Origin of the sequence: Roseburia faecis (assembly GCF_001406815.1) — a bacterium.
GTDB lineage: Bacteria > Bacillota > Clostridia > Lachnospirales > Lachnospiraceae > Roseburia > Roseburia faecis.
Genome location: NZ_CVRR01000010.1, coordinates 1 through 83,706, shown reverse-complemented (window position 1 = coordinate 83,706; position 83,706 = coordinate 1). Strand labels below are relative to the sequence as shown.

The following is an 83,706-nucleotide window of genomic DNA, read 5'->3' as shown; positions in this document are numbered from 1 at the left end:
TAGATAGGGCAGAGGTGGAAGTGTGGCAACACATGGAGCTGACTGTTACTAATAGGTCGAGGGCTTGATTAAAAAAGCGGTTGAATCTGTATGAAGTTTTGAAAGTATATTATTTATGGCCTAGTGGCTCAGTTGGTTAGAGCGCCGCCCTGTCACGGCGGAGGTCACGGGTTCGAGTCCCGTCTGGGTCGTTTCAGTAATTGTTTTTACGATTACGATATGGGATCTTAGCTCAGCTGGGAGAGCATCTGCCTTACAAGCAGAGGGTCACAGGTTCGAGCCCTGTAGGTCCCATTTATTCATATGCCGATGTGGCTCAATTGGCAGAGCAGCTGATTTGTAATCAGCAGGTTATCGGTTCGAGTCCGATCATCGGCTTTTATACAATTTCATATTGTATATATGGGCAGATTCCCGAGTGGCCAAAGGGGACAGACTGTAAATCTGCTGCAAATTGCTTCGGTGGTTCGAATCCACCTCTGCCCATTGGAATTACTTTTTCAGTAATTGCATATAATAAAATATATTATCGCGGGATGGAGCAGTCTGGAAGCTCGCCGGGCTCATAACCCGGAGGTCATAGGTTCAAATCCTATTCCCGCAACTATGTGCCTAGTTAGCTCAGTTGGTAGAGCAGAGGACTGAAAATCCTCGTGTCTCTGGTTCGATTCCGGAACTAGGCACTTTTAATTGTATAGAGAACATATTGGTATAATTGGAAACGACACATGTGTGCATTACTCACTGATTAACGAACAACACGCGTGTGTTTTTCTATGCTCAAATTTATTTATATTAAAGGAGGGCAAAATTATGCCAAAGAAGAGTAGACTCGAAAATATTTTATTTACACTTGTTATGGCGTTTGTCATGGTGTATGCCATGGTATGCTATAACATCGCAATCGACAAAGGCGGAATGACAAACGAAGTTTTTCTGCTGGCGTTTCATGAAATACCGATTATGTGGCCGATCGCATGTATCCTGGAGTATTTTGTAGTGGAGAAACTGGCAACGATGCTGGCATTTCGTCTGGTAAATCCGAAAGAAGACAAGCCGGTCTTTGTGACACTTGCAATTTGTTCTATGATCGTATGTCTGATGTGTCCGGTAATGAGTCTGATTGCCACAGTTTTGTTTGCACATCCGGGAAATCAGGTGATCGCAGTGTGGCTGCAAAAATTTGCATTAAACTTCCCAATGGCATTATGCTGGCAGATCTTTTTTGGAGGAGTATTTGTAAGAAACTTATTTACATGGGTGAAAAAAGCGATTCATCATAAATAAAATCATCATGAATAAAAAGAGGGTGCGCATAATGCGCACCCTCTTTTTGGGGGTAGGAAAATAATGAAAAATGGTAAAACTGCTTCCGGCACAAAACCGGAAACAAGAATTACTGTGATTAAGTATTAGCCCATAACCACTTCGACAGAGACTTCTGTCTTGCCGGTTGGTAATGGAATCGTATTTCCGTCTACGGCAATGCCATCAACGGTCATGGAAGCAACACCCTTTTCTACGTGTTTTGGGTTACGGACGCTGATGTGATAGGTCACACCACGGAAGTCACGTTTTGCTTCGAAACCATCCAGAGTGGATGGAATACATGGATCGACGGTCAATCCGTCGTAATCCGGACGAATTCCGAGAATATACTGGGAAACGTCCAGGAATGTCCACGCTGCAGTACCGGTCAGCCAGCTGTTCTTGGCTTCTCCAAAGTTTGGAGCATCTTTTCCGGCAATCATCTGCGAATATACATAAGGTTCGGTACGGTGAATTTCGCTGATATCTTCGATATATGCAGGACAGGTTCTTGTATATACCTGCCATGCACGGTTTCCACGTCCGACAACGGTTTCTGCAATGGAAATCCAAGGATTGTTGTGGCAGAAGATACCGGCATTTTCTTTATATCCTGGTGGATAAGAGGAAATTTCACCAAGTTCTACATGGTATCTGTGATAAGGTGGCTGAAGAAGTACAATACCGTATTTGGTATCCAGATATTTTTCTACGGATTCCATGGCTTTCAGACAGTTTCCTTCTTTCAGACCGATCTCTGCCATAACGCAGAAGCCTTGTGGCTCGATAAAAATTTTACCGTCTTCACATTCTTTAGAACCAATCTTGTTTTTGTAATGATCGTATGCCCGCAGGAACCATTCTCCATCCCAGCCAGCATCAAGAACCGTCTTTTCCATTTCTGCGATAGCATTTTCTGCCAGTTTTGCTTCATCCTCAAGCCCTCTGTGACGGCAGATCTCTACATAATCTTTACCGTAACGGACAAACATACCGGCAATGAAAACAGACTCTGCATTTGGTCCTTCGGATGGGCCGAATGTCTGGAAGGATTCTCCCGGTTCTGTGGAGAAGCAGTTTAAGTTCAGGCAGTCATTCCAGTCTGCACGGCCGATCAGCGGAAGTTTATGCGGTCCGAGATGATCGATGGTGTAGTGGAAGGAACGGCGTAAATGCTCCATAAAATCAGTTGCCTTGGAAGGATCACTGTCATACGGCGTTTTTTCATCCAGGATGGTGTAATCCCCGGTTTCTTTGATGTATGCTGCGGTACCTGCAATCAGCCAGAGCGGATCATCGTTGAAACCGCTTCCGATATCAGAATTACCTTTCTTGGTCAGAGGCTGATACTGATGATATGCACTTCCGTCTTCAAACTGTGTTGCTGCAATATCCAGAATACGCTCTCTTGCGCGGTCCGGAATCAGATGTACGAAACCAAGCAGATCCTGACAGGAATCACGGAATCCCATGCCTCGTCCGATACCGGATTCGAAGTAGGAAGCAGAACGGCTCATATTAAATGTGACCATACACTGATACTGATGCCAGATATTTACCATACGATCCAGTTTTTCCTCGGAAGAGGATACCGTAAAGTGAGAAAGCAGTTCATCCCAGTATTTTTTCAGTTCAGCCAGTGCTGCTTCTGATTTTTCTTTGGTATCAAATTCTTTCATCAGAGCTTCCGCACGTGTGCGGTTAATCTTTCCATCTTCGGCACGTCCGATCCATTTTTCTTCAACAGGATTCTCTATGTATGCCAGAATAAATACGAAAGTTTTGGATTCGCCGGGAGCAAGAGACACTTTCAGATGATGGGAGCCTACCGGAGCCCATCCGCTGGCAATGGAGTTTTTGGACTGATCGGACACGACAACTTCAGGAGCAGAGTTTTCTCCGTATGCTCCAAGGAAGGAATCGCGGTCAGTATCAAATCCGTCTACCGGGGCATTCACTGCATACAGTGCATAGTGATTACGACGCTCACGGTATTCGGTCTTATGATAAATTGCAGATCCATGAACTTCTACTTCACCGGTAGAGAAATTACGCTGGAAGTTGGTCATGTCGTCCATTGCATTCCATAAACAGAATTCTACATAAGAAAAAACAGAAAAATCTTTCGTCTCTTTACTGTTATTGGTAAGAGTCAGCTGATTGATCTCACAGTTCTTTCCAACCGGAACAAATGCGGTCAGCTCTGCCTGCAGATCATTTTTACTGCTCCGGAAGGTGGAGTAGCCCATACCGTGATGACACTCATAAGCGTCCAGATCGGTCTTGGTTGGCATCCATCCGGGATTCCAGATGGTATCGCCCTCTTTAATATAGTAGTAGTGTCCATTGCTGTCGAAAGGAACATTGTTATAACGGTATCTCGTCAGACGAAGAAGCTTTGCATCTTTATAGAAGCTATAGCCACCGCAGGTATTGGAGATCAGAGAAAAGAAATTCTCAGAACCCAGATAGTTGATCCATGGGAGTGGTGTCTTAGGAGAGGTAATAACATATTCTTTGTTCGCATCATCGAAATATCCAAATTTCATGTGTGTATCCTCCATATAAAATTATTTACTTGTGACATAGTAGATGAAAGTGGAAAGAAGCATTTGGTGGAGTAATCAATCCATCGTGCTTGTTTTAAATGCCACTTATCTATGAGAGCGAAAACGTTTAAGTGCTCTCTTTTATAAATAGAGTATAGTCTCTGAAATTTAAAAAATCAACACAAAATGGCTTAAAACAGGCAAATACAGCAACTTGAACAAAAACGAAAACAAAAAATATAAGAAAGCAACAAATGCGTGCGCAACATTAAAAAACCAAAAAATTGCGTAAACGTATAAGAATAAAACAGCGTGCGCATGCACGGACACAAAATACACATACAATATGCACAAAACAGTCAAGAATAAAGTGTTTAAATTGACGAAATGACAAAAAAGTATTGCATTTACAGGCATATGGGCGTATATTAAAGCTACGAAAACGATTAAGAAAATTTCCCGAAACATTGGAGGAATGATATGGTATCTTTAAAAACAATTGCTGAACGATGTGGTGTTTCTACTGCGACCGTAAGCAAAGCACTGAATGATCATAAAGATATCAGCGAAGAGACAAAAAACCGGGTAAAGCAAACGGCGCAGACACTTGGATATTTTCCGAATGCAGCGGCCAGAGCACTTAAGACGAACCGTTCATATAATATCGGGGTACTCTTCGAGGAGGAAGCCGGAAGAGGCCTGACCCATGAATATTTCTCCGGTGTGCTGAACGGACTTAAGATTCAGGCAGAAAAGTTAGGATATGATATTACATTTATCAATACCTGCTTTGAAAACCGGAAGATGTCCTATTATGAACATTGCCGGTACCGGAATTTTGAGGGAGTCGTAATTGTATGTGCCAATTTTGACGACCCGGATGTGATCGAGCTGATGAACAGTGAAATACCTGTAGTTACGATTGATTATGTGCATCATAACTGCACCGCAGTTACTTCCAACAATATACAGGGTATGGAAGATTTAGTAAAGTACATATACAGTCAGGGACACAGAAAAATTGCATATATTCATGGACAGGAAGGGTCCAGTGTTACAAGGGACCGGCTGGCAAGCTTTTATCGGACGATTGATGAGCTTGGACTTGAAATTCCCGATACATACGTCCGGACAGCCGATTATCTGGAAACCAAAGGAGCAGCAAAACAGACAAGGGAACTGTTGAACTTAGAGGCTCCACCGACCTGCATCATTTATCCGGATGATACTTCTTTAATAGGAGGAAGAAATGTCATTATTGAAATGGGACTTCGCATCCCGAGAGACATTTCGGTAGCCGGATATGACGGTACGATGATTTCGCAGCTTTTATATCCAAAACTCACAACAATTCGTCAGAATACAGAAATAATTGGAAGTGAAGCAGCAACAAGGCTCATCGGAACCATTGAAAAACCGAGAACAACTCTCGTTGAGAGAGTCGTTATAGAAGGAAGTTTAGTTCCGGGACAATCCGTAGGTGCAATTCAGCCGAAGGAATAAACCGGAAGATTTCTTCAAAACAAACAGACCAGAAGGTCAACAATATTAAGGAGGGTTTTATATGAAAAAGAAAGTCGTAAGTGCACTGCTGTGCGCAACAATGGTAGCAACAATGTTTGCTGGCTGTGGAAGCAAAGAGAGTGATAACAATGCATCAACACCGGACACTTCAAAGGCAGATACCAGTTCTGAAGTATCCGAACCGGCAGAAGACACAGGAAAGGTTTTAAACATTTACTGCTGGAACGAGGAGTTCAAGAGCCGTATTACCGCTCACTATCCGGATTATAAGGAAGTAGACGCAACACATGGTAAAATCGGAGATGTAGATGTTGTCTGGAACATTACACCAAACGATGACAACGCATATCAGAACAATCTGGATGCAACATTGTTAAATCAGGCAGATGCTCCGGCAGATGACAAGATCGATCTGTTCCTTGTAGAAGCTGATTACGCACTGAAGTATGTAGATACGGACTACACAATGCCGATCAAGGATCTGGGAATTACCGATGATGATCTGTCTAAGCAGTATCAGTACACAAAAGATATCGTTACCGATTCCAACGGAGTTTTAAAAGGTCTTTCATGGCAGGGCTGTCCGGGTGTTCTTTTCTATAACAGAGATGCAGCAAAAGAAGTTCTTGGAACAGATGATCCGGATAAGGTTCAGGAAAGTGTAAAGGACTGGGATACATATAACGATACGGCAAAGAAAATGAAAGATGCCGGTTACAAGATGACCGCTTCTGCAAACGATACTTACCGTGTATACTCCAACAATGTAACATCCAAGTGGGTAGACGGAAACAAGATCAGCATTGATGACAATATTATGAAATGGGTAGATGATTCCAAGGCTCAGGTAGATGCAGGAGAGACAGGTACATGTGATCTCTGGTCAGATGACTGGTCAAAAGGCTTCTATCCACAGGGTAAAGTATTCTGCTACTTTGGACCTGCATGGTTAGTAAACTTCTCTATGGCAGCTGATACAGAAGGATCTATCGGTTACAACGGTGGATGGGGCGCAGCTCAGGGACCGCAGGGATTCTTCTGGGGTGGTACATGGATTTGTGCAGCTCAGGGAACGGACAATGCTAACCTTGTAAAAGACATTATGTTAAAGATGACAACCGATGACGATATTATGAAAGATATCGTAGTTGATGATGATGATTTCGTAAACAACAGCACGGTTATGAACGGAATGGCAGATGGATCAATTAAGGTAAAAGACAATAAAGAATACAGCAGCAAGATTCTTGGTGGTCAGAATCCTCTTCCAATGTACTGTGCAGGTGTTGAGACACTTGATTTAAGCAACCTTTCTTCTTACGATCAGGGATGTAACGAGGAATTCCAGAACGCTATGAAGAACTACTTCGAAGGAAAAGCAACAAAGGATGAGGCACTTGATCTCTTCTACAAGGCTGTAACTGAGAAGTACCCAGAACTGACATACTAAAGTAGGTGATAAGGCTTGCGCCTTACCAGAAGGAGCAAGCCTTACCACAGGGACCGTGCCTGCCATACAGGAATGGAGGCACGGTCATTTTAACAAAAACTATGTGTAACAAAAACTATATTCATCATAACATACCAGTTGGGAGGTAGGTCTTATGAAAAGTAATAGTGGAGGAAAAGCGGTCAGATATAATAAATGGGGCTACATATTTCTGATTCCATTTATCGTTGTATTTGTAATATTTCAGCTGGTACCGTTAGTAAACACCATTTATAACAGTTTTTTTGAAAATTACATGTCTGGTCTGACACAGGTTGGACCGAGATTTGTTGGATTAGATAACTATAAGGCTTTGTTCAGCAGTGGAGATATCTGGACGTATTTTAAGAACACGATGGTTCTCTGGATCATGTGCTTCATACCACAGATTTTCCTCTCCCTTTTATTAGGTGCATGGTTTTCCGATGTCCGTCTGAAATTAAAAGGGTCCAGATTCTTCAAAACGGTTATTTATCTGCCGAACCTGATTATGGCATCTGCATTTTCCATGTTGTTCTTCACTCTCTTTTCAGATGGAGGACCAATCAACTCTTTACTGATGCAGATCGGATTTATCTCAGAACCTTATAAATTTTTATCACACGCAGGAAGTGCCAGAGGCCTGATCGCCATGATGAACTGCCTGATGTGGTTTGGTAATACGACCATTCTTCTGATGGCCGGAATGATGGGAATTGATACTTCTCTGTTTGAGGCAGCCGAGGTGGATGGAGCTACTTCCACACAGGTATTTTTCAAGATAACACTTCCACTGCTTCGCCCGATTCTGGTGTATGTAATTATCACATCCCTGATCGGTGGTCTGCAGCTGTTCGATGTACCACAGATTTTGACAAACGGAACCGGTGATCCGATGAGATCTACCATGACCTTGATCATGTATCTGAATAAGCATCTGTTCAGTAAGAACTATGGTATGGCAGGAGCACTGTCCGTTGTACTGTTCATTCTTACCACAGTCTTAAGCCTGATCGTATTTAAGGTTACCGGCAATGACAAGAGAAAGGGGTAATTGATATGGCAAAGACAAATAAAAATGACATCCAGAAGGGTGTAGGACTTCATGCACGGCGCGTCATCGCCTATGTAGTATTGATTATTATCTCATTTTTCTGTCTGTTCTGGTTTTACATTATGTTTATCAATGCAACCAGATCAAACGGACAGTTACAATCCGGATTTACCGCGATTCCAAGTACGAACCTGTTAAAAAACTGGAACAATCTGGTGCACGGAACGCTTCCAATCTGGTATGGAATGTTCAACAGTCTGATCATCGCTGCCTGCTCAGCAGTGCTTTGTACATATTTCTCAACCATGACCGCATATGCGATCCATGCGTATGAGTTTAGGATGAAACGGTTTATTTATCCATTTATTCTGATGATCATGATGATTCCGACACAGGTTACCGCACTTGGATTTATCAAGCTGGTAACAAAGATGGGACTGATGGATTCCTTTATTCCACTCATTGTTCCAACGATTGCTTCTCCGGTTGTATTCTTCTACATGAAGCAGTACATGGAGAGTGCACTTCCGTTATCTTTGATTGAGGCAGCGCGGATTGATGGTTCCGGTGAGTTCCGTACCTTCAACAGTATCGTACTTCCGCTTATGAAACCGGCGATTGCCGTACAGGCAATTTTCACATTCGTCAGCAGCTGGAACAATTACTTCACACCGGCACTGATTCTGCATGATGATAAAAAGAAAACACTTCCAATTCTGATTGCACAGCTTCGTGCAGCAGACTGGTTGAAGTTTGATATGGGCCAGGTATATGTGATGATTACATTCTCGATCCTGCCGGTTATCGTTGTATATCTGATTCTTTCCAAGCATATCGTTCAGGGTATTGCACTGGGAAGTGTCAAGGGATAATGTGAAATATAACGTTAAAAACTGCAGTTGATGCTGTACTACAAAAAGGAGTTGCCTTTTGCGGGGCAACTCCTTTTTTAGTGAAGAATGATTGATATTCGGTGTCGGGACGTCAGATGGACAAATGATAGATCTGCATCCAGGTGTTGATCTGGATAAAGTAAGCAATGAGCTGCGGACCTGCCATCAACTGGCCGAACCATGGTTTGCCGAGTTCCTTTGGTGCGGCAAGGAAAGCTTCTGTTTTGGAACGGTCCAGAAGCGGCAGTACCGGAGAATTCGGATCGTTCAGAATTTCCCGCATGCGCCTGATCAGCATCTGTTCGTAGGCCGGATGGTATGTCTTTGGATACGGGCTTTTTTTGCGCCAGAGCAGTTCCCGTGGCAGCAGATCGGCACAGGCATCCCGCAACAGGGATTTTTCGACTCCATTCCGATATTTCATCTGCCACGGCACATTGAAAACATATTCCATGATCCGGTGATCGGCAAATGGGACACGGGCTTCCAGGGAAGAGTACATGCTGGTGCGATCCATGCGGTCGAGCAGGGTCTGCATGAACCATTTGATATTCAGATAGCCAATGTCACGACGGCGGGCTTCCTCAGGGGATTCGCCATCCAGATGCGGAACGTGGGAGAGTGTTTCCTCATAGCGTGCATGAGAATATTCTGCCAGATCCAGCGTGCGAAGCACGTCATCGGAAAGAATGGAGGTACGTGCAGCAGGATCGGCAGACCACGGAAAACCATCCCGGTTCATAAGTTCCGGTCGGTAAAACCATGGATAGCCGCCGAAAATTTCATCGGCACATTCTCCGGTGAGAGTTACTTTATTATGTTTGGCGACTTCGGAACAAAAATACAAAAGAGAGGCGTCCACATCGGTCATTCCGGGAAGGTCTTTGGCGGTGACCGCATCGGACAGGGCGGCAAAGAGAGCCTCCTGGCTGCACTCTAAATAGGTGTGGGATGTTTTACAATATTGCAGCATCCGGTTGACGTAAGGAAGATCCCGTTCCGGCTGAAAGGCATTGGACTTAAAATATTTCTCGTTTTCAGAGAAGTCAAAAGAAAACGTGTTTAAAATTTTTCCTTCTTTTTGCATATGGCGGGCGGCTAATGCAGTGACAATCGAAGAATCAATGCCGCCGGAGAGAAAGGTGCATACCGGAACATCGGACACCATCTGTCGTTCTACAGTGTCACGCACGAGAAAAGAAACGGTCTGTACGGTTTGGGCATAGGAATCTTTATGTTCCCGGCAGGGCAGATCCCAGTAGAGAATGTCGTGCTGTCCGTCCGGACAGAATATATGATAATGTCCCGGCATAACTTCCTTTACGCCTGTGAATACGCCGTTTCCGTAGGTGCGTGCCGGACCGACCGCCAGAATTTCCTGCAGACTGTTTTTGTCAATGGATGGAGTGACATCCGGATGACAAAATAATGCTTTGGGTTCCGATCCGAAAACAAAGGAGCTTCCGGTCTGGGTATAAAACAAAGGCTTTGTGCCGGCACGGTCACGGTAGAGAAGCAGTTCTCTGGTGGTATCGTCCCAGATTGCAAATGCGAAAATTCCATTTAATTTTTCAACAAAATTTTTTCCAAAATGCATATAAGCGCACAGAATGATTTCCGTGTCGGATGTTGTGGTAAAGCGATATCCGGCTGCCTGCAGTTCGGGCAGCAGTTCCCGGTGATTATAAATTTCTCCATTGTAAACAATGGAACAGGTTTTCCCGTGGAAAGTACGTGTCATAGGCTGGATACCGCTTTTAAGATCGCGGATGGAAAGGCGTGCATGTGACAGCCCCACATGTGGCTGTAGATCAATCATCGCCTGATCCGGACCGCGGTGTTTTAAAGTTTCGTGCATTTGTACAAGGATCGTTTCCCAGAAGGTTTTTTTGTCATAGTAGTTTAATGAAAAATCGCAAAAGCCTGAAATTCCACACATAATTTGTCTCCTTACCGTTGGGCTGCGGCTCTAAAAGCAGCCATCTTGGTTTTAGTCTATGCAGAAATTTCTATACAAATGCAAAAAAGAGGGGTATGATGAGTACAAAATACAAGAAAAAGAGGAAGAATTATGTTGAAACTGGAACAGGGAAGACCCGCGGATACGTCAGGAAGACTGGAAAAGGAGATCCGTGTGTATGATTTTTTAGATAAACTTGGCGTTATATATGACAGGGTGGATCATGAAGCTCTGATGACGATGGAAGCATGTGAGGAGGCAGACCGCGTGCTGGAAGCTACCATATGCAAGAATCTGTTTTTGTGTACGGCAAATAAAAAAGAATTTTATCTTCTGATGATTGTGGGAGATAAACGTCTCGTGACAAAGGATGTGTCAAAAAAGCTTGGTACAAGCCGGCTTTCATTTGCCAATGAATCGTATATGGAAGAATACCTCGATATCACACCGGGATCGGTCAGCGTGCTGGGGCTTATGAATGATGTGGAAAATCATGTGCAGCTGGTCATTGATGAAGATGTTTTAAAGGGAGAATATGTGGGATGCCATCCGTGTATTAATACGTCCAGCCTGCGTGTGCGCACTGCAGATCTGATGGAAAAAATCATTCCTGCAATGCATCACGAGGCGAAGATCATTCGGATTTAGCCGGCTTCTTTTTGCGCTGGCGCAGTTCCCGGAAAAAAGCAGAAAGCATGGAAGAACAGGTCTCTTCAAGAACACCTCTGGTAATTTCCACCTGATGGTTAAATTGCTGCATTTGCAGAAGATTCAGGACAGATCCTGCACATCCGGCTTTGGGATTCATGGAACCGATGATTACCCGCCGCATACGGGATTGTACAATTGCACCGGCACACATCTGGCATGGCTCCAGCGTAACGTAGAGGTCACAGTCCTCAAGCCGCCAGTCACCTGTTTTTTTACTTGCTTTGCGGATGGCAGACAGTTCTGCATGGGCAAGCGTATTTTTATCGATGTTGCGCCGGTTATATCCTCTTGCGATGATTTTACCGTTTTGGACAATCACACATCCAATCGGGACTTCATCGATCGCATAGGCTTTTTTCGCCTGTTTTAAGGCTTCTTTCATAAATTTTTCATCATCAGTCATAGACATTCTTCCTTGAAATCGTTATGATAATTATGGGGATAAGTAACCTTTTAATTACAGTATAATACTATACCATAGAAATCATATGGAAGGAAGAAGTATGTTATTTGCATATGAGACAGAACGTCTTCTTTTAAAAATAATAAAGCCGGATCAGGCAGATGCGGTACTGGATTTTTATATGCGGGATAAAGAACTGTTTGAAAAATTTGAGCCGGATCGGATGCCGAATTTTTATACCCGCCAGTTCCAGAGACAGATGCTCCTGTTTGAGTATAACATGGCAGTACAGGGAACACTGTTCCGGTTTTATGTATATGAGAAAGAGCATCCGGAGCGTATCATAGGGACGATATGTGTACATCATATTACACGTGGATTTTCTGAACAGTGTGAGGTTGGATATAAGTTTTCCAGCGCATATCATCATCGCGGATACGCAACGGAATCACTGCGTTTTATTATGGATCTGGTGTTCCGGGATTTAAAACTTCACCGTGCCATGGCATGGGCACTTCCGGATAATACGGCAAGTATCCGGCTGCTTGAACGGGTGGGGTTCGTGTACGAAGGCATCTGCCATGATTATATGATGCTCAATCAAAAGTGGCGGGATCATGCGCAGTTTTGCATGATTAATCCTGATTAAGCGGACACATCCAGTATCCGAAAACTCCGGTCATGTCTTTGGAGTCTGAGGATACTGCGGCTGCTGCCTCAAATTCCGGGAAACCAAAGAGCATTGCCATCATACGTTCCGGTTGCTCATAGATTCCCGGAATTCCAAGAAACTGTCGTTTTTCTCCATTCATTTCCAGCGTTTTCAACATGAGATAGTGATAATTGAAAAAACCGTGCAGAAGAAAACGGTTGTTGCACAGATTCCAGTTGCTTTTTGGTAGCTTTCGGATATCCTGAATTTCTACTTTCTGATAAGAGGTTTGTGGCTGCCGGGCTGCTTCTGGTTGAGGGATTGTTTTCGGCTGTTGGATCGTTTCCGGTTGAGGAGTAGTTTCGGGCTGCCGGATGGATTCCGGTTCTGGTATGTCTTGCGGCTGTCGGACGGGTTCCGGTTCTGGCATGGCTTGCGGCTGACGGAATCGCTCTGGTTCGGTTGTAGATTGCGTCTGTATGACCGGCTCTGTCTGTGCCTGAGCGGCAGGCGGTACCGCTTCTTTTTCCTGAAAGATTAAAAATTCTCCCCGGAGTGCCTCCGGAACCGGAGTGGAAGAAAGGCATCCGGTCAGAAACCTTCCGTTGCCACAGGCAATGGTCAGGGTTTGTGCCTGATGCACGTCAAAACCACTGTTTCCGATCCGATTATTTTCACAGGTAAAGCTGCAGGATCCCATACCCTGCGTGAGCAATAATTCGGTAACAGGTATAGCCTGCAGACCATTTTCATATACTGTCAGATAGACCGGACATTTTCCCTTGAAACGGTCAAACCCCCGGATCTGAAGTTCCATACGGCAGCTGTTTTCGCGCAGATCGGTGCGGATGAACCCGGTATTTCGTCCGCGGTTTCCCTGTTCATATTCATAAATATAAGTAATAAATCGTCTCAATTGAAGAATTCTCCTGTTTTGTATTTGATGTCTTGTATAGTTTATGAGCCGGGGAAAAAAATATGTCGTTTATTTTGAAAAAAAGGATTGACATTTTGGTACTAAAGTATTATTATAATGTCAGTAACAGTTCCTGTTATTGTTTTGAACTAATGGAGAAATGAGGGAGAGTATTATGATAAAACGAAGTCGTCAGCGGGAGGCGATCCGGCAGTGCCTGACAGGCCGCTATGATCATCCGACTGCGGAAACGGTTTATATGAGTATCAAAGACGAATTTCCAAATATCAGTCTCGGAACTGTTTACCGGAATCTTTCTCTTTTGTCTGATCTGGGGGAGATTCAAAAAATTACTGTCAGTGGAGGCCCGGACAGATTTGACGGAAACCCGGCACCGCATTACCACTTTTCTTGCAGAGAGTGTGGATGTGTGATGGATCTGGACATGCCTTCCCAGGAACAGTTAAATCAGATTGCAGCGGAGCAGTTTGATGGAACAATTGAAAACCATTCCATTTTGTTTTCCGGATTATGCCCGGACTGCAAAAAGAAAAACACCCATTAATTAAATTTATAATAAGGAGGACATTTAAAATGGCAAAGTTTGTATGTACCGTATGTGGTTATGTTTATGAAGGTGAGGCTGCACCGGCAGAGTGCCCGATCTGCCATGCACCGGCAGAGAAGTTCGTAAAGCAGGAGGGTGAAATGACCTGGGCTTCCGAACATGTAGTTGGTGTTGCAAAAGGCGTGAGTGAAGACATTCTTGCAGATCTTCGCGCAAATTTCGAGGGAGAGTGCTCTGAAGTTGGTATGTATCTGGCTATGGCAAGAGTTGCCCACCGTGAGGGATATCCGGAGATCGGAATGTATTATGAAAAAGCTGCTTATGAAGAGGCAGAGCACGCTGCAAAATTTGCAGAGCTTCTTGGTGAAGTAGTAACAGATTCTACAAAGAAGAACCTCGAAATGAGAGTAGAAGCTGAGAATGGAGCGACTGCAGGAAAGACAGATCTTGCAAAGAGAGCAAAGGCAGCAAACCTTGATGCAATCCATGATACCGTTCATGAGATGGCTCGTGACGAGGCTAGACACGGAAAAGCATTTGCCGGTCTGTTAAAGAGATATTTTGGTTAATCCTTAAAACGCATAAAATAAGCATTTCAGAGGATAGATGGTTGTTTAACTGTCTATCCTTTTTTTCTGCAGCAAATCATCTGTTTTCCATGTCCGTTCGGAGGGAAAACTATTGACAGCAAAAGTCGCATGATTATAGAATATAGAAAAGTGTTACTGAAAACAGTGACAAAAAAGAGCAAGGTGGGAGGTTGCAGTTGTGAAGAGATATATAAAGAGATGGATCAGTTTTATACTTTTTATGTGCGTTTTTGTCTGGTATCCCTCAGAGGGAGTGGTTATGGCGGCAGACAGCGATCAGAAAAACATACAAATCGTTGGTACCGCGTCGATGAATACATATGATGTGGCACTCCGTGTTGGAAAAACAAAGCAGCTTGTGTGTAATGGAACGACCGGAAAGATGGTGTGGAAGTCATCCAATCCGAAGGTCGCAACAGTAGATAAAAAAGGTCTGGTAAAAGCAATCAAACCGGGAAAAGCAATGATTTCGGTTTCCGGTGGAAATCTGATCGGTTCTATGACCTGCAAGGTCGGTGTGAGTAAAAAAATTACCACAAAACAGGCCAGACGTAAAATTATGGCTATGAAAAAGACTTACAAAGAGGGTCTGTCCTGGACAAACGAAAACCGGCAGTATTTCTGGGAAGCCACGAACTGTCAGTGTTATGGATGTATTGCCCTGTGTGGAGAAATCAGTGATAAAGTGTTTGGCAAATATGCACCGGTGACAAAACACAGCAATTTCAGCAGGATCAAGGCAGGCGATCATATCCGCATCGGAAACGAACATTCCGTTACGGTTCTCCAGAAGAACGGAAATACGCTTACGGTCGTGGAAGGAAACTATAATGCCACCGTTCACTGGGGAAGAAAAATAACAAAAAAGGAGCTGCAGGAAAGTGGTTTCTATGTGGAAACAAGATATTGACAGAATGCTTTTCTGTATTTGGAAGGGGATACTCCAAACTGTTTTTTAAATGCCTTGCTCAGATGAAATTATACATGCTGCTTTCCGGTTTGACAATGGATTTTTTGACATAAAATATATACTATAAGTATATAACAAAGAAGATAAATTGGGTAGTGATTTCTTGATTATACATTAGGAGGAATGCATATGGAAAAAGAAAAATTTTCATATCCTGTTTCATTGCGCAGGATGCAGATTACAGATAAATTCTGGAAAAATGAGATGGAACTGGTGCGTACGGAGGTGATCCCTTATCAGTGGAATGCGTTGAATGATAAAGTAGAAGGCGCAGCACCAAGTTATTGTATGCATAATTTTAAAGTGGCAGCAGAAATGAACCGGCAAAAGAGAAAACAGGGAGCTGCATATAAAGAACCTTCGTATACATACCGTGGATTTGAGATGTTACCGGAAGATCCCGAAAATCTCAAGGATGAGTTTTATGGATATGTATTTCAGGATACGGATTTCTCCAAGTGGGTGGAAGCGGTCGGATATTCGCTGACGCAGCATCCCGATCCGGATCTGGAAAAGGTTGCAGATGCTGCAATTGATATTGTCTGTGCGGCACAGCAGGAAGACGGATATCTGGACACATATTATATTATCAATGGAAAAGATGGTATTTTTACCAACTTACGCGACCATCATGAATTGTACTGTATGGGGCATCTGATCGAAGGTGCTGTGGCATATTATGAGGCAACGGGAAAAGATAAACTGCTTCATGCGGCGGAACGATTCGCGGATTATGCTACAGATTATTTCGGACCGGAGGAAGGAAAATGCAAGGGATATCCGGGACATGAAATTGCAGAAATGGCACTCGTCCGTCTTTATGAAGTTACAGGAGAACAAAAGTATCTGGATTTAAGCCGCTTTTTTATTGATGAAAGAGGCACAAAACCATATTACTTTGATAAAGAACATCCGGAAACCGTAAAGAAAGGGCATGAGAATGAATTGCGGTATAGCTATCATCAGGCACATCTGCCGGTACGGCAGCAGGATGAGGCGTTTGGTCACGCAGTCCGTGCCGTGTACCTGTATTCCGGTATGGCAGATATTGCACGTATTACAAAGGACGAAGAACTGTATCAGGCATGTGTACGTCTGTGGAATAATGTGACGAAAAAGAAAATGTATATTACAGGGGGCATCGGTGCAACACATTTGGGAGAAGCCTTTTCTTTTCCGTATGATCTTCCGAATGATACGGCATACGCAGAGACCTGTGCATCGATCGGACTGATGTTCTGGGCGCGGCGTATGCTGGAAATTGTTCCGGATGCAAAATATGCAGATATTATGGAGCGGGCATTGTATAATGGCGTATTAAGCGGAATGGCTTTGGACGGAAAAAGCTTTTTCTATGTGAATCCGCTGGAGGTGCTGCCGGAGGCGTGCCACAAAGATGAACGGAAATTTCATGTCAAACCGGTACGGCAGAAATGGTTCGGATGTGCATGCTGCCCGCCAAATCTTGCGCGCCTGATCAGTTCCATTGGATCTTATGCATTTACAGAAAATGAGGATACGCTGTTTGTGCATTTGTATATGGGAAGCAATGTGGAAAAAACGGTGAATGGGAAAACGGTAAACGTGCAGATGGAATCAGATATGCCATGGGAAGGAAACATAAAGATCCGTGTGCAGGCTGAAAATGCAAAAATGACGCTGGCACTCCGGATACCGGGATGGTGTAAAAATTATAAAATTTCCGGAATAGAGGATGCCGCACAGGAAGAAAAAGATGGATACCTGTATTTGAAAAAAGTGTGGAACAGGGAAGAAACCTTCTGTATTGATTTTCCAATGGAGGTACAGATGTTTGCCGCATCGGAGCGTGTCCGCGAGGATATTGGCAAGGCAGCGATTATGCGCGGCCCTGTGGTTTACTGCCTTGAAGAGAAAGACAATGGAAAGAACCTGCATGAACTGTTGGTCGATACAGATATGCATGCATCGGTGTCGGAGGGAAAAATCTGCGATACCGTAGTAAAAATGGTAGAAACAGACGGGTGGCGGCTGACAGAGAGTGGGGATGCAGAGGAGACTCTCTATCACATGTATCAAAAGCCGCAGAAGCAAAAGGTACGTTTGCATTATATTCCGTATTACACATGGGCAAACCGCGGAGAAAACGAAATGCAGGTATGGACACGCGTGCAGAACCCTTAAGGGTTCTGCAACTGATTGCGGTATTGCGTTGGCGTGACATGGTAATAGGTCCGGAATGCTTTGCTGAAATAGTGGTTATCGGCATAGCCTAAACGTTCCGCAATATCCATGATTTTTATATCAGGCTGCCCTAAGAGCTCTTTGGCACGTTCCATAGTCTATGATTATTTTTCTCTGCCGGTATTTGTGCGTGAAAATACGGTACTTGCCATGGGCGAAAATGATCAGCTGCCGGATTATGAATATGCAGAGAATGTAGTACTGCATCTGTTTGAAATCAAAGATGGTGCAGAGATTACCACAGAAGTTACCGATGTGTCCGGAAAGACCGTGCTTGTTGCAAATACAAAGAGAGAGGGCAATACGGTTTCTGTAACCGTGGACCATCCGCAATACCATCCGTCGGTTATGGTGCATGGTATGACGGGGGTTGCAATTCAGACAGAGCTTGAAGTAAATTATACAGACAAAGGAGTTATTTAATTATATGGAACATGCATATTGGAAGCAGATGATAGAAATAGAAGAAAATGGGATTTTTCTGGTTTTTGGAATTACACGGAATGATCAGATCAAATTTTTACACTTTTCTTCCGTTCCACAGGCAGAGGATATGTCCGTACAGGAATGCAGGCAGGAGGATGAATGCCGGATGATGGATGAAGGATTTCCTCTGGTGCAGCTGGAACTGGCTGGCTATGATCGGCCATATGAGCGGCATGGAAATAAATATGTGGTGACTTCTCCCGGATGTTATCTGAAATATGAAAATATGCAGGATACAAAGAATGAATCCGGGAGAATGCTTCAGATCCGGCAGAAAGATCCTCTTACCGGAGTCTGTGTACAGACCGACATACAGTTTTATGACGGAGTGCCGGTGGCAAGATTTGTCAACCATGTAACGAATGAGGGAGAGGAGGAACAGGTGCTGACGTACCTGTCCTCCTTTACCTGCTCTGGAATTAAAAGAGATGGAAACTTTTTGTATATTCCGCATAATGGGTGGCAGAAAGAGCTGAACTGGCGCAGATATTCGTTTGAAGAGCTTGGATTTCCGGTGACACAGACGAAAAGTATCCGGAGAAGTTCCAAAACAATAGAAGTTTACAATACCGGGAACTGGTCCACAAAAGAGTATCTGCCGATGGGGTTTCTGAGCCATCCGCAGAGTGGCGCGGGGCTGATCTGGCAGATTGAAAACAATGGTTCCTGGCATTATGAGATCGCAGACCAGAATGATCATTATGTTTTGAATGTCAGCGGGCCAAACGAGATACAGTCACATTTCAGTAAGGTGCTGCGCCCGGGAGAGACATTTGAAAGTGTGCCGGCAGCAGTGGGTGCAGTGCGGGCAGATATATCAGATGCATTTTCTGCAATAACGGAATACCGGCGAAGAATCCGCAGAAAAAACCGTGACAATGATACACTCCCGGTAATTTTTAATGATTATATGAATTGTCTGTGGGCAGATCCAACGACGGAAAAAGAATTACCGCTGATTGATGCTGCAGCAAAGGCCGGATGTGAATATTTTGTTATTGATGCCGGATGGTACGCAAAGGGAATCTGGTGGGACAGCGCGAAAATTGTTCCAGTGGAGGCTTGCGCATGGACTATGCCCTGTTGTCCCGGTTAAGTATCCAGTCTACCAGTGATCAGGAAGAATATGATATATTCGGTGGAAGAGGCACAGCATGTGCGCATCAATCAGGATCATACAATCACGGTGGAATATGAGCAGCCGGTCATGGCGCGTGTTTTTGAAGTTACTATTTGACTTTTTTCTTTGAAACCAATATATTGACAGAGTAAGTATGATTAGAATCATAACAGACTGAGTGAGGAAGAAATGTACAGAGCAGGAATTGATCTTGGTGGAACCAATATAAAAGCAGGGATTGTTGACGAACAACAGCATATAATTGCAGAAGCATCTGTGCCGACGAATGTAGAGAGACCGTATCAGGACATCATAAGGGATATGGCAGAACTGGTAAAAACGCTTTTGAAGCAGAAAGGTATCGGGGAAACACAGCTGAAGAGTATAGGAATCGGAAGCCCGGGAACGATTGATGCAGTACATGGAGTTGTGTTGTATTCCAATAATTTCGGGTGGGAAAATGTTCCGCTCACAGAACAGTTAAGACAGTACTTTTCCTGCCCGATTGCAGTTTCCAATGATGCAAACTGTGCGGCTTTGGGTGAAGTAAAAGCCGGCGCGGCGCGGCATGCAAAAAATGCCATTCTGCTGACCCTTGGAACCGGTGTGGGCGGTGGAATTATTCTCGATGGAAAGGTGTTTGAGGGCGCACATGCAGGAGGTGCCGAACTCGGACACACAAGTCTGATATGTGGCGGTGAGCCGTGCACATGCGGACGGAAAGGCTGCGTGGAGGCATATGTATCGGCGACAGCGCTGATCCGCGATGCAAAAAGAGCCGCGCAGCAGTACCCGGAATCCAGCCTGAATGCGATGTGTGAGGGAGACCTTTCGCACATGAATGGAAAAATTCCGTTTGATGCCGCACAGGATGGGGATACAGCAGCAGAAAAAGTAGTAAATGATTATATTTGCTATCTTGGAGAAACCATTACAAATTTTGTCAATATTTTCCGGCCGGATATTGTTTTGTTATCGGGAGGAATCTGCAATCAGGGGAAAAAACTGACAGAGCCTCTTGAAACATACATTCAGGATAAATGCTTTGGTGGCAGCAAGGCGTTTATTCCGAAAGTTGCATGTGCGGTTCTTGGAAATAAGGCGGGAATCATCGGTGCGGCAAATCTGATAAGCGGTAAGGAACGATAAGGAGAATGAGTCATTATGGAAGAAATTTTTGAACAGTTTAAAGATAAGGATGCATTTGATGCCTACTGGAAAGAACATTATGTTCCGCTTACTTATGAGGATGTAAGGGAAGCATACGAGGATTTTGTAAAATCTGCGGATAAGCATATTTTTCTGTCGGATTATGAGGAATCCGGTAATGTCAGCCGGGAGGATTTTATGGACAATCTTTCACAGGCGGCGCAGTTCGCGTTTCAGGATGGATTGACGGAAGCGTTTTATGAGAAGAATCCGCAGGTTTATGAGAATGCATTTGCATTATTTGAGGCGGCACAGATGGAAGGCGGGGATGCGAATATTGCGGCAGCTTTTCATGAAGAGTATCAGCGTTTGTACCATGATTTTTTGTTGGAACTGTTTGATGCACAATATGCGGAATAGACCGGGGAAATATAGGAAATAAAAGAAGGAGGCGCATAATGCGGCCTCCTTTTAAAATTTCATAAATGTGCAGGTTGTATTCTTAAAAACAGAATAAAGGAGCACTTGTTATGAGAATTGCGCTATGCGCAAAACAAGTGCGTAGGTTATATTCTTGAAAAACAAAATACAACAAGAACCGAGTATCCCGCTTCGAATCAGAAACAATAGACGTTACCTTTGCAGTTAACTCCCCCCAGGCACCCTCACGTCACATGAGAGCTTTCGCTTAGGGCTGCTGTATTCCTACCCTGACCCGGTTCACGAATTCCCATTGCGCAAGACCCAGACGTCAACGCCACTTGCGAAGGGCAGCTCCACCGCCCTGACCCTCTGCGGGATATCACCCCAACTATAGCGGATTGTTGGTACAAGGTACCGCTACCACCCCGGCTACTCGGAGATTTAAGTATAATTCATATCAGAGGCTCTTGTCAAGCAAAACTGCCCGCATCTGTAAATTTAAAAAAAAGCTAAAGTATCTGCCAAACGAACCGATAAACAATGTATAGAGATGCAAGAACAGATGCATTTCGGAAGCTTATTTCAAGGAAGAAAGGAGATGCTGAGCATGCGTATAGATGCATATAACCAGGTAGCACAGTTATACGGTATACAAAAGAATTTAAAGACACAGAAGGCGCAGAATGCAGCAGGTCCGAGAGATCAGGTGTCCATTTCACAGGCCGGACGTGATTATCAGGTCGCAAAAAGTGCAGTATCAGAAGCTTCGGATATCAGGGAAGATAAGGTAAGCCAGCTCAAATCAATGATTGATGCGGGAACATATTCCGTTGAGCCTGGCGATTTTGCCAGCAAATTACTTGAAAAGTATAATGCCTGATGAGAAAGGCAGACGAGAGAGGTTTTTGAAGTGGCTAGTTTAGTAGAAGAGCTTGTAACAGTACTGGAAGAAGAAGAAAAGATTTACCAGACATTGATTTCTTATGGAGAAAAAAAGACAGACATCCTGATTCGGGCAGATGTTCCGGAACTGGAAAAACTGACATGTCTGGAACAGCTGGCAAGTGATGATCTGGTGACACACAGCAACCAGCAGGTACAGCTCTTAAAGGATATTGCCAATGTACTCGGACGTACAGAAGAAAAGATGACAGTTACCAGACTGATCACTTTGCTGGAGTCGCAGCCGGATGTACAGAAAAAACTGACCGAAGCGAGAGACCGTCTGCTTGCGGCAGCAGATCGGATGAATCATCTGAATGATCAGAACGTGGCTCTGATTAAACAGGCCATAGAGTTAAACGAATTCGACCTTACGTTGTTCAAGAGTTTGCGGCAGGCCCCTGAGACCGCCAATTATGACAAAACTGCCTGCAATACAGGAAGCTTGCTGGGCAGCAGCGGATTTGACGCAATGAGTTAAGGAGGAACAAAAGAATGGGAAACGGATTCGGAAGCTTATATATTGGGGCGTCTGGACTTCAGAATGCCCAGTATGCACTGAATACAACGGCAAACAACCTTGCAAATGTGAATACAACAGGATATGTCCGTCAGCAGGTTCGTTTTGCAGATAAAAATTATAATAAATTAAAGGACCCGAATAAAAATGTGAACATGCAGCAGTATGGGCTGGGTGTATCCATTGGGGATGTGGTTCATGCAAGGGATATTTTCTTAGACAAATCTTATCGGCAGGAGAATGGACGCAAGGGATTTTATACTTCTTTTTATGAAATCACGGATTATGTGCAGGATCTGTTTCAGGAATTAAACGGAGAACAGTTCAAACAGAGTGTCAGTGATCTGCATCAGGCATTTCAGGAACTGGAGCCTAATATGGATAATTCCACACAACAGAATCTGGTACTTGAAAAAGCGGATCTTCTGCTGAGCCGTACGAAGTCATTGTATGATGACATGAAATCGTACCAATCCAATATCAATGAACAAATTAAAGATGATGTTGACCGTGTAAACAAGATCGGAAACCGTATCTATGAACTGAACCTGCAGATTCAGAAAGTAGAAGCTGGCGGACAGGAAACTGCAATGACCCTGCGAGATGAGCGTGACAATCTGCTGGATGAGCTGGGCGGATACGGAAGTGTCTCCATTAAGGAAGATGCGACGGGATTTACGTATGTAGATTTTGAAAGCACACCGTTTATCGATGACAATAAGTGCTATAACATCGGACTGCAGGAAGACAAAGAAACCGGATTTTACACACCGTACTGGACGCAGCTTTCTGATGTGGACAAGCAGCAGTATGTCCGCGTATTTAAAAAGAACGAAGTGATTTCCACGGATTTAAATACCGATGTGGGAAGTATTAAAGCCAAACTTCTTGCCCGTGGGGACGGATACGGAACGTATCAGGATCTGGAAAGCGAAGAGGCGTATGACCGTATTTCCGGTTGTACCATGATGGAGACAGAAGCACAGGTTTCTGCACTGCTTCACAATATTGTGACAAAAATCAACGATGCATACTGTCCGAATAAGACAGTAGATACGGATGTCACCTATACCGATGCCGATGGGAATCAGGTATCATTAAAGGGAAAGAAAGTTCTGGATGCCGCAAACTGTGCGGTCGGGGAAGACGGACAGCTGCCACCGAGGGAATTGTTTACCCGTGTGGGAATGGATCGTTATACCAAGGTGACAGGAGATGATGGGAATACCTACTATGTATACAACGAAGAGGACGAAAATGATCCCACGACGCTGTATTCCCTGAACAATATCAGCATCAATAAAGAGTTGCGCAAGCAGATCACACTGATGCCGTACAAGAATCAGAACGGTACGGATTATCCATTGGGTGAAAAACTGATGAGCCTTTGGAACGACAAGGAAATGACACTGAATCCGTACGACAAAAAGCCGTGTACGTTTGAAGGCTATTATAACAAGCTGATCGGGCAGATCGGAAATGATGGAAGCACTTTCCAGTCGGCAAGTGAGACACTGACGGGGGCACTGTCTTCCATCGACAACCAGAGACAGCAGACGATGGGCGTTTCCTCCGATGAGGAACTGACACACATGATCAAATTCCAGTCTGCATATAATGCGTCCAGCCGTTTTATGACGGTAATCAGTCAGATGACAGAACTGATCGTGACAGGATTGAAATAGAGATAAGGAGGCGTAGTTATGCCATCACAATTTTTTGGATTGAATATCGGGGCAAGTGCGTTGTCGGCATTTCAGACCTCAGTGAATACAGCGGCAAACAACGTTGCAAATGTGCAGACCAAAGGATATACCAGACAGACGGCAAATCTGTCCGCAACCGATCCGATCCGTGTATATACCAGATACGGCAGTGTCGGAACCGGTGTGGAAGTGACTTCCGTGACGCAGGAGCGAAATCTCTATTATGATGAAAAATACTGGCAGAGTAATTCAAGCCGGGGATTTTTCGAACAGAAACTGTATTATGTGGATCAGGTCCAGACAATCTTCCGGGATGATGAGCAATCGCAGAAAGGATTTTCCAGTATTTTTTCCCAGATGTTTAAGGATCTGGATACCTTAAAGACACAGGGGGAAGTGAAAGCCGTCCGCAATCAGTTTATTCATCAGGCACAGAGCCTTTGCACTTATTTTAATGCTTTGTCCAAGAGCCTGACGGAGATTCAGGAGGATACCAACGAAGAGATCAAGGCTTCTGTGGATAATATCAATTCCATTGCAGAGAAAATTTCGGTGCTCAACAAGCAGATTAATAATATTGAAGTACGCGGAGGGCATGCAAATGAGCTGCGCGACCAACGCGCGAATCTGATTGATGAGCTTTCAGGGATTGCAGATGTAGAGACGAAAGAATTCGAGGTGACAAACTCCAACGGACAAAACTTAGGAGGAACCAATTACCGCGTATATATCAACGGACAGACACTTGTAGACGGAAACGATTACCGGACATTAAAATGCACCTCTTCAAAGTATCTGAACAATCAGATGGATGCCGAGGGCATGTATGCCATTACCTGGGAAGATACCGGAATGGAATTTAATGCCAAAGGTGCCAGTGCCAACGGAAGCCTCAAGGCATTGTTTATGATCCGTGACGGAAATAACAATGAAAATATGAAGGGAACGGTCTCGGATGCAGATCTGTCTTCTATTACGATAAAGATTCCGGATACAAAAGTGAATGAACTTTCACTGGCGAATAAAGGCCGGATTATGGTAAATAATAAGTTTTATTACTATGATGGATGGACTGCAAAAGTCGGTGAAAACGGGGTGAACAGTGTAACATTTAAGCTTGCCCCGGAATCCCAGATGGCAGATCAGGCAGAAGTTGACCGTGTCAAGGGAGACGGGCAGAGCAATTATCTGACAACCGGTTCTTCCATGGATGCAATGGGAATTCCATATTATCAGAATCAGATCAATGAGTTCCTGCGTAATTTTACCCAGGCATTCAATGATATTGAAAAACAGGGTGTTACATTAGATGGCGATAAAATGGGAGCCTTTTTTGTGGGAATTTCCCCAACCGGAAACACGTTTGGTGCAGATGCGTGGGATGCGAAAGTACAGGCGGCAAAGAAAGACGGATGGACGACGGATATTGAACTGTCATCCGACGGGGACAGCTATTATCAGTTTACAGCGACAACCCTTGCAGTAAACAGCAAATCATTAAAGGATCCCAACTACTTTGCAACGTCAACCCAGATTACACAGGGGGAGGCGAAATACGATACCGTTGAGGATCTGTTGAAGCTGCAGAAGGATGTGCGGATGTTCCGCGGGGATTCTGCGGAGACGTTTCTCGAAACACTGATTTCAGATGTGACGGTTGACGTGAACAAGACAACAACAAGTTCCAATAATTATTCGAACCTGTCTACCGCGATTGCGACACAGCGTACCTCGGTATCCGGTGTGGATGAAGACGAGGAAGCGATGAACCTGATCAAATTCCAGAATGCATACAATCTGGCATCTAAGGTGATTTCCGTGATGTCAGAGATGTATGACAAACTGATCAATGAGACCGGGGTGGTATGATGCCTGTGGACGAAACCGTGTGAGCTGACAGTATAAAACTTAGGAGGGAGATCCTATGAGAGTTACCAATAATATGATCACAAGCAACACAAAGAGCAATATCAATGCAAATAAGGTGCTTGTGGATAAATATAATACCCAGATGACAACGCAGAAGAAGATCAATAAACCGTCGGATGATCCGGTCATTGCGATTCGTTCCCTGCGTATGCAGACCAGTCTGTCCCATATTGACCAGTATCTGAACAATAACATTTCGGATGCCAATTCCTGGCTGAATGTGACGGATACGGCGCTGGAAAATATGAAAACAATCCTGACGGATGTCCGCTCATTATGTGTCAAAGGGGCAACGGATACCTTAAAAGAAGATGACCGCAGAACGATTCTGAATCAGCTGAAATCTTTAAGTGATCAGATTTATGCAGAGGGAAATGCAGATTTTTCCGGCAGAACGGTATTTACCGGATATCGCACGACCGAGCAGCTGACATTTAAGACGGATGAAGAAACTACATCCTACACGATTGATCAGAAATTATCCTATAAAGATATTTCCGAGGCACGCTACACATACGGAAGCGTAGATGTACCGACGGATGCCACAAACAGTTTTGATGAAACGATTTCCATCGGGGAAAATACCTACGACCGGCTGCGTCTGGCGTATGGAAAGATTAACGGAAAAGATAATTCGGATGGAACGGGAGCAATTGATCCGATTTCCAGTATGAGTTATACGACAGCTGCAGGAAAGAAAGTGGAATTAGACCTTGCACAGGGAAAATTTGTAGATGAAAATGGGGCAGAAACCGGCAAGTTTACCATGTACGAATCCAAGGAGGAGTGGCTTAAGGCGAACAACGGGGAAGCCAAAGTCGAAGACACGGACATGGTATTTATCAAAGATACCGGTGAAATGATTCTCGGAAAAGATTTGTCCAATACATTAAAGAGGGAAAAGGCGGATCTTAGCATCACGTACACCAAAACTGGATTTGATGCAGGAGAGGTTCGTCCGGAATATTACTATGACTGTAAGATGAAGACTCCGGATATGCAGGAGGCGGTACAGTATACCAAGGAAGATCAGCCGATCAATTTCGAAATTTCCAGTGGAATCATGCTCGCGGCAAATACACAGGCAAGCGATGTTTTAAGCACTGACATTGGACGGGACATGACAGAGATGATGACGCTTGTTTCTGCTTCCACACAGGCACATGACAAAGTTTCACGAATTGAAAAGATGATGTCGATGGATAAGTATTCGGATGAGGAGAGCCAGAAGAAACTTCAGACCTATCTGGATGCTGCCAATAAAGAAGCTACCTATGCAGACGATAATCTGTCAAAAACCTACCAGCAGTTTATCTCGAATTTTGACGGATACCTGAATAAAGTAAATGTGGCACATACCAATGTGGGTGGATTGCAGCAGCGCGTGGAGCTGACAAAGACCCGTGTGGAAAACCAGAAAGAGACGGTAGAAGAATTGAAGTCTAACAATGATAACCGTGACATTTCGGATATTATCATTGATTACTATGCTGCTTACAATGCATATACGTCCAGTCTGACGGCTGCATCGAAAGTTGGAAGCCAGACATTACTGAACTATTTATAAAAACGCGGAGCGAAGGAGAAAGACCATGAAGGCTGATTCACGTATTTTTGGACAAATTGAAATAGAAGATGATAAAATCATCACGTTAGAGAAAGGTATGATCGGTTTTCCGGATCTCAATCATTTTGCACTGATTTATGATGAAGAGAAAGAAAAAAAATACAATTCCATTATGTGGCTGCAGTCGATGGATGATCCAGACATTGCATTTCCGGTTATGATGCCGCATATCGTCAAGGAAGATTACAACCCGAATGTAAGTGAGGAAATGATTGCACCACTCGGAAAGCTGACACCGGAAAACACATATATTCTTGTGACGGTAACGGTTCCGAAAAATATAGAAGATTTTTCCGTAAACCTGAAAGCACCGGTTGTGATCAATATGGACAACCGCAAAGGGGTACAGATGATTGTGGAGGATGATTATCCGGTAAAATACAAAGTATATGATGTGCTTAAGGCAAAGAAAGAAAAGGCGGGTGAATAAGATATGCTGGCATTGACAAGAAAAAAGGGGGAGGCCCTTGTAATCAACAACAATATCGAGATCACCGTACTTGAAATCCGGGGAGACCAGATCAAACTTGGAATTACGGCACCGAAAGATGTTCCGGTATACCGTAAGGAAGTGTATCTTCAGATTCAGAAAGAAAACCAGGAGGCAATCAGCCTTGATGGTATCGAAGCATTAAAAGGAATTCTTGGATAAATCGGAAAAACAATCGGAGGGTGTTAAGTTTTTACTGACACGCTCCGATAATTATTTATAGAATGACAGTAATAGATTGGCTATGCAGCCGGCATAACCGGCGGCGGATGATGGAGACAGGAGGTAATCATCATGGCAATGGAGGCTATTAAAGGTGCAGGAATGACGTATCAGGGAAGCGTGTCATCTGCAGAAAGCCAGCCCAAAACAGATTCTGCGGTAAAAGCTGCAGAGACCGATGCACCTGAAAAGGGCATCGTATCGGAGAATATAAAGCAGGCTGGTGAGGAGAACGTAAACACTTCCCAGGGAGCAGATCAGCGGAATACAAATGCGCAGATCAAAAAAGCCGTGGATGAAGTGAATAAAAAGGCGGTCAACTCGGAAGCAATATTCGGCATTCATGAGGCAACCAATCGTGTGACCATAAAAATTATTGATAAAGATACCAAAAAAGTACTCAAAGAGATCCCACCGGAGAAAACACTGGATATGATTGCAAAAGTGTGGGAACTTGCAGGCCTTATGGTGGATGAAAAAAGATAAAAAAGGGGAGGGAAAATTATGCCAATCAGAATGACAGGTATGGTGTCCGGACTGGATACCGATTCTATCGTAAAAGAACTCGTTTCTGCATACAGTACCAAAAAGGAAAAATACGAAAAAGAGCAGACAAAACTTGGCTGGAAGCAGGAGATCTGGAAAAGTCTGAATAAAGAAGTAAACAGTTTTTATAAGAGTGTTGGTAATCTGCGGTTTGACAGCGGATACAATACCAAAAAGACAACATCGTCCGACAGCACGAAGGCAACCGTCAGTGCGAGCGGAAATGCGACTGTCGGAACACAGAAACTGCATGTGCTTTCTACTGCACAGTCCGGTTATCTGACGGGGGCTGAGATTAAGACAGCAGCCAACGAGAAAGTTACTACGTCTACAAAGCTTTCGGATCTGGGTGTTACAGCAGATGAAATTACCTTTAATGTGGGACCGGCAAATAATTCTGCATCCGGAACCACAAAACAGATCAAAGTAGGAAAAGACAGCACAATCAGTGACGTTGTAAACCAGCTGAAGGATGCGGGACTGAATGCAAATTTTGATGCCGGAAACAGACGCTTTTATCTGAGTTCTTCAGATTCAGGATATGCAACGGATTTTAATATTACTGCGGACAGCAGCGATACAAATTCTACAACATTATTAAACGCACTGGGTCTGGGCAAGACGGCAAAGAAGATTGACGGAAGCGATGCGGTTATTGTTTTAAATGGCGTAAAATATACCAGTACAACGAATAATTTTTCTATCAATGGATTATCCATTTCCGTCAATGGAGTGACAGACAAAGTCGATGATCTTGAAAAGGTCGATGTCGATGCCTTAGATGACAGCAAGGCAGTTTCTATTTCCACAACGACCGATACACAGGGAATTTATGACAAGATTAAAGACTTCCTGACCAGTTACAACAACATCATCAACAAGATGACGAAACTGTATAACGCAGATTCTGCAAAGAATTACGAGCCATTGACAGATGATGAGAAGTCGCAGATGTCTGATTCGGAAGTAGAAAAGTGGGAGACAAAGATCAAGGACTCCCTGCTTCGCCGTGATTCCAATCTGAGCACGATTATGAATGCCATGACGACTTCCATGACCAAGGCAATTTCCATCAATGGAAAGAATTTTTCGCTTTCCAGTTTTGGAATCAGTACACTTGGTTATATGAATGCGGCAGAGAATGAGCAGAATGCTTATCATATTGACGGTGATGAGGATGATGAAAATACATCAGGAAATAAAGATAAGCTGATGGCTGCATTAAGCAGTGATCCGGATACCGTGATTGATTTCATGAAGCAGTTGTCGACCAATCTGTATACGGCAATCGACAAGCAGATGCAGAGTAATTCCCTGCGAAGCAGATACAGCATTTACAATGATAAGGAGATGACTTCCCAGTATACAAGCTATACGAAGACCATTGCAGAGTGGGAGACAAAGATTTCCGACAAGGAAGATTATTATTACAAGAAATTTTCCAAGATGGAGACTGCGCTTTCCAAGTTAAACAGCCAGACAAGTTCTCTTTCAGGTATGTTCAGCAGTTAATCAGTATCATGCAGGGCAATCTTTTGCAAAATAAAATATACAGGAAATAATAGGGGGAATCAGGATGATTCAGAAAAATCCATATGCAGCGTATAACAACAGTAAGATCCAGACGGCAACACCGGCAGAACTGACGCTGTTACTCTATGAGGGAGCTATTAAATTTACAAACATTGCGATTGTAGCGATTGAAAAGGGCGATATTGAAAAGGCGCATAACAATATCCGAAAGGCAGAGAATATCATTCGGGAGTTTCAGATAACTCTCGACCACAAATATGCAGTTGCCAAAGATTTTGATGCGGTCTATACCTATCTGTTACAGAGATTGTTAGAGGCCAACATGAAAAAGGACAAGGATATCTTAGAGGAAGTGCTTGGTCATCTCCGTACCATGCGGGATACATGGAAAGAAGTTATGGCAAAGACCGCAAACGGAAACAATATCAAGACAAAGGAACCGGTAGCGTAATGCCGGCAGGAGACAGTATGCCAGATACATATATTGCAATTATGCTGCAGAGCCTGAAAAAAAAGGAACAGGTTCTGGATGAAATTATCCGCCTGGATGACCGGCAGAAAGATACCCTGACGGATCCGGAATGCCCGTTTGATGTGTTTGATGAAACCGTGGAGGCAAAAAGTGCGTGTATTGATCAGCTGAACCAGCTGGACAGTGGTTTTGAGAAGCTCTATGCACAGGTGGCAGAAGAACTGGATCAGAACCGTGAAGATTATGCAAAGGAAATTCGTGACATGCAGCAGTGCATTCGCCGGGTAACGGACAAAAGTGTCAAGATTCAGGCGCAGGAAGCCCGCAACAAAGAACTGATGCGTGAAAAGTTTGCCACAATTCACAGACAGGCAAAGGCGGTGCGGAAAAACAGCCGTGCGATTACCGGATACTATAACAGTATGAAAGAATGGTAGTTATTTCATAAAATGGGACAAAAGTACTACTTGATAAAAAATATCATATGACTTATAATGACCTTGTTATATGACTGACGGATAATGTGGAGCACCACGTGAAGTATAACAAAGGCATGAGCCGTACCGTCTGGGCAAAAGATAAAAAACCCAGGCGGTTTTTTGCGTTCATTTATATTTTCCGGTTTTTGGTAAATATATTGTATGAAAATAAAGACATGCGTGGGTATTGACAAAATGATGAACGTTAGTGTAATCTATCAATGATTAGAGAATACTAACCAATAAGAGAAGGAGGATCACCATGTTAGAAATGAAAGAGTGGGATGGATTCGAAGGACGTCTTTGGAAAGAAGAGATTAATGTCCGCCAGTTCATTCAGGATAACTACACACCATATGATGGTAACGAGGATTTCCTTGCAGAACCTACAGAGGCTACCAATAAGCTTTGGGGAGCACTGCAGAAACTGCAGAAGCAAGAGCGCGCAAAGGGCGGAGTCCTCGATATGGAGACCGAGGTTGTAACCGGTATTACAGCTTATGGTCCGGGATATATTGATGAATCTTTAAAGGATTTAGAGACAATTGTAGGTTTACAGACAGACAAGCCGTTAAAGCGTGCATTCATGCCTTACGGTGGAATCAAGATGGCTGTTCAGGCATGTGAGACATATGGATATCAGGTAAGTGACCAATTAAAGGAGATCTTTACCAAGTATCACAAGACACACAACACAGCCGTATTCGATGCTTACACACCGGAGATGATGAAAGTACGTCACAATAAGATCTTAACAGGTCTGCCGGATACATACGGACGCGGACGTATTGTTGGTGATTACCGCCGTGTTGCTTTATACGGTATCGACCACCTCATCGAGGAGAAGAAGAAAGATAAGGCAAACTGTGGCTGTGGTGAGATGACAGACAATGTGATCCGTTTAAGAGAAGAGATCGCCGAGCAGATCAAGTGTTTAGAGGATATGAAGAAGCTTGCAGAGATCTACGGATACGATATTTCCAGACCTGCAACAAACGCAAAGGAAGCCGTACAGTGGTTATACTTCGGATACCTTGCAGCAATCAAGACACAGAACGGTGCAGCAATGTCCGTTGGTCGTGTTTCCACCTTCCTTGATATCTACTTCGAGAGAGACTTAAAGAAAGGCATCATCACAGAGCAGGAAGTACAGGAATTGGTTGACCACTTTACCATGAAGCTTCGCATGGTAAAATTCGCACGTATTCCTTCTTACAACCAGCTGTTCTCAGGTGATCCGGTCTGGGCAACACTTGACGTTGCGGGTACAGGCGTAGACGGACGTTCCATGGTTACAAAGTCCGACTTCCGTTTCCTGCACACCTTAGAGAACATGGGACCGGCTCCGGAGCCAAACCTTACCGTATTATATTCTTCCAGACTTCCGGAAGCATTCAAGGATTATGCGGCACGTATCTCTATTGATACAAGTTCCATCCAGTACGAGAACGATGACGCTATGAAACCGGTATGGGGCGATGATTATGCCATCTGCTGCTGTGTATCTGCTACACAGACAGGTAAGGAGATGCAGTTCTTCGGTGCCCGTGCAAACCTTGCAAAGTGTCTCCTCTACGCAATCAACGGTGGTGTGGATGAGAAGACAGGCCAGCAGGTCGGACCGGATTACAAGCCGATCACATCTGAGTACCTTGATTACGATGAAGTTATGGAGAAGTACGACAAGATGATGGACTGGTTAGTAGATATTTATGTAAATACCTTAAACCTGATCCAGTATATGCATGACAAATATTACTATGAAGCAGCAGAACTTTCTCTGATGGATACTGATCTGAAGAGAACGTTCGCAACCGGTATTGCAGGATTTTCACACGTAATCGATTCTCTTTCTGCAATTAAGTACGCAAAGGTTAAAGTTATCCGTGACGAGAACGGAATTGCAAAAGACTTCGAGATCGAGGGAGACTTCCCAAGATACGGTAACGATGATGACCGTGCCGATGATATCGGAGTATGGCTGTTACAGACATTCATGGATAAGTTAAAGAAGCATCACACTTACCGTGATTCTGAGCCTACAACTTCTATCCTTACCATTACTTCCAACGTTGTATATGGTAAAGCTACAGGAGCAATGCCAGACGGACGTAAGGCTGGCGAGCCACTTTCACCGGGAGCTAACCCAAGCTACGGCGCAGAGAAGAGCGGACTTCTTGCTTCCCTGAACTCTCTGACAAAGATCCCGTATGAGTGGGCACTTGACGGAATTTCCAATACCCAGACCATCAACCCTGGTGCACTTGGAAATGAAGAAGGCGAGCGTATTGAGAACCTTGTAAACGTTATGGACGGATATTTTGACCAGGGTGCGCATCACCTCAATGTTAACGTGTTTGGCAAGGAGAAGCTTATCGACGCTATGGAGCATCCGGAGAAAGAAGAGTACGCAAACTTCACCATCCGTGTATCCGGTTACGCTGTGAAGTTCATTGATCTGACCAAAGAGCAGCAGATGGACGTTATCGCACGTACCTGCCACGATCATATGTAATAGGATCTAAGGGGTCACGAGAGTTGCGAAGCAACGGAGTAATTCGTAGATCATATCCGTTGAAATGAATAAGAAATCAGGGTTAATACATGAATGAATATTTGTGTATTAGCCCTGTTTTTATGATATAATTTGCACATACTAATGAAATGATAATTCGATGCTTTTATTGGTTTGGTTAAAAACGAGGTAAAACAATGCTAGGAAATATACATTCAATCGAGACATTCGGTTCCGCAGACGGACCGGGCGTGCGTTATCTGATTTTTTTGAAGGGCTGCAATATGCGCTGCAAATACTGCCATAATCCCGATACCTGGGCAAAAACTGAGGGGGAAATGAAAAGCGCAGAAGAAATTTTGCAACAGGCGCTGCGGTATAAAAGATACTGGGGCAAAAAGGGCGGTATTACCGTAAGTGGCGGAGAAGCACTGTTGCAGATTGATTTTGTCACAGAATTGTTTACGCTTGCCAAGGAAAAAGGTGTCAATACCTGTCTGGATACAGCGGGCAACCCGTTTACCCGTGAGAAACCATTCTATTCTAAGTTTGAAAAACTGATGGAAGTGACGGATCTGTTTATGCTCGACATAAAGGAAATGGATGAGGACGAGCATAAACAACTGACAGGCCAGACGAATAAAAATATTCTGGATATGGCAACCTGTCTGTCGGATCACGGTAAAGCGATGTGGATTCGGCACGTACTTGTGCCGGGCATTACCGATGATGATGGGCAGTTACACAGGCTCCGTGCATTTATTGATACGTTAAAAACCGTGGAACGTGTGGAAATTTTGCCATATCACACGCTGGGGGTATTTAAATGGAAAGAACTTGGGATTCCTTATGCACTGGAAGATGTGGAGCCGCCGACCAAAGAGCAGGTGGAACATGCACGGGAAATCATTATTCCCGGTTATAAATCCTGATTGTATGAACAGGAGGGACATAGAAGCAAGGAAAAAATGTATATGTCCCAACAGTATAGATGGGCGGGACATAAAGATAAAGAAAACATAAGGAAAAACAAATCATGATACAACCAGAAATTTTATATGAAGATGCACAGCTGATCATCTGCTACAAACCGGCAGGCATTGCAACGCAGACCAAAAAACTGGGGCAGAAAGACATGGTGAGCATACTTTTAAATCACGTAGCGCAGGAAGGAACCGGACAGCCGTTTATCGGTGTAGTCCATCGGCTGGACCAGCCAGTGGAAGGCGTGATGGTGTTTGCAAAAACAAAACAGGCGGCAGCAAAATTGTCGGCACAGGTAAAAGACCATTCCTTTGGAAAAAAATATTATGCAAAAGTCCGGCTGCCGGAAGGAAAAACTTTTGAACAGGCTACGGGGCATGAAAAGACAGGAACACTGCAGGACTGGATACAATTTGAACCGAAAGAAAATAAATCCTGTGTAATAGAACAGAAGCAGAGGGAGAACGAACGGGAAGACATCAGGCATCCGGCAGACGGGAAGCGGTTGCAATTGCAGAAACCACGGCATACAGCAACGTCACAAAATAAGATACAGGAAGCGGTACTTGATTATCAGGTGATCAGGCAGGGAGAAGGATCTGCATTGCTGGATATTACTTTACATACCGGCCGCCATCATCAGATCCGTGTACAGCTTGCACATCTTGGAACTCCGATCTGCGGAGATCACAAATATGGAAAGGCTGAAAGAGGAACCCCGGCACTGTGCAGTTATCATATCGATTTTGTTCATCCGGTCAGTGGCAAAGAGATGACCTATGAAATCAGTCCGAGAAATTTCGAAACAGAATGTTAATGGTATTCAGGTGCTGAGTGAACAGTAACCCATTTAGCCGTTATCGAGCGGTTTCACTTCACGCAAATCTTGACAATCGGCTGTGTTCGTCATATTATATATTCGAGCTTTTCTGCGCATTTTGCGGGCAGAAAAGAAAACTCTTACACGAGTATAACGTAAAAAATGACCGCACAGTGGTCGCAGAAAAGGAGAAAGACATGGCGAAAGAGAAGAAACTTGTTGAAGCCATTACTTCCATGGAGGAAGATTTTGCACAATGGTATACCGACGTCGTAAAGAAAGCAGAGCTGATTGATTACTCCGCAGTAAAGGGCTGCATGATCATCAAGCCCGATGGGTATGCTATCTGGGAAAATATACAGCATGAATTAGACCGCAGATTCAAAGAAACAGGCGTAGAGAATGTATATATGCCGATGTTTATTCCGGAGAGCCTTCTGGAAAAAGAGAAGGATCATGTGGAAGGATTTGCACCGGAAGTCGCATGGGTGACTTACGGCGGACTCAATCAGCTGCCGGAGCGTCTGTGCGTCAGACCTACTTCTGAGACACTGTTCTGCGATTTTTATAAAAATCTGATCCAGTCTTACCGTGATCTGCCAAAGGTGTACAACCAGTGGTGTTCCGTAGTACGCTGGGAAAAGGAAACCCGTCCGTTTCTGCGTTCCAGAGAATTCCTGTGGCAGGAGGGGCATACGGCGCATGCAACCGCAGAGGAGGCACAGGCACGTACCATCCAGATGCTGAATCTGTATGCAGATTTCTGTGAAGAGTTCCTTGCCATGCCGGTTGTCCGCGGACAGAAGACAGAAAAAGAAAAATTTGCCGGTGCGGAAGACACCTATACCATCGAGGCACTGATGCATGATGGAAAAGCCCTGCAGTCTGGAACCAGTCACAACTTCGGAGATGGATTTGCAAAGGCATTTGGTATCCAGTATACCGATAAACAGAATAAATTACAGTATGTACACCAGACTTCGTGGGGAATGACAACACGTCTGATCGGAGCCATCATCATGGTTCACGGCGACAATGATGGTCTGGTTCTGCCACCTAAGGTAGCACCGACACAGGTAATGGTTATCCCGATCCAGATGCAGAAGGATGGCGTATTGGATAAGGCAAACGAAGTGCGTGAGCGTCTGGGAAAAGTCTGCCGTGCAAAACTGGACGATTCCGATAAGAGTCCGGGATGGAAATTCTCTGAGCAGGAGATGCGTGGAATTCCGCTTCGTGTGGAACTGGGACCGAAAGATATTGCGGCAAATAAATGTGTGGTTGTCCGCAGAGATACCAGAGAGAAAATTGAGGTTTCCCTGGATGAGATCGAGACAAAGATTCCGGAACTGTTAGAGACCGTTCAGAAAGATATGTTTGCGCGTGCAAAGGCACATCGTGATGCACATATCTGGGATGCACATAATTACGAAGAATTTAAGGATATTGCAGAAAATAAACCGGGATTCATCCGTGGTATGTGGTGCGGAGATCAGGCATGTGAGGACAAGATCAAAGAAGATCTGGCAGTAACCTCACGCTGTATGCCGTTTAATGATCAGGAACAGATTTCAGATGTTTGTGTATGCTGTGGAAAACCGGCACATAAGCTGGTATATTGGGGCAAGGCATATTAAAAATCAGCCGGGATTATGGATTTCAAATAGGGGGTTGGAGCCATGATTGAAAAGTACTTTAATGGTGTTATAGAACAGGTATATCACAGAATCGGAACCGCAGAAAAGAACATTGTTATGGCAAGCTATAACAATGACTTTTCTGTGTCCGGGCTGGAGAATAAAAAACGTTATCAGGAAGACGATAACGTTTTTTTTGCCTGTTGTGAACTGCAATATGAGACATTGTCCGGGGCATATGCGCCTTTTCTGGACATTATCTGTGACATGTTCCGCAAATTTGTAAAGGGAGATTTTGAAGCTTTTTTGCGCGAATGCGGAACTTATGAACTGCACCGGTCTTTGTTTTTAGGGTACTATGAAGATGGTATCTGCAAAAGGGAAGAAGGGGTGCTGTTAAATGAAGTGGAATATGAGCAGCGGCGCATGACAGAAGCCATCGTTGCCATGCTGAAAAAACTCACGGAATACCGGCCGATTATGATTGTAATTAACCGTTTCCAGCTGGCAGGACGCAGTTCCATGGAACTTATTTACCGGCTGCTGACAGAACCGTGTACGGAAATCGGGATTGTGCTTGGAGTAAACGAAATGCAGCCGCGGCTGGATATGGCCGTCAACATGTGGGATGCAATCGTGGAAAAACTTGAAGACAGCAGCCAGATTTATCATATTGGAAGTTCCGGGAAACACAGAAACCGGGAGAATGCGGAGGATGTGGCAGAAGAGAAAAATTACAGCCACATGCTTGCAAAGGTAGAGACAATCATTACGTTTTTGGATTGTGACCAGGCAAAATGGTACTTGCAGAAACTTGAATATAAACTTAAATTTGAAGATATTTTTGTGGATGATATAACCCTGCGGGAATTTTATCTATTGTATACCCGTACCGCTATTTTGCGTGCAGAGCTTTCTAAGGCACTGGAGATGGTTGATTCAGCAATGCGTCTGCCATCCGTTTGCAAAGATCTGTTTTACCGCAGTGAATGTTCCTTTTTAAAGGGAACGTGCCTGATGTATCAGGGCAAACTGCAACAGGCCGAAATGTATGCACAGTATGCCCGGGAGGAAGCACAAAAAAGTGGGAATGAGAAACAGATATTCAAGGCGGAACTCTTGTCTGTTATGGCGCGTATGTCCGGCTGGTACAATATTTTTTTCTGTATACAGGATATCCCGATTCATGAAGGGCTGATTGAAAAGCTGATGCAGAACAATTACCGGAATCATCTGGCACATATTTATATTTATGCATATGATAATCGGCCGGAGATGGTTGCAAGGGCCTACCGTTCCGAGGCATCTCTTTTATATTTCAGTAAAGGGGTGGCACTGGCAAAAGAGATTGGAAATGAGCAGCTGGTATATGATGCATATCAGAAAAACATTATGCTTGCATCAACGAATGGTATGAATGAGATTGCCATGCTGTATTCCGTGCGTACATACCAGTTCATGAAATCAAGGGATGATGTTTATGAGGGCAGAATTCTGTCCGGCATCGGATATAATCTGAGTGCCATGGGAAAAAACCGGCTTGCGGAGCATTATTATAACCGTGCCATTGAGGTGTTTTACCATTTGCGTCTTCCGGAGGATATTGCGGAAGTGTTTTACAACCGTGCACTGAATTATATTATGCAGGAGAACTATGCGAAGGCGGAACATGATCTGCTGATGGCGATGAAGGTAATAGAAAAACTGCATCTTAACAGTCTGCGTGTATGTAATCTGTCAAAATTATATGGTCTTTTAGCACTTGTGAGCATCATGCAGAAAGACCGGTTTAACTGTGAACGTTACTTGCTTAACTGCCGGCAGTTCCTGAATTATATTATTGAGAAAGAAAAAGAAAATGAAAACGAGGAAATCATCCATGACTATGCCAAGTGTGATGAGGATATGTTTCTATACACATTTTCCATGGCAATGCTTAACCGCATGGATGGAAAGAAGGAAGAGGTACTGGTCAGTTTTGAACAGGCAGAGCGTTTCCTGCTTCAGGCAGAGGGAAATGAGTTTTTCAGTTATCGTTTATTCCGGAAAGAGAGAATGAAGCTGTTTGAGGAAATGGGGCGCAGTGAGCGCTGCCAGATGGAACGCGCAACGCTTTTGCAGCATGAGGAGATTAATTCCCAGGCGGCACGGCTGCTTCCCATGAATCTCCTGAAGGAAATTGATCTGGGAGAGCATCCGCAAACGTGTGCCGTGCGGGAGGAAGAAATTGAAGCCCTGATCAAACAGGAAGGCCTTTTACAGGATTATGCAACGTCCCGGAGACAGATGGAGTTTATTTCCACATGGCAGAAACTGATTGATGTGAACGGAAGCAACGTAGAGGGTATGGTACAGAATGCGTTCAATACGTTTATGAATCATTTCAGCCTGGATTGTGCATTGTATATCTGTTACCATGAAGATGGTGCCCATGTACTTTATAACGATACCAAATGTGAGATGACGGAAGCGGACATTGCGGCGATCGGAAATACCATGCTGGAATATCCACAGGGGTTTGCGGTATCAAAGATCAGCGACAGTTTTCTGGAACATCAGGATACGATCGGTTATTTCGGAATAGATGATGTATGTTCGTTTGTGGCAGCACCGTTTCTCAAAAACGGAAAGCTGACCAGCCTTCTGATCACATATGTCCGCATGAAGGATAACTGGCATGGTTCGATCGAACGCTACATGCTGAATGAGGATGACCTGAGAATCTATTCCCTGCTTTTTCGGGAGATGGAGTATTCGATCAATCGCATGGAGGCAAACGACAAGATTTATATGATGAACCGCAAGCTGCAGGAGGCTGCGGTTACGGACATGCTTACCGGTATTTATAACCGTGCCGGTATGTACGAAGAGATCCAGCAGATGATTGAGTGTTACCGTGTGTCGGAAAAGACACATCATGTCGGGCTGATGTTTATTGATCTGGACAATTTCAAGCATTATAATGATACGTTCGGGCATGATGTCGGAGATCTGATCTTAAAGGAAATGGCAAAGATTTTCCGCAAGGCGGTAAAGGGAAGAGGATTTGTTGCCAGATATGGCGGGGATGAATTTATTATGATCTTAAATACCGATGCCCGGGAAATCCTTGAACAGATCGCAAAAGGAATCTATGAGAAAATCAATTCCACGCAGGGATTCCAGCGGCAGATTGAAAATTATCTCGGCCATGCGATCACGACGACCGAAAAATCGCGGATTACCTGTTCCATCGGAATTGCAAGCGCAGGGGATGTGAGAAAAGAGGAAGATATTAATGAATTAATCCGCAGCGCAGATGAGATTTTATATAAAGTCAAAACAGGGGAAAAAGGACACTACGCATTTTTATGAAAATTCAATTACCAGAACACGTAAAGCAAATTATACACAGACTTCAGCAGGAGGGGTATGATGCCTATGCCGTGGGTGGATGTGTCAGAGATACACTTTTAGGACGCAGCCCACAGGACTGGGACATTACAACTTCCGCGAAACCGCAGGTGGTGAAATCGCTGTTTTCCCATACGGTTGATACGGGCATTGCACATGGAACCGTTACGGTTATGCTGGATCATACGGGGTATGAAGTGACAACTTACCGGATCGATGGGGAATATGAAGATGCCAGACATCCGAAGACAGTGACTTTTACGGGAAATCTGGTAGAGGATTTAAAACGCCGGGATTTTACGATCAATGCCATGGCATATAATGATACCGCAGGACTGGTGGATGCATTTGACGGGATTGGGGATCTCAAACGGCACGTGATCCGTTGTGTGGGGATACCGCATGACCGGTTTGGAGAGGATGCGCTGCGTATGCTGCGCGCCGTGCGTTTTGCCGCACAGCTTGGATTTTCCATTGAGGAGAAAACCAGACAGGCTGTGGCAGATCTGGCAGACAATTTACAGAAAGTCAGTGCGGAGAGAATCCAGACCGAAATGGTGAAATTGCTCACCTCTGCACATCCGGAGGAGATGCGTACGGTATATGAGTTGGGACTTTCCAGAGTATTTCTCCCGGAGTTTGACAGGATGATGGAAACCCCGCAGATTACGAAACATCATTGTTACAGTGTGGGGGAACATACCCTTCATGCCATGCAGGAAGTCCCACAGGACCGGATTCTGCGCCTGACCATGCTGCTTCATGATGTGGCCAAACCGGTGTGTGTAACGACAGATGAAAAAGGGCAGAATCATTTTAAAGGACATCCGGCGGAAGGTGCGGAAATGGCACGGGTTATTTTGCGGCGATTGAAGTTTGACAACGAAACAATAAAACGCGTATGCCTGCTCGTGCGCTATCATGATGACCGTCCGGCCGTGACACCGCGCAATGTGCGCCGTGCGATCAGCAGGATCGGAGTGGAAAATATGGAGGCTCTGTTTGCGGTAAAGCGTGCAGATACACTGGCGCAGAGCATGTATGAGCGGCAGAAAAAGCTTTCCTATATTGATGCCTACGAAGAAACTTATCGTGAGATATTAAAAGAACACCAGTGTGTGCAGAAAAAGGATCTTGCCATAAACGGCAGGGATCTGATTGTACAGGGAATGAAAACGGGCAAAGAAATGGGAGAAGTGTTGCAGGCGCTGTATGAACAGGTTCTTGATGAACCGCAACTGAATAATAAAGAGACGCTGCTTGCACTTGCTTTGCAATTGCAACAGACAAAACAGGAATAAATAAGACACCCTTTCCATATGATGAAAATAGATTCAAGTCATGTGGGAGGGGTTTCATTTTGTATTATCAGCCGGAAGCAATGTTGGAGCAATATGACATAGAAATAAAACAGATCACGAAAGGCAGAGGTGTGTTTTGCTGTGAGACGGATCAGGGGAAAAAAGTACTTGCACCGTTTCGGGGATCTGCAGAACGCGCAAAATTTGTGCGCGAAATATTATGCAGCATGCAGGAAAAGGGATATCCGGTGGAACAGGTCAGTCTGACAAAAGACGGGCAGTGTGTGGTAACGGATGAAAGTGGCATGCGTTTCTGGCTGAAAGATCTGGTAGAGGGAAATGAATGCCAGACAGGTCGGGAGAAAGATGTAGCTGCCGGTGCCCAGGCGCTGGCAGGGTTTCATTGCTGTGTTTCATCCTGTGTTACGGAAATTCCGGATTTTATGAAAAATACAAAGAATGAACCGGCAGTGCTCTATTACCGGCATTACCGGGAACTGATCCTGGTAAAAAATTTTGTGCAGTCAAGAAAAACCCGAAACGAGTTTGAGCGGTCATTCTGGGAACAGTATACGCATTATATCGCACAGGCGAAAGAAGCGGTCGGGATGCTGCAGGAGCGAAAAGACCAGGGGAGAACCAGGGGGTTTTGTCACGGGGATTGTAACCAGCATAATATGCTTCGTACAGCACAGGGGGTCCGGCTCGTAAATTATGAAAATCTGTTTTACGGAGAACAGATGGTGGATCTGGCAAACTATCTGCGTAAGATTCTGGAAAAAAACAGTTGGAGTACGGACATGGGAAAACATATTCTGGAAGCCTATGAAAAGCAGAGAAAATTGTGCAAGGAAGAAAAACAGCTACTGCATGTGCTGCTTCTGTTTCCAGAGAAATTCTGGAAAGTATCCAATCACTACAGTAACTCGCATAAAGCATGGGTATCCGGCAGAGATATTGAAAAATTAAACCGGCTGATTGCAGCGGAGCCGGCAAGGGAACATTTTCTGGAAAATTTGTTTTCTTTTCTGTGAAGAATGAGCTATACTAAGGATATGAGAAGAGACAGAATTAAAAAAACAATTACATATTTGAGTCTGCTTTTTTGGCTGTGTCTGCTTGTGGCATGTGGACAGCAGGAGGAGACGACAGATGACGGAGTTACCTATTTTCATCATTCCATTGCAGACCGGAATACACAGGAAACACAGGAGAATTCCACGGAAACGGAAAAGTCCGAAGAGTTTCTGCTGACCGCAGTCGATCAGATTCAGGAAAGTCTCCAGCTGTACCGGTATGCGGATGGAATGGAATACCGGTATTATTACGGAACAGGCACCCGTTTTTATGACAAATACGGAAACCGGACACCTGTGACAAGTTTTGAACCCGGTCTGCTTGTGACCATCGGGGATGTAGACAGCGAAGGAATCCTCACGGAAGCCCGGATTTCGGATCAGGCATGGGTATACGACAATATCACCCGGTTTTCGGTAAATCCGGATCTGGACATGCTAAAGATCGGAGATGGAAAATATCGCTATACGGATGACACGATTGTGTTTTCCGGAGATAAAAGAATCCAGATGACGGATTTGTCGGATGGGGATACGTTAAGCGTTGTCGGCAGGGATAAAAACATTCTTGCGGTGCGTGTGACAACCGCACAGGGAACGCTTGCACTGTCCAACACCAAACTGTTTGAAGGAAGTTTTTTGCAGCTGGGCACAAAGATTTTTGCGGAAATTACACCAGATATGGAGATTCAGGTGCCGGAAGGAACCTATGAACTTCGCGTAGCCAATGACGGATGGGGCGGCAGTACGGAAGTGACGATTACGCGTGGCGAGACTACAAATGTGGATCTTGACACCTTAAAAGGCGAAGGACCGTCTTACGGAAAGGTGCAGTTTGTCATCGATGCAAAAGATGCGGTGCTGTCAATTGACGGAAAAGAAACGGACTATGAGAAGCCGGTGAAATTAACCTATGGAAGCCATACAATTACGGTATATTCTTCGGATTATGATACCTGGAAGCGGAACTTATATGTCAACTCGGAGAAATCGACAGTTGTTATCAATCTCGCGGATGAAGATTCCAGTGAAACAGGCAGCAGTCAGAGCAGCTCAGAAAGCAGCAGCCAGAGCAGCTCAGAAAGCAGCAGCCAGAGCAGCTCACAGGGGAGCAGTCAGAGCAGTTCAGAAAGCAGTAGTCAGAGCGAGTACAAGAACCGGCAGGAAGAGCTTGATACACTCAAGGATCTGATTTCCAGTATGACATCCTCCAGTTCGCTTGTGTCAAAATGACGGTTTTCCGGACAGAATTTTGGTTGTTTTTAAGTGCCTCAAAGCCCGAAAATATCGCATTTTTCCTTGACAAAAGGATGGAAAACAAGTATAAATAGATTTGTAAGTAATTTGAGAGAAGGAACTCGAATTATATAATATAGGAATCCATAGGAGGAATTTTAACATGAACAAAGCAGAGTTAGTTGCAGCAGTAGCTGAGAAGGCAGAGATTTCAAAGAAAGACGCTGAAGCAGCAGTTAAGGCATTCACAGATGTTGTTGCTGAGGAGCTGAAGAAGGGTGAGAAGATCCAGTTAGTTGGATTCGGTACTTTCGAGGTTTCTGAGAGAGCAGCAAGAGTTGGAAGAAACCCACAGACAAAGCAGGAAATCACAATCCCAGCTTCTAAGGCACCGAAGTTTAAAGCAGGTAAGGCTTTAAAGGATTCCCTGAACTAATTCTGGTGGAATATGTGGGAGAGCGTCATTGGACGCTCTCTTTTCTGTTATAAGGAGAAATAATATGAGATTAGATAAATTTTTAAAAGTATCACGCCTGATCAAGCGAAGAACGGTCGCCAATGAAGCCTGTGATGCAGGACGTGTTATGGTAAACGGAAAACCTGCCAAGGCATCCACCAATGTAAAAGTCGGAGACGAAATAGAAATTCTGTTTGGACAGAAATCCGTAAAAGTGCGTGTTACGGATATTCAGGATACGACCAAAAAAGAACAGGCGAAAGATCTGTTTGAATACATATCCTAGAAGTGTGGCGCATACTCTTTAACAGGAGGGCGCTTGTATGGAAGAAAGAGGACAGTCAAACAGCACAGGGCAGCATAAGCTGATCCTGCAGAACCGGAAAAGCGGAAGTTTTACCGGTGTAACGGATGTTGTAAATTTTGATGCAAATGAGATTATCCTTGACACAGAACTCGGACGGTTGACGATTAAGGGAAAAGAACTTCACGTAAACCGGCTGGACCTGCAGAAAAAAGAAGTGGAAATTGATGGAACCGTGGATATGCTTCAATATTCCGGAACACCTGGCCGGGGTGTCTTTGGAAAGTGGTTCGGTTAAGTGGAAGAGGGCAGGATTTTTGTACATTTTTTTCTGTTTGGGATGATAGCATTTGCGGCATATGACGGAATCCGTGTAGTTCGTAGAATTTTTCCGCATGGGATCTTTATGATTTCCTTAGAGGATCTGGTATACTGGCTGGTCATTTCGCTTTGTTTTTTTCTGCATCTTTGTCAGGTAAATAATGGAAAAATCCGGGGCTATGTACTCCTGGGAAGCCTTCTGGGAGCGTGGATTTATTACAGTTTCTGCAGTCGGTTTGTTATGCGGTATCTGACGGAAAAGATTCATTATCTGAAAAAGAGGTTGAAAAAGTTCCGGGAAATGACTACAATAAAGTTAAATAAGCTTCGTAAAAGAAAGAAGCCTGAAGAATCGGAGAAAGAACATGAGAAAAACTAAAAGGCGTCGCCGTGGAAGCGGTACTGCAGGAATCATGATCATTGTGCTTGCATTTTTGGTTGTCATGACGGTTCAGATCTGCAGGATACGTTCAAAAGATGCGGAATATGCGGCAAAAGAAAAAGAATTACAACAGCAGTATGAGGAAGAAAACGAGAGATCTACGGAGATAGATGATCTTGAGACGTATATGAAATCCTCACAATATATTGAAGATGTGGCAAAAAGCAAGCTTGGACTGACTTATAAGAATGAAATCATCTTCAAGGAAAAGAAGTAGAAAAGAAGAATCTGTCTGAACAGGTTCTTCTTTTTCTTTAATGCATTGATGGAAGATTTGAGCGAAAACTTTTTTGAAAACCACAGAAAATCTGACAGAATATGCGTCATTGTCTGTGTATACTTGTCCCTCGAAAACAATTTTTTGGAGGTGTATCATGCGTACAGGACAATGGAAAACAATGGGGATAGGATCGCTGATCGGAAAAATGATCTATGCAGTATTCGGGCTGGCGGCAAGTATGTTATGTATCATGGGATATTATCCGGTGGTGCCGGCATTTTACACGGCATGCTGTCTGGATAAAAAGAGAAATTTTCTGCTATACATAGGACTGGTTGTGGGAATGGGCTGGTGCATGCCGGTGGCTGCGATTGTAAAATATCTGTTTATTCTTTTTGTACTGGGAATCGCAATCCGGTTTTATATATGGGCAAACAGGCGCTGCAGCGGATGGACGGCAGGAATGATTGCGGGAATTACCACGATCGCGATGAATACATCGGGACTTCTGATTCTGAATATGGAGAAAAAGGCATTGATCCTTGGCATCAGCGAAGGTGTGATCGTGTTTGCACTGGCAGTATTGTTCCATTATGGAATCGGAATGGGCAGTCAGATTTTCCGGGAGAGACATAAGAACCGGGTGGAAGAGGAAGGCGTGGAAACGATGGTTGGAATGGACCCTCAGGGGCGGATTCATGCATTTGCAGAGGCAGTTGACGAGCTTTCCGTGGCATTTGCCGCGATGGACGGCAGGCAAAAGCCAAAACAGCAGGATCATCTGGATATTCTTGCCCAGGAGATTACCGGAAAGTTGTGTGCGGACTGCGATGGATGTGTCGTGTGTTTAGAGCAGCAGAAACCGGATTTCTGGATAAAAATCCGCCGGATGCTGCAGGCAGTTGCACAACACAGTACCAAAGAAGAAATTTTAAGTCAGAATTTTATGGAAGAGTGTCCGCGTTATTCCGGGATGGTGGAAGAGGCAATCTGGGCTTTTTCCCGTATGGAACTCAATGAGGCATGGTATCACCGCCTGCAGGAGAACCGCAAGGTAATCGCGGATCAGCTGGATGCGATGGCGGATGCTTTGCAGGACTGGGATCAGGGAATCCGGTGTATGGACCGGACAGAGCGTGTTCTGCTGGCAAAAATTGCGTTTGAGACAAGGGAACGGGGATTGGATGTAAAACAGATACATGTTTATGAGGACAAAGAAAAGCGGCGCATGGTGACCGCTTTGGTGGCAAGTAAGTGGGGAGGCGGAATTCCTGTTAAAAATTATCGAAAAGCGCTCGAGCGTGCTTCAGGCATGGCGGTCCGGCTGAAAGAGGATACCAGATCCATACTGACACAGGAACCGGTTATGATTACAGCGTATGAAGATACCTGCTTTTATGCATTATCCGGGGTTGCCTCGGAAAAAGAAGAGGGATCGAGTGTCAGTGGAGATAACTTTTCTCTGTTTTCGATGGAAAATGGGCATTATCATGTATGTGTCTCCGATGGTATGGGAAGCGGACCGTCTGCATTCCGGGAGAGCGATATGGTGGTAGAGCTGATGCAGAAATTTATGGAAGCAGGATTTCCTCAGGAGACGGCTATCCGCATGATGAATTCGGCAATGGTTCTGCAGGGAGATCGTGAGTCTTACTCTACACTGGATTTCATGGATCTGGATCTGTACAGTGGGCAGATGACGATTACCAAAATCGGTGCAGCAGCATCTTTTCTGAAACATAAAGACCGGGTGGAGTGCCTGCGGGCGTCCACACTTCCGGCGGGAGTCGATGCGTCCTGTACCGGGGATGTCATCCACAGAAAGCTCACACATGGGGATTTCCTTGTCATGGTTACGGATGGTGTGTTAGAATATCTACATGTGAAAAATCCGGAAGAAAAGCTCGCGGAAATGATAAAAGAGATAAAAACAGAGAACGCAGGTACTTTTGCTGAAAAGCTGATGGAACATGTGATGCTTTTTACAGGAGGACATGCACCGGATGATATGACAATAGTGGTAAGCGGAATCTGGGAGAAATAATGATCGTACAGGTAGAAAAATTTATGAGAAAGTGGAATATGGTGCCGAAGGGAGGCAGGGTACTCGTTGGAGTGTCCGGCGGTGCGGACTCTGTCTGTCTGTGCCTGATTCTGTATGAACTTTCCACGAAAATGAATTTTTCACTTGAGGTTATCCACGTGGAGCATGGAATTCGTGGAGAAGAGAGTAAAAATGATGCGGTGTTTGTGGAACAGCTCTGTAAACAACGGGGGATTGTCTGTCATATCCGGAATGTTGATGTTCCACGTTATGCCAAAATACATCATCTGGGAGAAGAAGAGGCGGCACGAATTCTGCGATATCAGGTGTTTGCGGATGCGGCCGGGCAGGACAGAAACGTCCGGATCGCACTGGCGCATCATATGGAAGACAATGCGGAGACCATGCTGTTTCAGCTGATCCGGGGAAGCGGACTGGATGGACTGTGCGGGATGCGTCCACAGCGGACAGGAACAAACGGGGAAATCTATATCCGTCCCTTTTTGCAGTGCAGCAGGGAACAGATCGAACAATTTCTGGAGGAGCGGGGGCAGGGATATTGTACGGACAGTACCAATGCCAACGAGTCCTACAGCAGAAACCGGATGCGAAAGAGGGTGCTTCCGGAACTGATAAGGATGAATCCGCAGGCGGTACAGCATATGCAGACGGCGATGGAACAGCTGCAGCAGGTAAGAGATTATCTGGAAGAAGAGACGGTTTCCCTGGAGAAAAAATTTATTTCCGGGGAGAGGAAAAATGTGAAACTGGATACGGACGGGCTGGCAGAGCTTTCGCAGGCTGTCCGGATGCGGCTGATCCGCAAAGCTGTCTGGAAAGCTGCCGGGGCATGCAAAGATATTACGGCGGCACATTTGCAGGCAGTGGCGGACCTTCTGGAAAAACAGACCGGAAGATATGTAAAACTGCCCTATGGGCTGACCGCCACAAGAGTTTACAATGTGATCGAAATCATGGGAAAAAGAAAGGAAACGGAAAAGATCTGTCTGCCGATAGATACGGACCGGCTGCCGGAAAACCTGCTGGCCGGTGAATGGAAATTTTCGTTTAAAAAGTTTCTGTATGATGGGAATACCGATAAAATTCCACGAAAAATGTATACGAAATGGTTTGATTATGATAAGATAAAAGATAGTTTAGCTATACGTAACCGCCGAAAAGGAGACTATTTTGTGCTGGATGCGGCAGGACATCACAAGAAGCTGGAGGATTATTTCGTCAATGAAAAGATTCCGGCATCGCATAGAGATGAGCAGCTGCTTCTGGCCGGGGAGGATGAAATCTTCTGGATTGTCGGAGGGCGTATGGCATATGGCACAGGGATTTCCGATGCAACCCGATGGGTGTTGGAGATCACTGCCAGTAATAGCAGCCATTGAAGGAGGATAAGAGGATGGATTACAGTAAGAAACATGAGATATCGGTATATCTGACCGAGGAACAGTTAAATCAGCGGATTGCAGAGATCGGTGCACAGATCACGGAACGTTTCAAAGGCGAGTCGGTTTATCTGGTCTGTATCCTGAAAGGATCTATCTTTTTCACAACAGAACTTGCAAAGCGGATTGCGCTGCCAATGACGATCGATTTTATATCAGCATCCAGTTATGGAGCACAGACCCATTCTTCCGGTGTCGTAAATATCAAGAAGGATCTTGAACAGTCGATTGAAGGAGAGAACGTGATCGTTGTGGAAGATATTGTGGATTCCGGAAATACATTAAGCCGGCTGATGCAGCTGTTTGAGAGTCGTAATCCAAAAACTCTTACGATCTGTACGCTGCTGGATAAACCGGATCGCCGGGTGGTAGAAAACCTGCAGGTGGATTATACCGGATTTGTGATACCGGATAAGTTCGTAGTCGGATTTGGTCTTGATTACGATCAGAGATACCGTAATCTTCCGTATATTGGATTCGTGGAAGATGCGGATTAAAAAAAGGAGAGTAGTACATTGAATACAAAGAACAGACCCCGATTTGGAGGATTTGGTGTCTATGCGATGCTGATCCTGCTTGTGATTATTTTGTGGTATACATTTACCAACAACAGTACAACCAGTGATTTCACACAGAATAATCTCTGGAAAGCCATCAGTGAGGAAAAGGTTGTCAGTATCCGGGTAGAGCAGAACCGTGAAGTACCGACCGGTTATCTGAATATCAAACTGAAAGATGGTTCTACGGAACGGATGTATACCTCAGATGTGAACGAGATCCAGAAAGAATTAAAAGAAAAGGATTTTACCCAGTTTGTTGTGGATGATGTGCCGTCAGAGAGCTGGATTATGACACTTCTGCCATATCTTCTTATTTTTGGTGCTATCTTCATTCTGTTTATGATTATGAGCAACAATGCGGCAGCAAACAACAGCGGCGGTAAAATGATGAATTTTGGAAAAAGCCGTGCAAAGCTTTCCACCGAGGAAGATAACCATATGACATTTGAGAATGTCGCCGGTCTGAAAGAAGAAAAAGAAGAACTTGAGGAACTGGTGGACTTTCTGCGTGCACCAAAGAAGTATACAAACCTTGGTGCACGTATTCCGAAAGGTGTGCTCTTAGTCGGACCTCCGGGAACCGGTAAGACACTTCTGGCAAAAGCCGTTGCAGGCGAGGCCGGAGTACCGTTCTTTAGTATTTCCGGTTCCGATTTCGTAGAAATGTTTGTCGGTGTCGGAGCTTCGCGTGTCCGTGATCTGTTTGAGGATGCCAAGAAAAATGCACCGTGTATCGTATTTATCGATGAGATTGATGCTGTGGCCAGACGCCGTGGTACAGGTATGGGAGGCGGTCATGATGAGCGCGAACAGACCTTAAACCAGATGCTTGTTGAGATGGATGGATTTGGTGTTAATCAGGGAATTATCGTGATGGCAGCAACCAACCGTGTGGATATTCTTGATCCGGCGATCATGCGTCCGGGACGTTTTGACCGAAAGATTGTAGTCGGAAGACCGGATGTGGCAGGCCGTGAAGAAATTCTTCAGGTTCATGCAAAGAACAAGCCGCTGGGAGATGACGTTGATTTAAAACAGATCGCACAGACGACTGCGGGATTTACAGGAGCAGATCTGGAGAATCTGCTGAATGAGGCTGCCATTCTTGCAGCAAAAGAAAGCCGGGCATATATTCAGCAGGCAGATATCCAGAAAGCATTCATCAAAGTGGGAATCGGTGCGGAGAAACACAGCCGCGTGATTTCCGAAAAAGAAAAGAAAATTACAGCATATCATGAATCCGGACATGCCCTTCTATTTCATCTTCTGCCGGATGTGGGACCGGTGCATACGGTATCCATTATCCCAACCGGTGCCGGGGCTGCGGGTTATACCATGCCGCTTCCGGAGAAGGATGAGATGTTTAACTCCAGGGGACGTATGCTGCAGGAGATCGTGGTAGATCTCGGAGGACGTGTTGCAGAGGAACTGGTATTTGATGATATTACCACAGGTGCCTCCCAGGATATCAAGCAGGCCACCAAGATGGCGCGGGATATGGTGACACGGTATGGAATGTCCGAGAATATCGGCCTGATCTGCTACAAAGATGATGACGATGAAGTATTTATCGGACGTGATCTGGCACATGCACACAGCTACAGTGAGGGAATTGCCTCTGCCATTGATGTGGAAGTAAAGCGTATCATTGATGAGTCTTATGAGAAGGCAAAAACAATCATTGCCGAGCATCGGGATGTGCTTGACCGCTGTGCAGCACTTCTTCTGGAGAAAGAAAAGATTACACGCGAAGAGTTTGAAGCATTATTTGAAGCATAAAAGATCTGGATGGTCAAAATGACAGAAAAAGGCTCTGCCGGGAAAAACTTTCCGGCAGAGCCTTTTTTCTGTATACATAGTGCACAAAAACGATGCCAAACTTTTGTGAAGTTTGTGCACACTTCTGTGTAGATCCATGGTACTATAATCACTGTAAAAACCCCCCAATACATTATATATAGTTTTTGCTATACCCCATAGTAAAAATACCTTCTCCTAAAAAGGCAGCGTTCGTAGCTGTCTTTTTTATTTATTTTTTCAACTCTTACAATGACAATTTTACTTCCCGGTTCGTGTGTTCATAATGGCGCAGTGTCACACCGGCGGCGCGCAGCATTTTTTTGGATGCGATCACACCCGGGGTAGAAGCGTATTTGTCACTGTCGTAAACAACTTCACGGATACCACACTGGATAATGGCTTTGGCACATTCATTGCATGGAAAGAGCGTAACATATATGGTTGATCCTTCCAGGCTTCCGCCCCGGTAGTTGAGAATGGCATTCAATTCACTGTGGGTAGAGTAAAAGTATTTGTTGTCATCGCCTTCGCGTACCCATGGGAAATCATCATCGGAACATCCGGTTGGAAATCCATTATATCCCATGGAAAGAATTTTGTGTTTGTCACTGACAATACAGGCTCCAACCTGTGTGTTTGGATCTTTGGAACGCATACCGGAGAGCATGGCAACGCCCATGAAGTATTCGTCCCAGCTGATGTAGTCCTGTCGTTTTGTGCTCATATGTGTTAGCCTCCTTTGCAGTTTCTGTAAAATAACGAGAGGGGCAATAAGTCAATCCTGACTTTTGCCCCCTGGATATTGTAATATCTGATTATTTGGTTCCAAAGATACGATCACCGGCATCTCCCAGACCCGGAACAATATATTTATGTTCATTTAAATGATCATCAAGTGCTCCGATGTAAAGATCAACATCCGGGTGAGCATCGGTAAGTGCTTTTACACCTTCCGGTGCAGCAATGATGCACATAAAACGAATGCTTTTTACACCCTTGTCTTTCAGCATCTGGATTGCTGCGATGGCTGATCCGCCGGTAGCCAACATCGGATCTACGACAAATACTTCGCGGTTGGCACAGTCTGCCGGAAGTTTGCAGTAATATTCCACTGGTTTTGCTGTCTCAGGATCACGGTAGAGACCGATATGTCCGACTTTTGCAGCAGGAATCATTTCCAGCATACCGTCTACCATGCCAAGTCCGGCACGCAGAATCGGTACCACTGCCAGTTTTTTTCCTTTTAATTCTTTTACGGTCGTCTTACAGATCGGAGTTTCGATCTCCACATCCTGTAACTCAAGATCACGGGTTGCCTCGTAACACTCAAACATTGCAACTTCGCCTGCAAGTGTACGGAAATCCTTAGAGCCGGTCTCGGTTCTTCTCATTAATCCGATCTTGTGCTGGATCAGCGGGTGATCCATAACGACTACTTTTCCCATAAATTTATTCTCCTTCTTCTTCGTTAAGTTTTTTCACAAGTTTTTTGATTGATTTGCGCAGGGTTTCATAGCATAATCCGTAGGCGGGCAAAGCACCTCCGTATGGATCTAATATTTCCAGTTCGTCCCCGACATATTTGGTAAGAACCTGTATATTTTCCGGAACAGCATTTTCAAACTGCTCTAAAATGCGCTCCCGGTGAATTTCTTCCATGGTAATGACAAGAGCATCTTCTGTCAGATCTTCTTCCGTCAGCTGCTGGGAAACATAATTTTCCATATTGATACCGTTGCTGATTAAGACAGCTTCGGCTTTTTGATTCATTGGTTCCTGAAATTGTACAACAAGTCCACGGGATAAGATCTCCAGCGGATGACGCAAGGTAAAATCTCCCATGATACCGGCTGCCATTGCCTCGCGACAGGTTCCTGTCTGGGCAACAAAAATCAGTTTGTTATACTCCATATAATTACTCCTAATCGCAATGTATTACGGTATGACCGGCCGCTTTGAGCAGACGGTTCATAATGGCCTGTCCGATGCGAGGGGTCTGAAAGCTTTCTGAATAAATGGCATCTACATGCAATTCATCACACTCACGCAAAATTTTGTACAGATGCTGTGCAATGGCGTCTTCGTTGGAACGGCTGCCCATGGAAAGAATGACATCTGCATGATAGGAAGAACGGGTTTCTTCCGTAGCAATGACAGCTACCTTTTTTCCATTCTCCTGTTTTTCATGTACCAGAGCATTGATTCTGGAGATGACCGCGGCGGATGATCCGTCTACGATTACCATATCGGCTTTTGGGGCATAATGTTTGTATTTCATACCCGGAGCTTTCGGTTTGCGTGTGTCATCTGCAGCAATAATGCCCGGATCAATGATAACCTCTTCGCCAAGCACCTTGGAAAGCATCTGCGGCGTAATGTAGCCGGGACGCAGTACCATAGGTTTTGATTCGGTCAGATCAATGATGGTAGATTCAATGCCGATACCGACCGGGCCGCCATCTAAAATCATGGCAATCCGACCGGATAAATCCTCTGCAACATGAGAAGCTTCTGTCGGACTCGGACGACCGGATGTGTTGGCACTTGGCGCAGCGATCAGACATCCGCTTTTGCGTATCAGATCAAGTGCAACCGGGTGATTCGGCATCCGTACAGCGACAGTATCCATTCCTCCGGTTGTTGCCATCGGAACGGCATCGCTTTTCCAGACGATCATCGTCAGGGGACCCGGCCAGAAAGCACCGGCCAATTTGCGGGCAGCCTCCGGAACTTCACGTGCAACACGTTCCATATCGGAAAAGTCCGCAATGTGCACGATCAGGGGGTTGTCCGAAGGACGTCCTTTTGCTGCATAGATTTTGCGGGCAGCTTCCGGATGCAGGGCATCTCCGCCAAGACCGTATACCGTTTCTGTCGGAAAAGCGACCAGTTCACCCTCTGCGATCAGACGTCCGGCCTCTTCCATAATTGTTTCGTCAATCTGTTCGGGATTGACACGTTCTATTTTTGTATTCATCATATTCACACTTTGCTTTCCGCTTTATATCCCGTCTATTATAGTCCATAGGCTCTGGGATTGTCAATCGGATTAGCTGGCTGCTAAAGAAAATGATTGGTAAAAATGATAAAATATTCTAAAAACTATGGAATTTTATAGACAAAACGACGAATAATGAGGTATAATACATCCATCGGGACGGAGGAAGGCTATGAAAAAAGACAACAGATCCGTGATACAGACATTAACATTCATTTTTCAGTTTGGAATCAGTATGCTGGTGCCGATTTTTTTATGCAGTATACTGGGAGTGTGGCTGGGAAATCTGACAGGGATTAACTGGTTAATGATTCCGTTTTTCTTTATGGGAGCTTTGGCAGGGTTTACGAATATTTATAAGACAGTAAGGAAACTATACAGGCAGGAGGAAAAGAAAGAAAACCATGTTAAAAAGGATTAACGAAGCATTACCGGGGCTGGTCGTCTCAATTTTATTATATGGGGTGATTGTAGAACTGATCGGGGTATGGTTTGTAAAGGACAGGATTGCATATTCCATCGGGGTATGGTTTGGCATTGCAATTGCCGTGGGGATGGCAATCAATCTTGCAACTGTGATCTTTGATTCTGTTACGATGGGGGACACCGCACATGCGACGCGAAGAATTGTCACAAAATCAATTCTTCGTTATGTAGTAGTGGTGATTTTGTTCGTGTTATTTGGGTATTTTCAATGGGGAAACCTGATTGCGGCTTTTCTTGGGCTGCTTGGTTTAAAAATTGGAGCATATCTTCAGCCTTTATGGGAGAAAGTAAAAGGAAGGAGGTGATTATATGAATGAGGGGATTTTACTGGCGTCGGATATCGACTTTATGATTCATGGAATTTTTAAAGTAAAAGTATTTGGTCAGGAAGTCTGGATCACCGACAGCCACGCATGTATTTTGATTGTTATGGCAGTAATGGTTATTTTTGCTGTGATTGCCAATCGCAAGTTAAAGCATGCCACCGAAAAACCGGATACTTTTCAGAATATAATCGAGCTGATTGTAGAAAAATTAGACGGAATGGTGGATTCCACCATGGGAAAGTGGGCACCCAGATTCGTCAACTATATCAGCACGATTTTTATTTTTATACTGATGAGTAACATATCTGGATTGTTTGGTCTGCGCCCGCCGACGGCAGATTACGGAACCACGCTTGCACTTGCACTGATCACATTTTTCATGATCCGTTTCAACAAGGCAAAACACCAGAGTCTGAAAGAAATATGGACAGGTATGTGTTCACCGCTTCCGCCATGGCTTCCACTCTGGGCGCCGATCAACATTATCAGTGAGATTGCAATACCGATCTCATTGTCGCTGCGTCTGTTTGCAAATGTGTTGTCAGGAACCGTAATCATGGCACTGGTATACGGTTTGCTTGGGGTAATTGCAACGGCATGGCCGGCAGCACTGCACGTATATTTTGATCTGTTTTCCGGAGCAATCCAGACGTATGTGTTCTGTATGCTCACAATGACTTATGTGTCACAGGCGTGTGGAGAAGATTGAAATGCATCCTCAAGATGCATTTCCTACGCAAATCGCTTCCGCGTAAGCGGAACTCTCATGCGATTTGCTCCTTGTATCAAAACAAGTATTTAATTTAAGGAGGATTTTACTATGAATATTTCAGGACAGGATTTAATCAGAGCATGTTCGGCTATCGGTGCAGGACTTGCAGTTATTGCAGGTATCGGACCTGGTATTGGACAGGGTATCGCAGCCGGACACGGCGCAGCAGCCGTGGGACGTAATCCGGGAGCAAGGGGACAGATTATGTCCACCATGCTGTTAGGTCAGGCAGTTGCAGAGACGACAGGTCTGTATGGTCTTGTTGTCGCACTGCTTTTACTTTTTGTACATCCGCTTGGATAAAGGAGGGGCAAACGAGTGTTAGCTGCACAGGAATTTTTATTTGATTTAAATCCACAGCTGCTCTTTGATGCTGCCCTGCTGGCAATTGCAGTATTTTTCCTTTATATGCTGATGTCATATCTGCTGTTTAATCCCGCACGGAAACTTTTAAAAGACCGTCAGGATCACATTTCATCGGAACTGGATGAGGCCAGCGCCGACAAAGAAAAAGCAGCAGCGCTGAAAGCGGAGTATGAGGCAAAGTTAAAAGAAATTGACAAGGAAGCGGAAACGATTCTGGCAGATGCCAGACAAAAGGCGTTAAAGAACCAGAACCGCATTGTCAATGAGGCAAAGGAAGAAGCTGCACGCATTGTAAAACATGCACAGGAGGAGGCACTTCTGGAAAAGAAGCATGCCATGAATGATATGAAACAGGAAATGATCACTGTGGCATCCCTGATGGCACAGAAAGTTGTGGCATCTTCCATTACCGCAGAGATTCAGAGCACACTTGTGGATGAAACATTAAAAGAAATGGGTGAATCGACATGGCAAAATTAGTATCCAAAACATATGGGGATGCTTTGTTTGCGCTGGCGGTTGAAGAACATATGGTGGATCAATTATATGAAGAGGCGCAGGCTGTTGCACAGATTCTGCGTGAAAATACAGAACTGACCCGCCTGATGAATCATCCCAAAATCGAAAAAGAAGAAAAAGTCAGACTGATCGAGGATATTTTCAAAGGACGTATCGGTGATGAACTGGTGGGACTGCTTCGGATGCTTGTACAAAAAGGGCATTATAAGGAGACAGATCAGGTATTCACTTATTTTATTGACCGTGTCAAAGAGTATAAAAAAATAGGTACTGCCTATGTGACGTCAGCAATGGAACTGACACCGCAACAGAAACAGGCGGTGGAACAAAAGCTGCTCGACACGACAAAGTACGTTCAGTTTGAGATGCATTATACCACGGACCCCGCACTGATCGGAGGCATGGTCATCCGGGTCCGGGACCGTGTTGTGGACGGCAGTGTCCGGACCAGACTGGAACATCTGACAAGAGACTTAGAACGTATACAATTGAAAGTAGGTGAGTGCGCTCCATGAATTTAAAACCAGAAGAAATCAGTTCTGTCATTAAGGAGCAGATCAAAAGATATGCTTCCCAGCTGGAAGTGGCAGATGTGGGAACCGTCATTCAGGTGGCGGACGGCATTGCACGTATCCATGGACTGGAAAATGCGATGCAGGGAGAATTGTTAGAATTTCCGGGAGAGGTATACGGTATGGTACTGAACCTGGAGGAAGATAATGTCGGTGCGGTACTTCTCGGAAGTCAGCACAATATCAATGAGGGAGATACGGTTAAAACAACCGGACGTGTGGTAGAAGTGCCGGTAGGAAATGCACTGCTCGGACGTGTTGTGAATGCGCTCGGACAGCCGATTGACGGAAAGGGACCGATCACAACGGATAAATACCGTCCGGTAGAACGTGTGGCATCCGGTGTCATTTCCAGAAAGGGAGTGGATACACCACTGCAGACCGGTATCAAAGCCATTGATTCCATGGTGCCGATCGGAAGAGGACAGCGAGAACTGATCATCGGAGATCGTCAGACCGGAAAGACCGCGATTGCAATTGACACGGTTATTAATCAGAAAGGGCAGGGGGTAAAGTGTATTTATGTGGCAATCGGCCAGAAAGCTTCTACCGTTGCCAATATTGTCCAGACACTCGAAGAGTATGGAGCTTTCAGTTATACAACCGTTGTTGCGGCTACGGCAAGTGAACTTGCGCCTTTGCAGTATCTTGCTCCGTATTCCGGCTGTGCAATCGGCGAAGAGTGGATGGAGAATGGCGAAGATGTACTTGTTATCTACGATGATTTGAGCAAACATGCCATGGCATACCGGACCCTGTCGCTGCTGTTAAAGCGTGCACCGGGCCGTGAGGCTTATCCGGGTGATGTCTTTTACCTGCATTCACGTCTGCTTGAGCGTGCGGCACGTCTGTCGGACAAACTGGGAGGAGGTTCCCTGACGGCATTACCGATCATTGAAACGCAGGCGGGAGATGTATCTGCATATATTCCGACCAATGTGATTTCTATCACAGATGGGCAGATTTATCTGGAGACGGAGATGTTTAATGCCGGTTTCCGCCCGGCAATCAATGCAGGACTTTCCGTTTCCCGTGTAGGAGGAGCCGCACAGATCAAGGCTATGAAAAAGATTGCGGCGCCTATCCGTACAGAACTGGCACAGTACCGGGAACTGGCTGCATTTGCACAGTTCGGTTCCGAACTGGATGCAGACACGAGCGAGAAACTGGCACAGGGAGAACGATTAAAAGAAATCTTAAAACAGCCGCAGTATCAGCCGATGCCGGTTGCAAAACAGATCGTTATCATCTATGCGGCAGTGAAAAAGTACCTGATGGATATTCCGGTAGAGGAAATTCTGCATTTTCAGAATGCGTTACTCGAACTTATTGATACCAGATATCCGGAGATTACCGGAAAGATTACAGAGACGCAGGTGATCGATGAGGAGACGGAACAGAAACTGATAGCAGCTATTCAGGAAACGAAAAAAGAATACCTGGCGTGAGGGTATGATAACAGGGGGTGATAACACATGGCGTCTATGAGGGATATAAAAAGACGAAAAGGAAGTATCCAGAGCACACAGCAGATTACCAAAGCCATGAAACTTGTTTCTACCGTAAAACTCCAGAAAGCCAAAGGGCGGGCAGAACAGACAGATCCCTATTTTCAGTATATGTACCGGACGGTAAGTTCCATTTTAGCACACAGCGGCAATATGGATCATCCATACTTAAGAAGCGGGGAATCCAAAAAGAAAGCGATCGTTGTACTGACTTCGAATCGTGGACTTGCAGGAGGATATAATGCGAATGTGGTGAAACTGATCACAGAAAGTGATGATGTTGCCAAAGAGGATGTCGTGATCTATGCAGTTGGCAGAAAAGGAATTGAGATACTGGAGCGAAAAGGATATCACATCGAGGTAGATGCCTCGAAAATTATGGAAAATCCGACATATCCGGATGCCGCAGCACTCTGTAAGAGAGTGCTCGACGATTTCGCGGAAGGGAAAATAGGAGAGATCTATCTGGCATATACGCATTTTAAAAATACCGTTAGTCAGGAAGCGCAGCTGATCCGCATGCTTCCGGTGGAAGTAAGTGAACCTTCGGAGGAAAAGTCTTCCAGAGAAATTCTTATGAATTATGAGCCAAACGAACAGGAGGCTCTGAATCAGATTATTCCAAAATATGTGACAAGTCTGTTTTATGGGGCACTGGTAGAAGCCGTGGCAAGTGAAAACGGTGCCCGCATGCAGGCTATGGATTCCGCAACAAGCAATGCGGAAGAGATGATAGAGGATCTTTCCTTAAAATATAACCGTGCAAGACAGGGATCTATCACACAGGAATTGACGGAAATTATTGCGGGAGCAAATGCGATAGAGTGACGTAATAAAGGAGAAGAAACATGGAAAATAAAGGAGCAATAGGAAAGATCACGCAGGTGATCAGTGCCGTGCTCGATATCAAATTTCCGGAAGGACATCTTCCGGAGATCAATGATGCAATCCGTATTCCTTTAAAAAAGGGCGGAGAACTGATCGTTGAAGTAGCACAGCATCTGGGGGATGATACCGTGCGTTGTATTGCACTCGGACCGACGGACGGACTTGTCCGCGGTATGGATGCTATAGCGACGGGAGGACCGATTTCGGTACCGGTAGGAGAAAAAACACTTGGCCGTTTGTTTAATGTGCTGGGAGAGCCAATCGATGAAATTGCACCTCCGCAGACCAAGGAGCACTGGCCGATTCATCGGAAGGCACCTTCGTTTGAGGAACAGGCAACTTCCCAGGAAATGTTAGAGACAGGAATTAAAGTTGTCGATCTGCTCTGCCCGTATCAGAAAGGTGGAAAAATCGGATTGTTTGGAGGAGCCGGTGTAGGAAAAACCGTGCTGATCCAGGAACTGATCCACAACATTGCTACAGAGCATGGTGGATATTCGGTATTTACCGGAGTCGGAGAGCGTACCCGTGAGGGAAACGATCTGTATTATGAAATGAAAGAGTCGGGAGTTATCGATAAGACAACCATGGTGTTCGGACAGATGAACGAACCGCCAGGGGCACGTATGCGTGTAGCACTTACCGGACTTACGATGGCAGAATATTTCCGTGATAAAGGCGGAAAAGATGTTCTGTTATTTATTGATAATATTTTCCGTTTTACACAGGCAGGATCGGAAGTGTCTGCCCTGCTCGGACGTATGCCGTCCGCAGTAGGATATCAGCCGACCTTACAGACCGAGATGGGGGCACTACAGGAGCGGATTACATCCACAAAGAACGGATCTATCACTTCCGTACAGGCGGTATATGTGCCGGCCGACGATCTGACAGACCCGGCACCGGCCACAACGTTTGCACATCTGGATGCCACAACGGTACTGGATCGTTCCATCGTGGAACTTGGAATATATCCGGCTGTGGACCCGCTGGCTTCTACTTCGCGTATCCTTGACCCGAGAATTGTCGGGGAAGAACATTTTAAGGTTGCGCGTGGAGTACAGGAGATTTTGCAGAAATATAAAGAACTGCAGGATATCATCGCAATTCTCGGTATGGATGAATTGTCGGAGGATGATAAGCTTGTTGTCAGCCGGGCACGTAAAGTACAAAGATTCCTGTCGCAGCCGTTTTCCGTGGCAGTACAGTTTACCGGACTGGAAGGCAAATATGTTCCGGTGGAAGAGACCATCCGCGGATTCCGTGAAATTCTGGATGGAAAACTGGATGACGTGCCGGAAAGTTATTTCCTGAATGCCGGAACAATTGATGAGGTAAAGGCGGCATATGCAGGGTAATGTGTGTGCCGGCTGGAGGAAACAGAGATGGAAAAGACATTTGATGTAGAAATCATCACGCCGGACCGCGTTTTTTATAAGGGAACTGCGGATCTGCTGGAGTTTAATACGGAATCCGGCGAGATCGGTGTATATCGTGATCACATTCCACTTACAACGGTACTGGAACCGGGGCTTGTCACGATCCATCATGGGGATGAAGAACAGGTGGCAGCAGTGCATGCCGGATTTGCCGAGATTCTGGGAGATAAGGTAACACTTCTGGCAGAACTGGCAGAATGGCCGGAAGAGATTGATCTGGAGCGTGCGGAAGCCGCAAGAGAGCGAGCAGAGGAGCGGATTCACAACAGAAATGACAATCTGGATTTAAAGCGCGCGGAATTTGCATTGCATAAGGCTCTGATCCGTATTAATCTTGCAGAGTATCGATAAGTGAAAATGGAAATAAGAGGGAGGGTATTTCATGGGAATATCCTCCCTCTTTTATGGACTTTTACACCGGAGTTTGGTACAATCGTAGTAGTAAGTTTGTATACAAATGAGGAGATATTGTGTACCGGAAGTCGTGAAAAAGAACGGGTCTATGTAGGCGAATTCCCGGTTGCAGCAATAAATAGTTTGAGAAGGCGTATCGCATAATTTCTTTGGGAGGCGGGCGCCTTTTCGATGATGTGGATCAGTGTCATTGCATCTTTTTGTTGCCATTCCCGCTCTGTTTCAGAGATTTCTCCAAACATCATATAATCTAAATTCATATCTAACGATTTGGCAATCGCCAGCATGGTTTCCACAGACATACCACACATCCCGCGTTCAATATCGGAACAGTATTTTGTTGCCCGATTGATCCGCACCGCCAGTTCATCCTGTGAGAGTCCAAGTTGTATCCGCTTATGGCGAATCCGTTCGCCAACTGCAATTCTATCATAAGGTTCCCGTTTCTTATTCATTTCGTAATCCTCTGTATTCCCTAAAATTCCAAATCTTCTTATATAAAGATAGTATCAGTTATTAAAATATAATAAACACTTTTCAAACGTAAAATATAGGTGCGTTTATGACTTGAGTATTTGTGCGTTTACAAACGGAAAAACTTGGAAATTCGCCAATTTTCGCGTGTAAACGTACTGTGAAAGGATAAAGATATGAGGTAAAATATCTCTTGTTACAAACAAATATGATTATGAAATAATTATGGGCCATAAAAAATGCTGATTGATTTTCATACACATATTCTTCCGGGAATAGATGACGGAAGTCGAAACATAGAAATGTCACTGAACATGTTAGCAGCGCAGAGGGAGCAGCAGGTTGATGAAATCGTAGCAACTCCTCATTTTTATGCACAAAAAGATTCTGTGGAAGAATTTTTATTGCGCAGACAGTGCAGCTATGAAAAATTGAAAACGAAAATGGCAGAGACAAATCTGGATCAGAAGCTGCATCTGGCAGCGGAAGTTTATTACTTTCAGGGAATCGGAAGTGCTGGAATGATCCCGAAGCTTTGTGTGGAAGGAACACAGACACTTCTTCTGGAAATGCCGTTTGCCCAGTGGAATTCTGCCATTTATGCAGATGTGGAGAAACTGGTACGACACCAGAAACTGAAAGTTGTCCTTGCCCATATTGAGCGTTATTACGAATTCCAGAAGAAAAAAGAAATCTGGGATGCCGTCATGGAACTTCCGTTATACAAGCAGATGAATGCAGGCGTATTTCTGAACTGGAAAAAGAGGCATAAAGCGTTTCAGCTTGCAAAAGAAGCCACAACCATTATTCTTGGCAGTGATTGTCACAACATGGATACCCGGCATCCAAATCTTGCCGAGGGGCGCATCGTGCTAGCAAAGAGATTTGGCGAAGCGTTCCTCCAGAAAACGGATCGCCTGACCAGGGAGGTACTGCAGTGAGCGAAAAAAAGAAAACCATGCGTGCAGTTATAGAAATTATCATTGCCGTACTTGTAATCATTGCTGTATATTTTATCATCCGTGGGATGGATCGGCACGACGTGCGTATCCAGCAGGCAGCCACAGAAAATGAAACGCAGCGTGTCTGGAAAGAATTTCAAGAAAAAACCGTCTCGATCAAGCTACATAAAAAGACCTGGAAATTTGCCCATCCGGTTCAGACGTATCTCTTTATCGGAACCGACAAAAGCGGAAACGAAGATGCCGAAGGAGAAGAATATCATGGCTCGATGGCAGATGCACTGATGCTTGTTGTTGTGGATGAAGAAGAAAAAGCATATGGGATTTTGCAGCTGAACCGGGACACAATCACCGAAGTGCCAATGCTTCTGCAAGACGGAAGTGCCAATGCCAGTGCACAGATGCAGCTTTGTACGGCACACTGGTATGGAAAGGACAAGGCTGCAAGCTGTGACAATACGGTTGAGACCGTATCAAAAATGCTTGGCGGTCTGCCTATTGATGGATACTATGCATTGAAAATGGATGCAATGCCACTTCTGAATCATGAGGTGGGGGGAGTAACCGTTACACTGGAAGATGATATGACCAAGCTGGATCCGGCTATGCAAAAAGGGACAACGCTTACCTTGACAGACCGGCAGGCAGAACTGCTCATGCAGTCCCGGTATGCCATGGATGACGATCGCAATACGCAGCGTATGCGCCGCCAGCAGATCTTTTTAAATGCATTCATGAAAAAGATAAAAAAACAGAATGCGGGGGATGTCAATGCGACCGTGAAATTATACGACCGGCTGCGCCCGTATGCGACGACAGATATTAAGATGAATGATCTAACTGCCCTGTTAAAGGATATGCAGGGATATACAGACAAAGGAATTATCACAATCGACGGTACATCCAAAATTGGAGAAAAGCTGCACGATGGGAAAAAGCACTGGGAGTTTTATATGGATGAAGATTCACTGGAGACATCCATGAAACAACTGTATCCACTGGTGCAAGAGAAAGGAAAGTAACGAATGAACCAGGAAAACCAACTGACAGAGCAGAACAGCGAAGAAACCGAAATTGATCTGCTTGAAATTTTTTATCTGTTGCGGGCAAAGCTGGTATGGCTGATTCTCGCATTTGTGATCGGGGGAGTGATTGCAGGCTCCATCACACATTCTCTGATCACACCAAAATATACGGCAACTGCAAAAATGTATATGATTTCCGCATCCAGTGGAAGTGTGCTTGATCTGTCGGATTTTAATATCGGAACATCCCTTTCCCAGGACTATACCGAATTGATCAAAATCCGTCCCGTATTCAATGAAGTCATCGATAATCTGAATCTGGATATGGAATATGAAGATCTGCTGAAAAAAGTAGATATTTCAGTTGTCGGGGATTCACGGTTACTTGCCGTGTCGGTGGAGGACAATGATCCAAAACTTGCCCAGTCGATAGTCAATGAACTTGTAGATACAGCGGTAACCTATATTCCGAAAGTTATGAATGCATCTGAGAATGCACAGCCGACCATTGCGGAATATGCAGTGGTTCCAGATGAACCGAGTTCGCCGAACCTTGCCAAAAATATTATTCTCGGAGCGGTTGTTGCAATGCTTCTTGTAGCCGTGATCTTCGTGGTACGTATGCTTATGGACGACAGCTTAAATACGGCAGAGGATGTCGAAAAAGAATTTGGTATTATGCCGTTTACCGTTATTCCGGAGGGGGACATTGAAGAAATTTCCGATGAGGTAGAAAAAGCGATCAGTAAAGAGAAAAAGAAAAGAAGGAAGAAAAAGTAATGGAATTTACACCGAAAAACCGTGCGACCGTCCAGAATATGCCGAAACTTCCGTATGCGGTAGAGGAAGCACTGAACCGTCTGCGCGTCAATGTGAGCTTTCTTGGAAGCAAAGTGAAAAAAATCATGGTGATATCCAGCGCTCCAGATGAGGGAAAAAGTTTTGTTGCCATGCAGCTGTGGCGGCAGATGGCAGAAGCCGGCAGCAAGAGCATTCTTGTGGACATGGATCTGCGCAAGAGTGTTATGGTTGACAAATATCAGGTTGTCCGGGAAGACAATGGAAAAATTCTGGGAACTTCCGATTATCTGGCAAGTGACGATACGCTGGACAAATATGTGTTGCGTACCAATATCGGAGCGGGAGATCTCCTTCCGAATAAAGAAAATATTATTAACCCGTCCATGCTTCTCGAAGGACAGAAACTGACAAGTACATTTGAGGAACTGGATGAAAATTATCGTTATACGTTTATTGATGCTCCACCATTGAATCTGGTATCGGATGGAGAAAAGATTGGCTCGCTGTGTGATGGCGCACTGCTGGTTGTCCGCGCAGGAGAAACGCCAAAGGCAATGGTTCGTAATTCGATCCGCCAGTTGGAGCGTGCCGGGTGTCCGGTTGTCGGCATTGCACTCAGCCGTGCCAAAGGCGCTGCAAGTGGATATTATCACAAATATGGCAACTACTATGGCAAGAGTTATTATGGAAAAGGCTATGGCTACTATGGAAAACATGAATATTATGGCTATGGCACAGAGCAGAAGTAGGTGATTCCCCGAAAGGGTTTTCACATAAATAATCAGGGAAGGAGGATTATATCCCAATGAACAAATTAATTAAGAAGGTGCTGGTAGGTATTACCGCTGCTACTATGATGTTTGGATCTGTTTGTACTGCTTATGCTGCAACAGATTCTGCAACCGTAGCTCCAGCTCCGGAAAAACAGACAAACGTCAAGGCTGATAATGGCGCAAAGGTAAGTACCACAGCAAACGGTACAGCAACCGTAAAGGCTTTACCAAAGACAACAAAGAAGAGTGTTACAGTAGCTTCTAAGGTTGTTGTAGATGGAGTCTCTTACAAGGTTACAGTGATTGGAGCAAAAGCTTTTGCAAATGCTACAAAAGCTACAACTGTTACACTTCCAGCCAGCATCAAGACCATTGGCGCTCAGGCATTTACAGGTGCAAAGTCTGTAAAGACAATCGTCATCAAGTCTGCTTCCGTAAAGGTTGATAAGACTGCATTTAAGGGTGTAGACACCAAAAAGATGACAATCAAGGTTTCCGGTATGTCTGCAAAGCAGCTGAAAGCATTCAAGGCTCAGCTGAAGAAAGCCGGATTCAAAGGAACCGTAAAGAAAGTTTCTAAATAATCTCGGGTTCTTGAAAAGGGCGCACAGAGTTGATTCTGCTGTGCCCTTTCCTATAGAAAAAATTGGGAATGAACAAAAGTAATAAGAATCATAAAAACGAAAGAAAGGAGACATCATGTATCAAAAAGCAAAAAACAGCTGGATCAAACACATTGATTTTGTGATACTGGACATTCTGTGTCTGCAGGTTTCTTTTTTCCTGGCGTATCTCGTCAGACACCGGAACCTGAATTTATATTCCAATTCCGTGTATGGAAACCTTGCCATCGTGTTGATCCTGATTGATGTATGCATGATGTTCTTTTTAAATACATGTAAGAACGTTCTGAAACGTGGACTGCTCATAGAACTGGCGGCAACCATGCGTCAGGTCAGCCTGGTGATACTGTTTGCCGTGTTTTATCTGTTCTTTGTGAAAGATGCGGGGGATTTTTCGCGTATTACACTGTTTCTGACCGCTATCTTTTATGCTATAATCAGTTATGGGACAAGAATTCTCTGGAAACGGCATGTATTGCGGAATCTGCGGCTTGGAAGAAAGAATTCTATCGTGATATTGACCGACTGGGCCAATCTTCCACAGGTGCAGGAAGATATCCAACATCACAGCTATGAACTGTTTCAGGTTCGAGGAATCGCTGTGATCGATGTCAATGAAAAGAAAACACTTCCCGAAAAACTGGGGGACATCCCATTTGTGGCAGAGGGAGAATCTGTTATGGATTACTTGTGCCATGCATGGGTGGATGAAGTATTTATCGATCTGCAGCCAAATGATCCGCGGGTAGACAGATGGATCGACCAGCTGACGGAAATGGGAGTAACGGTACATCTGAAACTTGCCAACCGGATGGAGCTGGCGGCGAACAAACAGTTTGTGGAAAAACTGGGACGATACACGGTGCTGACTACAAGCATCCGTACCGTGAGTACCTGGGAACTGTTTCTCAAACGGCTGATAGATATTCTCGGAGGCATCGTCGGCTGCATCCTCACAGGAATTCTGTTTCTGATCCTTGCACCGATGATCTATCATGAATCGCCCGGTCCGATCTTCTTCGGACAGACCAGGATCGGAAAGAATGGCAAGAAATTTACGTGCTATAAATTCCGCAGTATGTATCTGGATGCGGAGGAGCGCAAAGCAGCACTTGCCGCAGAAAACCGTGTATCGGACGGAATGATGTTTAAACTGGATTTTGACCCGCGCATCATCGGCAGCAGGCGTCTGCCGGACGGGACGATAAAAAAGGGGCTTGGAAATAAGATCCGTGATTGGTCCATCGATGAGTTTCCACAGTTCTGGAATGTACTCAAAGGGGATATGTCTCTGGTAGGTACACGACCACCAACGGAAGATGAGTGGGTGAAATATGAGCTGCACCATAGAAGCCGCCTGGCAATCAAACCGGGGATCACCGGGATGTGGCAGGTAAGCGGGCGCAGTGAGATTACGGATTTTGAACAGGTGGTAGCACTTGATCGCAGTTATATTGCGAACTGGAGTCTGGGACTTGATGTGAAAATATTGTGCAAAACAGTGGGAGTCGTGCTGAGACATGAAGGTGCGATGTGAGCGGTAAATGGGAAAGGAGAGGGCATTTATGGGAAGGTTTGGGAAATCCTATGCTGCAAATATGCTTGCCGCGTATTATAGCAAAGGGTGTGATTCTGAAAACATGTTTTCGGGATTAGAAATCCGTAAATCATCGGATTTTAAGTTGCACCTGAATCAATATGATGTCATCCATATGGGAATGAACGAATGATCTTTCTGAGCGGCAGAAATGCCGCACAGGAAGAAATTTCGACCAAGAGGGTGGGGTGACAGCCAGCGGACAGGTGAGCAAGCCTATCCGTTCTTTGTGTTGGCTGAGATATTGATGAAGAAATTGAGTGGGATTGTGGGAAAGATTTATGAGTAAGAAACTTGCGATTGCGATGTTCGGACAGAAGCGATTATCGAGAGAAGGCGGAGTAGAAATCGTTGTCAAAGAGCTCTGCACCCGAATGGCACAGAATGGCTGTGACGTGACCTGTTACAACAGAGCAGGCCATCATGTGAGTGGTGCAGAATATGACGATGCTGGTAAAACGGAGTACGAGGGAATCCGTCAGAAGTCTGTTCCGACCATTGAACGGCGCGGACTTGCGGCTGTAAGTTCATCTTTTTTTGCGGCTCTTTACAGCGCATTCGGAAGATATGATGTAGTACATATTCATGCCGAAGGACCAGCTTTTTTTACATGGCTGCCGAAGATGTTTGGTAAAAGAGTTGTAGTTACCGTCCATGGCATTGATTGGCAGCGCGAGAAATGGCAATCAGGACTTGGTTCTAAGTTTATCCACCAAGGCGAAAAAAATGCTGCGAAATATGCGGACGAGGTCATTGTTCTGAGCAAAGGAGTGCAGGACTATTTTAAGGAAACTTATGGAAGAGAAACGCACTTTATCCCTAATGGCGTGAATAGGCCGCAGATTCGGGAAGCAAGTCTGATTACAGATAAGTTCGGGCTGAAAAATGACTCATACATATTGTTCCTCGGTCGTCTGGTGCCAGAAAAGGGGATTCGATATCTGGTTGAGGCCTTCAAGAATGTCAAGACGGATAAAAAGCTGGTTATCGCAGGCGGCTCCAGTGATACGGATTCCTTTATGGAGGAATTGAAAGAACTGGCGAAGGGTGACGATCGGATTTTCTTTACCGGGTTTGTACAGGGAGCAATGTTGGATGAACTATACAGCAACGCTTACACCTACACGCTGCCGTCCGATCTGGAAGGAATGCCGCTAAGTCTACTGGAGGCAATGAGCTACGGCAACTGCTGTCTGGTTTCCGACATTCCAGAGTGCGCAGAGGTTGTGGAAGATAAGGCATTGATTTTCAAAAAGTCAGATGTAGAGGACTTGCGAGAAAAACTGCAAGAGGCCTGTGACCATCCTGAAATGGTTATGAAAATGAAGAATCAGGCAGCTGACTTTATCTGCGAGAAATATAACTGGGATGAAGTTGTAAAGGAAACGATGAAACTGTACAGGAGATAATAATAGATGAGAGTATTGATAACAAATAAATTTCTATATCCAAACGGCGGATCGGAGACGTACATATTTAAGCTGGGTGAGGCACTGGAGCAGCACGGACACGAAGTTCAGTACTTCGGAATGGAGCACGAAGGCCGCTGCGTGGGCAACCGTGTCAATGCTTATACATCTGATATGGACTTCCACGGTGGTAGCAAACTGAGCAAGCTGACCTACCCGATCAAGACCATCTACAGCAAGGAAGCAAGAGAAAAATTAAGACTAGTACTAGATGACTACCAGCCGGATGTCTGTCACCTGAACAACTTCAACTACCAGCTGACACCGTCCATCATCCTGGAAATCGTGAAGTGGCGCAAGGAGACCGGAAGAGATTGTAAAATCATCTTCACGGCACATGACTACCAGCTGGTTTGTCCGAACCATCAATTAAAGAACACTATCACACATGAGAACTGTGAGAAGTGCCTCGGCGGCCATTTCATGAACTGCATGAAAGGCAAGTGCATCCACGGTTCCACTGCGAAAAGTGCCATCGGCATGATGGAGGCAGAGTTTTGGAAGTGGAAAGGCACTTATAAATACATCGACATGATGATCTGCTGCTCCGAGTTCATGAAGAGCAAGATGGACAGCAATCCGTTGTTTGCGACCAAGACCGTGGCAATGCACAACTTCATTGATAAGGTAGAGTGGAAAGAGACAGAGAAGAAGGATTACGTCCTCTACTTTGGCCGCTTCTCCGAGGAGAAGGGCATCGGCACACTCATCAAGGTCTGTAAGGAACTGCCGGATGTACAGTTCATCTTCGCCGGTACTGGACCGTTGGAAGAGACGGTGAATGGTGTTAAGAACATCAAGAACGTGGGCTTCCAGAAGGGTGAGGCACTGGAAAAACTCATTCGTGAAGCACGGTTCTCCATCTACCCGTCTGAGTGGTATGAGAACTGTCCGTTCTCCGTGATGGAATCTCAGATGTACGGCACGCCGGTGCTGGGTGCGAACATTGGTGGCATCCCGGAGCTGATTCAGGTTGGCAAGACCGGCGAGCTGTTTGAAAGCGGTAATTGCGAACATTTGAAGAGAAAGATAGAGAAGCTCTGGGGTGATAAGAAGCTGTGTGCGAAGTACAGTGCGAACTGTAAGGACATCAGCTTCGATACCATTGATGAGTATTACGAGAAAATTATGAAGGTGTACCAGTAAGAGAGGAGGGTAGGCCGATGGTTTATATGCTGTTTGATAACCCAGCGGATAAACAGAATATGACATTTCTGAACGGCTATGAAACAGCCAAGATTCGGCAGATTTATCCTCCACAGAAATGTAATTCCACCAAAGAAATGCTGGCAGCTTGCAAGAATGTGATCAAGCAGTCGACGGAGGGTGACACTATCATCTGCTGGTACGACTTCATGGCAGTTTTGTGCTGGTGGTTGTGTAAAGTACAGTTCAAAAATAGAAAGATTATTGCGCTAAATATCCTGCTCAAAGATAAAGCAACTGCAAAAAATAAGCTGGCAAAGTTTTTATATAAGCCAATGCTGAAATCGAGAAAGGTTCAGGCAACTGTGACTTCCAAGAAGTACGGTGAGCATTTGAATGAAATGCTCGGAATCCATAAGAGGTACACGCTGCTGCATGACACCTATCATGGTGGTTATAGCGTTGAATATGAAGGAAAAGTTAATCCGAATACCGTGTTCTGCGGCGGCCGGAACGGTCGCGACTGGGAGTTTTTGATTAGAATTGCACAGGCGATGCCGGAAGTTACATTCAACTGTGTTATGCCGAAAGATAAGTATGAAGAGTACAAAGAGAACTTTGGCAAAAATATGGTGGTGAAGTCGGACATTCCTGAGCAGGAATTCCTTGAGTTTATGTGTCAGTCACAGTTGGTAGTTACGCCGTTGGATACTGAGGCACCGGCTGGATTGATTGCTTTTTATCAGGCAGCCGCCAATGGGAAGATGGCGATTACGTCGGATACAGTAACCACACAGGAGTATTTCGCCGATGGCAGAGGTGCTTTGTGCAGAAGGAATATTGAAGACTGGAAAAATACAATCCAGTACTACTTACAGCATAGAGAAGAAGCCGATGTTAGTGCGGCAAAGTTTAAGAGCTTTCTTGAAAGTGAGTGTTCAGAGGAAAAATATGCAAAGACACTGTGGGGGATGCTTGAGGAACGCCGGTAACCCTTATATTTGAAAATGGTTTGCTGGCATATATTTTCACAGCGATTGCAGTCATCTGTGGTTCGGTTGTGTTCTCGGTATGTGCCAAGCGGTTTTTAAATATAATCGAAACATTCTTAAGAGAGAGTAAACAATAGGAGAGTTAATCATGTCTGAAGAAAAGAAGTTAAATGGTACGGTCATCGTTACTTATCGTTGTAACGCTCGTTGCTCTATGTGCAACCGTTATAAGGCACCTTCCAAGCCGGAAGAGGAAATTAGTATTGAAACTATCAAAAAGCTACCTAAGATGTATTTCACGAATATTACTGGTGGGGAACCATTTATTCGCACGGATCTAAAGGACATTGTACGTGAATTGTACAAGAAGTCGGATCGGATTGTTATTTCAACTAATGGATTTTTTACGGATCGCATTGTCGATTTATGTAAAGAGTTTCCGCAGATTGGAATTCGCATTTCTATTGAGGGGCTGGAGCAGACTAACAATGAAATTCGCGGTCTGCAGAATGGCTATCAACGTGGTTATAGTACGTTAAAAAAATTGCGTGAGATGGGGATGAAGGATGTAGGATTTGGGATGACGGTACAGGACAAGAATGCGCCAGATTTAGTTCCGTTATACAAGATTTCTGATGAGATGGGGATGGAATTTGCAACTGCTTCTTTACATAATAGTTTCTATTTTGTTGAGGCAAAGAACATCATACATGATCGTCCAATGGTTGCTAAGAATTTTGAATGTTTAGTTAATGAATTACTTCGGAGCAATAGCCCTAAAAAATGGTTTCGTGCCTATTTTAACCACGGTTTAATCAACTACATTTATGGGCAAAAACGTTTGTTGCCTTGCGACATGAGTTTTGATACATTCTTTATCGATCCGTACGGCGATGTCATGCCGTGTAATGGAACGAAAGATAAAGAAGTTATGGGAAATTTGAATACACAAAGTTGGGATGAATTATGGCATAGTGAACAAGCGGAGAGGGTTCGAAAAAAAGTTCGTTGTTGTGATCGAGATTGTTGGATGATTGGTTCCGCTTCTCCTGCTATGCACAAATACATCTGGAAGCCTGCCGCATGGGTATTGATACATAAGTTTAAAGCTTTGTTTACAAAACATCCATATAGTATGTATGAACTTGAAATTTGTCGAGATTATCGTGATGGTAAAGTCACAAAAGAGGAATTAGATAAATGTAGCACATGCGATTTGAATTGTGTTGTTAATAATGGACTGAGTGAAGCCAGTAAAGAGCAGTTAAAGTATAAAACTGGCGAAGAAATTGTAAATGCAGACATTGAACTGCAAATGAAGGAGTAAAGGATGCTTTTAACTATATTAACCCCTACATATAATCGTGCGGGGATGTTGCCGCAACTGTACAACTCACTGAAAAAGCAAGCATGCAAAGATTTTGAATGGGTAATTGAGTTTATGCAACCGGAACTTAAATGGAAATATCGCATAAAAGGTGCAATTCAGTATATTGTGTACGGAAAATTTGCTGGATATACGGCAAAATTTTTGTATAGTAATATTAAAACTAAGCTGCTTGTGTCTATATCCTTTTTACCCGGAATATTGATATATAATGTATGGAAAAGAAAAAGTGATTTTGTCGAGGAATAAGGGGGGACTAATGAAGTTATCTTTTATTGTGCCAATCTATAATACGGAACCTTTTATATTAGAGAGATGTTTTGAGTCTATAAATTGTATTGAAAAACTAGAGTACGAATGTATATTGATAGACGATGGATCAAAAGGAGAAATTGGAGAGTTTTGTGCAGACTATTCATACAATCATAAAAGGTTTAAATACTTTAGAAAGAAAAATGGTGGCGTTAGTTCTGCAAGAAATGAAGGTATTAGAAAAGCAAAAGGGGAATATATTTATTTCGTTGATTCCGATGATACAATTATTACAGATGTGTTTGACCAATTTGTTCACGGTTATGAAAACGCGGATTTAGTCTTTACAGATTTGATATTTGTTGCTGGTCAACATAAATGCAGATGGGGAAATATGTTAGGAACAACATATGATATGGTTCTCAAAAGGTTAATAATGGATGGAAAAATCAATGGACCATACGCTAAATTTTGGAAAAAAGATTTTTTAGAAAGAAATGGACTTCTTTTTGATGAAACAATGGTAAGTGGGGAAGATGCGTTGTTTTTGTTATCTTTTTTATGCTGTAATCCTAAGATGATGTATGCAAATGTGGATACTTATTTATATTATAAAGAGTCAAAAAGTGGCGATAACAGGATAAGGACGTATCCATATATATGTATACAGGATTGCGAAAAAAAATATAAGAAAATTTTAGAGTGTATTGAATGTGGAAACTATGAAAAAAAAGAGAAAGTTGAATTAATGATTCAAGAGACTGAACAATTAATTCATGAATTGTTTGGTCTTGAAATGAGTATGATAAGTGTAAATGTATGGGATTCGAAAGCTAATTCTAAATTTACAGAGATTATAGAAAATATAGATGGCGATTTATGTGAAAAGGTTAATAAGATTAGTAAATTAAAACTTGGGATAATGAAAAGTGAACAAGTTAAAATGAAACAAATATTTTCGGATTTTCGAAGAATTTATCTAAAAATAAAAGGATTAAGATAAATAAAAAGTCCGGAATTTATTATGACAGTTATTATAAAGGAACGATAATGAAAATTAAAATAAATAGAAGCGATTGGTTATATTTAGGTGTAATCATTATGGTGCTAAGATATTTTTTATCTACGTTACAATTAGAATTTAGTCCAATTGTTACAAATAGTATGGTTGTAATAGGTATTGTTTGCATGATTGCTAAAATTTCATGTACGAAATACGGAAAAAATGAGTGGATAGTTTTTATGATTTCGTTTGTTTTTTCACTTCTGCTTTTATATGCAAAAGGAGATGAAACATTTCTTGTTATTACCATTTTTATAATGGCTATGAGGAAAAGCAATGTTAGAATTTTGGTAAAATGTTGGACATATTGTAATATCATACTTTTCATTTTAACAATTATTTCTTCCATTATAGAGGGACAGAACATCTATGTTATAGGAAGATATGAAGGTATTCACATGATAGATGTTGAGCGATATGCGTTTGGCTTCTCGCATCCTAATGGTGTGTTAGCAGCTTTTTTTAGAATAATATGTGGCATTATTTACTTAGATGAAAATAAGAGTACTAAGAAAATAGTGACGTTTGAATTAATAGCAATTTTCTTGTATTATTATACGAAAACTAGAACAGGATTGGTGTGTATTACTTTGTTTTTGTTTGTATGTTTTTGGATTCAAAAAACAAAAGGAAAGTCTTCTGAATCATTAATACCTAAAGCTTTATTATTTTTAGAGATGGGTGCCATTCTATTCGATTTGATTGCAGTGTATACATATGGAAAAAGCAAGGCTCTTGTTGCGCTCGATTATGTCTTAACGGGAAGATTTAGTTTGGCATATAGAATGTTTGATTATGTTGATTGGTCCTTATTTGGAACAAATATACAAGCAGAGCAATTACCATTTTCTTTGGATAATAGTTTATGGTATGTAATTTTAATGCAAGGGATTATTTTGTTTCTGCTGCTTACAATTTTGTATTGTTGGAGCGTGTGGAAATTTGGAAAAGAAAAAAAGTATTTGGAGGCTAATATTATCCTTGCTTTTACACTATATTCTATATGCGAAAATATGTATAGCGCTTTATTTTTGAATTTGGGATTAATATTAGCTTGTTATTATTTAAATAATGAGGTAAAGCAATATGGGTAATATAGGCGAAAGAAATACGTTAAGCATTATTGTTCTAGTGTATAATGTTGAGAGATTCCTAAAAACAGACAGATAGCCTTGATGCGCTTAAACTGGTCTTGTCGGTGATGGTGGTTACGATACACATAGGTCTCTTTCCGGAGTATTTGTACCCATGGCTTCGGGTGGCGGTTCCCCTCTTCTTTATAATGTCGTCCTATTTTTTTGTTCTCAAAATTGCATAAGCATCATGACGATGAGAAGAAGATACTTCATGATTTCATCTTCAAGAATGTACGGATGTACTTGTTTTGGACAGTAGTTCAGCTACCGCTTATTCTTTACCGAAGGAGATGGTTTGATTCAGGAGTGCTTCGTGGAATCGCAAGAACGATTCGGGGAGTGCTTTTTGGAGGGACATTTATGGCCTCTTGGTATATTTCCGCGCTTATTGAGGGTGTTTTGCTGATTTGGCATCTGTCCAGGCACTGTAAGGCACAGATACTATTGGGAATCTGTATGCTTGTCTATGTGACTGTACACTATAGGTCATCTCTATATAGCGTTTTTTCATGTGGAAATATGGGTGCCTCCCTTATCGCAGCATATGAAAAGGTCTTTACTGTACCGTATTTAAGCTTTCCTGTATCTTTCTTTTATATTTGGAGCGGAAAGCAATTAGCTGAGAAGGGAGAGCGTTTTTGTATGGAGAAACGAGTTTTATACCTACTTACATTCGCGTTATGCTGTCTCCTCTATATCGAATGGAGATGGATAGGAGGTGTGTCAGGGAGCATCAATAATGATGTATATGTTATGCCTCCACTTTGTTGTGTGGGCCTATTTCTGATTGCTAAGGATTGGAAACTATAGTTGCATGGAAGAAACATTGAATTACGTAAAGCGAGTACGATTATATATGTGACACATGGTTCTGTGATAGCAGTCGTGGGACATCTGATTCAACGATTTGCAGGGGAATCATCGCTGCTTGTGTTTGTGATTACGGTGATGATATGTGGAGCAATCTGCGCAATTATATTTAAACTTGAGAGATTGAAGAACTTCAGATGGTTAAGGTACGTATATTGATAGAGGGATAGCTGTACCAAGAAATAGATTTGGAAAAGCTTCCTGTATAATTTAAATGGGTCAAGAGATTGACGAAAAAATACCTCAAGTAAAATTAGATTATTACTGACCGGCAAGTTGGTAAAATCTAACGAATACAAGAGGTATCTACAATGAATATTAAAGGCTCAAAGAAGAAAAATCAAGTTTTATCAGTAAATATTTTTGAACAGCAGGAGATTATTGCAAAAGCTGATGCTATTAAGGCAGAGTTAAAAGCATCTACCTGGCATGAGTTGGAAACCAAAGGTAAGTTTGACAAAAACGATAAGCTTTCATTCGTCAGTGATGACATGCTGATATTAGGATGCGATATTGGCAGCGAGACACATTATGTGAGGACAATTGATACCAGAGGAAGAGAACTCAGTAAGTCCGCTTTTGGCTTTAGTAATACGGCAGAGGGCTTTGAAAGAATGTTAGACTGGAGTACTAAGCTTGCAGCTGCAAATGATAAGAAACAGATTGTCTTAGGGCTGGAGCCTACCGGCCATTACTGGTTCTGTCTGACAACCTGGCTGGTTGCAAAGGGAATCAGTGTTGTGCAGGTGAATCCATACGCAGTAAAGCAGACAAAAGAGTTAGAAGACAACAGCCAGCTTAAGGATGACAAAAAGGATCCGAAGCTTATTGCAAATCTGGTTAAGGATGGCAACTTTGGAATGCCATATCTTCCGGAAAAACTTTATGCAGATATCAGACGTCTTTCGATGTTTCGAGATCAGTTGAATGAAGACAGGATCCGGAATCTTAACAGGCTTCACAGAGAGATGAAAATCTATTTTCCCGAATACAAGGATGCATTTGGAAAAATAGACGGAGCATTTAGTTTAGAACTGCTTAAGGAGGCACCATTTCCGGATGAACTGGCTGCCCTTGGAACAGAGGGAATGAAACAGATATGGCATGAGGCGAAGCTTCGTGGACGAGGCTATGCCAATGCATCATCTATTCTGGAATACGTAAGGAAAAGCGTAGGGATCAAGGATGGAGCGGATGCCGGCAGACAGGCTGTTAAGTGGTTCGTCAGCCGGATTATCGAGCTTGATGAGCAGCTTTCAGATATAGAAAACCAGTTAAATCAAAGATGCAATGAGATTCCATATGCAAAGAACATTCTGGCAATATCAGGAATCGGTGAAAACATCCTGTCTGGGATACTTGCAGAGAACGGGGACATATCAAGATTTGACAATGTAAAGAAAATCCAGAAGTTAAGCGGATTAGGATTGGTAGCCTGCAGTTCGGGCAAGCATACCGGAGAGACCAAAATCAGTCACAGAGGACGCAAACGACTCAGATATTGGTTATTCCAGGCGGCAAAGTCGGCAGTGGCACATTCGGAAGAATTTAAGGAACTTCATGTTTACTATACGACAAGGAAGCAAAATCCGCTAAAGAAGATGCAGTCGCTCATAGTGATTGCCTGCAAGATACTGAGGGTGATTTTTACAATTCTGACAAAAGGGACAACATATGATCCGAAGAAACTGTTGGGAGACATTGTAAGACCAGATCAGTCAATACCACAGGCAGCATAAGTACTACTTAAGACAGCATTACAAATCCAGACCCTTGCCGGGATTCAGAGTTTATCTGGATTCGGGCAGGGTTCTGGAAAAGAAACCCATAAACCAGATGGAGTGTGGAGTGCACTACATCAGCACCAAGACCAACTGATAAAGCAGGGGAGGCGTCCACTGAAAAGAGTCCCTGCAGCAAAGGAAGGTCAGTAACAATCAAAACAAACAAGAGCTGTAGCTGGCAGTAGTTCTCTCCGTAGGGGCATGACCCTGTTTGAAAGCTTAGCCGGCACTCAGTGTATGAGCAGATGGGACGAAGGAAGTTGGCACATGATGCTATTAGACACGGAAGGTTCATCATCATAGTAGAACAGAGGAATTATAGCCTTTATAAAGCAATGGATGCTTTATTTGGTGTACCTGTTTTCAGCTATTCAGTACTTGATACAATGAATGTTCATGCACTTTAGCACTTGTTATAAGGTAACTGTTTAAAGAAAAAGTCCAAAAATCAATGATTTGGGGCTTGAAATTATAGGAAGGAAATAATAGTAGCGTATGGTTTATTTGAGCAATGAGGAAACCAAGCAGCAGTTATTACTAATGCTGAAGGAAACGATAGATTTTTTAGATGCAAATGATATTAGATATAGCATTACATCCGGAACGATGCTTGGTGCAGTACGGCATCAAGGGTTTATTCCATGGGATGATGATATCGATATCGGCATTCTAAGACCAGATTACGATAGAATGGTTGAGATTCTCAAAGAGAAGAAGCAGATTGGTCAGTTAGAAGCAATCGGATTCGAACTTGGTAATAGTTTGTTTCCATTCGTGAAAATAGTTAACCCGGATATCTACGTTAAGGAAGAAGGGACGCGTGATACACAGCGCCTATGGATCGATATTTTCCCATTTGACGGCATGGGTAAAAGCGTATTTAGGATTAAACTGCTGAATACTACGGTACGGCCGATTCTAAAAAAATTGCTTTGGTTTGCAAATTCACAATATTACACGAGCCATCCTAGAAATTGTCGACATATAATATGGAATTACTTTTGGTATGGAATTTCCAAACTGTGTTCACCAGAGTTTTTTATCCGACTGCTTATTAGAAATTGTTCCAGGATTAAGGTGTCAGATTCCATATACGTTGAGGATAGTACGTGGGGGACGAAAGCTGTTCCGAAGGAAGTATTTGACGAAATGCGAGAGTATCGGTTTGAAACGATGACCGTTAAAGGATTTAAAGATTACGATACATATCTCAGATGTATTTATGGCGATTATATGACACTTCCACCAGAGGAAAAACGTGTTAATCACGGAATTAAACCATGGAGAGTGAACGATTATGAGAAATAAAGCAACCCTGATCAATATGATTTCGGGATTAATACTACAGACGTTTACGATTCTCAGCGGTTTTATATTGCCTAAGATCATTCTCACATGCTTTGGATCAGAAGTAAATGGGCTAGTATCGTCATTGAACCAGTTTCTGAGCTATATTTCGTTAGTAGAGGGTGGTATTACAGGTGTAGTCATGGCAAATTTGTATAAACCGATTGTAGAAAAGGATGAGCAGAAAATATCGGCGGTCATGGTAACTGCAAATCTTTTTTTTAGGAAGATCGGTATCTTGTTTGTAGCGTACTCCGTAGGACTATCAATCGCTTATCCGCTTCTTTTTAAAACAGAGTTTAATTTCGCCTATGTATGCTCTCTTACGCTGATTCTATCGATTGCGGTGCTGATTCAGTATATGTTTTCAATTACGCTAAAGACGCTGCTGAATGCGGATAAGAGGGCATATGCTGTTAATTTTACGCAGACGCTGATTGTCATCTGCAATGTGATATTTGCACTGATTTCCGTATGGATTTATCCGAGTATTCATATACTCAAGTTGATCAGCGGCATCCTATTCATACTTCAGCCGGTCATTTTTGGGTATATCGTAAAAAGAGACTATAGGATTGATTGGAGTACAGATCCGGAGTATTCATTAATAAAATCGAGATGGAGTGGATTTGCAATCAATCTGGCAGCGTTTATTCATGGCAGCACGGACATCACCATCTTGACCATTCTTACGAACCTTAAAACGGTTTCTGTATATAGTGTGTATGGGCTTGTGAGTAATGGGATAAAAGCACTTGTGCAGGCATGTCTTTCTGGTCTTTCACAAACGGTAGGACAGGCTTATGCAAAAAAGGACTGGAAAGAGTTAAATCAGAAGCTGGATCTATATGAGTATGTAGTGTTTGTTCTGGTGTTTTTTATCTTCACGGTGACGGCATTACTGATTAATCCCTTTATCCTGTTATACACAAGAGACGTGACAGATACAAACTACAATCAACCGATATTTGGCATTCTGCTTATCATTTCAGAAGGACTCTATCTAGTGAAGTTTCCGCACCTGAATCTCGCATATGCCGCAAATAAATTTAAGGAGATTACGGTACCTGCGTATATAGAAGCACTGCTGAACATAGTGATTTCAGTAATTTTGGTGCATAAATTCGGGCTGGTTGGTGTGGCGGTAGGAACCATCGTGGGGATGACTTACCGGATGATGTTTCATGTGTATTACACGAGTAAAATCGTTCCGGGTCGAGTACAGAGCATTTTCTATAAGAAGTTTTGCCTGTTCGCGATAAGTGTTGCCATCGGATTTATGATTTGCAGTCTGGTCATACCGCTTCGCGTAGTGACAGTTATGAATTGGGTAATTCATGCAATTTTGTATTGTGCAGTGGTTGGAGGCTGCATCTTATTAACAAGTGTTCTGTTCTTTAAAAAAGAGCTAACTTTTTTTGCCAAATATTTAAAGAGATAAGGAAGTGAGAGTAGAAAAAATTGAAAGAACGAAATTATTTATTTGATAATTTGAAATTTCTTTTGATTGTATTAGTTGTGTTTGGACATTCATTAGAAGAAATCAGTTTGGAACATAATTATGCGATCATTAGAGCATGGATTTATTCGTTCCATATGCCGGTATTCGTATTCATATCAGGTTATTTTTCGAAAAGTGTACGACGGGGGGGCGAAGGTGCGAGAAAAACAATTATTAATTGTGCAATACCGTACTTTATATTTAACACCATTTTTGCGTTATGTACTGAGAAAACGTTAGCTATTAATATTCTTACACCTAAATATATTTTTTGGTATTTATTTAGTTTGTTGATTTGGCGCTTGCTGATTGATGATTTAAAGCGAATAAAGGGAATATTTATTTTATCGATTTTACTTGGTTTATATGTTGGTGGAATTCATGAAGCGGATCGTTTTTTGGCGATTTCTAGAACAATTGTATTTTTCCCATACTTCTTGTTAGGGGTATTAGCTGATGAAGCAACGATAGCGAAAGTTCGAAAAATGCCGAAACGTTATTCTGTAATTATGTCAGTAATATTGTCAATAAGTGTGATTCTGCTACACATCAAAAATATGATTCCGGTTAAAGCATATGAAAATATTCAATGTTATCAGGAATCTGGTATGAATAACTTGCAGGGAGTGGTGACACGCTTGTTTGCTTATGGGGTAGGAATCGTAGCCATTCTCTGTATCGTTAATTTAGTTTCGAATGAGAAGAAATGGTATACAGTCTACGGAAGTAGGACAGCGTGTATTTACATAGCGTCAGCTTTTTCAGTAAAGATTTTGTATAAATTTATTGACTATATTTGGACCGCTGATTTTTTGTTCAGTCATATCGAAGTAGGAATCTTATTGTCGTTATGCGTTACGATAATAACTATTTTTACGTTTGGAAGCAAAAAAATTTCAGATACATATTTGAATGTAAACAAAAAACTTGGAGATGTGTTAGTAAAAAGTTGAGAATAAGTTTATGTACGACTATTTAATTGTTGGAGCCGGTTTATTCGGTTCGGTATTTGCCAGACAGGCAACGGATGCCGGTAAGAAAGTGCTTGTGATCGACAAGCACCCGAACATTGCAGGCAACGTTTATACGGAGGATATTGAGAATATCCATGTGCACAAATACGGTGCGCACATTTTCCATACAAATAATAAAGAAGTGTGGAATTATGTTACGCGTTTTGCGGAGTTCAATCGTTTTACGAACAGTCCTGTAGCGAATTATAAGGGAGAGTTGTATTCGCTGCCTTTTAACATGTATACGTTCAATAAGATGTGGGGCGTTGTGACACCGGAGGAGGCTGCGGCAAAAATTGAGGAGCAGCGCAACGAAGCCGGTATTACGGAGCCGCACAATCTGGAGGAACAGGCGATTTCTCTGGTTGGCAAGGATATTTACGAGAAGCTGATCAAGGGTTATACGGAGAAGCAGTGGGGGCGCGATTGCAAGGATCTTCCGGCTTTTATTATTAAGCGACTGCCGGTTCGACTGACGTTTGATAACAATTATTTTAATGCTTTGTATCAGGGGATTCCGGTGGGCGGCTATACGAAGATGGTTGCCAATATGCTGGATGGAATTGAAGTGCGTTTGGATACGGATTATTTCGAGAATAAGACAAAGCTGGATGCTTTGGCGGATAAGATTGTTTATACAGGGGCGATTGATGCTTACTTTGAATACCAATTGGGTGCTTTGGAGTATCGTTCTGTACGCTTTGAGACGGAAGTGCTGGACAAACCGAATTTTCAGGGAAATGCGGCGGTGAATTATACGGATCGAGAGACGCCGTGGACGAGGATCATCGAGCACAAGTGGTTTGAGTTTGGCAAGGATGATGCCGGAAATGATATTCCGAAGACGGTGATCAGCAGAGAATACAGTTCGGAGTGGAAGGTCGGTGATGAGCCGTACTATCCGGTGAATGATGAAAAGAATGGTGCACTGTATCAGGAATATAAGAAGCTGGCAGACAAGGAGCAGAAGGTAATCTTTGGCGGACGGTTGGGCGAGTATAAGTATTATGATATGGATGCTGTGATTGCTTCGGCGCTGGAGCTGACAGAGAAGGAATTGGATTAGGAAAAACAGCAACCGCCCCAGGTGAAGACATGGAGCGGTTCGGAACAGACATTGGGGTCAGACCCCAATGTGGTCAACCTAATGTCAACTTAAGACAAGTGCCTGCTCAGGTTAATGACTAACGGTGCGAAATT

Annotated in this window: 81 protein-coding genes, 6 tRNA genes, 1 other RNA gene, 2 pseudogenes and 1 riboswitch; of the genes and pseudogenes, 78 read left to right on the top strand and 12 right to left on the bottom strand. The window is 43.9% G+C overall.

Annotated elements, in window-relative coordinates; translation table 11 throughout:
* Positions 1-117: 117 nt before the first annotated feature.
* From M72_RS05410 to M72_RS05380, 7 genes are all read left to right on the top strand, one after another.
* A tRNA-Asp gene (locus M72_RS05410) sits at positions 118-191 on the top strand.
* Positions 192-221: 30 nt separating this feature from the next.
* A tRNA-Val gene (locus tag M72_RS05405) sits at positions 222-294 on the top strand.
* A gap of 11 nt (positions 295-305) precedes the next feature.
* Positions 306-378: transfer RNA gene (locus M72_RS05400), tRNA-Thr, on the top strand.
* 26 nt (positions 379-404) lie between these two features.
* Positions 405-486 (top strand) — tRNA-Tyr (locus M72_RS05395).
* 44 nt (positions 487-530) lie between these two features.
* A tRNA-Met gene (locus tag M72_RS05390) sits at positions 531-604 on the top strand.
* Positions 605-610: 6 nt separating this feature from the next.
* Positions 611-683: transfer RNA gene (locus M72_RS05385), tRNA-Phe, on the top strand.
* 130 nt (positions 684-813) lie between these two features.
* Positions 814-1,287 (top strand): DUF2798 domain-containing protein, encoded by a 474-nt coding sequence (locus M72_RS05380; RefSeq protein WP_055067468.1) that lies wholly within the window; start codon positions 814-816, stop codon positions 1,285-1,287.
* 125 nt (positions 1,288-1,412) lie between these two features.
* Here M72_RS05380 and M72_RS05375 read toward each other — a convergent pair whose 3' ends face one another.
* Positions 1,413-3,857 carry a glycoside hydrolase family 94 protein gene (locus M72_RS05375; protein ID WP_055067467.1) on the bottom strand — a complete coding sequence of 815 codons (2,445 nt, stop codon included), beginning with the start codon at positions 3,855-3,857 and terminating at the stop codon, positions 1,413-1,415.
* Positions 3,858-4,337: 480 nt separating this feature from the next.
* Between M72_RS05375 and M72_RS05370 the strand changes: the two genes are divergently transcribed.
* The 4 genes from M72_RS05370 (at position 4,338) to M72_RS05355 (ending at position 8,775) form a co-directional block, all read left to right on the top strand.
* Complete coding sequence (locus tag M72_RS05370) at positions 4,338-5,360, top strand: LacI family DNA-binding transcriptional regulator (protein ID WP_055067466.1); 1,023 nt, start codon at positions 4,338-4,340, stop codon at positions 5,358-5,360.
* A 61-nt stretch (positions 5,361-5,421) separates the two neighbouring features.
* The gene (locus M72_RS05365; RefSeq protein ID WP_055067465.1) at positions 5,422-6,831 is read left to right on the top strand and encodes a type 2 periplasmic-binding domain-containing protein; all 1,410 of its coding nucleotides are present in this window, start codon (positions 5,422-5,424) and stop codon (positions 6,829-6,831) included.
* A gap of 154 nt (positions 6,832-6,985) precedes the next feature.
* Positions 6,986-7,903 carry a carbohydrate ABC transporter permease gene (locus M72_RS05360; RefSeq protein WP_055067464.1) on the top strand — a complete coding sequence of 306 codons (918 nt, stop codon included), beginning with the start codon at positions 6,986-6,988 and terminating at the stop codon, positions 7,901-7,903.
* 5 nt (positions 7,904-7,908) lie between these two features.
* A complete protein-coding gene (locus M72_RS05355) occupies positions 7,909-8,775 on the top strand; it encodes a carbohydrate ABC transporter permease (RefSeq protein WP_055067463.1) in 867 nt (288 codons plus the stop codon).
* A gap of 112 nt (positions 8,776-8,887) precedes the next feature.
* Here the strand turns inward: M72_RS05355 and asnB are convergent, their stop codons facing one another.
* Positions 8,888-10,735 (bottom strand): asparagine synthase (glutamine-hydrolyzing), encoded by a 1,848-nt coding sequence (asnB, locus tag M72_RS05350; protein WP_055067462.1) that lies wholly within the window; start codon positions 10,733-10,735, stop codon positions 8,888-8,890.
* Between the two features lie 135 nt (positions 10,736-10,870).
* Between asnB and M72_RS05345 the strand changes: the two genes are divergently transcribed.
* A complete protein-coding gene (locus M72_RS05345) occupies positions 10,871-11,404 on the top strand; it encodes a prolyl-tRNA synthetase associated domain-containing protein (RefSeq protein WP_055067471.1) in 534 nt (177 codons plus the stop codon).
* Here M72_RS05345 and tadA read toward each other — a convergent pair.
* On the bottom strand, positions 11,391-11,870 hold the full coding sequence (gene tadA, locus M72_RS05340; RefSeq protein WP_022045226.1) for a tRNA adenosine(34) deaminase TadA: 480 nt from the start codon (positions 11,868-11,870) through the stop codon (positions 11,391-11,393). The two genes, M72_RS05345 and tadA, sit on opposite strands and share 14 nt — an antisense overlap.
* Positions 11,871-11,955: 85 nt before the next feature.
* On the opposite strand from tadA, the gene M72_RS05335 reads away from it, so the two are divergent.
* Complete coding sequence (locus tag M72_RS05335) at positions 11,956-12,519, top strand: GNAT family N-acetyltransferase (RefSeq protein WP_242853355.1); 564 nt, start codon at positions 11,956-11,958, stop codon at positions 12,517-12,519.
* Here M72_RS05335 and M72_RS05330 read toward each other — a convergent pair.
* Positions 12,506-13,438: a DUF6128 domain-containing protein gene (locus M72_RS05330; RefSeq protein ID WP_055067461.1), complete on the bottom strand. Its 933-nt coding sequence runs from the start codon at positions 13,436-13,438 to the stop codon at positions 12,506-12,508. The genes M72_RS05335 and M72_RS05330 overlap by 14 nt on opposite strands.
* Before the next feature lie 175 nt (positions 13,439-13,613).
* On the opposite strand from M72_RS05330, the gene M72_RS05325 reads away from it, so the two are divergent.
* From M72_RS05325 to M72_RS05315, 3 genes are all read left to right on the top strand, one after another.
* Positions 13,614-14,003: a Fur family transcriptional regulator gene (locus tag M72_RS05325; RefSeq protein WP_022045229.1), complete on the top strand. Its 390-nt coding sequence runs from the start codon at positions 13,614-13,616 to the stop codon at positions 14,001-14,003.
* Positions 14,004-14,032: 29 nt separating this feature from the next.
* On the top strand, positions 14,033-14,575 hold the full coding sequence (locus M72_RS05320) for an NADH peroxidase (protein WP_022045230.1): 543 nt from the start codon (positions 14,033-14,035) through the stop codon (positions 14,573-14,575).
* A gap of 199 nt (positions 14,576-14,774) precedes the next feature.
* A complete protein-coding gene (locus M72_RS05315) occupies positions 14,775-15,506 on the top strand; it encodes an Ig-like domain-containing protein (protein ID WP_082413794.1) in 732 nt (243 codons plus the stop codon).
* On the opposite strand, the pseudogene M72_RS18210 reads toward M72_RS05315, so the two are convergent.
* Positions 15,485-15,571, bottom strand: a pseudogene (locus tag M72_RS18210) (hypothetical protein); the annotation flags it as partial. The gene M72_RS05315 and the pseudogene M72_RS18210 overlap by 22 nt on opposite strands.
* Positions 15,572-15,695: 124 nt before the next feature.
* Between M72_RS18210 and M72_RS05310 the strand changes: the two are divergent.
* Entirely contained in the window at positions 15,696-17,729 is a 2,034-nt protein-coding gene (locus M72_RS05310; protein WP_141652699.1) for a glycoside hydrolase family 127 protein, read from the top strand.
* Here M72_RS05310 and M72_RS16285 read toward each other — a convergent pair.
* Entirely contained in the window at positions 17,726-17,884 is a 159-nt protein-coding gene (locus tag M72_RS16285; RefSeq protein WP_082413793.1) for a helix-turn-helix domain-containing protein, read from the bottom strand. The two genes, M72_RS05310 and M72_RS16285, sit on opposite strands and share 4 nt — an antisense overlap.
* Between M72_RS16285 and M72_RS05305 the strand changes: the two genes are divergently transcribed.
* The 4 genes from M72_RS05305 (at position 17,871) to M72_RS05290 (ending at position 20,964) form a co-directional block, all read left to right on the top strand.
* Complete coding sequence (locus tag M72_RS05305; RefSeq protein ID WP_055067458.1) at positions 17,871-18,212, top strand: hypothetical protein; 342 nt, start codon at positions 17,871-17,873, stop codon at positions 18,210-18,212. The two genes, M72_RS16285 and M72_RS05305, sit on opposite strands and share 14 nt — an antisense overlap.
* A gap of 4 nt (positions 18,213-18,216) precedes the next feature.
* A complete protein-coding gene (locus tag M72_RS05300) occupies positions 18,217-19,371 on the top strand; it encodes an alpha-galactosidase (RefSeq protein WP_055067457.1) in 1,155 nt (384 codons plus the stop codon).
* A gap of 213 nt (positions 19,372-19,584) precedes the next feature.
* The gene (locus M72_RS05295) at positions 19,585-20,544 is read left to right on the top strand and encodes an ROK family protein (protein WP_055067456.1); all 960 of its coding nucleotides are present in this window, start codon (positions 19,585-19,587) and stop codon (positions 20,542-20,544) included.
* Between the two features lie 15 nt (positions 20,545-20,559).
* The gene (locus M72_RS05290) at positions 20,560-20,964 is read left to right on the top strand and encodes a hypothetical protein (RefSeq protein ID WP_055067455.1); all 405 of its coding nucleotides are present in this window, start codon (positions 20,560-20,562) and stop codon (positions 20,962-20,964) included.
* Positions 20,965-21,142: 178 nt separating this feature from the next.
* Here M72_RS05290 and ffs read toward each other — a convergent pair.
* Positions 21,143-21,404, bottom strand: an RNA gene (gene ffs, locus M72_RS16280) — signal recognition particle sRNA large type.
* A gap of 170 nt (positions 21,405-21,574) precedes the next feature.
* Here ffs and flgM point away from each other — a divergent pair.
* The 28 genes from flgM (at position 21,575) to ftsH (ending at position 51,982) form a co-directional block, all read left to right on the top strand.
* Positions 21,575-21,847: a flagellar biosynthesis anti-sigma factor FlgM gene (gene flgM, locus M72_RS05285; protein ID WP_022045237.1), complete on the top strand. Its 273-nt coding sequence runs from the start codon at positions 21,575-21,577 to the stop codon at positions 21,845-21,847.
* Between the two features lie 30 nt (positions 21,848-21,877).
* On the top strand, positions 21,878-22,390 hold the full coding sequence (locus M72_RS05280; RefSeq protein ID WP_022045238.1) for a flagellar protein FlgN: 513 nt from the start codon (positions 21,878-21,880) through the stop codon (positions 22,388-22,390).
* A gap of 14 nt (positions 22,391-22,404) precedes the next feature.
* Entirely contained in the window at positions 22,405-24,114 is a 1,710-nt protein-coding gene (locus M72_RS05275; RefSeq protein ID WP_055067454.1) for a flagellar hook-associated protein FlgK, read from the top strand.
* Between the two features lie 18 nt (positions 24,115-24,132).
* On the top strand, positions 24,133-26,004 hold the full coding sequence (gene flgK / locus M72_RS05270) for a flagellar hook-associated protein FlgK (protein ID WP_055067453.1): 1,872 nt from the start codon (positions 24,133-24,135) through the stop codon (positions 26,002-26,004).
* A 55-nt stretch (positions 26,005-26,059) separates the two neighbouring features.
* The gene (gene flgL, locus M72_RS05265) at positions 26,060-27,631 is read left to right on the top strand and encodes a flagellar hook-associated protein FlgL (protein ID WP_055067452.1); all 1,572 of its coding nucleotides are present in this window, start codon (positions 26,060-26,062) and stop codon (positions 27,629-27,631) included.
* Positions 27,632-27,656: 25 nt separating this feature from the next.
* Positions 27,657-28,121: a flagellar assembly protein FliW gene (gene fliW, locus M72_RS05260; protein WP_055067451.1), complete on the top strand. Its 465-nt coding sequence runs from the start codon at positions 27,657-27,659 to the stop codon at positions 28,119-28,121.
* A gap of 3 nt (positions 28,122-28,124) precedes the next feature.
* Entirely contained in the window at positions 28,125-28,343 is a 219-nt protein-coding gene (csrA, locus tag M72_RS05255) for a carbon storage regulator CsrA (RefSeq protein ID WP_022045243.1), read from the top strand.
* Between the two features lie 132 nt (positions 28,344-28,475).
* Entirely contained in the window at positions 28,476-28,889 is a 414-nt protein-coding gene (locus M72_RS05250) for a flagellar protein FlaG (protein WP_022045244.1), read from the top strand.
* Between the two features lie 18 nt (positions 28,890-28,907).
* Complete coding sequence (fliD, locus tag M72_RS05245) at positions 28,908-30,461, top strand: flagellar filament capping protein FliD (RefSeq protein ID WP_055067450.1); 1,554 nt, start codon at positions 28,908-28,910, stop codon at positions 30,459-30,461.
* A 64-nt stretch (positions 30,462-30,525) separates the two neighbouring features.
* The gene (gene fliS / locus M72_RS05240; RefSeq protein WP_022045246.1) at positions 30,526-30,933 is read left to right on the top strand and encodes a flagellar export chaperone FliS; all 408 of its coding nucleotides are present in this window, start codon (positions 30,526-30,528) and stop codon (positions 30,931-30,933) included.
* Between the two features lie 17 nt (positions 30,934-30,950).
* Entirely contained in the window at positions 30,951-31,391 is a 441-nt protein-coding gene (gene flgN / locus M72_RS05235; protein WP_022045247.1) for a flagellar export chaperone FlgN, read from the top strand.
* A gap of 60 nt (positions 31,392-31,451) precedes the next feature.
* Positions 31,452-31,534, top strand: a riboswitch (ZMP/ZTP riboswitch).
* A 161-nt stretch (positions 31,535-31,695) separates the two neighbouring features.
* Positions 31,696-33,948 (top strand): formate C-acetyltransferase, encoded by a 2,253-nt coding sequence (pflB, locus tag M72_RS05230; protein WP_055067449.1) that lies wholly within the window; start codon positions 31,696-31,698, stop codon positions 33,946-33,948.
* A 197-nt stretch (positions 33,949-34,145) separates the two neighbouring features.
* Positions 34,146-34,880, top strand: coding sequence for a pyruvate formate-lyase-activating protein (gene pflA, locus M72_RS05225; protein WP_022045249.1), 735 nt, complete (start codon positions 34,146-34,148; stop codon positions 34,878-34,880).
* Positions 34,881-34,984: 104 nt separating this feature from the next.
* Positions 34,985-35,749: an RluA family pseudouridine synthase gene (locus M72_RS05220; RefSeq protein WP_055067448.1), complete on the top strand. Its 765-nt coding sequence runs from the start codon at positions 34,985-34,987 to the stop codon at positions 35,747-35,749.
* Between the two features lie 200 nt (positions 35,750-35,949).
* A complete protein-coding gene (gene proS / locus M72_RS05215) occupies positions 35,950-37,389 on the top strand; it encodes a proline--tRNA ligase (RefSeq protein ID WP_022045251.1) in 1,440 nt (479 codons plus the stop codon).
* 42 nt (positions 37,390-37,431) lie between these two features.
* A complete protein-coding gene (locus M72_RS05210) occupies positions 37,432-40,743 on the top strand; it encodes a tetratricopeptide repeat-containing diguanylate cyclase (protein ID WP_055067447.1) in 3,312 nt (1,103 codons plus the stop codon).
* Complete coding sequence (locus M72_RS05205; protein ID WP_055067446.1) at positions 40,740-42,083, top strand: CCA tRNA nucleotidyltransferase; 1,344 nt, start codon at positions 40,740-40,742, stop codon at positions 42,081-42,083. The genes M72_RS05210 and M72_RS05205 overlap by 4 nt, the downstream gene beginning before the upstream one ends.
* A 59-nt stretch (positions 42,084-42,142) precedes the next feature.
* Complete coding sequence (locus M72_RS05200) at positions 42,143-43,117, top strand: phosphotransferase (RefSeq protein ID WP_055067445.1); 975 nt, start codon at positions 42,143-42,145, stop codon at positions 43,115-43,117.
* Between the two features lie 3 nt (positions 43,118-43,120).
* The gene (locus M72_RS05195) at positions 43,121-44,392 is read left to right on the top strand and encodes a hypothetical protein (RefSeq protein ID WP_055067444.1); all 1,272 of its coding nucleotides are present in this window, start codon (positions 43,121-43,123) and stop codon (positions 44,390-44,392) included.
* A 166-nt stretch (positions 44,393-44,558) separates the two neighbouring features.
* Positions 44,559-44,831 carry an HU family DNA-binding protein gene (locus tag M72_RS05190; RefSeq protein WP_022045256.1) on the top strand — a complete coding sequence of 91 codons (273 nt, stop codon included), beginning with the start codon at positions 44,559-44,561 and terminating at the stop codon, positions 44,829-44,831.
* A gap of 64 nt (positions 44,832-44,895) precedes the next feature.
* The gene (locus M72_RS05185) at positions 44,896-45,138 is read left to right on the top strand and encodes an RNA-binding S4 domain-containing protein (RefSeq protein ID WP_022045257.1); all 243 of its coding nucleotides are present in this window, start codon (positions 44,896-44,898) and stop codon (positions 45,136-45,138) included.
* Positions 45,139-45,175: 37 nt separating this feature from the next.
* Positions 45,176-45,454, top strand: coding sequence for a sporulation protein YabP (yabP, locus tag M72_RS05180; protein WP_022045258.1), 279 nt, complete (start codon positions 45,176-45,178; stop codon positions 45,452-45,454).
* Positions 45,455-45,856, top strand: coding sequence for a spore cortex biosynthesis protein YabQ (gene yabQ / locus M72_RS05175; RefSeq protein WP_055067443.1), 402 nt, complete (start codon positions 45,455-45,457; stop codon positions 45,854-45,856).
* Entirely contained in the window at positions 45,843-46,136 is a 294-nt protein-coding gene (locus tag M72_RS05170; RefSeq protein WP_055067442.1) for an FtsB family cell division protein, read from the top strand. The genes yabQ and M72_RS05170 overlap by 14 nt, the downstream gene beginning before the upstream one ends.
* Before the next feature lie 157 nt (positions 46,137-46,293).
* Positions 46,294-48,183 carry a SpoIIE family protein phosphatase gene (locus M72_RS05165; RefSeq protein WP_055067441.1) on the top strand — a complete coding sequence of 630 codons (1,890 nt, stop codon included), beginning with the start codon at positions 46,294-46,296 and terminating at the stop codon, positions 48,181-48,183.
* A 23-nt stretch (positions 48,184-48,206) separates the two neighbouring features.
* Positions 48,207-49,583, top strand: coding sequence for a tRNA lysidine(34) synthetase TilS (gene tilS / locus M72_RS05160; RefSeq protein WP_206541806.1), 1,377 nt, complete (start codon positions 48,207-48,209; stop codon positions 49,581-49,583).
* Positions 49,584-49,597: 14 nt separating this feature from the next.
* Positions 49,598-50,140 (top strand): hypoxanthine phosphoribosyltransferase, encoded by a 543-nt coding sequence (gene hpt, locus M72_RS05155; protein ID WP_022045263.1) that lies wholly within the window; start codon positions 49,598-49,600, stop codon positions 50,138-50,140.
* An 18-nt stretch (positions 50,141-50,158) separates the two neighbouring features.
* Positions 50,159-51,982 (top strand): ATP-dependent zinc metalloprotease FtsH, encoded by a 1,824-nt coding sequence (ftsH, locus tag M72_RS05150; RefSeq protein ID WP_330378146.1) that lies wholly within the window; start codon positions 50,159-50,161, stop codon positions 51,980-51,982.
* Positions 51,983-52,247: 265 nt separating this feature from the next.
* On the opposite strand, the gene M72_RS05145 is transcribed toward ftsH, so the two are convergent.
* The 4 genes from M72_RS05145 to M72_RS05130 form a co-directional block, all read right to left on the bottom strand.
* Positions 52,248-52,727, bottom strand: a complete 480-nt coding sequence (locus M72_RS05145; RefSeq protein WP_022045265.1) for a deoxycytidylate deaminase — start codon at positions 52,725-52,727, stop codon at positions 52,248-52,250.
* Between the two features lie 91 nt (positions 52,728-52,818).
* Positions 52,819-53,448, bottom strand: coding sequence for a uracil phosphoribosyltransferase (gene upp / locus M72_RS05140; protein ID WP_022045266.1), 630 nt, complete (start codon positions 53,446-53,448; stop codon positions 52,819-52,821).
* Between the two features lie 4 nt (positions 53,449-53,452).
* The gene (locus tag M72_RS05135) at positions 53,453-53,914 is read right to left on the bottom strand and encodes an arsenate reductase/protein-tyrosine-phosphatase family protein (protein ID WP_022045267.1); all 462 of its coding nucleotides are present in this window, start codon (positions 53,912-53,914) and stop codon (positions 53,453-53,455) included.
* Between the two features lie 10 nt (positions 53,915-53,924).
* Positions 53,925-54,980 (bottom strand): L-threonylcarbamoyladenylate synthase, encoded by a 1,056-nt coding sequence (locus M72_RS05130; RefSeq protein ID WP_055067469.1) that lies wholly within the window; start codon positions 54,978-54,980, stop codon positions 53,925-53,927.
* A gap of 193 nt (positions 54,981-55,173) precedes the next feature.
* On the opposite strand from M72_RS05130, the gene M72_RS05125 reads away from it, so the two are divergent.
* From M72_RS05125 to atpC, 10 genes are all read left to right on the top strand, one after another.
* The gene (locus M72_RS05125; protein WP_055067439.1) at positions 55,174-55,422 is read left to right on the top strand and encodes an AtpZ/AtpI family protein; all 249 of its coding nucleotides are present in this window, start codon (positions 55,174-55,176) and stop codon (positions 55,420-55,422) included.
* Positions 55,406-55,792 carry a solute carrier family 23 protein gene (locus M72_RS05120; protein WP_055067438.1) on the top strand — a complete coding sequence of 129 codons (387 nt, stop codon included), beginning with the start codon at positions 55,406-55,408 and terminating at the stop codon, positions 55,790-55,792. The genes M72_RS05125 and M72_RS05120 overlap by 17 nt, the downstream gene beginning before the upstream one ends.
* A gap of 4 nt (positions 55,793-55,796) precedes the next feature.
* Complete coding sequence (atpB, locus tag M72_RS05115; protein WP_055067437.1) at positions 55,797-56,522, top strand: F0F1 ATP synthase subunit A; 726 nt, start codon at positions 55,797-55,799, stop codon at positions 56,520-56,522.
* Between the two features lie 111 nt (positions 56,523-56,633).
* Positions 56,634-56,888 (top strand): ATP synthase F0 subunit C, encoded by a 255-nt coding sequence (atpE, locus tag M72_RS05110; protein WP_022045271.1) that lies wholly within the window; start codon positions 56,634-56,636, stop codon positions 56,886-56,888.
* A gap of 15 nt (positions 56,889-56,903) precedes the next feature.
* Positions 56,904-57,431 carry a F0F1 ATP synthase subunit B gene (atpF, locus tag M72_RS05105; RefSeq protein WP_055067436.1) on the top strand — a complete coding sequence of 176 codons (528 nt, stop codon included), beginning with the start codon at positions 56,904-56,906 and terminating at the stop codon, positions 57,429-57,431.
* Positions 57,419-57,985 (top strand): ATP synthase F1 subunit delta, encoded by a 567-nt coding sequence (gene atpH / locus M72_RS05100; protein ID WP_055067435.1) that lies wholly within the window; start codon positions 57,419-57,421, stop codon positions 57,983-57,985. Before atpF ends, atpH begins: the two co-directional genes overlap by 13 nt.
* Positions 57,982-59,490, top strand: coding sequence for a F0F1 ATP synthase subunit alpha (gene atpA / locus M72_RS05095; protein ID WP_055067434.1), 1,509 nt, complete (start codon positions 57,982-57,984; stop codon positions 59,488-59,490). The genes atpH and atpA overlap by 4 nt, the downstream gene beginning before the upstream one ends.
* A gap of 27 nt (positions 59,491-59,517) precedes the next feature.
* The gene (gene atpG, locus M72_RS05090; protein ID WP_055067433.1) at positions 59,518-60,378 is read left to right on the top strand and encodes an ATP synthase F1 subunit gamma; all 861 of its coding nucleotides are present in this window, start codon (positions 59,518-59,520) and stop codon (positions 60,376-60,378) included.
* A gap of 20 nt (positions 60,379-60,398) precedes the next feature.
* Positions 60,399-61,796 (top strand): F0F1 ATP synthase subunit beta, encoded by a 1,398-nt coding sequence (atpD, locus tag M72_RS05085; RefSeq protein ID WP_022045276.1) that lies wholly within the window; start codon positions 60,399-60,401, stop codon positions 61,794-61,796.
* Between the two features lie 27 nt (positions 61,797-61,823).
* Entirely contained in the window at positions 61,824-62,228 is a 405-nt protein-coding gene (gene atpC / locus M72_RS05080; protein ID WP_055067432.1) for an ATP synthase F1 subunit epsilon, read from the top strand.
* Positions 62,229-62,377: 149 nt separating this feature from the next.
* Here atpC and M72_RS05075 read toward each other — a convergent pair whose 3' ends face one another.
* Positions 62,378-62,746 (bottom strand): helix-turn-helix domain-containing protein, encoded by a 369-nt coding sequence (locus tag M72_RS05075; RefSeq protein WP_055067431.1) that lies wholly within the window; start codon positions 62,744-62,746, stop codon positions 62,378-62,380.
* 258 nt (positions 62,747-63,004) lie between these two features.
* Between M72_RS05075 and M72_RS05070 the strand changes: the two genes are divergently transcribed.
* The 19 genes and pseudogenes from M72_RS05070 to glf all read left to right on the top strand — a co-directional run bounded on the left by M72_RS05070 (position 63,005) and on the right by glf (position 83,572).
* The gene (locus tag M72_RS05070; protein WP_055067430.1) at positions 63,005-63,706 is read left to right on the top strand and encodes a CpsB/CapC family capsule biosynthesis tyrosine phosphatase; all 702 of its coding nucleotides are present in this window, start codon (positions 63,005-63,007) and stop codon (positions 63,704-63,706) included.
* A complete protein-coding gene (locus tag M72_RS05065) occupies positions 63,703-64,749 on the top strand; it encodes an LCP family protein (RefSeq protein ID WP_055067429.1) in 1,047 nt (348 codons plus the stop codon). Before M72_RS05070 ends, M72_RS05065 begins: the two co-directional genes overlap by 4 nt.
* Before the next feature lie 3 nt (positions 64,750-64,752).
* On the top strand, positions 64,753-65,532 hold the full coding sequence (locus M72_RS05060) for a YveK family protein (RefSeq protein ID WP_055067428.1): 780 nt from the start codon (positions 64,753-64,755) through the stop codon (positions 65,530-65,532).
* The gene (locus M72_RS05055) at positions 65,532-66,302 is read left to right on the top strand and encodes a CpsD/CapB family tyrosine-protein kinase (RefSeq protein WP_141652697.1); all 771 of its coding nucleotides are present in this window, start codon (positions 65,532-65,534) and stop codon (positions 66,300-66,302) included. Before M72_RS05060 ends, M72_RS05055 begins: the two co-directional genes overlap by 1 nt.
* Before the next feature lie 56 nt (positions 66,303-66,358).
* Complete coding sequence (locus M72_RS05050; protein WP_055067427.1) at positions 66,359-66,910, top strand: leucine-rich repeat protein; 552 nt, start codon at positions 66,359-66,361, stop codon at positions 66,908-66,910.
* 115 nt (positions 66,911-67,025) lie between these two features.
* Entirely contained in the window at positions 67,026-68,486 is a 1,461-nt protein-coding gene (locus M72_RS05045) for a sugar transferase (protein ID WP_055067426.1), read from the top strand.
* Between the two features lie 34 nt (positions 68,487-68,520).
* A pseudogene (locus tag M72_RS16750) lies at positions 68,521-68,664 on the top strand (AAA family ATPase); the annotation flags it as partial.
* Positions 68,665-68,827: 163 nt separating this feature from the next.
* The gene (locus M72_RS05040; RefSeq protein ID WP_055067425.1) at positions 68,828-69,955 is read left to right on the top strand and encodes a glycosyltransferase family 4 protein; all 1,128 of its coding nucleotides are present in this window, start codon (positions 68,828-68,830) and stop codon (positions 69,953-69,955) included.
* Positions 69,956-69,961: 6 nt separating this feature from the next.
* Positions 69,962-71,161, top strand: coding sequence for a glycosyltransferase family 4 protein (locus M72_RS05035; RefSeq protein WP_055067424.1), 1,200 nt, complete (start codon positions 69,962-69,964; stop codon positions 71,159-71,161).
* A 17-nt stretch (positions 71,162-71,178) separates the two neighbouring features.
* Positions 71,179-72,153, top strand: a complete 975-nt coding sequence (locus M72_RS05030; protein ID WP_055067423.1) for a glycosyltransferase — start codon at positions 71,179-71,181, stop codon at positions 72,151-72,153.
* 148 nt (positions 72,154-72,301) lie between these two features.
* Positions 72,302-73,480 (top strand): radical SAM protein, encoded by a 1,179-nt coding sequence (locus M72_RS05025; RefSeq protein WP_055067422.1) that lies wholly within the window; start codon positions 72,302-72,304, stop codon positions 73,478-73,480.
* A gap of 3 nt (positions 73,481-73,483) precedes the next feature.
* Entirely contained in the window at positions 73,484-73,789 is a 306-nt protein-coding gene (locus M72_RS05020) for a glycosyltransferase family A protein (protein ID WP_055067421.1), read from the top strand.
* A gap of 10 nt (positions 73,790-73,799) precedes the next feature.
* On the top strand, positions 73,800-74,795 hold the full coding sequence (locus M72_RS05015; protein ID WP_055067420.1) for a glycosyltransferase family 2 protein: 996 nt from the start codon (positions 73,800-73,802) through the stop codon (positions 74,793-74,795).
* Positions 74,796-74,842: 47 nt separating this feature from the next.
* Positions 74,843-75,949 carry a hypothetical protein gene (locus tag M72_RS05010; protein ID WP_055067419.1) on the top strand — a complete coding sequence of 369 codons (1,107 nt, stop codon included), beginning with the start codon at positions 74,843-74,845 and terminating at the stop codon, positions 75,947-75,949.
* Between the two features lie 1,223 nt (positions 75,950-77,172).
* The gene (locus M72_RS05000; RefSeq protein WP_055067417.1) at positions 77,173-78,600 is read left to right on the top strand and encodes an IS110 family RNA-guided transposase; all 1,428 of its coding nucleotides are present in this window, start codon (positions 77,173-77,175) and stop codon (positions 78,598-78,600) included.
* Between the two features lie 549 nt (positions 78,601-79,149).
* Positions 79,150-79,953, top strand: coding sequence for a LicD family protein (locus M72_RS04995; protein ID WP_206541805.1), 804 nt, complete (start codon positions 79,150-79,152; stop codon positions 79,951-79,953).
* Complete coding sequence (locus tag M72_RS04990) at positions 79,943-81,433, top strand: polysaccharide biosynthesis C-terminal domain-containing protein (RefSeq protein WP_055067415.1); 1,491 nt, start codon at positions 79,943-79,945, stop codon at positions 81,431-81,433. The genes M72_RS04995 and M72_RS04990 overlap by 11 nt, the downstream gene beginning before the upstream one ends.
* A 20-nt stretch (positions 81,434-81,453) precedes the next feature.
* Positions 81,454-82,446, top strand: a complete 993-nt coding sequence (locus tag M72_RS04985) for an acyltransferase family protein (protein ID WP_055067414.1) — start codon at positions 81,454-81,456, stop codon at positions 82,444-82,446.
* Positions 82,447-82,456: 10 nt separating this feature from the next.
* On the top strand, positions 82,457-83,572 hold the full coding sequence (glf, locus tag M72_RS04980; protein WP_055067413.1) for a UDP-galactopyranose mutase: 1,116 nt from the start codon (positions 82,457-82,459) through the stop codon (positions 83,570-83,572).
* The last annotated feature ends 134 nt before the right edge of the window (positions 83,573-83,706 follow it).

Bases quoted from the DNA above. Each gene is read 5' to 3' on its own strand.
- M72_RS05380 (WP_055067468.1), top strand. From the start codon at position 814: ATGCCAAAGAAGAGTAGACTCGAAAATATTTTATTTACACTTGTTATG.
- M72_RS05375 (WP_055067467.1), bottom strand. From the start codon at position 3,857: ATGAAATTTGGATATTTCGATGATGCGAACAAAGAATATGTTATTACC.
- M72_RS05370 (WP_055067466.1), top strand. From the start codon at position 4,338: ATGGTATCTTTAAAAACAATTGCTGAACGATGTGGTGTTTCTACTGCG.
- M72_RS05365 (WP_055067465.1), top strand. From the start codon at position 5,422: ATGAAAAAGAAAGTCGTAAGTGCACTGCTGTGCGCAACAATGGTAGCA.
- M72_RS05360 (WP_055067464.1), top strand. From the start codon at position 6,986: ATGAAAAGTAATAGTGGAGGAAAAGCGGTCAGATATAATAAATGGGGC.
- M72_RS05355 (WP_055067463.1), top strand. From the start codon at position 7,909: ATGGCAAAGACAAATAAAAATGACATCCAGAAGGGTGTAGGACTTCAT.
- asnB (WP_055067462.1), bottom strand. From the start codon at position 10,735: ATGTGTGGAATTTCAGGCTTTTGCGATTTTTCATTAAACTACTATGAC.
- tadA (WP_022045226.1), bottom strand. From the start codon at position 11,870: ATGACTGATGATGAAAAATTTATGAAAGAAGCCTTAAAACAGGCGAAA.
- M72_RS05335 (WP_242853355.1), top strand. From the start codon at position 11,956: ATGGAAGGAAGAAGTATGTTATTTGCATATGAGACAGAACGTCTTCTT.
- M72_RS05325 (WP_022045229.1), top strand. From the start codon at position 13,614: ATGATAAAACGAAGTCGTCAGCGGGAGGCGATCCGGCAGTGCCTGACA.
- M72_RS05320 (WP_022045230.1), top strand. From the start codon at position 14,033: ATGGCAAAGTTTGTATGTACCGTATGTGGTTATGTTTATGAAGGTGAG.
- M72_RS05310 (WP_141652699.1), top strand. From the start codon at position 15,696: ATGGAAAAAGAAAAATTTTCATATCCTGTTTCATTGCGCAGGATGCAG.
- M72_RS16285 (WP_082413793.1), bottom strand. From the start codon at position 17,884: ATGGAACGTGCCAAAGAGCTCTTAGGGCAGCCTGATATAAAAATCATG.
- M72_RS05300 (WP_055067457.1), top strand. From the start codon at position 18,217: ATGGAACATGCATATTGGAAGCAGATGATAGAAATAGAAGAAAATGGG.
- M72_RS05295 (WP_055067456.1), top strand. From the start codon at position 19,585: ATGTACAGAGCAGGAATTGATCTTGGTGGAACCAATATAAAAGCAGGG.
- M72_RS05290 (WP_055067455.1), top strand. From the start codon at position 20,560: ATGGAAGAAATTTTTGAACAGTTTAAAGATAAGGATGCATTTGATGCC.
- flgM (WP_022045237.1), top strand. From the start codon at position 21,575: ATGCGTATAGATGCATATAACCAGGTAGCACAGTTATACGGTATACAA.
- M72_RS05275 (WP_055067454.1), top strand. From the start codon at position 22,405: ATGGGAAACGGATTCGGAAGCTTATATATTGGGGCGTCTGGACTTCAG.
- flgK (WP_055067453.1), top strand. From the start codon at position 24,133: ATGCCATCACAATTTTTTGGATTGAATATCGGGGCAAGTGCGTTGTCG.
- flgL (WP_055067452.1), top strand. From the start codon at position 26,060: ATGAGAGTTACCAATAATATGATCACAAGCAACACAAAGAGCAATATC.
- fliW (WP_055067451.1), top strand. From the start codon at position 27,657: ATGAAGGCTGATTCACGTATTTTTGGACAAATTGAAATAGAAGATGAT.
- csrA (WP_022045243.1), top strand. From the start codon at position 28,125: ATGCTGGCATTGACAAGAAAAAAGGGGGAGGCCCTTGTAATCAACAAC.
- M72_RS05250 (WP_022045244.1), top strand. From the start codon at position 28,476: ATGGCAATGGAGGCTATTAAAGGTGCAGGAATGACGTATCAGGGAAGC.
- fliD (WP_055067450.1), top strand. From the start codon at position 28,908: ATGCCAATCAGAATGACAGGTATGGTGTCCGGACTGGATACCGATTCT.
- fliS (WP_022045246.1), top strand. From the start codon at position 30,526: ATGATTCAGAAAAATCCATATGCAGCGTATAACAACAGTAAGATCCAG.
- flgN (WP_022045247.1), top strand. From the start codon at position 30,951: ATGCCAGATACATATATTGCAATTATGCTGCAGAGCCTGAAAAAAAAG.
- pflB (WP_055067449.1), top strand. From the start codon at position 31,696: ATGTTAGAAATGAAAGAGTGGGATGGATTCGAAGGACGTCTTTGGAAA.
- pflA (WP_022045249.1), top strand. From the start codon at position 34,146: ATGCTAGGAAATATACATTCAATCGAGACATTCGGTTCCGCAGACGGA.
- M72_RS05220 (WP_055067448.1), top strand. From the start codon at position 34,985: ATGATACAACCAGAAATTTTATATGAAGATGCACAGCTGATCATCTGC.
- proS (WP_022045251.1), top strand. From the start codon at position 35,950: ATGGCGAAAGAGAAGAAACTTGTTGAAGCCATTACTTCCATGGAGGAA.
- M72_RS05210 (WP_055067447.1), top strand. From the start codon at position 37,432: ATGATTGAAAAGTACTTTAATGGTGTTATAGAACAGGTATATCACAGA.
- M72_RS05205 (WP_055067446.1), top strand. From the start codon at position 40,740: ATGAAAATTCAATTACCAGAACACGTAAAGCAAATTATACACAGACTT.
- M72_RS05195 (WP_055067444.1), top strand. From the start codon at position 43,121: ATGAGCTATACTAAGGATATGAGAAGAGACAGAATTAAAAAAACAATT.
- M72_RS05190 (WP_022045256.1), top strand. From the start codon at position 44,559: ATGAACAAAGCAGAGTTAGTTGCAGCAGTAGCTGAGAAGGCAGAGATT.
- M72_RS05185 (WP_022045257.1), top strand. From the start codon at position 44,896: ATGAGATTAGATAAATTTTTAAAAGTATCACGCCTGATCAAGCGAAGA.
- yabP (WP_022045258.1), top strand. From the start codon at position 45,176: ATGGAAGAAAGAGGACAGTCAAACAGCACAGGGCAGCATAAGCTGATC.
- M72_RS05170 (WP_055067442.1), top strand. From the start codon at position 45,843: ATGAGAAAAACTAAAAGGCGTCGCCGTGGAAGCGGTACTGCAGGAATC.
- M72_RS05165 (WP_055067441.1), top strand. From the start codon at position 46,294: ATGCGTACAGGACAATGGAAAACAATGGGGATAGGATCGCTGATCGGA.
- tilS (WP_206541806.1), top strand. From the start codon at position 48,207: ATGAGAAAGTGGAATATGGTGCCGAAGGGAGGCAGGGTACTCGTTGGA.
- hpt (WP_022045263.1), top strand. From the start codon at position 49,598: ATGGATTACAGTAAGAAACATGAGATATCGGTATATCTGACCGAGGAA.
- M72_RS05145 (WP_022045265.1), bottom strand. From the start codon at position 52,727: ATGAGCACAAAACGACAGGACTACATCAGCTGGGACGAATACTTCATG.
- upp (WP_022045266.1), bottom strand. From the start codon at position 53,448: ATGGGAAAAGTAGTCGTTATGGATCACCCGCTGATCCAGCACAAGATC.
- M72_RS05135 (WP_022045267.1), bottom strand. From the start codon at position 53,914: ATGGAGTATAACAAACTGATTTTTGTTGCCCAGACAGGAACCTGTCGC.
- M72_RS05130 (WP_055067469.1), bottom strand. From the start codon at position 54,980: ATGAATACAAAAATAGAACGTGTCAATCCCGAACAGATTGACGAAACA.
- M72_RS05125 (WP_055067439.1), top strand. From the start codon at position 55,174: ATGAAAAAAGACAACAGATCCGTGATACAGACATTAACATTCATTTTT.
- M72_RS05120 (WP_055067438.1), top strand. From the start codon at position 55,406: ATGTTAAAAAGGATTAACGAAGCATTACCGGGGCTGGTCGTCTCAATT.
- atpB (WP_055067437.1), top strand. From the start codon at position 55,797: ATGAATGAGGGGATTTTACTGGCGTCGGATATCGACTTTATGATTCAT.
- atpE (WP_022045271.1), top strand. From the start codon at position 56,634: ATGAATATTTCAGGACAGGATTTAATCAGAGCATGTTCGGCTATCGGT.
- atpH (WP_055067435.1), top strand. From the start codon at position 57,419: ATGGCAAAATTAGTATCCAAAACATATGGGGATGCTTTGTTTGCGCTG.
- atpA (WP_055067434.1), top strand. From the start codon at position 57,982: ATGAATTTAAAACCAGAAGAAATCAGTTCTGTCATTAAGGAGCAGATC.
- atpG (WP_055067433.1), top strand. From the start codon at position 59,518: ATGGCGTCTATGAGGGATATAAAAAGACGAAAAGGAAGTATCCAGAGC.
- atpD (WP_022045276.1), top strand. From the start codon at position 60,399: ATGGAAAATAAAGGAGCAATAGGAAAGATCACGCAGGTGATCAGTGCC.
- atpC (WP_055067432.1), top strand. From the start codon at position 61,824: ATGGAAAAGACATTTGATGTAGAAATCATCACGCCGGACCGCGTTTTT.
- M72_RS05075 (WP_055067431.1), bottom strand. From the start codon at position 62,746: ATGAATAAGAAACGGGAACCTTATGATAGAATTGCAGTTGGCGAACGG.
- M72_RS05070 (WP_055067430.1), top strand. From the start codon at position 63,005: ATGCTGATTGATTTTCATACACATATTCTTCCGGGAATAGATGACGGA.
- M72_RS05060 (WP_055067428.1), top strand. From the start codon at position 64,753: ATGAACCAGGAAAACCAACTGACAGAGCAGAACAGCGAAGAAACCGAA.
- M72_RS05055 (WP_141652697.1), top strand. From the start codon at position 65,532: ATGGAATTTACACCGAAAAACCGTGCGACCGTCCAGAATATGCCGAAA.
- M72_RS05050 (WP_055067427.1), top strand. From the start codon at position 66,359: ATGAACAAATTAATTAAGAAGGTGCTGGTAGGTATTACCGCTGCTACT.
- M72_RS05045 (WP_055067426.1), top strand. From the start codon at position 67,026: ATGTATCAAAAAGCAAAAAACAGCTGGATCAAACACATTGATTTTGTG.
- M72_RS05040 (WP_055067425.1), top strand. From the start codon at position 68,828: ATGAGTAAGAAACTTGCGATTGCGATGTTCGGACAGAAGCGATTATCG.
- M72_RS05035 (WP_055067424.1), top strand. From the start codon at position 69,962: ATGAGAGTATTGATAACAAATAAATTTCTATATCCAAACGGCGGATCG.
- M72_RS05030 (WP_055067423.1), top strand. From the start codon at position 71,179: ATGGTTTATATGCTGTTTGATAACCCAGCGGATAAACAGAATATGACA.
- M72_RS05025 (WP_055067422.1), top strand. From the start codon at position 72,302: ATGTCTGAAGAAAAGAAGTTAAATGGTACGGTCATCGTTACTTATCGT.
- M72_RS05020 (WP_055067421.1), top strand. From the start codon at position 73,484: ATGCTTTTAACTATATTAACCCCTACATATAATCGTGCGGGGATGTTG.
- M72_RS05015 (WP_055067420.1), top strand. From the start codon at position 73,800: ATGAAGTTATCTTTTATTGTGCCAATCTATAATACGGAACCTTTTATA.
- M72_RS05010 (WP_055067419.1), top strand. From the start codon at position 74,843: ATGAAAATTAAAATAAATAGAAGCGATTGGTTATATTTAGGTGTAATC.
- M72_RS05000 (WP_055067417.1), top strand. From the start codon at position 77,173: ATGAATATTAAAGGCTCAAAGAAGAAAAATCAAGTTTTATCAGTAAAT.
- M72_RS04990 (WP_055067415.1), top strand. From the start codon at position 79,943: ATGAGAAATAAAGCAACCCTGATCAATATGATTTCGGGATTAATACTA.
- glf (WP_055067413.1), top strand. From the start codon at position 82,457: ATGTACGACTATTTAATTGTTGGAGCCGGTTTATTCGGTTCGGTATTT.